The sequence below is a fragment of the Ochrobactrum sp. C6C9 genome (assembly GCF_022627935.1).
GTDB classification, from domain to species: Bacteria; Pseudomonadota; Alphaproteobacteria; order Rhizobiales; family Rhizobiaceae; genus Brucella; species Brucella teleogrylli.
Genome location: NZ_JABXGB010000006.1, coordinates 1 through 113393, shown reverse-complemented (window position 1 = coordinate 113393; position 113393 = coordinate 1). Strand labels below are relative to the sequence as shown.

Genomic DNA, 113393 nt, shown 5'->3' with positions numbered 1-113393 from the left:
AGTCGGTCAGCAAGTTTTTTCCGCCATTCCGGGTTGCTTATGAGTTTTTCGTCTTCTGCATTCGACAGATAGCCGATTTCGATCAATACAGAAGGCACGTCCGGGGCGCGCAGCACCTGAAATCCGGCAAAACGGTGCGGATTGTTGATGAGATTAACCTGCCCCTGCAATTGTGCGATCACCTTTTCCGCAAAGCTCAGCGAGAAGCTATGGGTCTCGCGGCGCGTCAGATCGAGCAGAATATCGGCAACTTCCGGCACTTCTTCCGGCGCGGTGCCTCCCAGATTGTCGGATTTGTTTTCACGTTCCGCCATGGCGCGCGCTACCGCATCCGACGCCTTGTCGGAAATCGTATAGACCGTGGCACCGCGAATATCCTGCTGATTGATCGTATCAGCATGGATGGAGATGAACAGATCGGCCTCATGCTGGCGCGCGATGCGGACGCGCTCGGACAAGCGAAGATAAGTATCGTCGTCCCGTGTCATCAGAACCTGAATGTTCTTTTCCTGCGCAAGACGGTCGCGCAATTCGACACCGAAGGCGAGCGTCAGGTCTTTTTCCTTGATACCGCTCAGGCTTTCGGCACCGCTGTCGATGCCGCCATGGCCCGGATCGATCATCACCGTAAACGGACGGGTCTCGATCTTGGCTGATTGAGCAGAAAGCGCAGCCTTGCGCTCGGTCGAACTCGTGATTTCTGAACGTCCTTGCAGTTGTGCGGTGAATTCCCGGTCGGACGTTGCGACCATATCCGCCACAAGACGATAACCGGACGCGCTTTCATTTTTCAAAACGCGCAGATTTTCCACCTTGAAGGGGCCACGCAGGGTCAGGATAAGGCGCGAACGCCCCTTCCCCGCCAGTCCGTAACGAACATTGGAAACCAGACCTCTGGCTTCAAGGCTCTTTTCGTCGAACCCGAAACGGGTTTCGGGCAACTCGATCACCAGACGATGGGGATTGTCGAAAAGGCGCGTCGTCAGTTCCGGCTCGCGGTCGAACATCACGACGATGCGGGTGCGCAGATCATCGCCTGCCATGCGAAAAGTGAGCGCCGTCAGCGACTGTCCGGCCTGATCGGCGGCCAGAGCGGCGCCCACCTGAAAAAGACCCACAAGGAGAAAGACCGCAAGCGCCAGCCATTGCCGCGCAGTTGCAGAGATTGTCGTTGCTTTTTCACCGTTTCGAAAATGCATTCGCCATCACGATCGAATAATATTGAATTGGTGGCACCGAATAGCGATGCCAGCGCTTTTATGTGCGCCTCAATGCGCAACTGTCCACCCGACCCGCTGCACGCAACTCATGAAACTGTCGTACAGAACTACGGTTAACGAAGGCTTTCCAGCCGCAATTGAGCCGCGAATATGACCTACATTCGGGTTACGACGAAATTGCGATGCGAATGTCAACTGATATTCGTACTTGTCATCATGCATCCGACGCCATAAAAGCTAATGCAGGTTACGGGTTAGCTGTCAGAATCGTTTGCCGGTTTTCGAATATGACCGGAGAGAACGAGAGCGAGAACAGTGGTTTATACGCTCACAGTCCCGGTGGCCGGAACAGAATTCAGTGGAGATGTGGCTCCCCCGCCCTCCACTTTTGATTGGTCGATTGCGCATTGTTACGCGCTGTCGCCACCGCATCGAACTTAAAGCCGGGTCCGGCTTCAGGATAGAACGGTGCGTGGATTTGAGAATTTAAGGTGTCCTTGTGCGTCCAGTTAGACGCACGGCGCTTTAACGCTCGAGAAGAGCAATGAAATCGGCCCGGTCTCCGGGTCATATATTGAGGTCGTTTCGTTCGGAACAGCTATGGGTCTAGTAAGACTGACCATCGCAAGCCTAAAGACCGTGATCGCCACGTGGCCGTCGCGCGTAAAGGCAGCAGCTTATGTTCCGGCGAACCCAGAACCATCCGGCAGATGCAATACGGTTAGGTCGGCAGCCTTCAGGGCTTCCTCCGGCGCACGTGTTTTGCGTCTTCGCGCCGGTAGGAAAGACACTAATGTCCAACAAAATGCTCATCGATGCCTCCCACCCGGAGGAAACCCGCGTCATTGTTACGCGCGGTAACAAGATTGAAGAATTCGACTTCGAGTCGGAACACAAGAAGCAGCTGAAAGGCAATATCTACCTCGCGCGGGTCACGCGCGTCGAACCTTCGCTTCAGGCTGCATTTGTGGAATATGGCGGCAACCGTCACGGTTTCCTCGCCTTCTCGGAAATCCATCCCGATTATTACCAGATTCCGGTCGCGGATCGTCTGGCGCTGCTTGAAGCGGAAGCCAAGGCGCAGCGCGCCGAAGACGACGATGATGACGAGCCACGCGCCAAGAGCGAACGCTCTGGCGAGCGTTCGGGTGAACGGTCGAATGACCGCTCGCGTCGCAATCGCCGCCGCGGTGGCCGCGACAACCAGAACAAGGCACAGGCCAGCGCATCGGATAACGGCCTGCCCGCAGCCGAGCCCGTCGGTCCCGGTTTTGCGAATTATGTGCCTGGCACACCTGCAAGCGCCCTGTCGCATAAGGGCGACGTAATTTCGGAAGCCATCGACAATGGCGACGAAGACGATGTCGAGCATGAAGAAGACATGGTCGAATCGGTCGGTTCGGAAGATGCGCTGGAAGAACTGCCGACGCATACCCGCACCCATCGCCGCCAGTACAACATTCAGGAAGTCATCAAGCGCCGCCAGATTCTGCTGGTGCAGGTGGTCAAGGAAGAGCGCGGCAACAAGGGCGCTGCTCTCACGACCTATCTGTCGCTGGCTGGTCGTTATTCGGTGCTGATGCCGAACACTGCGCGTGGCGGCGGCATTTCCCGCAAGATCACCCAACCGCAGGATCGCAAGCGACTGAAGGAAATCGTCAAGGAACTCGAAGTGCCGCAGGGCATGGGCGTGATCCTGCGTACGGCTGGCGCCAATCGCACCAAGGCGGAAGTCAAGCGCGACTACGAATATCTGATGCGCCTTTGGGAAAATGTCCGTACGCTGACCTTGCAGTCGACGGCGCCGTCCCTCGTCTATGAAGAAGGCAGCCTGATCAAGCGCTCGATCCGCGACCTTTATAACAAGGACATCACAGAAATCCTCGTTTCCGGCGAGAACGGCTATCGCGAGGCCAAGGACTTTATGCGCATGCTCATGCCGAGCCATGCCAAGGTGGTCCAGCCCTATCGCGAACAGGTGCCGATCTTCACACGCAATGGCGTCGAAGCCCAGCTGGACCGCATGCTGCTGCCGCAGGTGACGCTGAAATCGGGTGGTTACCTGATCATCAACCAGACTGAAGCGCTGGTTGCCATCGACGTCAACTCCGGTCGCTCGACGCGCGAACATTCCATCGAAGACACCGCGCTCCAGACCAATCTGGAAGCAGCCGAAGAAGTGGCGCGCCAGCTGCGCCTGCGCGACCTTGCCGGCCTGATCGTCGTCGACTTCATCGACATGGAAGAAAAGCGCAACAATCGCGCTGTCGAAAAGAAGATGAAGGACTGCCTGAAGGACGACCGCGCCCGCATTCAGGTTGGTCGCATCTCGCATTTCGGCCTTCTGGAAATGTCGCGCCAGCGCATTCGGGCATCGGTGCTGGAAAGCACGATGCAGGTTTGCCAGCATTGCGGCGGCACCGGCCATGTCCGCTCGGACTCGTCGATGGCGCTGCATATCATTCGCGGCATTGAAGATTATCTGCTGCGTCATTCGGGCTTTGACATCAATGTTCGCACGCCAGCGGCTTCGGCGCTTTATGTGCTGAACCACAAGCGCCAGTTGCTGGCCGATCTGGAAGGCCGCTTTGGCGTCGCCATCAGCATCGACGCCGATGAAAGCGTCGGTCACCAGCATTTTGCGATCGACAAGGGCGCGCCGTCCACCCGTCCGGTGACACAGCCTCCTGTCCAGCCGATGGCCTATATCGAAGACGACATCGAAGATCCTGAAATTCCGGTCGAGGAAGACGAGGAAGAAGAAGACGTCAAGGCCGAAGCGCCGGCTCGGGAAGAGCGCAGCGAGGAAGGCGACCGCAAGCGTCGTCGCCGTCGTCGCCGTCGTGGCGGCAAGGATCGCGACAACCGCGAGCAGACCGCTCAGGACAATGCTGCTTCCGAAGATGCCGAAGACGATGCGGATGAAGGCGATGAAGCTTCTGAACCGCGTTCGGATGCCGCTTTGAGCGAAGATGATCGTCGCAAGAAGCGTCGTCGTGGCCGTCGCGGCGGACGCAAGAACCGTCGTGAAGACGAGGTGCGCGGTCGCAAGGTTCCAGATCCGGAATTCGTCGGCTACACGCCTGTTCTGCCGGTAAAGGCCGAGGCCGCTATTGAAGCTGCTGCAGCCGAAGTCGTCGCTGCCAAGGCCGAAATCGTTGAGGTTGTGGAAGCGGTTGCTGTTGCAACGGAAGCTGCCGAAGCGCCGGCTGAAGCCGAAAAGCCAGCCAAGTCTGCCCGCAAGCCGCGTGCCCGCAAGTCTGCAAAGACTGAGGAAGCCGCAGATGAGGTGGTTGCTGCAGAAGTCGAAGAAGCGCCAGCCAAGCCAGCCCGGAAGACCCGGTCTCGCAAGAAGGCCGACGACGCCACACCGGAAGCCGTAGAAGCGCCTGAAGCCGTGGAAGCTGAAAAGCCGAAGCGCCGCACCCGCAAAGCAGCTGCCAAGCCGGTAGAGGTTGAAGAAGCTGCTGCCGAGGCTGTTGAAGTCGAAACCGAAGTGGCTGTGATCGAAGAACCGGCCAAGAATGTTGAGCCTGTCGTCACATCGAGCGAGAGTGACGAACAGAAGCCGAAGCGTGGCGGCTGGTGGCAGAAGAAGGGTTTCTTTTAAGCTCTGCCCGAACATCAGAAATAAAAAAACCGGCGGAAACGCCGGTTTTTTTGCATCTTTGGTTTCAGGCTGACTGTTGCGGAAGCCAATCTTCCAGACGGCGAACCGCTTCCTGCATTTCCTCGACTTTTCCCGCATAGGAAAAGCGCATGGTGCGGTGGCCATCCAGTGGGTCGAAATCGCGGCCCGGCGTTGCGGCGATGTTGATCTCGGCAATCATCTTGCGCGCAAATTCCATGCTGTCATTAGTGAAGCGTGAAACGTCGCAATAAGCGTAGAATGCACCGTCCATCGGTGCCGCGAGTTTCAGCCCCATTTGCGGCAGGTGTTCCAGCAGGATGGCGCGGTTCTGGCGATAGCGATCCTTGATGCGCTCCAGTTCGGCAGTGGCGTGGAAAGCCTCGATGGCCGCGCGCTGCGAAAGTTCTGGCGCGGAAATATAAAGGCTTTGGCTCAGCCGTTCGATGGCGCGAACATCGCCCTCCGGCAGAACCATCCAGCCGATACGCCAACCCGTCATGCAGTAATATTTCGAGAACGAATTGATGATCGTGACATCGTCGGCGATTTCAAGCGCCGTCACATCGTCGGTTTCATAGGAAAGCCGGTGATAAATTTCGTCCGAAATCACGCGAATGCCGAGCGAACGGGCCGTATCGATGATCGCCCTCAGTTCAGGCTTGGCAATCACTGCGCCTGTTGGATTGGCCGGGCTTGCAAATAATACGCCCTTCAACGGCTTTTCGGCGTGCGCAGCCGCCAATGCCTCAGCAGTCAGAGCCGCCGAGGTGCCATTGCCGGTTGGGATTTCCACCACTTCCAGCCCAAGCGCTGTCAGAATATTGCGGTAAGCCGGATAGCCCGGGCGCGTGATCGCCACCCGGTCGCCTGGATCGAAATAGACGACAAAAGCCAGATTGAAGGCCGCCGAAGAGCCGGTCGTAACCGCTATTCGATCTGCCGAAACGGAAACGCCGTAATGATCGGCATAATGCGTGGCAATCGCTTCACGCAGTTCAACCAGCCCCAGCGCGTCGGTATAGCCGATGCGCCCGTCTTTCAACGCCTGTTCGGCGGCCTGCCGCACGATTTGCGGTGCCGGATCTGCGGGCTGGCCAACCGCCATCGAAATGATCGGATGACCTGCCGCGCGGCGGCGGTTGGCTTCGGCCAGAACATCCATGGCGTGGAATGGCTCAACCGCGCTGCGGCTAGAAAGACTGATCAACTTTACCTCCAGAACATTGCAGGCGCTCCGCTGGAGCCGCCGCACGGACAGAACACAACATCACCGCCGTATAAACGCCGGATTGCTAAAGCAACAGCGCTTTTAGGAAATTGGGTACATTGTCTTGGATGAATGCTTGTAAACGACACCGGTAGCGCAGTCATAACGCGCTTTGGGGTCTACAGATTGATGGCAACAATATCGGAATTGACCGGATATCAAAGTCGGCAGAGATTGCACGCCCGATATCCGACTTTTAAGATCATGCTGCCTTGTCGAGATATCGTTTAAAATGCGCTGAGACGGCTATAAGGTCCTGAACCGGAACTTGTTTCCCGATACGATGAATGAACCGATGCGAGATTCGCATGAAATGACGAGGAGGACGACGAGCATTATGGCAGCATTGATCGCGCCGTTCCCGACTGGAACCTTATCCTTTGGACGATTTGTCCGCAGTTCTGTGGCCGCACTTTCAGCACTTGCCGTGGCGGTGACGGGCGTTATGCCTGCATCCGCCCAGTCGCGTGGTGTACCGATCGTGCGCGACGCGGAAATCGAAGCACTGGTTTCAGATTATGCCGCGCCGATCCTGAAGGCTGCAGGTCTTTCCAGCCGTGGCGTGCGCGTCATCCTCGTCAATTCGCCGAGCTTCAACGCCTTTGTCGATGGGCGGCGCATTTTCATCAATACCGGCGCGATCATGCAGGCCGATACGCCCAATGAAATCATCGGCGTGATCGCGCATGAGGCGGGTCATCTGGCGGGCGGGCATCAGGATCGCCTGCGGGAACAGTTGAGCCGGGCGCGGACCATGGCGGTGATCGGCATGTTGCTCGGCGTGGGCGCAGGCGTTGCAGGCGCAGCAGCAGGCAGCGGGTCTGCAGCCGGTGCAGGCGGCGGCATCGCGCTTGGCAGCGCCGAGGCGGCGATGCGCAGCCTGCTCAGCTATCAGCGTACCGAGGAAATGACCGCCGACCGTATGGCAGTCAATTATCTCAATGCGACCGGGCAGTCGTCCAAGGGAATGCTGGACACGTTCCAGCGTTTTGCCTCCGCCCTCTCCCTGTCAGGCACGCAGATCGACCAGTATCGCATCAGCCACCCGCTTCCGCGTGAACGTATCGCCAATCTGGAAGAACTGGCCAAGAAGAGCCCCAACTTCAACAAAACGGATTCACCCGCGCTTCAATTGCGTCACGACATGGCACGCGCCAAGATTGCCGCCTATTCGGGCAATATGGGCGCGCTGCAACGCATGTTTCGCAGCAATCCCGGCGGGCTTCCGGCGCGCTATGGCAGCGCCATCACCACCTATCTGAACGGTGCTGCGCGTTCCGCCCAGCCCAAATTCGACGCGCTGATCAAGGAACAGCCGAAGAACCCTTATTTCTATGAAATGCGCGGCGAAGTTCTCATCAAGGCGAATGATGCCGCCGGCGCAGCAAAGGCTTTCCAGACCGCCGTATCGCTCGACCCACGCAAGTCTCCGCTGCTGCGCATGAGCTACGGACGGGCACTCATGCTGACGGGCACAAAGGCGAACATGCCAACCGCAATCAAGGAGATCAAAGCGGGCATTGCTTCCGATCCCGAGTTTCCGGGCGGCTATGGATATCTCGCGCAGGCCTATGGCCAGCAGGGCAATATGGGCCTTGCAGACCTCGCAACCGCCGACATGAACTTCTATGCGGGCAAACTTCAGGATGCCCAAATATTCGCAATCCGCGCACAGAAGCAGCTGAAATCCGGCTCGCCGGACTGGTTGCGTGCGCAGGACATTATCAATACGAAGAAAAGCAAATAACGCCCGACATAGTCCTCCTGGCAGGGCGTATTTTTAAACGGATTGGAATTTGAAGATGAAGAACGCAGTTTCCATCACGCTGGCAAGCGGCATTGTCGGTCTGGCAGCGCTGGCTCTCGGCTATGGTGCGGGTCTGTCGCGCCATTCGGCTGCGCCCGTCGCCCCAGCAGCAGCGGCAGCAACGGCTGAGGCACCGCTTAACCAGCAAGCCATTGAAAATGTGGTGCGCAACTATCTTCTCAAGAACCCAGAACTGATGCTGGAAGTGCAGAGCGCGCTGGAAACCAAGCAGGCGCATGACGCGCAAGAGCAGGTCAAGAAGGTGCTGGCTGCCAACCAGAGCGCACTTTACCACCCCGAGCATGACGCAGTTTTCGGCAATCCGAACGGCGACGTCACCGTCTATGAGTTCTTCGATTACAATTGCGGCTATTGCAAACGCGCACTGCCCGACATGCAGGCCATCCTGAAAAACGATCCGAATGTTCGTTTCGTCATGAAGGAATTTCCAATCCTCGGCCCAGATTCGGTGAAGGCGCATATTGTTGCGCAGGCCTTCAAGGCGCTGATGCCGGAAAAATATGCTGAATTCCACGGCGTTTTGCTGGGCGCACAGGAGCGCGCGACCGAGGCATCCGCGATTGCCGATGCCGTCAAACTTGGCGCCGATGAAACCGCACTGCGCGAAAAGATGAAAGACCCGGCGATCACCGGCGCTTTCCAGGATACCTATCAATTGGCAACGCAGCTCAACATCACCGGCACGCCGTCCTATATCATCGGCAGCGAGCTGGTGCCGGGCGCTATCGGTGTCGATGGTCTGGTGGAGAGAATCGCCGCAGCACGTACCGCCGCCAAGAAGTAAAACTGACAGCTGTGCCCGATACGCTTTCCCTGACAGGCGTTTCGGGTACACACTTATCAAAACTCGGTGATAACCGGCGATTAAAGCAAATATGCCGCAATGCCGGTGCATCTCGCAAAGAATAGCGGGAAAAACCGGTCAGGCAGGACATCTGCACTGAATTATAGGGTTTCGGCTTGCATCCAAGCTCTCTATATGGAAAGCGAAGTGTTACTAAATTTTCGTGGTAACACGATATCGGTTGCAAAGGATTTGGCGCGGACACAATGGCAAAGACGGTTTTTGTTCTAAACGGTCCCAATCTCAATCTTCTGGGAAAGCGTGAACCGGGGATTTATGGCGTTGCGACGCTGGCCGACATTGAAGAGGCTTGCAAGCGCGAAGCCGGTTCTCTCGATCTCGACGTTGATTTCCGCCAATCCAATTATGAAGGCGATCTGGTCACTTGGATTCAGGAAGCGGGCGAGAAAGACGCCTATGTCCTGATCAATCCGGCGGCCTACAGCCACACTTCAATTGCCATTCACGACGCGATCCGCTCTGCAAAGGTCACGGTTGTGGAAGTGCATCTTTCGAACATTCATACGCGTGAGGCCTTCCGGCACCACTCTTATGTATCCGCAGTCGCCAAAGGCGTCATTTGCGGCTTTGGCGCGGAAGGGTATCTGCTCGGCCTACGCGCGCTCGCGGCAATTGCCAAAGAACAAGAACACAACGGGCAAAGCGTAAAAGGGGCCTGATATGTCCAGCAAAAACACTGTCATCGACAAAGAAACCATCCGCGATCTGGCGGATATCCTCAACGATACCGACCTCACGGATATCGAAATCGAACATGGCGATCTGCGCATCCGCGTTTCGCGCAATGTAACGGTTCAGGCCGCAGCGACCGTTTATCCGGCCGCAGCACCGGCTGCTGTTGCAGTGCCTGCCGCCGCTCCGGCAGCCGCCGAGCCGACCAAGGCTGAACTGGCAAAGAATGCCGTTCCTTCGCCGATGGTTGGCACCGCCTACCTAGCTCCGGCACCGGGCGCCCGCAACTTTATCGAAGTCGGCACACAGGTGAAGGAAGGCCAGACCCTCCTCATCATCGAAGCCATGAAGACCATGAACCAGATCCCCGCCCCGCGCGCCGGTACGGTCAAGGCCATTTTGATTGATGACGCCCAGCCGGTTGAATTCGGCGAACCGCTCGTCGTGATCGAATAAGCGTCGCTCAACCATTGTTTGACGTGTCTTCACTTCACGAAACGGGAACTGGCAGCAAGCGCATGTTTCAAAAGATCCTCATAGCCAATCGTGGCGAAATCGCTCTTCGCGTGCTCAGAGCCTGTAAGGAACTGGGCATCAAGACGGTCGCCGTTCACTCCACGGCAGATGCCGACGCGATGCATGTCCGTCTGGCGGATGAAAGTGTTTGTATCGGACCGCCGCCCTCTCGCGACAGCTATCTGAACATTCACCAGATCGTTGCTGCTTGCGAGATCACCGGCGCCGACGCGATCCATCCGGGCTACGGCTTCCTGTCCGAAAACGCAAAGTTTGCGGAAATTCTCGAAGCACACAACATCACCTTCATCGGCCCCACCGCCTCGCATATCCGCATCATGGGCGACAAGATCGAAGCCAAGCGCACAGCCAAGCGCCTTGGCATTCCGGTCGTTCCTGGTTCCGATGGCGGCATCACCGACGATGTTGAAGCTGCGCGCGTGGCGAAAGAAATCGGCTTCCCGGTCATCATCAAGGCTTCGGCCGGTGGTGGCGGTCGCGGCATGAAAGTGGCGCGCACCGAGGAAGACCTGTCGGTTGCGCTCGCAACCGCGCGCTCAGAAGCTGCTGCCGCTTTCGGTGACGATGCCGTCTATATCGAGAAATATCTCGAAAAGCCGCGTCACATCGAAGTTCAGGTCATGGGCGATGGTGCGGGCAACGCGATCCATCTGGGCGAACGCGACTGCTCCTTGCAGCGCCGTCACCAGAAGGTCTGGGAAGAAGCCAACTCCCCGGCTCTTAATTCGGAAGCGCGCGACAAGATCGGCATGATCTGCGCCAACGCCATTGCCGAGCTTGGCTATCGTGGTGCGGGCACGATCGAGTTCCTCTATGAAAACGGCGAGTTCTATTTCATCGAAATGAACACCCGTCTGCAGGTGGAGCATCCGGTCACGGAAGCCATCACCGGCATCGATCTTGTGCATGAGCAGATTCGTGTCGCTGCGGGTCTCGGCCTTTCGGTGAAGCAGAAGGACGTGCGTTTCTCTGGCCATGCCATTGAATGCCGCATCAATGCCGAAGACCCGCGCACCTTCACGCCATCGCCGGGTCTCATCACCCACTACCATACGCCGGGTGGCCTCGGCATCCGCGTGGATTCCGGCGTTTATTCCGGCTATCGCATTCCGCCTTATTACGACAGCCTCATCGGCAAGCTCATCGTGCACGGACGCAACCGCGTCGAATGCATGATGCGTCTGCGTCGTGCGCTGGACGAATTCGTGGTGGATGGCGTCAAGACGACCCTGCCCCTGTTCCAGGAGCTGATTGGAAATCAGGACATCGCCAATGGTGCCTATGATATCCACTGGCTGGAAAAATATCTGGCCAGCCAGTCCGAGAACGAAGGCGCTTAAATAAGTGACTGCAGGAGCAAAACCGGACGACTATGCAATCGAACCGGAATTGCTCCTGCGCGCTTACGCCACCGGGGTTTTCCCGATGGCCGAAGAGGCGGATGATCCAGAGGTCTTCTGGGTACGCCCTGAAAAACGCGGTGTTATTCCGCTGGATGGTTTCCACATCCCCCGCAGCCTGCAAAAGACCATTCGGCAGGGCATTTTCGATATCAGGCTGGATAGCGATTTCGAGGGCGTCATAGATGGATGCGCCAGCGGGGTCGGCGAACGCGCGCGCACATGGATCAACGGTCCAATCCGCGAAGCCTATGGCAAATTATTCGAAATCGGACATTGCCACACAGTCGAGGCATGGCACGAGGGCAAGCTGGTCGGCGGCCTTTATGGCGTGACGCTCGGGAGGGCATTTTTCGGTGAGAGCATGTTCACACGCAAGCGTGACGCTTCAAAGGTCTGCCTTGCTTATCTGGTGCAACATCTGGTCAAGCAGGGTTTTCTGTTGCTCGATACCCAATTCACCACGCCGCATCTAGAGCGGTTCGGTGCAATCGAAGTTCCCCGCAAGAAATACGAGAAAATTCTCGAGCAAGCCCTCGAAGGTATTGCCCTTTTCTAACTGTCGGAAGGTGGTTTGATCAGTTCTGCTTTGCCGCCGGTGCCGGAACGTCAGACTTCTGCTTGCAGTCTTTCAGCCAAACGTCATAGATCGGATGCTCAACGGCGTTGAGACCGGGACTGTCTGCGAACATCCAGCCGGTGAAGATACGGCGAATTTTGCGATCCAGCGTAATTTCCTCAACCTCGACAAAACTGTCGGTCCGCGGCGCTTCATTCTCGGTGCGCGAATAGCAAACCTTCGGCGTCACCTGAAGCGCGCCGAATTGAACCGTCTCATTGATATAGACGTCAAAAGTCGTAATGCGGCCTGTGATCTTATCCAGCCCCGAAAACTCCGCGACCGGATTGGAAATGCGTTCTGCCTGAGCAGCGTGCAAGCTGCCAACAGCGGTAAAAAGCGAAATCAGGGCCACATATGCAGCCTTCTTGATTCTGTTCTTTCCGTTGCCAGCCGTGCCGGGGGAATGCTTCGTCAAAACGGAAACCCGCATCAAAGTTTGTCGAATAAACTGGAATAATTCCTAGGCATGAAATGTGACGATTCGTTGCTCCGCTGCAAGTTGCAATGCCACGATCACACCCTCGTCGCCTGTCTATCCCGGCTTTTTAAGTGAAAAAACAAGCAAGGCGACGGCAAATAAGAAAATCCGGCGTGAAAATCACGCCGGATCGTAAACTTTGTCAGTCTTAATTACCCGGCGTCCAGGCGTCATATTCGCCCGTCACACGCGGACGCTCGGCCGGTTCCGTACCCGGACGCGCAATCGAGCCCTTCGGACGATAGGCGAGCGGGGAGCCGGTCAGGTTCTGCAAATGCGGCTTCTGCCAGTCGCGCGGCTTGTAGTCTTCCTTGCTGGGCGGCGTATCGACACGATGATGCATCCAGCCGTGCCAGCCCGCAGGAATTGCACTCGCTTCCGCATAGCCATTGAAAATGACCCAGCGGCGCGTGCGACCTTCGGAGTCCTTGCCACCCTGATAATAGATATTGCCGAACTCGTCCTCACCGACGCGCTCGCCCTTGCGCCACGTATGAAGGCGGGTGCCGAGCGTCTGGCCATTCCACCAGGTGAAGACTTGCGTAAGAAATTTCATCATGGCCTTTTCCAGATCCATCATCTCGCAGACAGCCGAAACTGCCGCTTTATTCTTGCTTATGGCCCTATCGCCCGGTCAAGGCAAGGGTCAAGTTGCCGCTGTCACAAGAGTATGAAGAGCGTCACACGCTCCAGCCTTCGAGCGACTTTTCCATCACGAGAACGGGTTCCTTGCAATTCGGATCGCCCCAATCTTCGTTGCGCCCGACCGTGACATAGCCCTTGCGTTCGTAGAACTTCACCGCCTTGGCATTCTTCTCGATGACTTCGAGCTTGATTGTGCGCACATCCGGGAAAGCCATTTCGATTTCCGCAAGCAGCATCGTGCCGACGCCCTGAACCTGCACGTCGGGGCGCACATAAAGCTGGTGCAGCGATGCCTTGCCTTCCTCGGACTGGCTGGCGAAGGCCATACCATCAATGCCACCCTCGCCGTTATCGGCGACGATGAATTCCGAATAAGGCTTGCGCAGATTGGCTTTCAGCGCCGCAACGCTATGCCACTGGCCGGTGACGGCGTTGACCATTTCCCGGCCCAAAATGTGGTCGAAAGTCGCGTGCCAGGTCGATACCAGCAGTTCGTGCACTGCCTTCAGATCGGCCTCGGTGGCGCTTCGAACCCACATTACTCTTCGATCCCGAGCTTGGCCTTAACCAGATCATTAACAGCCTGCGGGTTGGCCTTGCCGCCCGTCGCCCTCATGACCTGTCCCACAAACCAGCCGGCAAGCGTCGGCTTGGCCTTGGCCTGTTCGACCTTGTCCGGGTTGGCCGCAATGATATCGTCAACAGCCTTTTCAATCGCCCCGGTGTCGGTGACCTGCTTCATGCCGCGTTCTTCAACGAGCTTCTTCGGGTCTCCGCCTTCGTTCCAGACGATTTCGAACAGATCCTTGGCGATCTTACCGGAAATCGTGCCGTCCTTGATGAGATCGATCACCGCGCCGAGCTGTTCCGGGCTGACCGGCGATTCCTCGATGCTCTTGCCCGCCTTGTTGAGCGCGCCGAGCAGATCGTTGATGACCCAGTTGGCCGCAGCCTTGCCGTCGCGACCGGCAGCGACAGATTCGTAATAGTCGGCAATCGCCTTTTCCGTGACCAGGATGGAGGCGTCGTAGATCGAAATGCCCTGCTTTTCGACCAGACGCTGCTTCTTTTCATCCGGCAGTTCCGGCAAATCGGCGGCGAGCGCATCGACAAAAGCCTGATCGAATTCGAGCGGCAGCAGATCAGGGTCTGGGAAATAGCGATAGTCGTGCGCTTCTTCCTTGGAGCGCATCGAACGGGTCTCGCCCTTCACGGGATCAAACAGGCGCGTTTCCTGATCGATGGAGCCGCCATCTTCCAGAATGGCGATCTGACGGCGGGCCTCATATTCGATGGCCTGACCAACGAAGCGGATCGAGTTGACGTTCTTGATTTCGCAACGTGTGCCGAATTCGCCACCCGGACGACGCACGGAAACATTGACGTCGGCGCGCATGGAGCCTTCGTCCATATTGCCGTCGCAGGTGCCGAGATAGCGGACGATCGTGCGCAGCTTGGTGAGGTAGGCGCGTGCTTCATCCGACGAGCGCAGGTCCGGCTTGGAGACGATTTCCATCAGCGCCACGCCAGAGCGGTTCAGATCGACATAGGACATGGTCGGATGCTGATCGTGCATCGACTTGCCCGCGTCCTGCTCCAGATGCAAACGCTCGATGCCGATCTCCACATCTTCGAACTGACCTTTATTGTCGGGGCCGACCGAAATCATGATCTTGCCCTCGCCGACAATCGGCTGCTTGAACTGCGAAATCTGATAGCCCTGCGGCAGATCGGGATAGAAGTAGTTCTTACGGTCAAACACCGACTTCAGATTGATCTGGGCATTGAGACCGATGCCCGTGCGGACGGCCTGCTTGACGCATTCCAGATTGATGACCGGCAGCATGCCCGGCATGGCGGCATCCACCAGAGACACATTGGCGTTCGGATCGGCACCAAACGACGTGGAAGCGCCGGAGAACAGCTTCGACTCGGACGTGACCTGCGCATGGACTTCCATGCCGATGACGACTTCCCAGTCGCCGGTGGCGCCGGAGATGAAGCGTTTCGGTTCCGGTATGCGCGTATCAATAAGGGACATGCTGGCTCGCAAATATTCTGATTGAGCTAAAAACGGATTGATTACTGGCTAGAGCAAAGCCCCCATGGATGCAAGCTTTTCAGCCGTTTATCCGTGGGTTGAAACGGAAAAGGCCGCGCAATGCGCGGCCTTTTCCAAATTCGCTAGATAGAAAAGATTAAGCCTCTTCGGACTTGTCTTCGTCGGCCTTCTTCTTAGGAGCGGCCTTCTTCTTCGGTGCAGCCTTCTTTGCAAGCTTTGCTTCCGAACCGTCTTCGTCTTCAGCCGTCAGCTCTTCCTTCGAGACCTTCTTGTCGGTCACGTTGATGTTGGCGAGCAGATGATCGACGACCTTTTCTTCGAAGATCGGGGCGCGGAGGTTAGCCACGGCATCCGGCGTCTTGCGCAGGAAGTCGTAGATTTCCTTTTCCTGGCCCGGATAGCGACGAACCTGGTCATAAACGGCGCGCTGCAGTTCTTCTTCCGACACTTCTACGCCAGCCTTCTCACCGATTTCGGAGAGAACGAGGCCGAGACGAACGCGGCGTTCAGCGAGCTTGCGGTATTCTTCGCGAGCAGCTTCTTCCGTGGTTTCTTCGTCTTCGAAGGTACGGCCAGCCTGCTGCAGGTCGAAGTTGATCTGCTGCCAGATGTTGTTGAATTCAGCGTCAACCAGCTTCTGCGGGGTTTCGAACTGATAATCGCCGTCCAGAGCGTCGAGAATCTGGCGCTTTACCTTCTGGCGGGTGATCTGGCCGTACTGGCTTTCGATCTGTTCGCGAACAACCTGACGCAGACGCTCCAGCGACTCGATGCCGAGCTTCGTCGCGGTTTCGTCGTTGAGTTCGAGTTCGTTCGGCTTGGCAACTTCCTTGACCTTGATGTCGAAGGTGGCTTCCTTGCCTGCGAGATGCGCTGCACCGTATTCAGCCGGGAAGGTCACATTGATGACCTTTTCGTCGCCAGCCTTGACGCCAACGAGCTGTTCTTCGAAGCCCGGAATGAACTGACCCGAACCGAGAACCAGCTGTGCGTCGTTGTCGGCGCCGCCGTCAAACGGCTCGCCATCAAGCTTGCCGAGATAGTCGATCGTGACGCGATCTTCGTTTTCGGCCTTGCCCTTCTTGGTCTCGAAAGTGCGGGTCGACGAAGCGATACGCTTGACCTGCTCATCGACTTCCTCATCGGTGATGTCGACGACTTCACGGGTCACGGCGATCTTGGAGAAATCCTTGACTTCGATTGCCGGCAGAACTTCGTAGTTCAGCGAGAAAACGAAATCGGCCTTGCCGTCGAGAACCTTTTCGGCTTCTTTTTCGTCTTCCGACATGATGACTTCAGGCTGGGTAGCCGACTTTTCGTTACGGTCTGCGAGAACCGAACGCGACGAATCGCTGAGGATTTCGTTGACGATTTCAGCCATGAACGAACGGCCATACATCTTGCGCAGATGGCCAGCAGGCACCTTGCCCGGACGGAAACCATTGATCTTGGCTCGGCCGCGCGCAGTATCGAGCCGCTCAACGAGCTTGGCTTCGAGATCCCCGGCCGGAACCACGACTTTAATCTCGCGCTTCAGCCCTTCATTGAGCGTTTCGGTAACCTGCATGTTCAAACCTTCACTTCTTGTCATTGTCCCGCCGTTTCCGGCATTTTGCCTCAAGACGCGGGAGAGAAATTCTTTGGCCTTATGGCAGTTGGTGCGGATAGAGGGACTCGAACCCCCACGGTCTCCCGCCAGAACCTAAATCTGGTGCGTCTACCAATTTCGCCATATCCGCTTCTGAACCGAAGCGCATTCTTTAAGAACGCACCAAATTCGTCTCAGATCTTGAACTGCCCTCGAAAGCGCGCGTCTCTATATCATCCAATTTTCCCGGTTCAAAGGAAAAAAGCCGCCTTCCCGGTATAGATTTTCCGGGTTTGGCAAGACGAAACACTTCCGGCACTCTGCCCCTCTATATAGCGATCATTCCGCGCATGCCAAGCCTGAGATAAACTTCAGCTTGACGCGGTAATATAAGAGTGGCGAAACCGCTGGAAAACCGATCAATAGAGCGGTTCTTCATAGAGTTGCCGCCCTTCGTCCCACAAAGCCTTGATGACCGCAGTACCGCTGTCATCGACAGCAACGACAACGGAAATCCGGCTTTCACGTTGCCCGATCTCGATATCGCGACCCTGCCCTTCAGGAACATAATAGCGTTCGATGCCGAAATTGAGGCGGATTGTCTGATCCGGATAGCCCAAAACCGGATAAGTCGACTGGCCGCGAATCTGCACTTCATCCGGCGCCAGATCGGTGAACGGGCTGAGCGCCGCCCGCGAGAAATGCCATAGCTTTTCTGCATCCGGCTTTAGCGCCACATAGACCGTTCGTGGTTCGCCCGTGGGTTTACCCTGCACATCCTTGCCCATGACACTGGAAATTGCGTAGCCGAGGATGACGTAATCGCCGCGCATCAGATCGCGCGGATCGACCGGCTCGGTCTGCAACACGATTTCATGGCCTGAACGCAATATGGATGCGCGCTGTTCGATGCCCGCATAAAGAATGCCGCTCTGCAGCAAGGCGGAGACGGCAGCGCCTATATAAAGCCACTTCTTGCTCATGACTGGCTCCCCGCTTCGCGTTTTTTACCGAACCGCCGTTCCATCCGGCGGACAAAGGCCGCCAGCAGCAGCACGAGGACGCCTGCGGTCAAGAAGAAGCCCGACGTACCGATCATCGTGCCCACGGTCGTGAATGCCAGATAAAGCACCTGAAACGAAAACGTCGCATAGGCGATGGAGCGCAGTCCGCCATTGTCGCGACCACACAGGGCGATAGCGCCAATCGATAGGCCGAGGATCAGCATACTATAAAGAACATCCTGATCGAGCGAGGCAGAGCCGCCTGACGAAGAGAACATATGATTGAGCTGCAGAATGCCAAGCGACAGCAGGGCCAGCATCAGCCCGTAGGAAGCCAGCGGCTGCGCGAAGCGGGTGAGCCGCTCCATCGTGTCATGTGCGAATGCATCCGCCAGCATCAACGCGATGCCGACCGCAATCATGAGGCACAGGATCACGTCGTTTTCATTCTGAATGTAAAGCAGCAAGGCCCAGCCGATTGCGAACAGGGCCCAGAGATGGGCGGCATGGCGCGAACGCGTGAGGAGTGCTGCACCGACGCCGACCAGCAACAGAAGCGGACCGATCCAGCGATAGGCCAGCTCACCATTGTCAGCCGATGTGCCGTCAAACACGAATGTCGAAAGATAAAAACACGCAACGCCTGCACCGAATGCAGCCAGAACCGGTGCACGCACCAGGAAGGCTGACGCAAGCACGCCCAGGGTCCAGTAGACGGCGGCGGAATGAACATCGCCGGACACGTGATACATCTGCCCGACAAGCGCGATACCTGCGCCGAAGGATGCGGCACCGACGACATAAAGAGCGGACGAGAACACCTTGTCGCCCCTCGCCTGTCGCCATGCGCCGCCGAGATAGCCGATCCAGATAAGTGCAAGCACCATCCCGATCCGCATCAGGCGCGGCATATCCTGCCAGTTGGCGGCAACCAGCATGATGACGGCTGCGCCCAGAAGCAGACCGCCAAGCGTGGCGAGCACCGCACCCAAGCTGAAACCCGTTGCTCGTTTTTCAAGATCCGCATTCAGGCGCGACGCGGTAACCGCATCGATCAGCCCTTCCTGCTGCCAGCGCTCAACCAGGCGCTCCACTGAGATTGAAAAAGACAAAATGACTCCCGGGTCAACGAACTGAGATGGCGGTCGCAACCGCAACCGGTTGAGAACATATAAGAAACTTCGCAACCAGCAAACCACCCGATCAAATCGCATTGCGGCAATTTTGTGCCGGAACAGTCCAATCGATTTAAAGCGTCGTGCAGGAACCGCAAGGCAGCTATGCAAAGTCGGCTCTGCAACTTGCAAAAACAATAGCTTATATCATGGGCAACAAAAGAGATGAATTGAACCCAAGCGATAGCATCGCACATTGAAGGATTAAGATCATGAACCTGTTTCGCTCTTACAACAACTGGCGCCGTTACCGTGAAACCGTCAGCGAACTGAACCAGCTTTCGACTCGCGAACTGAACGATCTCGGCATCTCCCGCGCCGACATCCCTTACGTCGCTCGTCAGAGCAAGGCTCGCTAAGCATCAAGCTGAAGGCCGAAAAGCTGTTCGCGACGATTGCACTACGCTGAACGCCTTTCGATGAAAATTTCAGATTGAAGTTTCGCGCTGTGAATACCACCAGGACTGGATCCTCCTCCCACCAGCCCTGGTTTGTCGCCAAGCCATCCTCCTCCCAGGCTTAGCGACAACGAGACCGGTTCTCCTCCTCCCAATCCGGTCTTTCCATATGGCATCCGTCGCACCTCCTCCCGCGACGGATGCCATTTGTTTTTCTGGACCTTGCTCGCCCATTGATGGCCGCCAGCAAAGGCGATATGGGAAGGACCATGACAAACACATCCGATCTCACCCCCATTCACGTCGTTGGCGGCGGTCTCGCTGGCTCCGAAGCCGCCTGGCAGATTGCGCAGGCAGGCGTTCCTGTCGTGCTGCATGAAATGCGTCCCGTGCGCGGCACTGATGCGCACAAGACCGAACAGCTGGCCGAACTCGTCTGCTCCAATTCATTCCGCTCCGACGATGCCGAAACCAATGCTGTCGGCGTGCTGCATGCGGAAATGCGCCTTGCAGGCTCGCTCATCATGGCCTGCGCCGATGCACATCAGGTTCCGGCGGGCGGCGCGCTTGCTGTGGACCGCGAGGGATTTGCGCAAGCCGTAACCGAAAAGCTTGAGGCTCATCCGCTGATTACCATCAAGCGCGAGGAAGTCACCGGCCTGCCGCCGGAAGAATGGGGCACGACCATCGTTGCCACCGGCCCGCTGACCGCGCCGTCTTTGGCCGAGGCCATTGCCGCGGAAACGGATGCCGATGCACTCGCCTTTTTCGACGCGATTGCGCCCATCGTGCATTTCGATTCGATCAATATGGATGTCTGCTGGTTCCAGTCGCGCTACGACAAGGTCGGCCCCGGCGGCACCGGCAAGGATTATATCAACTGCCCCATGGATAAGGAGCAGTATGAGGCGTTCGTGGCTGCGCTTGTCGAAGGCGACAAGACGGAATTCAAGGAATGGGAAGGCACGCCCTATTTCGATGGCTGTCTGCCGATTGAAGTCATGGCGGAACGCGGACCCGAAACGCTGCGCCACGGCCCGATGAAGCCTATGGGCCTGACCAATGCGCATAACCCGACCGTCAAGGCCTATGCGGTTGTGCAACTGCGTCAGGACAATGCGCTTGGCACGCTCTACAACATGGTCGGTTTCCAGACGAAGCTGAAATACGGCTCACAGACCGGCATCTTCAAGATGATTCCCGGACTGGAAAATGCCGAATTCGCGCGCCTCGGCGGTTTGCATCGTAACACCTACCTGAACTCCCCCGTGCTGCTCGACAGCGTGCTGCGCCTGAAGTCGCGTCCGACACTGCGCTTTGCCGGCCAGGTGACGGGTTGCGAGGGCTATGTCGAATCATCGGCCATCGGCCTTCTTGCCGGTCGGTTCACCGCTGCGGAGCGACTGGGCAATGCTGCCGTCCCGCCACCGCCGACAACCGCCTTTGGCGCACTGCTTGGGCATATCACCGGCGGCCATATCGTCGCTGACGATGCCGAGCCTGGCAAGCGGTCGTTCCAGCCGATGAATGTCAATTTCGGTCTGTTTCCGCCGGTCGAAGTGCCGAAGGAAGAAGGCAAGCGTCTGCGTGGCAAGGAAAAGACCATCGCCAAGAAGCGTGCGCTTTCCGCCCGCGCGCTTGCAGATTTCCGCACATGGCTGGAACAGCTGGCCTGACGGTCAGAAATTGGCGCGAAGCATCAGCCACTGCTTACGGATAGCCGAAATATCGGCTGTCCGTTGTGCCGCTCTGCCGCCAAGGCGTTCAATCGCTTTCAGATAAGCTGGCACGATGGCCATCGGCAAAAATGCCGGTGCAAGGCTTTTTGGCAATGTCGCCCTTGCCTTATCGAAAATCGCCAGATGTTCCCGCGCCAGTGCCAGCATGACGCTGGCCACGCGCTCACAGGCCGACGGATCGTCGTTGGCAAAAAATGCTTCGCGCGTTACGCCGACCGATGCCAGCATGTCGGCGGGAACATAGAGCTGGCCGCGACGGCGATGAATCGGCAAAAGGCGCAGCAGGCCTGTCGTCGCCTGCGCAACACCCGCGTGACCGGCGGTTTCGCTGTGCGCCTGCGCGGCGTCACGATCCAGAATAAAGCCGGCTAACTGAATGATTGCCGAAGCGGTCTCACCGCAATAGCCTTCCAGATCGTTACGGCTTGGCATCGGATCGTCATAGAGATCGAAGATACGCGCCTCGCAATAATTGTCGAAAGCGGAGCGCGGAAGCTCGTATTTGTCGATTGTTTCGACCAGAGCAGCGGCAACGGGATGTGCCTCAGCGCTGCCCCTCGCCTCGCCATTGATCAGATCGCGCCACCATTGCAGACGTACTTCGCCCGGCAGCGGCTCATGAACAAGATCGCGAATGCGCGCCACTTCCGCATTGAAGGCATAGAGCGCAGCCAGCCCGCCGCGTTTATCCTCCGGCGCATAGAGCACCGACAGATAACGGTCCCGGTCAGCCTCACGAAGAAGCGCCAGGCAATGTGCCTCATTCTGGTTCATGATCGTTATTCTACTGCAATAAGCGCCGCCGCAACCGCGCGATCTTCCGCCAGCAGCACATTATAGGTCCGCACGGCAGCACCTGTGCTCATCGGATCGGATGAAATGCGATGCTCGCGCAAAACCGCGCGTACGTCTTCTGGAATACGCCGCAGATCCATTCCGGTTCCAACCAGCAGAATTTCAATATCCGAAGCCTGCTCCAGAATCAGCTCCAGATCGGCCCGCGAAAGCACCGGCGGCATTGCAGGCTTCCAGCCATGAATACCGGAGGGCAGACACAGGATCGAACCGCGATGCGACATTTCGGCGAAACGAAAACCACCATCGCCATAAGCATCAATGGGCGCGCGCCCCGGAAAATGCGCTTCGCGTATTTCTATTCCCTTGGCCATTCTCAGCTTTCCAGATTGAGCGACTGTGCAAGTTCGTCGCCCATTTCCTCATCCTGCTCAGGCCCGCGCGGCTTCAGTCCAAACTGAACCAGCAGCGGTGCGGCGATGAAGATCGACGAATAGCTCGCCACAATAATGCCGACGCTGAGCGCCAGCGCAAACATGCGGATATCCGCGCCGCCAAAGGCGTAAAGCGGAATATGCGCGAGGAACGTCACGAAAGACGTCAGCAAGGTACGCGACAGGGTCTGGTTGATCGAGGCATCGATGATCGCAGGCAGCGGCGCGCTGCTGTAGCGGCGCAGGTTTTCGCGAACGCGGTCATAAATCACGACCGTATCGTTCAGCGAATAGCCGATGATCGTCAGGATTGCCGCGACGCTCCACAGATTGAATTCCATGCGGAAGACAATGAACATGCCTGCGAGAATAACCACGTCATGCAGGGTCGATAGCACGGCGCCAAGCGCCAGTTGCCACCGGAACCGCACCCAGACATAGATGAAAATGCCGATTAGCGACAGGACAACGGCCAGAATACCGGCGCGCGACAGCTGTTCGGAAACCGTCGGGCCGACCACTTCCACACGCTGGAACGAATAATCCTGTTCGAACTCACCGCGCAGTTTTACAGCCACCGTCTGTTCGGCATCGTCGCCGACTTCCTGGCTGCCGATGATCACAAGCGCCGAGCGCGCTGATTTGGCGGGCAGAACGCGGGCGCTATCGATATTCAGTTCGGAGAGACGGTCCTGAATATCTTCCAGATTGGCGTCACCGCTGCGCGCCTGAAGCTCGACCATTGAGCCGCCACGGAAATCGATGCCGTAGTTGAAGCCGATATTTACAAACAGCGCCACCACGATGGCGCAGGCCAGCACGGAGATGCCGAGCGTAATGAATTGAAGGCGCATGAACGGAATATGCGTCACCGTCGGCACAAGCTTGAGACGACGCTTCGGCACTTCCTTCGGCTTTGCCGTGCGCACCCATTGGGCGATCAGCAGTCGGGTAAAAGTCAGCGTGGTGAACAGCGTCGTGCCAATACCAACCGCGACGGTCAGAGCAAAGCCATGCACCGTGCCGGAACCGAGCAGGAACAGAACCAATGCGGCAATGAGTGTTGTCAGATTGGCGTCGATGATGGTCGACAGAGCGCGGTAGAAACCGGATTCCATCGCCTGAACAACGGAATAGCCCTTGCGGCGATCTTCGCGCACGCGTTCATAGATCAGAATATTCGCATCAACCGCCATGCCGATGATCAGCACGAGACCTGCAACGCTGGCGAGGCTGATGGAAGCGCCGATCAGCGACATCACCGCAGTCAGGATGATGATATTGACTACAAGCGCCACCATCGCGATGACGCCAAGAACGCCATAGGACAGCACCATGAACAGGCCGACCAGAAGAGCGGCGAGAAGTGCAGCCGTCACGGCGGCGCTGGCATAATCCTCGCCAAGTGCCGAGGCGATGGTGCGCTCTTCAAGCACGGTCACAGCCTGTGGCAACGTGCCGGAACGCAGAACCACGGCCATATTGTTGGCAGCCTGCAAATCGAAGGCGCCAGAAATCTGCAATTCGTTTGTATCGAGTGGCTCGCTGATGACCGGCGCAGACACGACCTGATTATCGACCACGATGGCAAAGCTCTTGCCCGTCGCATTGGCGGTCAGCTCTGCCAGACCTTTGCGGCCCGCGTCATCAAGGGTCAGGGTAATAACCGGTTCATTATCATCGGAAGAAAGCGTGGCCTTCGCGTCGGTGATATTCGCGCCGGTGAGAACGGGCTGTTTCTTGACGAGATAACCCACCGGCGGATCGTCATAGGAATAGACGACTTCGCTGCCCACCGGGGGCGCGCCGCGAATGGCATCGTCCGGCGAAACGGAATCATCCACAGCGTGGAATGATAGATCGCCGCGAATACTCAGAATGTCTTTCAGAAGCTGCGCATCGTAAAGGCCCGGAACTTCGACGCGAATCTGGTTGCGCGCTTCGGTTTCCACAACGGGACGACCGTAACCCAGTTCCTCCAGCCGCTGCCGCATGATCTCGGCACTGTGTTCCAGATCGTTGCGGCCTGCATTTTGAACCTGCAGAACAAGGCGGGAGCCGCCGGAAAGATCAAGGCCGAGGGCGACCTGCTTCTTCGGCAGGAAACCGGGCAGATTCGCCAGCGTTTCACGCGAGAAAAAATTAGGGGAAGCGATGACAAAGCTGACGAGAACCGCCAACCAGATCAGGGCCGATTTCCAGCGTGAAAAATAGAGCATAGAGCAGCAATTCCGTTTCAGCTTGGCCCGTTTTGGCCTGGATAGGGCATGCCGGGGTACGAATGCGCACCGCTCTCCGGCCTTGGGTCATGCGCGCATACAAAGGTCGCGCCGACCGAATATTGCACGGGCTCCGGTTAGTGAATGCTTACCGGAGCCCGTATCATCTCAAAAAGAGATCACTTGTTCTTATTATCGGCGACTGGTTCGCCCTTGACGCGCACATCCATCAGGGTGCTGCGCAGAACCTTGATGCGAACGCCTTCGGCGATTTCGACTTCGACTTCATTGTCGTCGACGACCTTCTGCACCTTGCCGACGATGCCGCCGCCGGTGACAACCGTATCGCCACGGCGCACTGCGTTCAGCATTTCCTGACGCTTCTTCATCTGGGTCCGCTGCGGGCGGATGATGAGGAAATACATGATGACGAAGATCAGGATGAACGGCAGGATGCTCATGAGCATGTCTGGGCCAAAAGCGCCGCCGCCAGGTGCTTGAGCGAAAGCCGGTGTTACGAACATTAGGAACTCCTCTGAAGTCTCAAAGACAATTTGTTAAGGGCATTACAATGGTTGGCGCGCCAAATGCAACCGACGATCATCCCGCCTGCGCCAAGGTCGCACACTTTTCGCCTCCGCTGTGACATGTTAAGCCGTTCAGACACCACTAGGGGCATGGAAATGACGACCGAAGACATACTCAGCCAGAAACTGGACCGTTTGATCGCCGCGCTCGAACGTATCGCACCACCAGAAGCCAAAACGCCGGACCTCGACGCCGCAGACTGTTTTGTCTGGGCGCCGGAACGATTGACGCTTGATCCGGTGAAGCGGGTTAACCGCGTGGATATCTCCCTGATCCGTGGCGTAGATTTGGTGCGCGACCAGCTTGTAGACAATACCCGCCGCTTCGCAAATGGCTATCCGGCAAACAACGTTTTGCTATGGGGCGCACGCGGCATGGGCAAATCCTCGCTGGTGAAGGCCGCGCAGGCCAGCGTTAACGCCGAACTCAAGTCCCAGAAGCCGCTTAAGCTGATCGAAATCCATCGCGAGGATATCGACAGCCTGCCGACGCTGATGAACATGATCAAGGATACGGAATATCGCTTCATCCTGTTCTGCGACGACCTTTCCTTCGACCATGACGACACGTCTTATAAGTCGCTCAAAGCCGCGCTCGAAGGCGGCGTCGAGGGCCGTCCGGGCAATGTGATCTTCTATGCAACATCGAACCGCCGCCACCTCATGCCGCGAGACATGATCGACAACGAGCGTTCCACGGCGATCAACCCGTCGGAAGCGATTGAAGAAAAAGTCTCGCTGTCGGATCGTTTCGGCCTTTGGCTCGGCTTCCATAAGTGCAGCCAAGACGATTATCTCGCCATGGTTGACGGCTATGCAGACCATTTCAAACTGAACTACGACCAAGCCAAGCTTCACGCGGAAGCACTGGAATGGTCGACCACGCGCGGTAACCGCTCGGGGCGCGTGGCCTGGCAATATGTTCAGGACCTTGCTGGCCGCCTCGGCGTTGCAATGTAAGAATAGAAAAAGGCGGGCTTTTCAGCCCGCCTTTTCGTTTGCATCTCTCAGCGCAATCAGCTTTCCAGATATTTGGAAGGATTGACCGGCGAGGAATTCTTGCGCACTTCAAAGTGCAGCTTCGGCGACTTCGCATTGCCGCTCATGCCGGACTTTGCGATATCTTCGCCACGACGAACCTTCTGGCCGCGCTGCACCAGTATCTGGCTGTTATGGCCATAGACCGTGACAAGACCGTTGTCGTGACGGATCAGAACCGTCTGACCGAATTCCTTCAAACCGTCGCCAGCATAGATGACGACGCCGTTTTCAGCGGCCTTAACCGAGGTTCCTTCCGGAACCATGATATCGATGCCATCGCTGACAGCGGTGCCTTCACGCTGGCCAAAGCTCGCCAGAATACGACCGCGAACCGGCCAGCGCATCTGGGAAATACCGGTGGAAGAAGGCGCTGCGGCCTGATCCTTCTCGGCATCCTCGATCACCTTGTTGCTCGCCTGCGGCGGCGTGTAAGGCTTGACGCTTCCAGCTGTTTCCGGCGCTGCGGCAACAGCCTTGGCAGGGCTTGCGGGCTGTGGTGTTACAGCGGCAACTTGCGTTACAGCAGCAGCACCGGCTGCCGGGATCACCAGCGTCTGGCCGACGCGGATTGCGCCGTTAGACAGGCCGTTGGCCTTCTTCAGGTCGTCAACCGGAACGTTGTGCTTCTGTGCGATAGAGAACAGCGAATCGCCGCTCTGGACCGTATAGCCGCCCTTTGGTGCAGGCGGCGTTGCCGTGTTCGCGCCAGCCGATGCCAGATCGGTTGCGGCAGCAGATTTCTTGCCGTTAACCGAAGGGACTGCGGGGACAACAGCTATGTTGTTGTCCGTCGGGCGCGGGGCACCCTGCCCCGGCGTTGCCGGAAGCTGGCCCAGAACCTTTTCCTTCGTGCCGTTCACGGCATTATGGGTCGTCGTGGCAGCGCTTGCCACGCGGGTCTCTGCGCCATTGACCTGATTGGCCGCCATATCGCGGGCCTGACCAACCTGGTTCTGCATCTGCGTTGATGCCGCAGCGACTGGTGCCTGAACCGACTGGCGCGCTGCGGCGACCGGTGCCGCCATCGGAGCGGAAGACACCGCAGAAGGCGCCGGAAGGGAATTGCGCTGTACCGTTCCGCTGGAAAGCCGCGGGGCTGGCGCTATTGGGGCGGACGCATAAACATCGCCTGCGGGCTGTTGCGCAACGCGCTGATTGGACGTCGAACCGGTAAAGATGCCGTCTGTGAAACGCATCGTATCGGAACTGCACCCGGCTCCAAAGCCGGCAATCAGAACAATTGCGACATTCCGCAGGAGACGTTCGGACGTATGATGCAAAATTGGGAAACGCATGTTCAACTCGTCCATACTCGAAACTCAGTAAGACGATTAAAGCGCGTTAATGTTACTCGCTGGTTAAGAACGGCCCAACTTTGGAAAAAGATTCACCAATTAAACACCATAAGCCCGCATTGGCGCGCGGCCATCATCGGTGGGCACTGAAACACATGACGGGTAGATTGGAAAATATTAATCTTCAGAGAACCGACGAAACGCCTTCAATGAAGGGCTGATAACGAACAGCCATCAGGTTTTCCTGCTCGAAACGGCTGCCAACCTTCGAGATTCGCGTCACGATCTGTTCGCCGTCACCGGGACCAATCGGCGTGATGAGAACCCCATGCGTTGCGAGCAGCTCCACGAAATGACGCGGCACTTCCTCGCAAGCCAGCCAGAGAATGATTCGGTCGAACGGCCCGCCCGGCATGCCATGCCGTCCATCGGCATGCTTGACCATGATGTTCTCACGCTTGAGCGAGACGAACTGCTGCAAGGCATGGTCGCAGAGTTTGCGGTAGCGCTCTACGGTCGTCACACGACCGGACAGCAATGACATGACAGCGGCGGTAAAGCCCGATCCCGTGCCGATTTCCAGCACGCGATGGCCGGGTTCCAGCTTGAGCGCGGCTAGCACACGCGCCTGATCGTCAATGCCTTCGATATATTCGCCGCAATCGAGTGGCGCCGTGCGGGTGCTATAAGCCAGATGCGACCACGCCGAAGCAAGAAAGCTCTGGCGTGGGGTTGCTTCAATGGCTGCAAAGAGGCGCGGATCATCAATGCCGCGCGCGCGCATGCGCAAGACGAAGGATGCAAATCCTTCCCGGTCCGAAAGCCTTGGCCGCTCAGACGTTGCCTGCCTCATGCTTCCCCCCGCTTCAAGCTTCAAGACCAAGCGCAGAGCTCAGTTCTGCACGAATCTTATGCGCCGTCAGGTCGAGGTGCAACGGCGTGACCGAGATGCAGTCGGAGCGGATGGCGGCCAGATCGCTGTCGTCGGCGACCGGAGCTTTGCCGCGACCGAACCGCAGCCAGAAATACGGAAAACCGCGACCGTCGCGGCGCTCGTCGAGACGCGCATCATGGCTGAGCTTGCCCTGCGCCGTCACGCGTGTGCCCTGCACTTCATCCGCACCGCAATTCGGGAAATTGAGGTTCAGCAGAACGCCTTCCGGCCAACCGGCTGCGACCAGCTTGCGGATGAGGTCTGGCGCGTGCGCTTCAGCCGTTTCCCAAGGAACGATCCGGCGGTCGCCTTCATAATCATATTCCTGCGACAGGGCGATGGAGCGAATGCCGAGCAGCGTTCCTTCCATCGCACCGGCCACGGTGCCCGAATAGGTCACGTCGTCTGCGATATTCGCACCGGAATTGACGCCGGACAGGATGAGGTCCGGCGCACCCGGCAGCACATGACGGACGCCCATGATGACGCAATCGGTCGGCGTGCCGCGCAGTGCGAAATGGGTATCGTCAATCTGGCGCAGGCGCAGCGGCTCCGACAAGGTCAGCGAATGCGCCAGACCGCTCTGGTCGGTTTCCGGCGCAACCACCCAGACATCATCCGAGAGCTGTCGTGCGATTCGCTCCAGAACTGCGAGGCCTTCAGCGTGGATACCATCATCGTTCGTCAGCAAAATTCGCACGTCTTCACTCCTGCTTTAGTTATTGAGATCCTGAATCACGCAGCCTTTTCAATGCGCGTGAGGCCGCCCATGTATGGCTGCAATGCTTCAGGAATATGAATGCTGCCATCTTCCTGCTGGTAATTTTCCATGACGGCTATGAGCGCGCGACCGACAGCAACGCCAGACCCGTTGAGGGTGTGGACGAAGCGCGTGGACTTCTCGCCCTCCGGGCGATAGCGGGAATTCATACGTCGACCCTGGAAATCACCGCAGACCGAGCAGCTGGAGATTTCGCGATAGGTGTTCTGACCTGGAAGCCAGACCTCGATATCGTAGGTCTTCTGCGCGCCAAAGCCCATATCGCCGGTGCAAAGCACGACGGTGCGGAAAGGCAGTCCAAGACGCTTCAGCACTTCTTCGGCGCAAGCCGTCATGCGCTCATGTTCGGCAATCGAGCTTTCTGCATCGGTGATCGACACCATTTCCACTTTCAGGAACTGGTGCTGGCGCAACATGCCGCGCGTATCGCGCCCGGCGGAACCGGCTTCCGAACGGAAGCAAGGCGTCAGCGCGGTGTAGCGCTGCGGCAGGGTCTTCACATCGACGATTTCGTCGGCGACCAGATTGGTCAGCGGCACTTCCGCCGTCGGAATCAGCCAGCGCCCATCCGTGGTGCGGAACAGGTCTTCCGAGAATTTCGGCAGCTGGCCGGTGCCATAAACGGCCTCATCGCGCACCATCAAAGGCGGCATGGTTTCGATGTAGCCATGCTGCGTCGTGTGGAGGTCGAGCATGAACTGACCAAGCGCACGCTCAAGACGCGCCAGACCGCCCTTCAGAATCGTGAAGCGCGCACCGGCGATTTTCGCGGCGCGTTCGAAATCCATCATGCCGAGCGCTTCGCCCAGCTCATAATGCTCCTTTGGCTGGAAGGAGAAATTGCGCTGATTGCCGACGCGGCGAACCTCGACATTGTCGGCTTCGTCCCTGCCAAGCGGCACATCGCCAAGCGGAACATTCGGTATTGTCGACAGCGCGTCGTTCAATTCCTTGACCAGCCGACGCTCTTCTTCCTCAGCGTGAGCGAGGAAATTCTTGAGCTCGTTTACTTCCGCTTTCAGCTTATCGGCGGTGGCGGTGTCTTTTTCAGCCATCGCCTTGCCGATTTCCTTCGAAGCGGCATTGCGACGTTCCTGTGCGGCCTGAACCTTGCCGACATTTTCGCGGCGCTTTTCGTCGAGCGCGATCAGTTCGGACGAGAGCGGCCCTGCCCCGCGCTTTGCAAGCGCCTTATCGAGGTCTTCAGGGTTTTCGCGAATCCATTTGATGTCGAGCATGGGAAAAGCCGTTTCGTGAAATTTGAGTACAAGCGGGCCGCAAAAGCTGCGGCCAGCGGAAATCGTAGTCTACGATCAGGAGGAAGAAGCGTCGTTTTCAGCTTCTTTTGCGTTCTCTGCTTCGTCGCGTTTCTTCTCGATCATACGAGCCACGATAATGGAAATCTCGTAGAGAAGGATCGTCGGCAAGGCAAGACCGATCTGGCTCGCCGGATCGGGCGGCGTCAGAACGGCGGCCACGACGAAGGCGATCACAATCGCATATTTACGCTTGTCTTTGAGGCCCGCCGAAGTCACCAGACCAACACGCGCCATGAGGCTGGTGATGACCGGCAACTGGAAAACCAGACCGAAAGCGAAAATGAGCGTCATGATGAGGCTCAGATATTCCGAGACCTTCGGCAGAAGCGAAATCTGCACTTCCCCCGCGCCGCCCGTCTGCTGCATGGCCAGGAAGAACCACATCACCATCGGGGTGAAGAAGAAATAAACGAGCGCGCCGCCCAGCAGGAACAGAAGCGGCGATGCAATGAGGAATGGCAGGAACGCCATACGCTCGTGCTTATAAAGCCCCGGCGCTACAAACTTGTAGATCTGCGCTGCGATGATCGGGAATGCGAGCACAATACCGCCGAACATCGCCACCTTCACCTGCGTGAAGAAGAACTCCTGCGGTGCGGTATAGATCAGCTCGGCCTTGGAGCGGTCCATGCCTGCCCAGTCGATGGCCCATTGATAAGGCACCACAAGCAGATTGAAGAGATGCTTTGCGAAGGCAAAGCAGAACACGAATGCCACGAAAAATGCCAGGATTGCCCAAATGAGGCGGCGGCGCAGTTCGATCAGGTGTTCAAGCAAAGGTGCAGCACTCTGCTCGATTTCATCCTCGTCACGGGTCACGCTTTGGTTCCTGTCTTCTTGGTGGTCTTTTTGGCAGGAGCAACCGCCTTATCGGCGGCTGGCTTTGCTGTATCCGCCGCTTTCTTTGCCGCGGATTTCACCGCAGCCGGTTTTGCAGCAGGCTTTTTGACAGCAGCAGGTTTCGCGACCGCAGGCTTTGCCGTCTCGGCCTTGGCCTTTGTCACCTTCGGTGCCGCTGGCGCAGCTTTTGCCGCCGTTTTGCGGGGCGCCCGCGCAGCCTTGGCAGGCTTTTCCGGGGCAGTGTCTGCCTGAACCGGCGCAGATACAGGAACAGGCGCGCCGCTCAAATCGACCGGTGTGGTCACTTCCGCAACCTTGTCAGGCGCCGCAGGCGACATGGAGGTCGAGGATTTGATGCTCGATTTCAGGTCTTCGCCTGCACTTCGAATCGGATCGAAAACCTGCGTCAGCTTGGAGCGCGGATCGAGCTTGCGTGTTTCGTCGATGATATTCTTGACGTCTTCCAGTTCCGCCTCTTTCAAGGCTTCGTTGAACTGGTTGCGAAACTCGTTGGCTGTCGCGCGCATGCGCGCCGTCGCCTTACCGAAGGCTCTAAGCATCTTCGGCAAATCCTTGGGGCCGACGACAACGATCATCACGATCGCAATGACCAGCAATTCAGACCAACCGACATCGAGCATTTTATACCCCGCGCAATGCGCGCGTGTCCCGTCTTTCGGCGGAAAACCGCACTTTTACAGATGACAAACATGCTGCGTATCCATCGCGATACGCAGCATTCTTGATCCGATAGATCAGGACTTGGTGGTTTTCTTGACGGTGTTGACGGTTTCTTCCGCCTTGGCGTCGATCGTGCGACCGTCATCCCCAGCGTCCTTGGCAGCGTCTTCGTCGTTCATGCCCTGCTTGAAGTTCTTGATGCCCTTGGCAACATCGCCCATCAGCTCGGGAATCTTGCCGCGGCCAAAAAGAAGCAGCACAACCGCCAGAACGATCAGCCAGTGCCAGATGGAAAAGCTACCCATTTCATTCCTCTCATCGCTGCTTAAACGCAGCCTGTTCCTGCAATCTCGATAGTGATTTAAGCGCTTTCAAGCAATCTTTCAAACGGAAGTATAGCTGTGAAGGCAGATGTGACGATTTTATTCGTCGCATGTGTCCTCTTTATGTGCAGCGAATTGTGGATCATGACGAGATTGGGCCTATTTCACCCTTTAGGAGCCAGCAGGCCGAGGCCTTCAAGATCGATATCCTCGAGCGGCTCTTCTTCGTCGGTCAGCTCATCCGGATCGATATTCGGCACCGGAACAGCAAAACTTGAAGGCATGCGGGATGAAAGAAGCCCTGCCCCGCGCAATTCTTCCAGACCCGGAAGATCGCGGATTTCCGGCAACCCGAAGTGGTCGAGAAACGATTCCGTCGTGCCATAGGTGACCGGACGGCCCGGCGTGCGGCGACGCCCGCGCAGCTTGATCCAGCCGGTTTCCATCAACACGTCCAGCGTGCCTTTCGAGGTTTCGACACCTCGAATATCTTCGAGTTCAGCGCGCGTGACCGGCTGGTGATACGCAATGATCGCCAGCACTTCCATTGCAGCTCGCGACAGTTTGCGCTGCTGCACCGCCTCACGGCTCATCAGGAAAGCGAGATCGGGCGCGGTACGGAACGCCCAGGCCGCACCGACCTGCACCAGATGCACCCCACGCGACTCATAGACTTTCTGGAGATGCTGCAAGATCGGAGCAAGCTCGGCTCTTGGTGGCAGGCGTTCCTGCAGCGCGCGCTCCGACACCGGTTCGGCGGAAGCAAAAATGATCGCCTCGACGATGCGCGCCAGATCGGCCAGTCCATTTGCCGGAAGCTGTGCTTCCTCAAATTCATCATCCATCTCGAATTCCGTCAGCGGGCGTTCGGCCTCAGACATCCTCGTCCTCGTCAAATTCGCTTAAACCGGGCTTGGCCCGCATATAAATCGGCTCGAACGGCGCATTCTGGCGAACTTCAAGCTTGCCTTCACGCACCAGTTCCAGACTGGCGGCAAAGGAGCTTGCGAGCGCCGACGCCCTTTCCTGCGGCGACAGCGCATAGTCGATGAGAAAACGGTCGAGCGAAATCCAGTCGCCGATATCGCCACCCATCAGGCGCACCAATGCGAAACGGGCTTCTTTCAACGACCAGACGGCACGCTTGGTAATCTGCACATTCGTCACGGCTTGCCGCTGCCTTTGGGAAGCGTAAGCCGTCAGAAGATCGTATAGCGAGGCAGAAAACTGGCTGGCGCGATCGACCATCACCACTTCCGGCATGCCGCGCGCGAAGACATCGCGCCCCAGCCGGCTGCGATTGACCAAGGCGGCTGCTGCATCGCGCATCGCTTCCAGCCGTTTCAGGCGAAATTGCAGGGATGCTGCAAGTTCTTCGCCGGTCTCGCCATCATCCCCTTGCTGCTTTGGAATCAGCAGCTTGGATTTCAGATAAGCGAGCCACGCCGCCATCACGAGATAATCGGCGGCCAGCTCCAGCCGGAACGCCCGGGCCTGCTCCACGAATTCGAGATATTGCTCGGCCAGCGCCAGAACGGAAATACGCGCCAGATCAACACGCTGGTTGCGCGCCAGATGCAGCAGAAGATCGAGCGGACCTTCAAAGCCCTGCACGTCGATCAGCAAGGACGGCTCGCTTTGAGCCCGTTCGGCATCGCTTTGCCACAGCGAATCCATCGGCACGAGCGTGCCGTCTTTTCCGTCCGTGTTCGTTCCTGATGCCGCCAAACCGCTTGCCTCTCGATGCGCAGTCGTCAATCACGCTGCCCGGACAAGCCGGGCAACGCATCTTTGCAGTTTACCAAGTTTTAACGATTACGCTATCGCTTCGAACATACCATTGAATTCTGCGCGCAGTTCATCTTCATCCGAAAGGTCCGGATCACCGGCGTAGACTTCGGCCAGATCAGCGCGACGCTTCGACTTGCCTTCAAGGACCGGCACGCGGGCGGCGACCTGAACCAGTTCCTCCATCACGCCTGCGCAATAAAGCACGATATCGCAGCCTGCTCCGGTGATGCCCCCAGCGATATCGCCAAGTTCACCGGAGAGCGCTTTCATCGAAATATCGTCGCTCATGATGAGGCCATCGAACTCAATCACCTGACGGATGATCGTGTTGATCACGGTCGGCGACAGGGTCGATGGACGCTGCGGATCGAGTGCGTCGAATACGACATGCGCCGTCATCGCCATCGGTAGATCATTCAACGCCTTGAACGGCACGAAATCATGCGCCAGCAATTCGCTCAATGGCGCGTTCACCCGGGCCAGTTCCTTATGCGTATCCGCAAAGGCGCGGCCATGGCCCGGCATATGCTTCATGACCGGCAATACGCCGCCCGCCAGCAAGCCCTCGGCAGCGGCACGGCCCAATTCAGCCACCGCATGCGGATTCTTGGAATAAGCGCGGGCGCCGATCACATCATTTGCGCCCTCGACGGGGACATCGAGCACCGGCAGGCAGTCGGAGGTGACGCCAACCTTCAAAAGATCGAAGGCGTGCAGACGCGCATGCAGCCATGCGGCGCGCAGGCCCGCTTCGCGGTCACGCGTATAGATCGCTCCAATCTCTCCAGCAGAGGGATAGTTCTGCACAAGCGGCGGACGCAGGCGCTGCACGCGCCCGCCTTCCTGATCTATGAAAACCGGCGTCTGATCGCGCCCCGTCACCTCGCGCATATGCGCGGTCAGTTCGGCAACCTGTTCAAGACTTTCGACATTGCGCGCGAACAAGATAAAGCCCCAAGGCCTCTCATCGCGGAAAAAGGCAACTTCATCCGGTGTAAGTTTTGTCCCCGAAACACCGGCAATCCAGGCCTTGCACTGTTTCATGCGAATATCCCTCGTCTTTTCCGCAAATTAGAAATTTGTTCTAACGAAAATTCCATGCACTTGATAGTGCATATGAAAAGGGCGGCCTCAAGCCGCCCTGTTCCTGTCTATTCCCGTGGCTTACCGCGTTACAAGGCAGCTGCCCCCAGCCGACTTCAACCGTCCGCAGAGCGCGTTGGCATCGTCACGCGAACCCGCCTGAACGCGGACACGGTAGTAGGTGCCCTTGCCCGGAATGTCGGCGCGCTTGATATCCACGCCGCGTCCGCCGATCACATTGGCGTATTTCTGCGCCATGTTGGAATAGGACTTCTGCGCCAGTTCGGCTGAAGGCTGTGATGCGATCTGGATGAAATATCCACCGGCACCGGCTGCCGATGCAACCTGCTGATTGGCCGCCGGAGCAGCAGCGGCAGGCGCTTGTGTCTGCGTGCGCTGCGGAACATTGCCCACGATATTGACCGGCTGTTCAGCCGGGCGCGACGGGACAACCGGAGCGCGAGCTGGAAGGCGCGGCGTTTCTGCAACCGGCGCCTGACCAACAGGGGCTGGCGCGGCGGGCTGCGGGGCCTGCGGCGCAGGTGCCGAAGATTCCGGCACGGAGTTGCCCGAAGCAATTGCCGCGATTTCGTCACCACCCACCGGAGCGGAAGGCTGTTCCGAAGGCTGGGGGGTGTTGTTGGCCGTCTGCGGTGCGGGCGATTCCGGCTGCATGATCGTGCCATCGGGGCGAACGATCATCGTTTCAACTTCACGCGGCTGGATCAAAGGCGCATTTTCCTGCGCGTTCTGATTACCGGTATTGGCCTGACTGTTTTCAGCCGACGAATCCGGCGTATCCGTCATGGCTTCATTGTCGTCCGTTCCGGAAATATCAACCGGCTCCTCGCCTGAGGTGATCAGTGATTTCTGTTCCGGATTGTTCGGCAAGGTGCCTGCCACACGGTCATAGACCGCCTTGTCCTGGTTCGGCACCGTTGCGCCGCCTGGGTTTTCCGGCTGCATCTTGATCGGCTGCGTGTCGGCACGAATAACGACCGGCTCTTCTGAGCCGCCGCCCATGAAGTGATATCCGATACCGCCGAGCAACACGACTGCACCGGCAACACTTGCCAGAATCAAGCCGCGACGACCGCGTACCGGACGATTGCGATAGGCTTCGGAAGCCTTGCCAAGATCGTCTTCCGGCTGCATGGCGGCACGCGCGCCATAGTCACCACCTTCAACGGTCTGTGCGCCCTGAGCAGCCCAGTGATTGTAGAAATCATCCTCGCTGCCAGCCTGCTCGCCTGCATTATACTGGCCGGTCTGGCGTGGCTGCGGGTGACCATAGGAGCTTGCGGCAGATGCAGCAACAGCAGCACCAAGTCCCGCCGCCGCAGCACCTGCGGCAACACCGGCGTTCGGCAGATAGCTGGATGCGCTTTCGCGGAAAATATCCTCAAAGGCTTTGTCGGCTTCGCTCTGCGCTTCCGATGGGGTGTTCAGCTCATCGACGCCAACCGTATTGAAGACCTCGGCAAATTCAGCTTCGAGATCACCAAGACCGGCAGCGGTTTCCTCTTCACCGTAATTAACTTCCGGCAGATCCAGCGAATGGGTCTGCTCAACCTTGTTTTCGGCAACGCTCAGCGTTTCCACATCCGGTGCGGGTGCGCTGGCAGCCTGCTGCGCGCTGGCAAAATGCGGCATCGATGTGGACGGACGATAATCCTCGTCCGACAGCACCGCATGCGCATAGGCAGGCGCGGCTGCGCTGTTTTCAACGCCGACCAGATCAAGATCGTCTTCGTTGAAGAAATCATCACCGCCAAGCAGTTCTTCATCGGTCGCCTTGAGCGGTTCCGATTCGGAATAATCACCCGAAGGCTCGAAACCGAAATCGTCTTCGGTCAGGCTCAGCTCATCAAGGTCGGACAGATCGTCATCGGTGCCTTCCGCTGCGGTCGCTGCGGAGAAAGCTGGTGCGTCGAAGGAGAAATCATCATCGAACGAAAAATCGTCGTCTTGCGCTGCAACTTCGTTCGAAGCTTGTTCCGAACCCGGGAAGGCGGCGTAAGGCGCTTCCGCCTGACCAACCGGCTGCGCTGCCGTCACTGGCATTTGCGCAGCAATGCCTGAAGCAAAGTTGCCACGGGTGTAATAGGGATAACCGGATGGCTCCGTGCGCGCGACAGCTTCGTGCACCGGCGCGGCAGCTACCGGCTGATGCGGTTCTTCAAAGGTCTGCTCATCCAGTTGCAGTTCGTCGAGCTCGAGATCGTCAAATGCAGGCTCGGCTGCTTCCTCGCCCGCATAGGCATGATCCTGCGCGGACGCGTAGGACACGGCCTGTTCCGGCTCGTAAGCTGGGGTCTGCGGAGCATAGGATACCGGCTCCGGCTGGTAGCCATAAGCGCTGTCATTTGCGGATTGGGGCTGTGGCTCATCACCGAACAGCAGGTTTTCCAGTTCGTCCTCAAGCGACAAGGACTGATGCGCAGGCTCGACATCATAAGACGGCGTAGCAGGCTCAACGGCCTGTACTTCCCAGTCGCGGCTTTGCGCAGTCTGGGTCAAATAGGATTCTTCGTGCGGCTCGATAGCCGGCTGATAAATCGTCGGATCAAATGCACCGGCTTCGGTCGCATGGCTTCCACGCGCACTATCCAGCGATTCGCGATTATCATAGGCCGAGTTCTGCGCCGCATAAGGATCGCCATACGAATCGCGGGCGCTCGAATAATCGGCATAATCGAACTGCTGAACGGGTTCAGTCCGTTCGATATCTTCGAAGTCGTCCAGTTCAGGCGCAAGAACGGATGCACCGCTATCCAGATGCAGGTCGAGTTCTTCCTCAAGAGCCGAAGCAAGTTCGTCTTCATGCACCAGCGGTTCGGCACCGCGATAATACTGCGCGCTGTAGCGCTGCTCCTGAGCGGCCTCGGACTCGGGCTCCACAGGCTGGCTCTGGCTGGCCGCCGGTGCGTAATCGTCGAAGTCGCCGAGAAGCTCGCGCTCAAGGTCTAGCGACGCATCGAAGCCAGGCTCCGCTCGCTCACGCGCCAGTTCATCTTGCGATCGGCGCTCGTTCCAAGCGGAATGATCACCTTGAGGCGCGCCAAAGTCCACGATTCGCGACAGTTCCATCAGCGGATCGTCTTCGTGCAGCGGACGCTCGCCGTAATTACGGGGATTTGCACTGCTGTCCGTCATGGTGTGTTCCTAACTCAAACCCTGGACGCCGCAAGACGTCACCTTACATTGCTTATTAGCGAGGCAATGTGGGCAAAAGTTGACGGTAGTTTCCTGCACCGAAAGACCAGAACGGGATAAACCAACACCTTCGGTTCATCCCGGTCCTTTCTCGTTAGACTTAATCGTCTGCACCCGAAAGCTTCGTTTGACTTAACGAACCCTCGATCAGTCGATCAGTCCTAGCGCATTTCCGTCGGAGCATCAGCCCCGATGATCGTCAAACCTGACGTCAGCACATCGGAAACAACCTGTACCAGCCCTAGCCTGGCTAATGACAAGTCTGGATCGTTAACCTTAATAAAACGTAAGTCCGGGTTCTCTGTGCCCTTATTCCATTGCGAATGGAACGCGCTGGCAAGATCAAACAGGTAAAAAGCCAGACGATGCGGCTCCTGATGGATCGCCGCTGCTTCGATCAAACGCGGATATTCTGCAAGCTTGCGGACGAGTGCGATTTCGCTCTCGTCGGTCAGCTTGTCGAACTGGGCGGCCATCGCCACACGATCCAGATCAGCGAGACCCAGCTGGTCGGCAGCCTGACGGAAAACCGAGTGCGAACGCGCCGATGCATACTGCACGTAGAACACCGGATTGTCCTTGGACTGTTCCGTCACCTTCGCAAAATCGAAATCGAGCGAGGCATCGTTTTTCCGGTAAAGCATCATGAAACGCACCGGATCGCGGCCCACTTCGTCCACGACATCGCGCAGGGTGATGAATTCGCCCGAACGCTTCGACATGCGCACCGGCTCGCCGTTGCGGTAGAGTTTCACCAGCTGGCAGATCAGCGCCGTGAGCTTTGCCTTGCCGTCGGAAACGGCACGCGCGACAGCTTCAAGGCGCTTCACATAGCCGCCATGATCGGCGCCCAGCACATAGATCATCTCGTTGAAGCCGCGGTCGTATTTGTCCTTGAAATAGGCAACGTCCGCCGCAAAATAGGTGAAGGAACCGTCAGACTTCATCAGCGGACGATCGATATCGTCACCCACTTCGGTCGAGCGGAACAGGGTCTGTTCGCGATCTTCCCAATCTTCCGGCAACTGGCCCTTCGGGGGCGGAATCTTGCCCTTGTAGACATGGCCCTTCAACGTCAGATCGTTGATTGCATTGCGAATCGCCCGCGCATGGTCAGCATGCAACTGGCGTTCGGAAAAGAACACATCATGATGGACGTTCAACGCTTCGAGATCGGCGCGGATCATCGCCATCATGGCATTGATCGTGGTTTCCTTGACGATAGCCAGTGCTTCCGTCTCCGGCATTTCCAGAAGCTTGGTGCCATATTCCTTGGCAAGCGCCTGCCCCACCGGCACGAGATAATCGCCCGGATAGAGACCTGCTGGAATTTCACCGATGATTTCGCCCAGCGCTTCGCGATAACGCAACATAACGGAGTTTGCGAGCACGTCGATCTGCGAGCCCGCATCGTTGATGTAATATTCCTTGACGACGTCGTAGCCCGCAAATTTCAGCAGGTTGGCCAAAACGTCGCCGACAACGGCGCCACGGCAATGACCGACATGCATCGGGCCGGTCGGGTTGGCCGATACATATTCGACATTAACCTTATTGCCTGCGCCAAGCTTGGACCGACCAAAATCCGTGCCTTCATTGAGCATCGCGGCAAGCTCGCGCTGCCAGTAGCTGGCCTTCAGACGCAGATTGATGAAGCCCGGACCGGCAACATCGACTGTTTCAACATCCTCGTCGTTCTTCAAGGCTTCGGCGATACGCACCGCAAGTTCGCGCGGGTTCTGCCCCACGGCCTTGGAAAGAACCATGGCCGCATTGGTCGCGATATCGCCATGGGTCGCATCGCGCGGCGGCTCGACACCCACGCGCGAAAGATCGAGTTCACCGCCATCTTTCGGTTTCAGATCAATATCTTGCAACGTCTTTTTGATACGTGCGTCGAAATCTGCGAAGATATTCATGGTCTGTCCTGTCAGGCTGTCGTCCGGCGTTGTGACTTGCGTATTCCGGAGTCGGCTCGTTCCATTAGATAGTTGTGTTGCAGGGGCCTTTTCAGCCTCGCCAGCACTTCGTTTGGCCCCGATTAAGCTAAATCGGGGGTATGGTCAAACAATCGTCGGTGTTCGCGCACGGCAAAATTGTCAGTCATCCCCGCCAGATAGTCGGCCACACGGCGCGCGCGCGACGGGATATCCAGCGTTTCGCAGCCCGATTGCCACTCGGGCGGCATGATCGACGGATCGGCAAAACAGGCATCGAAAAGGTCCTGCACAATTTTGTCCGCCGCCTGCCGACGCACCACCACGCTGTCATGGAAATAGAGGTTTTTGAACAAAAACCGCTTCAGCACCTTTTCCTCGTCACGCATCGTCGGCGAAAACGTCACCAGCGACCGGGACTGGTTATGAATATCGGCAAGGCTTTGCGGCTGCGTGACAGCAAGCCGACGCTGCGCCTCGGCAATCACATCCTCAACCATGATGGTGATCTGCCTGCGGACCAGTTCGTGGCCGGTGCGCACCGCATCGAGATTGGGATAGCGTCCGCGCACCACATCAAGCAGCCGCTTCGTCAGGGGCACTTCGTCCAGCGCGTCGAGCGTCAGCAGGCCCGCGCGCAGGCCGTCATCAATATCATGGGCATTATAGGCGATGTCGTCGGCAATCGCCGCGCATTGTGCCTCCAGGCTGGCAAAACGGCCCAATTCGAGATCGTAGCGTTCGTTGAAGTCCAGAATTGGCTGCGGCACTGGCTCATCCGAATGCACGGCATGCGGCCCGACCAGCGGACCATTATGCTTCACCAGACCTTCCAGCGTCTCCCAGGACAGGTTGAGACCGTCGAAATCCGCATAACGATGCTCAAGCTTGGTGACGATGCGCAGAGACTGGGCATTGTGATCGAAGCCGCCATAATCCTTCATGCGCTCGTTGAGCGCGTCCTCGCCGGTATGGCCAAAGGGCGTATGGCCGAAATCATGTACGAGTGCGACCGCTTCGGCGAGGTCTTCATCCAGCCGCAACGCACGGGCCAGCGCGCGCGCAATCTGCGCCACTTCAATCGTATGCGTCAGCCGCGTGCGGTAATGATCGCCCTCATGCGCAATAAAAACCTGCGTTTTGTGCTTCAAGCGACGGAAAGCGTTGGAATGGATGATGCGGTCGCGATCACGCTGGAACGGTGTGCGCGTCGGGCTTTCCGGTTCCAGCACCAGTCGTCCACGGCTTGAGGCCGGATCGCAGGCATAGGGCGCGCGTTCGCGATAACCAAAGCCTATTCCTTCCAGCGACATTGCGATGCATCCTTCACTGTAATATGATTACACCAAACATTGACTTCTATCGGTAGCGTTCATAGCTATCAGAGGAATATGAAGGCAAGTCTGCGATAATGGGCAGCAGGGGAAAATCACGCTCCAGCCCAGCAACTGCAAACGGATGAGACCGATGACAGGCATTACCGTTTCCGATTCCGCCGCAAAGCGGATCGCTAAAATTCTCAATTCCGAACCGGACAAGACCGCGCTGCGCGTTTCTGTCGAGGGTGGCGGCTGCTCCGGTTTTTCCTACAAATACGACCTCGTCGACGAACAGACCGACGACGACATCGTCATCGAAAAGCTCGGCGCGAAGGTGCTGATCGATTCGATCTCGGTTCCTTATATGGACGGCTCGGAAATCGATTTCGTTGACGATCTGATGGGACAATCGTTCCAGATCCGCAATCCGAATGCGACCGCCTCTTGCGGTTGTGGCACAAGCTTCGCGATTTAGACGGTCCAGAACGCACCGCATAAAAATAAACCGGCTGCCTCGTGGCAGCCGGTTTTGTTTTGTCAGACTTTCACCGAAGCGACCGTCGCATCGATATGGTCCACCAGCGCGTCGGGCAGACCAAGACGTCCAGCCAGCATATCGAGATAGCCACGTTCTGCCCGGCTATCGGGATCGATGGTCAAACGCGAGGCGGTGTAAAGCTCCACCTTCTGCTCTTCTGTTTGTGCGGCGGCGACCAGTGCGTCGAGATCGACGGGCTCTGCCAGTTCTTTCTGGAAAAAAGCTTCCGCATCGTCATCAAGCCCCGAAATCTGAAGCTTTTCCATGATGCGCGCGCGCTCCGCGTCGTCGATATGGCCGTCTGCCTTGGCGGCGGCGATCATGGCCTGGATCAGCGTCAGGGCAAAACTGTTGCTCATGGCTGGCGAATGCGGGTGAAAAGGAGAATCGGCGGGCGGCGGCGGAAGCAGTTCCTGCTCCTTTGCCACCGGCTGTTCCGCCGTTTGCGGCGATTGACCGGACTTGTAGTTCTTATAGGCCAGATAGCCCAGGCCGGCAATGGCCGCGATCCCGCCAACAGTGGCGACATTGCCTGCCAGCTTGCGGCCCGTCTTGGTGCCAAGAACCGCCGCGGCGATAGCGCCGGTCGCAAGCGGGTTCTTCTTGGCCAGATCACCCACCTGCCCGGCTCTGTCCTTCACGCTCCCCGACATGCCTGGTATTTGCGATCCCAAAAACTGGTCGAGAAGTTTCTTGGCGTCGAACATCGTCATCTCCTGTCTGGCTCCATTGAGTCCGAGATAGGAACGCGATGGCGACAATACAAATACAACCGGCATCGAAATATGCACTTGGCTGCAATTTCTGTGATGAGGTCTGCGCCGTGCTTGCCCTCACCCTTTCAAGCGCCTAATCATTGAGCCATGAAGATTGCTACGTGGAACATCAACGGCGTCAAGGCCCGCATCGAGAACCTTCAGCATTGGTTGAAGGAGTCTTCGCCCGATATTGCCTGCCTGCAGGAAATCAAGTCGGTGGACGAGCAGTTCCCCCGCCTTGAGCTTGAGGCGCTTGGCTATCACGTCGAGACCCATGGCCAGAAAGGCTTCAACGGAGTCGCACTTCTCTCCAAGAAGTCACCCGATCAGGTCAATCGCGGCCTGCCCGGTGATGACAGCGACGAACAGGCGCGTTTCATCGAAGGTGTGTATTCCACCGATAAAGGTGTCATCCGCGTCGTCTCACTCTACCTGCCGAACGGCAATCCAATCGATACCGAGAAATTTCCCTACAAGCTTTCGTGGATGCGGCGTCTGGAAGCCTGGGCAAAGGATCGTCTGGCGCTTGAGGAACCGCTTGTGCTGGCTGGCGACTATAATGTCATCCCCGAGCCGCAAGACGCGAAAAACCCGCAGGCATGGCTTGGCGACGCGCTGTTTCAGCCGCAATCACGGCAGGCGTTTCGCAAGCTCGAAAATCTCGGTTTTACCGACGCTATTCGAGCGGCGACCGACGATGACGGCATCTATTCATTCTGGGATTATCAGGCCGGTGCCTGGCAGAAAAACAACGGCATTCGCATCGATCATCTAATGCTCTCGCCGGAAGCGGCCAATCGTTTCGTATCGACCGATATTGAAAAACACGTTCGCGGCTGGGAAAAGCCATCCGACCACGTGCCGGTAACAGTCACGCTGTCGGTTTAAAAACGGAAAAGCTTAGAAAGACCCCTTGGTCGTCATATCGCTCGCAAGAGCCACAGCATTCCGGCGATCAGCTTCACCGACAATTGAGAAAGCCTGTTCCTGCATTTCGCGGATCCAGGTGCAATCCTCGGCGGCGCAACGCTCAGAGGCAGCCGTCATGAAAGCCAGCCCGCGCACGGTCTTGCCTGCCTGAAACAACATGTTTCCAAGCATGGCCTGAGCGCTGACATTGCCTTTATTCGCAGCCAGCTGGAACCAGCGCGCAGCCTGAACCGAATTGCGCTCTCCACCCTCACCGGACAGAAGCATCTTGCCAAGTTCAAACTGGGCGGCAGAGTCACCGAAATTCGATGCAGCTTGCACGTAAAGATCGCGGGCGACACCAAGATTGGCGCGTACCGGCGAACCCGGAATGCCGCGTTTCACATAGCCAGCCAGCGCGACCAGCGCGTCAGCGACATAGGAATCGTTCTCGGAACCCGGTTCGGAACCCTCACGCACGATCTTTTCGAAAATCTTGTAGGCTTCGTAATCGTTTTCCGCCACGCCGTCGCCATCGGCATACATGCGCGCCAGTTTCCACTTTGCACCCTGATGACCACGCTCGGCGGCATAACGCAGCGCCTTGATCGCCTCGTCCTTGTGACCGTTCTTATAGGCGGAGAAGCCGAACTTGAAGAGTTCAAACGGGCTGCGCGACTTTTCGGAATCGTCGTTCAGATCAAAAGCAAAGGCACTGTTGCAGGCGATGGCCAAACCAACAGCCATGGCAATAACAGGATATGAAAAACTACGACTACGCATCACAACGCCGGTCTTTCACAATAGTTGGCACAAATCGTGGAGAAAGATTTCATTACAGGCAGAATAGCCACGCTTTTCGTCAAGACTGAGACCCGATCTTGGCCGAAAAAAGCCTTGCCATCATTGGAAGGAATCGGAGCGGCGGCGGCAAGGTTTCCCTTGCTTGCAATCGGTGTGCTCTGCAACAACGCGCTCTTGCTCATTCCTGCCTAATCCTGCGGGAGCCTTCGCTCCAGATTGTTTGACGGCTTTTGCCTTTCCTTGACGGATGATGTCCCTTTGTGGCGGGAAATAGGCAAAAATGACCGTAGTTCTTTCTAACCTAAAGTAACGGTAAAGACTGTTGCCGTTTGACAACAAACCGATTGTTGTTGATCCCTTTGAATATGCTCCCCATGGAACAGAACGCTGACGATTGTTTCCGTCTGAGGGCCGCATAAAATAGAATGCCTATGACACCGACGATTGCAACCAACCGGATCCCATGCGCAATTACAGACGCCCCTATCGGCGCCCCAATAGGCGAAACAACTCCGGCACCCGCAAAAGCGGAATGGGAGGTCTTCGCAGCATCATACTGACTTTATTGTTCTTTTCAGCCATCGTTATCGGCATTTCATACTTGCCGAATGAAAAGCGCCCGACCGAAACGCGCGATGGCTCGGTCTATGTCATAGATGGGGATACGGTGATCATAAACAAGGTGCATATTCGCCTGAAGGGTATCGACGCACCGGAGATGACACAGAGCTGCGAGCGAAACGGCAATAGTTACGATTGCGGCAAGGAAGCTCGCAATTTCTTGCGGGCAAGAATCGGAAGGGCAACGATTCGCTGCGAGACCGAGGGCTTTGACCGTTATGGCCGCGACCTGGCGCGTTGTTATCTCGGAGAAACCGACCTCAATGGCTGGATGGTGCAGCAGGGTTGGGCGCTTGCCTATGGCGATTATGACCGCGAGGAAACAGACGCCCGCCGCAACAGCCGCGGCATGTGGGCAGGGCGTTTCGAGAAGCCCTCGTCATGGCGGAAGGAAAATCCGCGCGAGGATAAGGATGCGCAGACGGGGAGCAAGACCTCATCGCTGGACCGCAATAGTATCGACGCTTTCGTTTACTATATTAAGGAGCGTATCGCCGCCTTCATCGACCGTTTCCAATGACGACATCCCGAAATCCGGAGCGAAGCTTCGTGGAAGACCTGATCACGCTCAGCCAATCGATCAAAGCCTGCCGCATCTGCCGCGATGAGCCGCTGTTTCAGCCACCGCTGCCACATGAGCCCAATCCTGTCTGTTTTGTCTCCAATACGGCACGTGTCGCGATCTGCGGTCAGGCACCGGGTATCCGCGTGCACAATACGTCCCTGCCCTTTAACGATCCTTCCGGCGACCGCCTGCGGCAATGGCTTGGAACGACCCGTGAGGAGTTTTATGATCCGGCCCGGTTTGCCATCGTTCCCATGGGCTTCTGCTTTCCCGGCTATGACAAGCATGGCGGCGACCTGCCCCCGCGCCGCGAATGCCGTATGACTTGGCATGACCGGGTCTTTGCTTCCATGCCGCAATTGGAGTTCGTTCTGGTAGTGGGGAAATATGCGCTGGCCTACCACCTGCCCGACTATCGCGGACGCAACCTGACCGAAACAGTGAAGAACTGGCGTCACTTCATTGAAACGCCCAACAAGGCAGGACGGATCGTGCTTCCGCTGCCTCATCCTTCCTGGCGAAACAGCGGCTGGCTGAAACGCAATCCATGGTTCGATGAAGAGGTTGTGCCTATTGTTCAGGCAAAAGTGCGAAGCCTCATTTGCGACGATAAATAAATTTTACTGGATTGGTTCTCATAAGAATATTTTTCCTGTAACTTCTGCCGATAGCACATCATAAGGTATGACGTTTCGCACACTCGTAAAGTTCGGGAAACGATTTCTAAAACCGGGAACGGAAACGCATGGACAGGCTCGACAGAAAAATACTGCGCTTATTGCAGGAAGACGCAACATTGGCAGTGGCAGACGTTGCCAAGAAGGTTGGCCTTTCCACAACGCCTTGCTGGCGTCGTATCCAGAAGCTTGAAGAAGATGGTGTCATCAAGCGCCGTGTGGCGATCCTCGATCCGATCCGCGTCAATGCGCGTGTGACGGTGTTCGTATCGGTGCGCACCAGCTCGCACAGCCATGAATGGCTGAAGCGCTTCTCGGAAGTGGTGCAGGAGTTCCCCGAGGTTATCGAATTCTACCGCATGAGCGGCGATGTCGATTATCTCCTGCGTGTCGCTGTGCCGGATATTGCGGCCTATGACGCCTTCTACAAGCGCCTGATCAGCAAGATCGAAATTCGCGACGTGTCGTCATCCTTCGCGATGGAGCAGATCAAGTACACGACCGAGCTGCCGCTCGACTACATGGTGCTGGATAAGGAAAATAATTGACCTCCCAGTCTTTGAAATGAAAATGAAAAGCCCGGCAGTGCCGGGCTTTTTGTTTTTGTTAGTGCTTCGCGGAGGCTACACCGGCCTGCTCGAAGGTGGCCATGCCGCTATGGCATTGAGCCGCCGCCTTGACGATGCTGGCGGCGAGTGCGGCACCGGTGCCTTCACCGAGACGCATGCCGAGATCGAGAAGCGGCTCCTTGCCAAGCTTTGCCAGCAGCAGGCGATGGCCCGGCTCAGCTGACACGTGGCCGAACAGACAATGATCAATTGCTTCCGGATTTGCCGCATAAAGTATCGCAGCAGCCGAAGAGGCGACGAAACCGTCGATAATGACCGGGATTTTTTCCATGCGAGCGGCCAGAACGGCGCCTGCCATGGCAGCAATTTCACGCCCGCCGAGGCGGCGCAGCACTTCAAGCGGGTCTTTCAGATGCGCCTGATGCAACGCAACCGCCTGACGAACGGCTGCAAGTTTGCGCTGCAACAGATCGCCCGTAGAACCTGTGCCCGGCCCCACCCAGTCTTCCGCCGTGCCACCGAACAAAGCGAGCGCGATAGCCGCCGCAATGGTCGTGTTGCCGATACCCATTTCACCGATGCAAAGAAGATCGGTGCCGCCGGCAATCGCCTCCATGCCGAAAGCCATGGTCGCCGCGCAGGTGCGCTCATCCATGGCCGGTTCTTCGGTAATGTCTGCCGTCGGATGCTCCAGCGCCAGGTCGAAAACCTTCAGGCCCAGATCATTGGCAATGCAGATCTGGTTGATCGCCGCACCACCCGCTGCAAAGTTTTCGACCATCTGCGCCGTGACGCTGGACGGAAACGGGGTGATGTTCTTTGCCGTGACACCGTGATTGCCAGCAAACACCGCGACCAGCGGGCGGTTGATCTGCGGCGTGCGCTTTCCGGTCCATGCGGCGAGCCAGGCTGCGATGTCTTCAAGACGCCCCAGCGAACCGGCAGGCTTGGTCAGAGTTACCTCGCGCTCGCGCACGGCCCTTTCCGCACCCAGATCGGGACCGGGCAGATTGCGGATCAGTTCACGAAAATCGTCAAAGGGAAGGCCACTGGCGCTCATATCGTTCAGTCCAATCGATCATGGGAGATGCAAATCTGTTTGGCACGTCCTATAAGCACTGACACAATTTTTCAAATCACCTCTTCGAGCCAACGGCCCTTGAGGCGAAATATCGCGAGCCCCGAACCCTTCTTTGGGCGATAAAGTGTTGCGGAGCAGTCATTTGCAGCGAAATGGTTTCATAGGCGATACAATCCGGTCGCTCGGCTTTCTGAGCCGTCTGCCGCTTCCGCGAAGCTGGTTTGAAAACACGGACGATTCGCTATTGCGCAATGCACGCGCCTTCCCGCTTGCCGGTGCCGTGCTGGGCCTGCTTGCAGGCATCGCACTGATGGTCGCCAATTCACTGCATCTGCCGGCCCTCGCCTGCGGATTTATTGCCGTTGGCGCGCTGGCAGCCATGACCGGCGCGCTGCACGAAGACGGACTTGGCGATACCGCGGATGGCTTCTTCGGCGGCGCAACGCCGGATCGACGCCTCGATATCATGAAGGATTCGCGCATCGGCACCTTTGCCGCACTCACGCTCGTCGCCTGGGTCGGCATCAAGGCTTCGCTTCTGGCCACTATTATAGAGCGCGTGGGGCCCGGCTATGCATTGCTTGCGCTCATCGCCTGCGAAGCGGCGAGCCGTTCGGCCATACTCGCCTTCTGGCATAGCCTGCCCTCCGCCCGCCCCGGCGGGCTTGCGGACAGCGTTGGTGCGCCAAGTTGGGAAACGGTCGTTTGCGGCGTGGCGCTGGGTTTCGTTATTCTGGCGGCGGGGCTGATCCCTTCAGGCGGCGTCCTGTCCGTCATCAATGCGCTTGTTCTTGTGACGCTGCTGCTTGTCGGTTTCGCCCGGCTGTGCATGTCGAAAATCGGCGGGCAGACGGGCGATACTTTGGGCGCTGCGCAACAAATCGCGTCGCTTGCGGTGTTGATCGGGCTTGTCATGGCCCTGTAATGCAACCACATTTCATGCATGAACACGGCGACAATCAAATCACCTTGCATATTGATATGCACGATGGACGCAGAAACCGGCTTTTGTCTCGGTTGCGCGCGCACGCTTGATGAAATCACGCGCTGGTCCGGGATGAGTGCCGAAGAGCAGATCACTGTGCTATCACTTCTGCCCGACCGGCATGAAATTCTCATTGAAAAGAAAGTAGGTTGATGGGGCGTTTCTTCTGGCTCGTTATTGCCGCTGTCGCAATTGTCGCTCTGCTGCTGATGTCCAACAATGACAGCGGTACCACGATGGGCCTCGACAATGATGTCTTCGCCCGCGCAGCCTATCTTGGCATATGGGGCGTGGTTCTCGCCGCCGGTCTGCTCGGCTCTGGCATCAAGCTTTCGGATTTCGCACGTAATATGGCCGTATGGGCGGTGATTATTCTCGGTCTCGTTGCAGGCTATCAGTACCGCTACGACCTTCAGGATGCTGCCAGCCGCATTACCGCAGGCCTTATTCCCGGCAGCCCGATTTCCGGACGAAACGCCGAAGGGTCGCTGACCGTCACACTTGCCAAAGCCGCCAATGGCCATTTCGAAGTGAATGGTCGCGTCAACGGCGCGCGCGTGCATTTTCTGGTCGATACGGGCGCATCTTCCGTCGTGCTCTCACAGCAAGACGCGGAGCGCGCGGGTCTGGATACCGGGTCGCTCAACTATAATGTCCCGGTGATGACAGCCAATGGCACCGCTTCCGCCGCCAGCATCACTATCGCGAATTTGCAAATCGGCAACATCGAACGCCAAAACATCCGCGCCATGGTCACCAAGGAAGGCCTCATGACCGGCAGCCTGCTCGGCATGAATTTCCTGCAGACGCTGGGCGGCTTTACGGTGCGCGGCGATCAGTTGATCCTGATCGATTAAGCCGCTTCGGCACTGGCTTCGGTTACAACAGCATAGGCTTCACGCAGCACAGCGCTGGTAGCACCCGGCTTCGTCGCGTCGGTGGACAGCATCTGGCGCCAGCGGCGTGCCCCCGGCAGGCCGCTGAACAGGCCCACCATATGGCGGCTGACATGGGAAAGCCTGCCGCCCGATGCGATATGCCGGTCGGTATAGTCGCACATGGCTTCGATAATATCCGCCATTTCAACCGCGACAGGTTCATCGCCAAACAGACGGGCATCCACTTCAGCCAACAAAGCGGGATTGTGATAGGCAGCGCGTCCGAGCATCACACCATCCATCTGTTCCAGATGCGTTTTGGCTTCATCAAGCGTGGTAATACCGCCGTTGATACCGAAGAAAACATCGCCAAGACGCTGCTTCAGGCGATAGACACGATCATAATCCAGCGGCGGAATTTCGCGGTTTTCCTTCGGTGACAGCCCTTTCAGCCACGCCTTGCGTGCATGCACCCACAAGGCGTCGGCGCCTGCGGCAAGCGCCAGATCGGCCAGCGCATCGAGCGCCACTTCCGGGTCCTGATCATCGACGCCGATACGGCACTTGACCGTGACCGGCACGGAAACAGCTGCCTTCATCGCCTCCACACAGCGCGCCACGACTTCGGGCGTCTGCATCAGGCAAGCGCCGAACGTGCCCGACTGGACGCGATCCGATGGGCAGCCGACATTGAGGTTGATCTCGTCATATCCAAAGCCGATCCCGATCTTTGCCGCTTCTGCAAGCTTCACCGGATCGGACCCACCGAGCTGCAAGGCGATTGGATGTTCCGCCGCATCAAAACCGAGCAGGCGGTCGCGCGGACCGTGGATCGCCGCATCCGCCACGACCATCTCCGTATAAAGCAAAGCGCGCTTCGAAAAGAGCCGGTGAAGATACCTGCAATGCCTGTCAGACCAATCGATCATCGGCGCAACGGCGAAGCGATAGTCCGGATAGTTGCGATTTTTCGACGGTACATCAGTCATTTAGGCATAAATCCTGAGAAGGCGATTCATGGAGCGTTTCAGAGCAATCGGCCCGATTGCAGGCAATGTGGTCCCAATCTGGCACCGGAACGGCGCAAAAAGCCACAGTTGCGCAAAATGTTCAAGTTTTGCGGCTTGGGGTTCGCTTTGCACCTATATAGGAGTTTATCGCGTTCAGCGCCAACCAGCGCAGTTATAAGCCAAAGACTGTGACTTTGGTCGCATTTGCGCATTATGATCGCGTTCTAAAGCATTTCTTCCGATTCTTTTCTCATTCATTCAAGGAAATCCGGCGTGACCTCCCTTTCTCCCTTCGGTAAAACCTTCGATGCCTTCCTGTTTGACATGGACGGCACGATCCTGAGTTCCATCGCCGCGACCGAACGCGTCTGGGGAGAATGGGCCAAGCGCCACGGGATCGATCCGGTTACATTTCTGCCGACCATTCATGGCGTACGCGCAGTCGATACCGTTCGCCGCCTTGATCTCGGCCTTGACCCCGATCAGGAAGCGGCCATCCTGCTGGAAGCTGAAATGGCCGATCTGGACGGTATCGTTCCGATCGACGGCGTCTGCGATTTTCTGAAGGCCCTACCGGAAGATCGCTGGGCGATTGTCACATCCGCCCCGCTTGAGCTGGCCCGACGCCGCATCAAGGCAGCTGGACTGCCGCTGCCGAAAACCATTGTTTCGGCAGAAGATGTCGAGCGCGGTAAGCCGAGCCCTGAATGCTTCCAGTTGGGCGCAAAGAAGCTTGGTTTCGATCCACATCGCTGTCTGGTGTTCGAAGACGCTCCGGCTGGCATCGTCGCAGGCGAAACGGCTGGCGCTTGCGTGGTCGTCGTCACGGCAACGCATCCCCATTCACCGCAGACCTCGCATCGCAGCATAAACAGCTATCGCGAGTTCGAGTTGAACGTGGCCGACGACGGCAAGCTTAGCCTTGCCGCAGCAGAGCCGATGCCGGTTGGATAAGCGCGACGAAATTCTGGTTATGGCGACCCGAAAATGGTGGAGTTCGAGAACCGGAGCGGAGTGTACTTGAAGCATGGTCCCGAAAAGTTGCAGACTTTTCGGGTAAGACTATGCGTCGAATAAAGTTACATGAGCACCGGAAGCGCCGAACAACGCCATTTGCAGGCCGTCAGAGCCGGAATTAAATGACCCGCCGCCCCTCGCGCCAGACCGTCTTGATAATCGGCACATGGTCGGCCACCTGAAGGCGTACCAGATCGGCGCGCTTGCCTTCGGCAATTTCGCCGCGATCATCGAGACCCACAGCCTGCGCGGGGTTCTTCGAAACCAGACGAATAGCCTGCGGAAGTGAAATTCCATCAAGCACATCGGCCAGAAAGAATGCCGACTGCATCATGCTGGCCGGAATATAATCCGACGAGATGATGTCGAGATGCCCGGCTTCAACCAGTTCGCGCGCGGAAACATTGCCCGAATGCGAGCCACCGCGAACCACATTCGGTGCGCCCATCAGCACCGACATGCCAGATTCTTTCGAAGCTCTGGCCGCGGCATGAGTGGTCGGAAACTCGGCCACGCGAATGCCCTGTTCGCGCGCTTCGGCGACGTGATCCAACGTTGCATCGTCATGACTTGCGAGGATTACGCCGCGCTCGTGGCAAAGATCGGCAATCGCCTTGCGGGTCTTGGCGGAATATTGCTGCGACTGGCCGATGCGGCGCTCGCAGTAAATCCGGAACTCTTCTTCCGACAGCTTGTTCTTGCCCAGGAAGTAGGCCTTGTAGGCGTCCAGATTGGTGAATTGGCGCTGTCCGGGCGCGTGATCCATCAGCGAGACCAGCCTGATCAACGGATGACTGCCAAAGCGTTCAAAGGCCGAAAGACAATCCGGCGCGGAAACTTCGCAGCGCATGTGCAGGAAATGGTCGGCACGGAGCCGTCCCGCCGCACGACCTTCCGCTATTGCCGTGGAAAGCTTGAGCATATCATCGATGCCCGTTGGTGCATCGTCATCCAGACCTATGCGCAAGGCGTCGAATACGGTGGTAATGCCGGAAGCAGCAATCTGCGCATCATGCGCCTGCACGGCGGCAATCGGGTTCCAGCGCACTTTCGGGCGCGGTGCATAATGCCCTTCCAGATGGTCGGTATGCAGTTCGATCAGCCCCGGCGTCAGGAAGTCGCCTTCCATATCCTCGCCGACCGCTGACGGACCGCTGGCAATGTCTGCGATTTTACCGTCGACGAGCTTGATTGATCCGTCGATAACATCGTCTGCGAGAACGATACGCGCGTTGCGCAGGATAGTTTCATTCGTCATCGCTTACGGCCTCCCCACTGCCCGCTGGGTGCGCGTCTTCGTGGTTCCGCCTGTCAGCGGATGCAGCGAATGGATCTCGAAGGGCGCGCCCTTCTCAGGTTCCACAAACAAAGCGAGATTCGCAACCTCGACCGGGTCGTTCAGCAATGGCGCAAAGAATTCTTCCAGCCTGCGCTCGATCCTGGCGCGGTCACCCTCTGCAACCGGACCCGTGAGCGTCATATGGAAACGGAACTCTTCAAAAACGTATGGATAGCCCCAGCGCTCCAGATTGTGACGCTGCGCTTCGCTCAGGCGTTCGGGGCGGCGCTTGGCAATTTCAGCTTCGTTGAGCGGCGCGCGGAAGCGGTCCAGCGCGACGACAACATCATTGGCGAGCTGGTTCAATGCCGTAACAGATTCATGCGGCACCAGCGCAAAGAACGGCCCAATGGGCTGAAGCTTCAGGCGTGGAATGACGACCGGCTCGACCGACGAGGCAAAATGCATCAATGCGGACAGGAGTTCGCTTTCCGTCTGATTGTCGTTCAGGCGAAACGGCGCTTTCATCGTGGCGTGGAAACCGTAACGACGCGGCTCTTCAGTCAGCGATGCGATCTCTTCCGTCCCAAGGGAGCGAATCGCCGGCAGCTTGACAGGCTCTCCGCTAAAGGCGTTGCGCCCCAGCCAATTGGCCGCAACCTTCAAAAGCGCATCGCTGGAAGGCGGCGTGAAATAGATTGCATAACGCATTTCAAATCCTTGGTCTGTAACGGTGTCTCACCCCAGCACGGCGCGGGATCGTTACACAACGAATGTGGCAAGTCGATAAAGCCTGTATGACAATGATGGAAGACAACTGACAAAGCGATTTTACATCACAGAAAATTGGTATAGGCGTCTGTAATCGACTTGAGGAGAAAAAGATGAGCGGTTTCGCGTCTATCGGCGAGTGCATGATTGAACTTTCGGGCGGCGAAGGCGACCAGTGGCGCATGGGTTTTGCTGGCGATACGCTGAACACCGCCTGGTATGTTCGCGCGCTGACAGACCGAGCGTTTCCGGTCGACTATGTGAGCGCATTCGGCGAAGATAATTTCTCGCAGAAACAGCGCGTTTTCTTTTCGTCCAACGGCATCGGCATTGCCCATAGCCCGGTGATTGCCGGTGTGCATCCGGGCCTTTATGCCATCACGCTGAGCGGCGCAGAACGGTCCTTCACCTATTGGCGCAGCGATGCCGCTGCGCGCCGTCTGGCCAGCGACAGAGCCGCGCTAGAGCAAAGCCTTTCCGGGCGCGACATCATCTATTTTTCCGGTATTTCGATCGCCATCGTCCTGCCGGAACATCGCGAAACCTTTTTCGACGTGCTGCGGCAATGCCGCGCTGCCGGATCGCGGATCGCTTTCGATCCGAATTTCCGTCATCAACTCTGGCCGGATCGCAAGGCAGCGCAGGAGATCATCAGTGAAGCGATGCGCCTTGCCGATATCGCTCTGCCGACCTTCCCGGATGAACAGGCGCTTTTCGGCGACACCAATGCCGAGGCCTGCGCCGAGCGCCTCATCAGCCTTGGCGTGAAGGAAGTTGTCGTCAAGGACGGCACCGAACCCGCCCTGGTTGCAGCCGGTGGCGAACAGACACTGGTTCCTGCCGTTTTCGCCAATGCCGTGGACACGACCGGCGCTGGCGACAGCTTCAACGGTGCCTATCTTGTCGCGCGCATGGAAGGGCTTTCACCCGTCGAAGCCGCGCAGAAGGCCCATGCCGTCGCGGCCCGGGTGGTGGAAACGCGCGGCGCGCTCACGCCCATGGAAACAGCGCGCGCCGCTTATGCCGGATAGCATCCATTAGTCCCGGGTGAAGGCGAAACGGCTCTCCTGAGCGTAGATTTCGCCCGGGCGCAAAATGGCCTGCGGGAAATAGGGATATTCGAGCGAGCCGGGCCAAATTTGCGGCTCGAGGCAGAAGCCCGCATGTTTCCCGTAGGGCTTACCCGTCAGGCCGATGCAATCATTGGCCATCGTATTGCCGGCATAGAACTGGACGCCCGGTTCTGTCGTCAGCACATCCATGCGCACACCGGACTTCGCGGCCTTGACAGAAGCGCAGAGCCGCAACGGCACACGCGCCGCAGAAAGACAGAAATTGCTGTCATATTCGACCTGCTTGCCGTTTTCAGCATGGCGGATCAGGCGATAATCGCGGAAATCATATGCCGTGTCCTTGACCGGCAGAACGCGCCCGTCTGGAATCAGCGCTTCATCCACCGGCATATAAGCGTCGGCCACAATCTTCAGCTGATGTTCGAGGATGTCGCTTTCGCCGCCGTCGTCCAGATTGAAATAGCTGTGGTGCAGAAGATTGCAGATCGTCGGCTTGTCGGTCACGGCTTCCAGCCGCACGATTAAGGCGCCATTGCCATTCAGCATATAGGTGCAGCTGATTTTGAGATTGCCGGGAAAACCCATTTCGCCATCTTCGGCAACGGTTGCAAGCGTGACATAATCGGCACCGCTGCCGGTGACTTTCCAGACGCGATTGCCGAGGCCCTTGCTGCCACCATGGAGATTATGGCGGCCGAGATAGTTTGGCTCCACCTCATAAGTCTTTCCGTCCAGCACAAAGCGCGCATCGCGAATACGATTGGCCGAGCGACCCGCTATCGCGCCCAGATGCGGCGAATGGGCCGGATAATCATCAAAATTCTGGTAACCGATCACCAGCGGCGCATCATGCCCGTCAAGACGCAGATCCTGAATGGCCGCGCCCCAGGTGATGATCTTGGCCGTGAGCGGCCCGTTGGAGATGGTCAGCCGGTGAACCGCCTGCCCGTCTGGAGCATGTCCGAAAATTTCCGATGTCACGTCTGCCGCCTGTAAAAGTATGATTTATGGGAACCGCATCAAGCCGCATCGCACGCTCTTAAGCAAGAGGGTTGCTGCTTGATCGCAATCGATTCCTCCGATATTTTTTACATCTATTTCTGTGATAGCGTACAGTATACAGCGCCCATACTTACTTTATATTTCTAATATAAATTAATAAAGGTATTGATATGCGTTCAAACTTCTCGACGATTATGCCCTATATATTTCAGGAAGAAGGCGGCTACGTCGACAATCCGGCTGATCCGGGCGGCGCAACCAATATGGGTATTACTATCGGCACGCTTTCGAAATGGACAGGTCATTCCGAGTCTGCTCAAGACGTCAAAAATCTTACAAAAGACGCTGCAACGGAAATCTACAAAAAGCAGTATTGGGACAAGATCGATGGCGACAGTCTTCCCTCAGGCGTTGACTATGCCATGCTGGACTTCGCGGTCAATTCAGGCCCGGGTCATGCGATCAAGATGTTGCAGCAAATACTTGGCGTTCTTCAGGACGGGTTTCTCGGGCCAGCAACATTTGCCGCACTTTCCGCCCGCTCGCCGCAAGACCTCATCGACAGACTTTCCGATGAACGTGCAGCCTGGCTCAGAGGACTGGCCGCCGCCGCGACCTTTGGCAAAGGCTGGCAGGCTCGTGTCGAACGCGTGCGAACACGCGCGCTGGCGCTGGCGGAAAAGCCGGTCAACGATATCGACGCCGCTCATTCGGCAGGCATTTCGTTCCCGCACTCCTATGAACCGGCATATAAGGGGGGCCCGGAGGCTGAACAGCAGAGCGCGTCCCCCACGTTGCAACAGCCGGGATTGCTCGGCACGCTGGCCAGCATCATATCGGGTCTCGTTGCTATCATCATACAGGACGGCCCGCTGGAAACGGCGCTTGCCTGCGCCATGATAGCGCTGTCGCTCATTGGGGTGATCTATTTCGTCAAGCGCTAAAAAAGCCTCCAAAACGAGCCATATGAAGTGATTTCAAAAAATTGAGATTGCCTTTATGTTGCGCTTCGCTTGTCTCGTATCTTATATGCGCATCGAATGCCCGGTGATCTTGAAAGTAATATGACTTTCCTCGTGACCGGAAAAACGCTAGACACGCGCATACAGAGCATTTCCAGCAAATGTGCCCGGCACTTTTGCTGGCAGCGGAATGCGACGAAAAAATCAGATGCCTATAATTCGCGGCATCATCAGGAATAAAGGAATCGAAACTTGTCCTCTACTTTTGACAAAGTCGCCGACATCATCGCCGAAACCAGTGAAATCGATCGTGACACCATCACGCCGGAAAGCCACACCATCGACGATCTGGGCATCGACAGCCTCGACTTCCTCGACATCGTCTTCGCTATCGACAAGGCTTTCGGCATCAAGATTCCGCTTGAGCAGTGGACGCAGGAAGTGAACGAAGGCAAGGTTCCGACCGAAGAATACTTCGTGCTGAAGAACCTCTGCGCCAAGATCGACGAGCTGGTTGCGGCCAAGAAGGCCTGAGCTCGCTGAAAAATTGACGGTATTGAAGGGTGGACAGCAATGTTCGCCCTGATTCCGTTTCTGGAGCGCAAGATAGTTCTCGGATAGACCTTGGCCTCATCACGGCAGAACCGGACCCATGCAGAACAATAAAGTCGTCATCACCGGCATCGGCATCATTTCATCACTCGGCGAAGGCGCTGAAGTGCATTGGAACGCTTTTTCGACAACAGGCAGCGAACCGCGCCTCGAGAAAGAATCCTTTGCTCCCTACACCGTCCATCCACTCGGCGAAGTCGATTGGAGCCTGCAAATTCCAAAGCGTGGCGACCAGCGCCAGATGGAAACCTGGCAGCGCCTCGGCACCTATGCCGCGGGCCTTGCGCTGCAAGATGCAGGCATGAAGGACGATGAAGCGCTCTGCGCGACCATGGATATGGTTGTGGGCGCGGGTGGCGGCGAACGCGATATTACCGTCGATATGCAGATTCTTGAGGAAGGCCGCACCAGCAATAATCGTGGTGTGATGCTGAACGAGAAACTCTCGACCGAACTGCGTCCGACCCTGTTTCTGGCGCAGCTTTCCAACCTGCTCGCTGGCAATATTTCCATCGTGCACAAAGTGACGGGTTCTTCGCGCACTTTCATGGGTGAAGAAGGCTCCGGCATTTCAGCCATCGAAACCGCGGCAGCCCGCATCCGCACCGGACAAAGCACCCATGCTCTGGTGGGCGGCTCCTACAATGCCGAACATTTCGACATGATTCTCGGTCACGAATTGGGCGGATTGCTCAAGCATGACGGCTGGGCTCCGCTCTGGGAGCGTGACGGCTCGGCTGGCGGCGGCATGATTTCAGGTTCCGGCGGCGTGTTCCTCGTCCTCGAAAACGCCGAACATGCGGCAAAGCGCGGCGCACGCGCCTATGCGGAAGTAGCGGGAATCGCTGCCACGCAAATCCGCCGCGAAAGCGACGATCTTGCAAAGACCATTCGCGACCTCGTTCTCGAAGCCAATGGCGGCAAAGAGCCTGCTTATGTCGTTTCCGGCGCATCCGGTGCTCATGAGGCGACCAAAGCCGAAAAATCCGTTTTAGACGGCTTTTCCGCTGCCTATCGCGGCGTATCCGGCCTGACCGGACATTTGCGCGAAGCACAATTCCCGCTGGCGCTGGCGCTGGCCGCCATTTCTGTCTGGAAAGGTGAGGCTTTTGCGCCGTTGAACGCGTCGGAAAAGGCAGCTGATGGAAAAATCAGCGAAGCCGTCGTCACCACTGTCGGAGCAACGCGCGCCGAAGGTGCCGCAAAGCTGGTGAGAGCATAAGATGACCAAATATAAAGACCATCTGGGCCGCCCTATCGTCGCCATCACGGGCGCTGGCGTTGTTTCCTCGCTCGGACAGGGCAAGGAAGATAACTGGGCCGCGCTCACGGGCGGTGTTTCGGGTATTCACAGCATTACCCGTTTTCCGCTGGAAAATCTGAACACGCGCTTTGCGGGCACTGTGGATTTCCTTCCTGAAAGCGAAGTCGGCGCGTCGGCACTGTCGGAAAAGCTGGCACGTCTGGCCGGTGAAGAGGCGCTTGCACAGTCCGGCCTTTCGACAACCAATTTCGGGGGTCCGCTGTTTCTTGCCGCTCCGCCGGTCGAACTCGACTGGAAAAGCCGCTTTGCGCTTGATGCCAGCGTGAAGAACGAAGGTCCTGCAAGCTATCAGCTTCTGCTTGAAGCCTGCCGTCGTGCACGTCACGAGGCACTCTTCAACACGACGCAGTTCGGCTATATCGCCGAACGTCTTTCGGAAGTCTTTGGCACGCGTGGTCTGCCGATCACGCTTTCCACCGCCTGCGCCTCGGGTGCAACAGCGATCCAGCTTGGCGTTGAAGCGATCCGTCGCGGCGAAAGCGACCATGTTCTGGCGATTGGCACCGATGGTTCTGTTTCGGCGGAAGCGCTCATCCGCTTCTCGCTGCTTTCCGCATTGTCCACCCAGAATGAAAAGCCGGAAAAGGCATCAAAGCCGTTCTCCAAGGATCGCGACGGCTTTGCCATGGCCGAAGGTTCCGGCGCGCTCGTTATGGAATCGCTCGAAAGCGCGGTCGCCCGTGGTGCGAAGGTTCTCGGCATTCTGGCTGGTTGTGGCGAAAAGGCCGACGATTTCCATCGCACCCGCTCCAAGCCGGACGCCTCGCCTGCCATTGGCACCGTGCGCGCGGCACTGGCTGATGCTGGCCTGACCGAAGACCAGATTTCCTACATCAACGCCCACGGCACCTCGACGCCGGAAAACGACAAGATGGAATATCTGGCCCTTTCGTCCGTCTTCGGCGAGCGCATCGAATCCATCCCTGTTTCGTCCAACAAGTCGATGATCGGCCATACGCTGACCGCCGCCGGTGCGATTGAAGCTGTGTTCTCGCTGCTCACGATCCAGACGGGGACGCTGCCGCCGACCATCAATTACGACAATCCAGACCCGGCTATCCCGCTGGACGTTGTGCCGAATGTGAAGCGTGAGGCCAAGGTTTCCGCCGTGCTTTCGAACTCATTCGGCTTCGGCGGACAGAATACGAGCCTTGTTTTGGCGGCAAATCCGAATTAATCCGTCCGGCAAAAGAACTTTAAATTTCCTGATGATCCCGGAAGGCGCAAGCTCTCCGGGATCATGCCATGAAAGGAAGAGCCCATGCGCGCTTTGCAGCTTCTCGACGACCGTCGCCTTGAAATCACCGACATTGCACCGCCGCCGCCTCCCGGCCTTGGCGAAGTCACGGTCAAGATCAAGGCGGTCGCGCTGAACCATATCGACGTATGGGGCTGGCGTGGTATGGCTTTCGCCAAGCGCAAGATGCCGCTGGTGATCGGTGCGGAAGCTTCCGGTGTCGTTGATGCCGTCGGTCCCGGCGTTTCCAATCTGCTGCCCGGCCAGCTCGTTTCGATCTATGGTGCGCGCACCTGCGGCCTTTGCCGCGCCTGCCGTGAAGGCCGTGACAATCTGTGCGAACATGTCGGCGGCGTTCATGGTTTCCATCTCGACGGCTTTGCCTGCGAGGCCGTGAACCTTCCGGCCCGCCTGCTCGTGGCAGCACCTCCCGGTGTTGATGCCATCGGCGCTGCCGTCGCGCCTGTCACCTTCGGCACGGTCGAGCACATGCTATTCGACAATGCCAAGCTGGAACCGGGCGAAACCGTTCTCGTCCAGGCGGGCGGCTCGGGAATCGGTTCGGCGGCGATCCAGCTTGCCAAGAAGATGGGCTGCACCGTCATCACCACGGTTGGTTCTGACGACAAAATCGAGAAGGCCAAGGCTCTCGGCGCCGATCACGTCATCAACTATCGCGAAGACCGCTTCGAAGGCGTCGTGCGCAAGCTGACCAAGAAGAAGGGCGTCGATGTCGTCTTCGAACATGTCGGCGCGGATACCTGGGCCGGTTCGATGCTCTGCATGAAGCGCGGCGCGCGTCTTGTCACCTGTGGATCGACCTCGGGCGTTTCGACCAATATGAACCTGATGCAGCTCTTCCAGCAGCAGCTCAAGATTCTGGGCTCGTTTGGCTGCCGCATGGAAAACATGGCCGATGCCATGCAGAAAATGGCGCGTGGTATCGTACATCCGGTCATCGATACGGTGGTCGGCTTCAACGATATCGACACCGCCCTGAAGCGCATGGAAGGCCGCGACGTCTTCGGCAAGATCATTCTCCAGATCGACTGAAGCCCGTCCTTGTCATGATGTTCAAACTGAAGCTCCTGCTCTTTCGCTGGTCGCGCAAGCTGAAGCAGTTCAATTACTGGCTCTGGGCTCAGGCCGTTTTTGTGCTGCTTGGCCTGTTGCGCCTGTTTCCGGCGAAGGCTGCCATCAGCTTTTCGGCCAAGGTGGCCCGTCTCGTCGGGCCGCTGACGCCGCGCCACAAGATCGCAACCAACAATCTGCGCCAAGCCTATCCCGAAAAGAGCGACGCCGAGATCGAAGTGATCGCCCGCGACATGTGGGATTCCATGGCGCGGCTGCTGGCAGAGTATATTTTCCTCGACGCGATTTTCGATTTCGATCCCCATGCCGCAAAGCCGGGCCTGATCGAGGTGGACGGCATTCCGATTTTCGAACGCCTGCGCGATGAAAAGAAGCCGCATATCTTCTTCACCGCCCATACCGGCAATTTCGAACTGCTGCCGATCTGCGCAGCCACATTCGGCCTGAATGTCACCGCACTGTTTCGTCCGCCGAACAATCCCTATATCGCCAACAAGGTTCTGAAAGCGCGCCATACCAATATGGGCCATCTCGTGCCTTCCAAGGCAGGCGCTGCCTGGGCGCTGGCGGGTATTCTCGGCGATGGCGGCAATGTCGGTATGCTCGTTGACCAGAAATTCTCGCGTGGCGTGCCTTCCACATTCTTCAACCGCCCGGTGAAGACCAATCCGCTGCTGGCCAAGCTTGCGCGGCAATATGATTGCGATGTCTATCCGGCGCGCTGTATCCGCCTGCCCGGCGGACGCTATCGGCTTGAACTTTACGAGCGCATGGAATTGCCACGCGACGACAAGGGCCAGATCGATATCGACGCCACCGCGCAATTGCTCAATGACACGGTCGAGCAATGGGTGCGCGAATATCCGGGCCAGTGGATGTGGTTCCACAAGCGCTGGGGATAGGATTTTTGCTGTTCATATGATACGGGCAAGCCACGCTGCCAAGGAGACTATCGCCATGCGCCCCATCGCCATTGCCCCGTCCATTCTGTCCGCCGACTTTGCCCGTCTTGGCGAAGAAGTCGATGCCGTGCTGGAAGCCGGTGCCGACTGGATTCATATCGATGTCATGGACGGACATTTCGTGCCGAACATCACATTCGGCCCGCAGGTGGTGAAGGCGATCCGCCCGCGCACCAAGGCATTCTTCGACGCGCATCTGATGATTGCGCCGTGCGATCCCTATCTGGAACCCTTTGCCGATGCAGGCTGCGATCTGATCACCGTGCACGCAGAAGCCGGACCGCATACGCATCGCTCGCTGCAATCGATCCGTGCGCTCGGCAAGAAGGCCGGTATCGCGCTCAACCCGGCAACACCGGTCGAAGCGATCAGCAATATTCTGGACGACGTTGACCTGATCCTCGTCATGACCGTCAATCCGGGCTTCGGCGGCCAGAAATTCATCACGCCGATGCTCGACAAGATCAAGCGCGTCCGTGAAATGGTCGGCGACCGCCCGATCGACATTGAAGTCGATGGTGGCGTGACGCCGGAAACCGCAGGCTCGGTGGTTGCAGCTGGCGCGAATATTCTCGTCGCCGGATCGGCTGTCTACAAAGGCAATTCGGTCGAGACCTACCGCGCCAATATTGACGCCATTCGTGCTGCGGCGGAAGCCGCGCGTAATCGTTAAACCCTCACTTTCTACAGGACGCTCCCATGATCCCGCGCTATTCCCGGCCAGAAATGGTCGCTATCTGGTCTCCGGAAACGAAATTCCGTATCTGGTTCGAGATCGAAGCCTATGCTTGCGAAGCGCTGGCCGAACTGGGCGTCATCCCCAAGGAAGCTGCCAAGACCATCTGGGAAAAAGGTAGCGTCGCGAAGTTCGACGTCGCCCGCATCGACGAAATCGAAGCCGTCACCAAGCATGACGTCATCGCCTTCCTGACACATCTTGCCGAATTCATCGGCCCCGACAGCCGCTTTGTGCATCAGGGCATGACCTCGTCGGACGTGCTCGACACCACGCTCAACGTCCAGCTGGTTCGCGCTGCCGACCTCCTACTCGCCGACATGGACCGCGTTCTGGCCGCGCTCAAGACCCGCGCCTTCGAGCACAAGGATACGGTGCGCATCGGCCGCAGCCATGGCATTCACGCCGAACCGACCACGATGGGTCTCACCTTCGCGCGTTTCTATGCGGAAATGCAGCGGAACCGCACTCGCCTCGTCGCGGCCCGCGCAGAAATCGCAACCGGCGCGATTTCCGGTGCTGTCGGCACTTTTGCCAATATCGATCCACGCGTTGAGGAATATGTCTGCGCCAAGCTTGGCCTCGAAGCCGAGCCGGTTTCCACGCAGGTCATTCCGCGCGACCGTCATGCGATGTTCTTCGCGACGCTCGGCGTCATTGCCTCTTCGATTGAAAATGTCGCCATCGAAATCCGCCACATGCAGCGCACCGAAGTTCTGGAAGCCGAAGAGTTCTTCTCTCCGGGCCAGAAGGGTTCGTCCGCCATGCCGCACAAGCGCAACCCGGTTCTGACCGAAAACCTGACCGGCCTTGCCCGTCTCGTGCGCATGTCGGTCACGCCCGCCATGGAAAACGTCGCTCTCTGGCACGAACGCGATATTTCGCATTCGAGCGTCGAGCGCGCCATTGGTCCAGACACCACCATCACCCTCGACTTCGCGCTCAACCGTCTGGCTGGAGTGGTCGAAAAGCTGGTGATCTATCCGGACAACATGCTGAAAAACATGAACAAGTTCCGCGGTCTGGTGCATTCGCAGCGCGTGCTGCTGGCGCTGACGCAGGCAGGCGTATCGCGCGAAGACGCCTATCGTCTCGTGCAGCGCAACGCCATGAAAGTCTGGGAACAGGGTGCCGATTTCCTTGAAGAACTGCTGGCAGATACGGAAGTGCGCGCAGCCCTTTCCGAAGAGCAAATTCGTGAGAAGTTCGATCTCGGCTACCACACCAAGCATGTGGATACCATTTTCAAGCGCGTCTTTGGTTAAGAAGATTTCGGCTCTGGCGCTGCCTTCCCCTCATCCTGAGGAGCCGCTGAAAACGGCGCATCATCCTGAGATTTCCGAAGGATCGAAGGAGAGGGAAACAAGCAAAGCGCCTGCCCTCGCCCTTCGACACGGCGCTTCGCGCCTGCTCAGGATGAGGGAGAAAACAAGTGTCCGGCTGATCTGAAACGATCACGCCTCAAGTGATAGCCGTATACAAAAAAGCCCCATGTTTTTGAAAACATGGGGCTTTTCCATTGTGGGATATTGGTTCTATCAGGCCTTGGTCTTGATCGTATTGACCACATTGCCCCAAGGATCGACGAAGGAGCTATCGTTACCGCCGCGCGTATCTTCCAGTTCGACCCAGGCAAGTCCGGTACGATCCGCATCACGCTTACCGGCACCGGCGCTCTGCCAGGCATTCGCTGCGATATGGTGATGGTAACGCCCCGTGGACATGAACACAGCCCGGTCGCCATAGGTCTGCACCGTTTCCAGCCCAAGCTCGGTGTGCCAGAAGGTTTCGGCCTCATGCGCATTGCCAACACGCAGGTGCACATGGCCGACAACGGTGTTTTGCGGCGCGCCAGTCCATTCTCCGCCTTCGGTCTTGATGACATCAAGCAGGCCACGCACGTCGAGCGCTTCCGTGCCCATTTTCACGCGGTCACCATTCCACTGCCACTTCTCATGCGGGCGGTCGGAATAAATCTCGATGCCATTCCCTTCCGGGTCCGTCAGGTAGATGGCTTCACTGACATCATGGTCTGAAGCGCCGGCAACCGGCAATTGCTTGTCGATAGCCCGGCGCGACCAGCGCGCCAGATCGCCACGCGTCGGCAGCAAGAACGCCGTGTGGTATAGCCCGGCGCTGCGCGGATCATCCGCGCGAGCGGCTGAAAACTGCTCGATTTCCATCAATTCACGGTCGCCAGCGCCCAGCACGATGGAAGCGCCGCGACGGCTCATCTCGCGCAGGCCAACAACGTCGCGATAATATTCGGCCAATGTTTCCGCATCGCGTGCCTTGAGACCAATACGCGCCACGCGCATTGGCGTGGTCATGGCAAATGGAAGCGGAGCAACCGGACGGGTCGTCTCGGCAACCGGCGTCTTCAATTGCTGTGTCATATCATTCTCCTTCGACGGCATCTCTGCACGCGCGGGCACTATGCCGGCCATTAAAGCAGCTCCCGTAGCGCCAAGCACCGAACGTCTGCTGATTGTCATGACCTGTGCTCTCCTTCGCGTTCTGTTCCCGCTAAACATCGCTGTTTGCGGGATCGTTCACAAGATCGCGATCTGAGAACAGGCTGTTCATCATTCGTAACATTCAGCGGCATCGCCGGTGCTTGAAGAAGTCACAAAGGCAATCTAAATGGGGGCTATGAAAGTCAAAGACGCAGATATCCTCATCATCCCCGGTTACACCAATTCCGGCCCTGACCACTGGCAGACCCGTTGGGAGAACAAACTCTCGACAGCGCGCCGCGTGCAGCAGGCGGAATGGTCGAAGCCGGTTCGCGACGATTGGGTGGGCGAAGTCGTCAAGGCGGCGAATGCGGCCACCAAGCCCATAGTGCTGGTTGCACATTCTTTGGGCGTGGCCACAGCCCTGCACGCCGTGCCGTTGATCCAGCACAAGATCGCGGGCGCATTTTTCGTGGCCCCGCCAGATGTTTCGAACGAAAGCATCCGCCCGAAGCATTTGATGACCTTCGGCCCCTATCCGCGCGAGCGACTGCCTTTCCCGACCATCACGGTCGTAAGTCGCAACGATCCTTTCTCAAGCTTCGAAGCAGCCGAAGATGTCGTGAAGGATTGGGGCGCCATGCTGATCGATGCGGGCGAGTCGGGTCATATCAACGCGGATTCCGGTCACGGACCATGGCCGGAAGGCTCCATGGTGTTTGCGGAGTTTATGACGCAGCTACAAGCACCCAAGCAGCACTGAAACAAAAGGCGGGTTTGAACCCGCCTTTTTGGTAGTCAACAAAGCAAGCTGAAATCAGGCGCGAACGGCATCCACAAGCTGTTGTGCAGCAAGACGGAGATAGCCGCCCTCATTGCTGACCGTCACAAAACGGAAACCCAGCGGAATATAGCGTCGCGCAAATTCCGGCGACGGTGAGTAAATACCTGCGATCTTGCCAGCGGCAGCGGCTTTGCGCGCAATATTGCTGATCGGCTCGACAATGGCGTCGGAATTTGGGTTGGCCTCGCGTCCATTGCTCCAGGCAATCGAGAAATCGGCGGGGCCGACGAAGACACCGTCAATGCCGCGCACATCGAGAATGGCATCCAGCGCATCATAAGCGTCACGCGTTTCGATCATCGCGAAAGCCAGCGTGTCCTGATTTGCCGTGGTCAGATAATCGTTGGAGCCGGGTGTGCCATAATCGGCATTGGCGCGGAAAACACCCCATGAACGTTCGCCCACCGGCGGATATTTCATGGCTGCTGCGAACTTGCGCGCATCTTCGGCGGAATTGATCATTGGAGCGATCACTGCCTCCGCGCCGAAATCCAGTGCGCGGCTTGCCATGTCGAAGCGTCCCACCGGAATGCGCACCACCGGCGGCTTCCCGGCATTCAGCACGAGACCGACGCTGCGCAGCACACTCGCCTCATCATGACCGCCATGCTGCATATCCAGCGTCACGGCGTCAAAGGCGGTGTGTGCAAGGATTTCGACCGTCAGCGGCTCAGGGAGAGACGACCACGCGGAGAGCACGGTTTCACCGGCACGCAGACGCGAAGACAGGGACATAGGAATTTCCTTCATTTCATAAGAACGGCATTTCACAATAGCAGGTAAATAAAAATGGGGTGGAAGCACTAGCCGCACTTCCACCCCATGATATCAATCCTGCTGTATCTGACGGATCGCTTCCTCTAGGAACAGTTGCATTTTTTCGCGGATCGTTTCGTCGCTATCGGTGACACCGCCTTCGTCGAAATCGGTGCGGATCTTGCGAAACACATCGTCATCACCGGCCTCGATGAAATCGGCTGCTATGACATCGCGGGCATAGGCCTCGGCCTCGCCATCCTTTTTGCCAAGACGCTCGGCAGCCCACAATCCGAGGAGCTTGTTTCTGCGCGCTTCGGCCTTGAAGCGTAAATCAGCATCGTGCGCGAATTTCTTTTCGAAAGCATCGCGGCGATCATCCATACCTGTCGTCATTCACAAAACTCCCAACAACTGCCATTAGGAATGAGATCGTCACCCATTCTCTTGCCTAAAGCTGGCAAGGGGCGCAAGATTATACAAGAGCGGCAAATCAATTTCTTGCTGTTCGTCCATAATCTTGCATGAGAACGCATCCCGAAAAGGGTAAAACCGTTTTCGGAGAAGATGCGCACCAAAACAAAGGATTGGAGTGCCAGGCTGATAGAATCGGATCGAAACGCGTTTCAGAATCACCGAAAACGGGGGAACGGGCACCAAGCAGGATTGTTAAAAGCCCTTATTTGCTATAGGTAGCCCGCGAGAATAGCGGCTTAGAGCCGATCACCATAGATATGGAAATCCGAGAAAAGCCATGAACCGTCGCCGCCGTATTTACGAGGGCAAGGCCAAGATTCTTTACGAAGGCCCCGAGCCAGGAACGCTTGTCCAGTTCTTCAAGGACGATGCAACCGCGTTCAACAAGAAAAAGCACGAAGTCGTGGACGGAAAGGGTGTACTCAACAACCGCATTTCCGAATATATTTTTACGCAGCTGAACCGCATTGGAATTCCGACCCACTTCATCCGCCGTCTCAACATGCGTGAGCAGCTGATCAAAGAAGTGGAAATCATTCCGCTTGAAGTCGTGATCCGCAACGTTGCAGCAGGCTCGCTGTCCAAGCGCCTCGGCATCGAGGAAGGCACGGTTCTGCCGCGCTCGATCATCGAGTTCTATTACAAGGCCGATGCGCTCGAAGACCCGCTGGTTACCGAAGAACACATCACGGCATTCGGCTGGGCCAGCCCGCAGGAAATCGATGACATCATGGCGCTTGCCATTCGCGTCAACGACTTCCTTTCTGGTCTGTTCCTTGGCGTCGGCATCCAGCTTGTCGATTTCAAAATCGAATGCGGACGTCTGTGGGAAGGCGACATGATGCGTATCGTCGTCGCCGACGAAATCTCCCCGGACTCGGCCCGTCTCTGGGATATCAATACCAATGACAAGCTCGACAAGGACCGTTTCCGCCGCGATATGGGCGGATTGGTCGAGGCCTATCAGGAAGTGGCGCGCCGTCTCGGCATCATGAACGAGAATGACTCGCCCCGTCCTTCCGGCCCTGTGCTTGTGAAGTAATCCGATCGGCCCGGGAGCCGCCAAGACAGACACTTTCCGGGCTGTTTCGTTCGCGACAGGCAATTCCAGATTTTCATCTGAAGTTGTAAGAACCAAATCTAGAGCTACAGGAACTTAAGAGTGATCAAGGCACGCGTCACCGTTACACTGAAAAACGGCGTTCTGGACCCGCAGGGCAAAGCTATCGTCGGCGCACTCGGCAGCCTCGGTTTCGCCGGCGTCAATTCGGTCCGTCAGGGCAAGGTGTTCGACCTCGAACTCGAAGGCACCGACAAGGCCAAGGCCGAAGCAGAGCTGAAGGCCATGTGCGATAAGCTCCTCGCCAATACGGTGATCGAAGATTATTCCATCGCCATCGGCTGAGCCAAACAAAGGAAGCAGACGCTCATGAAATCCGCTGTCATTCTCCTTCCCGGCCTCAATCGCGACCGCGACATGATCGCAGCGCTCACCAAGATCACCGGTCAGGCTCCTGTCACTGTCTGGCAGACCGATACCAGCATCCCGGACGATGTCGACCTGATCCTCATCCCCGGCGGCTTCTCCTACGGCGACTATCTGCGCTGCGGTGCAATTGCTGCCCGTATGCCGGTTCTTCAGGCCGTGCGTGAGAAGGCCGACAAGGGCGTCATGGTGATGGGCGTTTGCAACGGTTTCCAGATTCTCGTTGAAGCCGGACTGCTGCCGGGCGCACTGATGCGCAACGCCTCGCTGAAGTTCGTCTGCCGCGAAGTAAAGCTTGAAGTCAGCAATGCGAACACCGCCTTCACCCGTGGCTATCAGCCGAACCAGATCATCCGCTGCCCGGTCGCGCATCATGACGGCAATTATTTCGCTGATGCCGAGACGCTGAAGCGTATCGAAGGCGAAGGTCAGGTCGTGTTCCGTTATGCGGAAGGCACCAATCCAAACGGTTCGGTCAATGATATTGCCGGTATCGTCAATGCGCGCGGCAATGTGCTTGGCATGATGCCGCATCCGGAAAATCTGATCGAAGCGGCCCATGGCGGCGACGATGGGCGGGCGCTTTTTGCGGGCGCGCTGGGCATCGCAGCCTGATAAGTTTCGAAGAAGGGCGGTTCTCTATGAGACCGCCCTTTTTCATTTTCTTCACCGAATTGCATTGCCGGTAAGATAACGTTCCCTGCCCGCACCCTCGACGACGAAAACCAGTCTAGCTTGTCGCCTGCTTTCGTGGCAGTTTTGCCTTGGGAGAATTCCTTGGCAACCGAATCGGGGGGACAAAATCATGCAGCTTTATTCTCGGCCTCTGTCTCCTTACTCCGCTTTCGTGCGCAGCGTTCTCTATCTGAAGGACCTGCCTTTCAAGCCGATCACACTGCCCTATCCCTTCCCGGCCGATTTCGGTGAAATCACGCCTTTGCGCCGTGTTCCCGTGCTGATTACCAGTTCCGGCGAAACGCTTTTTGAAGCCGTTGTGATTGCCGAATATCTCGAAGATCATTTTCCTGAAAAGCCGCTCCTGCCCGGCACGCCGCGCCAGCGCGCGCTGATCCGGCTTCTGGCCCGCGTTGTGGAGCTGGAAGTTCTTGGACCGGCGATGAAGCTGTTCATCCTGCTGAGCAAACCGGAGCGTGACAGCGCAACCATCGACCGCCTGTTCGAAAAACTGAATACGGGCCTGTCGGTGATCGAACATCGCCTCCCGGATACGTTTTATGCCGTTGGCGAAGAGCCGACGCTGGCTGATGCCTGGCTGATACCGGTGCGCTTTCTCATGGAACCATTGAAGAAGCTTTCGGGAAAGCCGGATTTGCTGGACGCGTTTCCGAAATTCGATGCCTATGCCGCGAAGGCAAAGCAACATCCGGCTTTTGAGCGCATCTGGAACGAGATGAGCGATGGACTAAAGGCCTTCATGCCGCAGCTGGCCTGAGAGCCCGCTGCGCCGCCCCTTCCTGTCATTATTCCCCCTCTGCGCGCCTCCAGTCCTCCCCGGTGGCACGCCCTTTTGGAGTTCGTTTCTTGACGAAAAAGACCATCGCTTTCATCGCCTTGCCTGCGATTGCGCTTCTTGCGGCCTGTACGCCGCGTCCGGCCAGTGGACCAGTCACGCAGAATGTCAGCAAGGCTGCGCTACCGACGATGGAACGCATTGCACTGGCCGCCAATAGCTGCTGGTTCAAATCGAAGGACAAGGATTTCCGCAGCTATTCGCTGGCGCCGGAACTCAATTCTTTCAGCGGTCGTCCGCGTATCCTCGTCGTGCCGGGGCACAATCCGGCAGCGCGCCCGCTGCTGGTCGTTCAGGCGGAAGGCAATCCCGCCCGTGTCGAAACCTTCGGCCCGATGCTCCAGGAAAGCCACGGCAACCGCATTCTCAGTGACGTCAACCGCTGGGCATCTGGCCAGAAGGGGTGCTAAAATTGAAACCCTCCCGCAAAAATGCGGGAGGGGTCATCTCTATAACAGCTGTCGACGACAGCGAATGTGTGTTTCAGTTCTTCACATCGAATTCGTTCTTGGCAGCGCAGGCGGTCGCTTCCCGTTTCAAAGCTTCAGATTTCGTCCCGCCTGATGCCAATGTCTTTAAGCTGTCTATCGTCCAGCTCCATAAGCATCTTCCGGGTCCGACGTCTTGACGAAGATGCCCGGACTTTATCGACAAGCCCTGTCCAAGCCTTGCGTATCCTGTGCGGCACAACCGAAACTGACCGAGCGCGCAAGCCCTTGCTTAAATCACTCGCAATATCGACTTCCGGCAGAATAGTAATTGCGTCAATCACATCATTGGTTGGCCTGATGTAGTTCATTACAGCAGCCTCCTCTTTTCAAACATTAGCTTCATGCGAATGGATTGATAATTAGGATGCTATCAAATTCACCAATATGAACAATTACAAGTACTTGCGCTGGATTTCTGCCTCGCTATTTTGCCATAGCCATTATTTCGATACTGCTCATATAGAGCTCGACGATTGCAGGCATGTTCCTGCACGCGCGTAAGCCCGGAGCGGGTTTGGGAATTTCAGCGCAGATGAAAACGTACCTTGCGCGCTTCCCGCTCGGCTTCGCTTCTTCTGAGGCCAATATCGCGCAACTGCTCCTCGGTCATTTCGAACAGTGCAAGGCGACTGCGACGCATCATGCTTTTGTGTGACAGCCAGTTGAAGAGCCGACGCAGCAGGCCCGCATCCGTCGCTTCCCCCGACGCAGCCTCCAGTTGAGCATGCAACCCACGGGGCAGTTCGCTTATACGATCCGCATCCGGCATGGGGGAAATTGTATCTATTGTCTCTGTCTGCAGTCTGAAGTAAAACATCGTTCCGTCCATTCATGTGCGCGCCTGATGCCATAGGGGGCCAGATTTGAAGGTCATTCACGGCAATCTGGATATAGGGGCATCAATCGGCTGCGAAATGACTCTATAATTGACTCCGTAACCGATACAATTTATAAGTTGTCACCATGACAAATTGGATTCCTGACCTATCGAGCAAAACCGGCCCGCTTTACCTGCAATTGGCGGATGCGATTGAGGAAGCGATCGGCAATGGTGGATTGCCTGCGGGCGTGAAACTGCCGCCGCAGCGCAATCTCGCTTACGATTTGAAGGTGACAATCGGTACAATCGGGCGCGCCTATGCGCTTGCCCATGAGCGTGGCCTCGTCACCGGTGAAGTCGGGCGGGGCACCTATGTGCTGGGTGAAGAGTCGTCCGAATCCGGGCTGGTTCCGCCCGGACTGATCGGTACGAAACCGGCTGACGTGCCAACGGGTAAAATCCGGCTCGATTCCACCTCGGCGCCCGAAGTCGGTCAGCATGATGTGCTGGCGCGGCTCAGCGCCGACATTCACCGCGATTTTCCGCAGGAGATTGCCAACTATTCGCGTCAGTTTCCGCAGCATTGGCTGGAAGCGGGCCAGAAATGGCTCGGCAGGGCCGACTGGCAGCCGGATCTCGACAATATCGTCATCACCAATGGCGCGCAGGCCGCAAGCATTGCCATCATCACGGCTTTCACCAATCCGGGCGACCGCATTCTGTTCGAAAACCTCACCTATGCGCAGATCAGCCGTTCGGTACGACTTCTCGGTCGTCGCACGATTCAGGCTGCGCATGATGAATATGGCCTCATCCCGGAGGAATTCGAGCGTGCCTGCCGCCAGCAGCACCCTACTTTGGCATTTCTCATGCCAACGCTGCACAATCCGACGCTTGCGACCATGACGGCGGAGCGCCGCCGCGCGATAGCCGATATTGCGCGGCGGTATAATGTCTGGCTCATTGAGGACGACATTTACGGCAGCATGTGCGAAAGCGACATTCCGCTCTTGGCAAGCTTTGCACCGGAGCGCACTTTCGTCGTGTCGAGCCTCTCAAAGGCGGTAGCCGCTGGCATACGCAGCGGCTGGGCCGCCTGCCCTTCGCATTGCGCGCAACGGGTCAAGGTCACGCACAAGATGATGACGGGCGGCGTGGCTTTTCTGCTGGCTGAAACCGGCGCACAGCTTGTGCTGTCCGGCGCCGCCGACGATATCCGCGAAAAAAGCCGTATAGAAACAAGAGCGCGTGAAGAAATCGCACGTCGTGTTTTCGCAGGCTTCGATTTCGTGTCCCGCCCCAATGTCCCATTTCTCTGGATGGGACTGCCCGAGCCGTGGCTCTCCGGCACATTCAAGGCTGCGGCCTATGAAAGCGGCATTTTGATTGACGATGAGGACGAGTTTAAAGCCGGTCGTGTCGATCAGATTTACCACCGCGTGCGCATCGCCTTCTCGTCCCCGGTAGACAGGAGCATTGTCGAAGACAGCTTTCTGACGTTGCGGCGTCTGCTTGAAAACGAACAGGCGGGCTATGAGGGCAGCGTGTAAACGCCGCCCCTTGCCGGGCTCATAGAGTTGCGATGCAGTCAGATGCTGAATCAGGCCGGGAAAGCGGCATTTTCCTGTCGCGCTTCCAACAGAGTTGGGTTAAAGAGACCCCTTGAAACCTTAGGTGTCCGCCCTTCGCCAGAAGTTTCCGGGTGCCACAGCCTGCGACGGGGTCCCTCATCTCCATGACTATTTCCAATAAGCGCGATATCACGCCGGAACTTATCGAAGCCCACGGTCTCAAGCCGGACGAGTATCAGCGCATCCTCGAATTGATCGGCCGCGAGCCGAGCTTTACTGAACTCGGCATTTTTTCGGCCATGTGGAACGAGCATTGTTCCTACAAGTCCTCGAAGAAATGGCTGCGCACGCTGCCGACCACCGGTCCGCGCGTCATTCAGGGCCCCGGCGAAAATGCAGGCGTCGTGGACATCGGCGACGGCGATTGCGTCGTCTTCAAAATGGAAAGCCACAACCACCCGTCTTATATCGAGCCCTATCAGGGCGCGGCGACCGGCGTGGGCGGCATTTTGCGTGACGTGTTCACCATGGGCGCGCGTCCCGTTGCTGCGATGAATGCGCTGCGCTTTGGCGAGCCGGATCATCCGAAGACCCGCCATCTGGTGTCCGGTGTCGTGTCCGGCGTCGGCGGCTATGGCAACGCGTTTGGCGTGCCGACCGTTGGCGGCGAAGTGAACTTTGACAAGCGTTATAACGGCAATATCCTCGTCAATGCTTTTGCAGCCGGTCTTGCCAAGCATGACGGCATCTTTTTGTCGGAAGCCAAGGGCGTCGGCCTGCCGGTCGTCTATCTTGGCGCCAAGACGGGCCGTGACGGCGTCGGCGGCGCGACCATGGCCTCGGCTGAATTCGACGAATCGATTGAAGAAAAGCGCCCCACCGTTCAGGTCGGCGACCCATTTACCGAAAAATGCCTGCTTGAAGCCTGCCTTGAGCTGATGGCGTCAGGCGCAGTCATCGCCATTCAGGACATGGGTGCGGCGGGCCTCACCTGTTCTGCTGTTGAAATGGGCGCAAAGGGCGACCTCGGTATCGAACTCATTCTCGATCATGTTCCGGTTCGCGAAGAGAACATGACCGCCTATGAAATGATGCTTTCGGAAAGCCAGGAGCGCATGCTCATGGTTCTGAAGCCGGAAAAGGAAGCCGAAGCCCAGGCGATCTTCCGCAAATGGGGTCTCGACTTCGCCATTGTCGGCAAGACGACTGACGATCTGCGTTTCCGTGTCATCCATCAAGGCGAAGAAGTCGCCAATCTGCCGATCAAGGATCTGGGCGACGAAGCGCCGGAATATGATCGTCCGTGGATGGAACCGGGCAAGCATGCGCCACTCCCGGCCAGCAATGTGCCGCAGGTGGAAGACTATTCGGCAGCGCTTCTCAAGCTCATCGGCTCGCCTGACCTTTCGTCGCGCCGCTGGGTCTATGAGCAATATGATACGCTCATTCAGGGCAATTCGCTGCAGGTTCCGGGCGGCGACGCCGGTGTGATCCGCGTTGAAGGCCATGACACCAAGGCGCTCGCCTTCTCGTCGGACGTGACGCCACGCTATTGCGAAGCCGATCCCTTCGAAGGTGGCAAGCAGGCGGTTGCCGAATGCTGGCGCAACATCACCGCGACCGGCGCAGAGCCGCTGGCTTCGACCGACAATTTGAACTTCGGCAATCCTGAAAAGCCGGAAATCATGGGCCAGCTCGTCAAGGCCATAGAAGGCATTGGCGAAGCCTGCCGTGCGCTCGATTTCCCGATCGTTTCGGGCAATGTCTCGCTTTATAACGAGACCAACGGTCAGGCCATTTTGCCGACGCCGACCATTGCCGGTGTCGGCCTTATTCCCGATTGGACGCAAACGGCCAAGATCGGCGGCATGCAGGACGGCGACACGCTGGTTCTGCTTGGCGGCGACGGCACGCATCTCGGCCAGTCGATCTATCTGCGCGACCTGTTCGACCGTGCCGATGGCCCTGCCCCGTTCGTCGATCTCGCGCTTGAAAAGCGCAATGGCGAATTCGTCCGCTCGGCAATCCGCAATGGTCAGGTTACGGCCTGCCACGATCTTTCCGACGGTGGACTGGCAATCGCTGTCGCCGAAATGGCGATCAAGTCTGGCAAGGGCGCAACCCTCAATGCTGGTGACGGCCTGCCGCACGCTGTTCTGTTCGGTGAAGATCAGGCGCGCTATGTGATCGCCGCCACGCCGGAAATGGCCAAGCTCATCGCGCTCAATGCCGAGGGTGCAGGCATTCCGTTCCGCATTCTGGGTCAGGTCGGTGGCGACCGTCTGACCATCGGCGATAGCGTCAATGTCGGCGTTACCGAACTGACGCGGGCTTTCGAAGGCTGGTTCCCGGGCTTCATGAGCGGTGAGTTGGTCAGCGATAACTGATCGTCGCTGAACCAGCAGAAGTTAAAACGCCCGGATGAACATCTCATCCGGGCGTTTTGCCTGTATGGACCACCTGTGTGGCATTTAAACATTAGACAGATACACATTGACGTTCCACGATGGTGCGATACGATTCGATGGGTAACAAGAAGCTGGAAACGGCGGGAGTATTTGCATGGCTATGGACGCACATGAGATCGAAAAACTGATACGCGAAGGGATTCCCGGCGCAAAGGTGACGATCCGCGACCTTGCCGGTGACGGGGATCATTATGCAGCCGAAGTGGTCGCGGAGAGCTTCCGCGGCAAGTCGCGCGTGCAGCAGCACCAGATGGTCTATGACGCGCTGAAGGGCAATATGGGCGGCGTGCTTCACGCGCTTGCCTTGCAGACCAGCGTTCCGGAGTGAACCGAAGCGCTTATTGAGCGGACAGCATCTGCTGCGGCAAGATGTTGCCCCTTCAATCCGGCACTTCGCGCGTATTTGACTTGCTTTCACCCCAACGGGGTGGTTACGAGCATGGAAATGATTATATTGGGAGAGACCTCCCAATTAAGCCGGAAATCGACCCGGCGAGTTTGTTTGAAGCGTGATGCGGCCCCATATGTTCCAACGACATTGGGCACACGCTCTGAAAGGAAACGAGATGACCGGCATTAACGATTTCATCGACAATGAAGTGAAGACCAACGACGTCGTGCTTTTCATGAAGGGCACGCCCGGCTTTCCGCAGTGCGGCTTTTCCGGTCAGGTCGTTCAGATCCTCGACTATCTTGGCGTCGACTATAAGGGCGTGAACGTGCTTGCCTCCGACGAGATTCGTCAGGGCATCAAGGAATATTCCAGCTGGCCGACCATCCCGCAGCTTTATGTGAAGGGTGAATTCGTCGGTGGCTGCGATATCGTGCGCGAAATGTTCCAGTCCAACGAACTACAAGCACTTTTTACCGATAAAGGTATTGCCACCAAGGCTGCTTGAGGATTAATAGCCGGTCATACGGCTTTAGTCTTAGCTTTTTACAAAAGGCGCCGTTTATCGGCGCCTTTTCGTTTTTATCCGACGGCAGTTTCTGCCAGGTGCCTCATTTTCGAGATTTCGACGTTCGTACCGCCCTTTACCGGCGCGGCGCGTCATTATGCCAAGGAATGTCAGTCATGCCGATCGACATAAAGAACGCCTCGCCGGACCAGAAGACATCCATACACGGGCGCGGCGAATTCATTGCACTGATCGCGGCCATCATGGCCATCAATGCGCTGGCAGTTGATATCATGCTGCCCGGCCTGCCGCAGATTGGCGCGAGCCTCGGCGTGCAGTCGGAAAACCATGTGCAATTCGTGATCACCGCCTATCTGCTGGGATTCGGTGTCTCGCAGCTGTTCTATGGGCCGCTGAGCGACCGGTTCGGTCGCCGTCTGCCGCTGTTCGGCGGCTTGGTGATCTATGTGCTGGCTGCGCTCGGTGCCGCCATGGTCACGGATTTCACCACGCTCATCATATTGCGCGTGCTTCAGGGACTGGGTGCCGCGGGCACCCGCGTTATTGCCGTTTCAGTGGTGCGCGACCGTTTTGCCGGTCGCCAGATGGCGGAAGTCATGTCGCTGGTGATGATGATCTTCATGATCCTGCCGGTCGTCGCACCCGCCACCGGACAGCTGATCATGCTGTTTGGCGAATGGCACCTGATCTTTCTGTCCATGGCCGTGATGGCGCTGATCGTCGGCATATGGGCCTTCATCCGCCTGCCTGAAACGCTGCCCACAGACCAGCGCCGCCCGCTGACCATCAAAAGCGTGATCGGCGGCTTCGGTATCGTGCTGTCGAACCGCGTCGCGCTGTTCTACATGCTTGGCACGTCGTTCATCCTCGGCGCGCTGTTCGGCTATATCAATTCTGCCCAACAAATCTTCGTGGATATCTACAAGCTCGGCTCCTATTTTCCGCTGGCGTTTGCTGCGGTCGCCATGACACTGGCGCTGGCGTCGTTCCTCAACTCCCGCCTCGTCGGACGGTACGGCATGCGCCGCATCTCCCAGTCCATGCTGCTGGTTTTCACCAGTTTCAGCCTGCTCTGGATGGTGCTGTCGATTGTGCTGGTCGATCCGGTGCCGTTCCCGCTGCTGATGGCGATCTACATGACCATCATGTTCTCGTTCAGCCTCGTGACGGCCAATTTCAACGCGCTTGCGATGGAGCCGCTTGGCGAAGTTGCAGGCACGGCATCGTCCGTTCTCGGCTTTGCCCAGACGGTCATCGGTGCTGCGCTGGGTGCGATCATCGGTCAGGCCTTCGACGGCACCACGACCCCGGTCGCCATGGGCTATGGCGTTCTTGGCTTCGTCGCGCTGATCTGCGTGCTGATCGCCGAACGCGGCAAACTCTTCCGGGTGCAGAACCCGCCTGCCGAACATGTGGTCGGTTGATTTTCAACGAGAATAAAAAACCCGCCATTCCGGCGGGTTTTGTTTTTACTCTTCCCAGAGCGCGGCCTGAATGGTCTGCCAGCTTTCCTTGCTCGGCGCGGCCAGTATGCCCCCGCCGATATGCGACGGGTGATAATCGCTACCGTCCCAGCGAGCGAGATGGCCGCCTGCTTCCTGATGGATCAATGCGCCGGGCAGATGGTCCCAGGGCATCAGCTTGTTATAGACCGCGAAATGCGCGCCGCCGGTCGCGAGAATGCGATAGTCATGCGCTGCACAGCGATACCCGATCTGCGACAGGAATTTCGTATGATTGCGCGCCAGACGTGACCGCAACGGTTCCGCCGTGTACTGCCACGAAATCGTGCCTGTCATCTGGTCGATAGCGGCGGGTGCTGCAACGCGCACCTTGCGCGTGCTGCCATTGGCATGGCGAATATAGCTGCCGCTGCCCTTTGTGGCCATGATCCAGTCATTGCCGACCGGATCGTGGATGATGCCGGCAACGGTCTCGCCTTTCGACACGACCGCCAGCATCACACCGAACAGCGGTACGCCGGATGCGAAATTGAACGTGCCGTCCACCGGATCAATGGTGAAAGCAAAATCGGCATCGCCGAGTCCGTCGAGCAAGGCTGGATTGTCGGAGCACGCTTCCTCGCCCACAATCATCGCATCGGGATAGCGTTCTTTCAGCTTTGCGGTGATAAAGCGCTCTGCATTGACGTCGGCTTCCGTCACCAGATCGGCGGGGGACGTTTTCTGCCGGATATCGTCCGCGTCGAGCGTGCGGAAACGCGGCATGATTTCCTGCTGGGCAGCTTCTGCCAGAAGATCAGCAAGCCAGTCGATCTGGCCTTCATCAAAGCGCACTGTCATTCCCTTCATTCTTCTCGTCATGCGGACCAGCCATCAGGCCCGCGAAATCGAATAGCTTGCGGTCCAGAAGATGGCTCGGGCGCACATTGGTCATGGCGCGGATCATCGTGTCCTTGCGGCCCGGCATGCGCTTTTCAATATCCGTCAGCATGGCCTTCATGGCATTGCGCTGAAGCCCTTCCTGGCTGCCGCACAGGTCGCAGGGAATGATCGGAAACTGCATAGCCGTCGCAAACTTTTCCAGATCGTCTTCCGCCGCATAAGCCAGCGGGCGGAACACCATCAGGTCGCCTTCGTCGTTCAGAAGCTTCGGCGGCATGGCGGCAAGGCGTCCGCCATGAAACAGGTTCATGAAGAAGGTTTCGAGAATATCCTCGCGATGATGGCCGAGAACGATGGCCGAGCAGCCTTCCTCGCGCGCAATGCGATAGAGATTTCCGCGACGAAGGCGCGAACAGAGCGAGCAATAGGTGCTGTTCTCTGGCAGCTTTTCCGTCACGATCGAATAGGTGTCCTGATATTCGATGCGATGCTCTATACCATAGCGGTTCAGGAAATCCGGCAGAATGTGCTTTGGAAAATTCGGCTGTCCCTGATCCAGATTGACCGCGAGCAGTTCGACCGGCAGCAGGCCGCGCCATTTAAGATCGAGCAGCAGCGCCAGCAGACCGTAGGAATCCTTGCCGCCGGAAAGACAGATCATCCAGCGCTCACCGGGCTTCACCATAGCAAAGTCTTCGATAGCCTGACGCGTCAGACGCAGAAGGCGCTTGCGCAGCTTGTTGAATTCGACCGAAGCGGGCACGTCGCGAAACAGCGGATGGCAACCGTCTCCACCGGTCTCTTCAGAGATACCGGGCAAATTATCTGGCGCAATATTCGGATCGAAAGCGTTCATGGCTCTTCTCGGATGCTGTCTGGTATAGCGCTTTACATACAGAAAAGCCGCCCATGGGGAAACCATGGACGGCCATTTCTTTGCGATAAGTGGTGCCCGAAGGCGACCAGATTAACGCGAGTAGAATTCGACCACGAGGTTCGGTTCCATCTGGACGGCGTAAGGCACATCCGTAAGGGTCGGAACGCGGGCGTAGGTCGCAACCATCTTGTTGTGATCTGCTTCGATGTAGTCAGGCACATCGCGTTCTGCGAGCTGAACAGCTTCGAGAACAACAACCAGCTGCTTCGACTTTTCACGAACTTCAACAACGTCACCAGCCTTCAGGCGGAAGGACTGGATGTTGACGCGACGGCCGTTCACGTTCACGTGACCGTGGTTGATGAACTGGCGTGCAGCGAAGATCGTCGGAACGAACTTTGCGCGGTACACAACAGCATCCAGACGTGATTCGAGAAGACCGATCAGGTTTTCACCCGTGTCGCCCTTGCGGCGAGCGGCTTCGTCATAGGTCTTGCGGAACTGCTTTTCCGAGATATCGCCGTAGAAACCCTTGAGCTTCTGCTTGGCGCGCAGCTGCACACCGAAGTCCGAGAGCTTGCCCTTGCGGCGCTGGCCGTGCTGGCCCGGGCCATATTCACGACGGTTAACCGGGGACTTCGGGCGGCCCCAGATGTTTTCGCCAAGACGGCGATCAATCTTATACTTTGCGGATTCGCGCTTGCTCATCGCATTTCCTTCAAAAAGTTAGTGCGCCATACGGCGCAGACAGGAAACGCGCCCTCCTCTGCCCTCCGTTTTCGAGGACTGACAGGATGAAGCGCGCGAGCGCAATCTTCATCCACGGGACACGTCAAATGAAACGCCAGCGCGTTAAAGCGCCAGCGATGGCGGGCTTTTAGTCATGTGCATGTCATCTTGTCAAGTTCGAACGCTTGCCAAAGCCCAGATAACCGGGCGTTTAAAGCGCTTTTCGCCGTCTTTTGCAACATATTGCCATTAAGCGTGAAGGAACGCGGCTTCTCTTTGCGGCATTATGCAGTCGGGGCTGTAGAAAATGAGGTATTCATTGGTGTTGCTGGTCCTACCCCGTTTCCTATCCCGTAGAAATTCAACTGCCGCTGTTCTCCTCCTCAGTTTCCTCGGTTTTACGGGAGAAACGGCTCTTTATCCTCAGCCCGCGCAGGCGCAAAACTTCATCGAAAAAATCCTGAAGCGCGATGCGCAAAAGGCAAAGCAACAGCGCAAGCGCCCGTCGGCCAAGCCGCAAAAGAAACGGCAGGAAAGAAAGCCGCCAGCCCGGCAGGATAAAGCTCCGACAAAGCCCGCGCCACAGTCAGCATTGCCTGTTGTCGTACCGATTCCGACACCGGCACCCAGACCGGAGCCTACTCCCGAATCGAAGACCGAGGTAGAGCCCGCCGTCATCATTCCGCCTGAAAAGCCCACCCCGCCACAACAGGCGGAGCCAGAACAGCCGCAGCCTTCAAAACCTGCCGCTGATGGACGCGTCTATCAGGTGGCGTGCCCCGCGCTGATTTCCGGCGAAGTAGAGGGCAAACTTCTGACACCCATCGAAGACGGCGCGCAATGCGGTCTCCATTCGCCGCTCTCGCTGACGGCAATCGGCAAGAATGAGCCGCTCAAGCTTGCCAATCCCGTCACGACGAACTGCGCCATGGCGGTGACACTCGCCCAATGGAGCAACGACGTTAAAAACGCAGCACAGGATATCTACGGCAAGGACATCAAGATTACCCAGATCGGCACCGGCTCTGATTATCAATGCCGCAAGGTGAATGGCGCATCCACGGGCCGCGTCTCCGAACATGCTTTCGGCAATGCGCTCGACATCATGTCCTTCACATTCTCGGACGGCAGCAAGACGCAGCTGGAAAGCGGCTGGAATGGCGCCGACAAGGAAAAGGCCTTCTGGCGCGCTGTGCACGGCGCAAGCTGCAAGCTTTTCATGACCGTCATCGGCCCGGATGGCGATGCGGCGCACCGCACCAACATGCATCTTGATCAGGGATGCCACGGCAAAAGCTGCACGGCCCGGATATGCCAGTGAGAAAAGTGCAGAACCGCCCGGGATTCATAAAAAAATCCAAATCCGGTTTCTAGTTTGATGCGGTATTATCGATTCCAGAACGGGTCCGCCTGAGTCAGAATCGCTGGAACCGCTCTCGTTGCCTATTTTGCAGGGTTTCCGAAAAGGATATGGGCATGCAATTGACCAAAATTATACTTTCCACCATTTGCGCCATTGGCTTTGTGACCGCCGCCCACGCGGACGCTGTTCCGAAGCGCTCGAAAGATTTTACGGGTAATTACCAGACATTGGTCAAGGACCAGCAAGCCTCGCCACAGGTGGCCGACTGCGTGGCCAGCGGTTATGATCTGGTGAAAAAGGACAAGAAATACGACCGTCTGGGCTTCACAAAAGACGATATTTCGTCGGCCACAACCAATGACACATCATCGAAGTTCAGCGCCAAGGACCCGCGCAAGGTCTCAGCCGTCATCTCGGTGCCGGGCGAAGCGCGTATCAAGAGCACGGGCTATAAATGGGATGGCGTCAATCTGCGTTGCGGCATCACCAATGGCAAGTTGACGGCCATCGAGGTGGTTCAAACCAAAGCCGCACAATAATTTGACCGGCGACAGCCACGCAGAACCGAGCACCTGATCCCAAGTCAGGTGCTCTTTTTGTCGTCGACATGCTGAGGCAGACCTTTGCGCTTGGTCTCGGCGAATTCTTCCAGTTCTTTCTCGCTCATCGATTCGTACATCTCTTTCGATGCGCCGATTAACTCGCTGACCTTGATCTCGCCGCGCTTGGCCGCCAACGCAGCACCGGCAGCCTTTTGCTGGGCTTGAGATTTTGCAGGCATGAACTCTTCTCCTGTTGCGCCGCCCCAAGGCCAACGCGACGGATAGAAATCAGTTCCCGCCGCTAGTCCTGCTCACTGTCGAAACGAGCGCGCGCACTGCGTAGCGATGCCCGGTTTGCAACCGCCCATTGCCCCAAACTGTCGATAGGCCCCGCCAGCGAATGACCAAGCTCGGTCAGCGAATATTCGACTTCCGGTGGTGAAGTCGGTCGTACATGGCGCGAAACCAGCCCGTCGCGTTCGAGCGAACGCAGCGTGACCGTCAGCATACGCTGCGAGATTCCTTCAATTTCTCGCCGTAAGGCATTGAAACGCATGGAACCGCTCTGCAAGCTGAAGATAACAAGAATGCTCCACGTGTCGCCAACCCGGTCGAGCACATCACGGATCGGGCAAGAACCCTTGCCGTCCGTCTCAAAGGCCGGTGTGGAAGACAAAAGCGGCGTCTTGGCGTCTGGTCGTGTCGGTATCGTCATAGTCACTCTTATCACATACTCGCTTGTTGGGATCAAACCGGATGCTTGCGTCTGCCCTTCCGCCAAGCCCATGGGCTAACACCCCCACACGTCCAAACGTCCTTATCTTGCCTTTTGGACGGTTACTTCCATGTTTCCTACCCATGTAGAAGTGCGTTCTTCACAAGCCCGGTAGCCTGACATATGTAGTTACCAGAAATAACCTGATTATTAAACATACCTTAAATGGCTGAACTACAAAAGCGTAAGGAAGGAACTGGAATGGCTAAAATCGCACTGATTGGCGCAACGGGTTTTGTTGGCGCAGCAATCTTGAAGGAAGCCGCATCGCGCGGCCATCATGTTACGGCGCTGGTACGCCACCCGGAAAAGGTGGAAAAGCTTGCCAACGTGACCGCCGTGAAAACGGACGTGTACGACACGGATGCGCTCGCCAGCCAGCTTTCAGGACATGACATCATCATTTCCGCATTCAATCCCGGCTGGGGCGACACGAATATTCGTGAAAACCACATAAAGGGCAGCCGCTCGATCAACGAGGCGGCCAAGAAGGCAGGCGTCAAGCGTCTGATCGCGGTCGGTGGTGCTGGTAGCCTGTCGATCAACGGCCAGCAACTTGTCGATTCCGCCGAATTCCCGGCAGAATGGAAAGAAGGTGCTCTGGGCGCCCGCGAAGCGCTGAACGAGCTGCGCAAGGAAAGTGGCCTCGACTGGACCTTCGTGTCGCCAGCGATCATTCTTCAGCCGGGTGAACGCACGGGCAAATATCGTCTTGGCGGTGACGAGCCGGTTTTCAACGACAAGGGCGAAAGCACTATTTCGGTCGCTGATCTGGCTGTCGCTATCGTCGATGAGGCCGAACAGGGCAAGCATATCGGCAAGCGTTTCACCGCAGCCTATTGATTACTGCTTCTTGATCGCATTTCTGCTTTAAAAGCAAAGCCGGACGGTAAATGCCATCCGGCTTTAGAGCGCATCCCGAAAAGTGTGAAACGGTTTTCGGAACAAGATGCGCTTTAAAAACAGAGAGTTAGAGCGACGATCTGATCCAATCAGATCGAAACGCGCTTTAACGTATCAAAACAACCGGCGGAGACCGCATGGAACTCGGAATCTATACTTTTGGCGATCTTGGTCCAGACGTGGAAACCGGAAAGCCGATCTCGCCGCAACAGCGCATCAGCAATCTGATTGAGGAAATCGAGCTGGCCGATCAGGTGGGGCTCGATGTCTTCGGCCTTGGCGAACACCATCGGCCCGATTATTCGGTATCCGCACCCGCCGTTGTTCTGGCTGCTGCGGCCTCGCGCACTAAAAACATCCGGCTGACGAGCGCAGTCACCGTCTTGTCGTCCGACGATCCCGTGCGCGTTTACCAGCAGTTTTCGACGCTGGACCTGATCTCGAATGGACGCGCTGAAATCATGGCCGGACGCGGTTCGTTCATCGAATCCTTCCCGCTCTTCGGGTACAATCTCGACGATTACGACACGCTTTTTGCCGAAAAACTCGATCTGCTTCTGACGATCCGCGACAACGAACGCGTGAGCTGGACCGGGACGACGCGCGCAGCCATTGACGGGCGTGGTGTCTATCCCCGTGGCGTGCAGGAACAGCTGCCCATATGGCTCGCCGTTGGCGGTACGCCAGCTTCCGTCGGTCGCGCCGCCCTGCTCGGATTACCATTGGCTCTCGCCATTATCGGCGGCTATCCGGAACGGTTTGCCCAACTGACCGATTTTTATCGTGAAGCTGGCGCAAAAGCGGGTCATGCGCCGGAAAAGCTCAAAGTTGGAATCAATTCGCATGGCTATGTGGCTGAAAACGCTCAACAAGCAGCGGATGAATTCTATCCGTCCTATTCACAAGTCATGGCAAAGCTTGGCCGGGAACGCGGCTGGCCGCCGACCACGCGAGAGCAATTCGACGCAATGCGCGAACCGCGTGGATCTCTTCTGGTGGGCAGTCCGCAGCAGGTCATCGACAAGATTCTCGCCCAACACAGCTACTTCAAGCACGACCGCTTTTTGTTCCAGACAGCGCTCGGCAATCAGCCGCATAAATATACGATGAAATCGATTGAGCTGTTCGGCACCAAGGTTGCGCCGGAAGTTCGCAAAGCGCTCGGCGTGGTATCCGCGACATGAAAAAAGCCCGGTCTCGCGACCGGGCTTTTTTAAACCAGTTCCACGTCCACGACGCCCTGAATGGCTTTCATTGCGCTCGCAATCTGCGGGCTGACGCGATAACGGTGCGGTAGTTCGATTTCGACTTCGCGCTGCCCATTGTCCTTGATGACGATGAGGCTGACCTGTCCATCGCCGCGCGTGTTGAAATGCGGCGCGATATGGCGAATCGCTTCCGCCGAGCGCAGATAAAGCCGCAGCGCCTTCTGCATGCGGCAGGCCTCGTCTTCCAGCGATTGCACGGTCTGGATGCGCAAACCGATACCTTCCGGGCGATCCTCCGCCTGCACCGTGATCACCACCGATTTCCCGCTTTCTAGAAGATCGCGATATTGCGCGAGCCCTTCCGAAAACAGCACGGCTTCAAACTGGCCGCTGGCATCCGACAATTGCACAATGCCCATCTTGTTGCCGGTGCGGGTCTTGCGCTCCTGACGCGCCGTCACCGTGCCCGCCAGACGCCCGGCATTGGCGCCGCGCTTCACCGCAGCCGAGAAATCAGCCCAGCTTTGCACGCGCATACGATCCAGAACCGCGCGATATTCATCGAGCGGATGCGCCGACAGATAGAAGCCGACCGCCTGAAACTCGCGATGCAGCATTTCCGACGGCAGCCAAGGTGCTGCCTGCGGCAGAATAAGCTGTTCCTTCGGCGCACCCGACAGGCCGAAAATATCGGACTGGCCGCTGGCGGCATTTTCCTGTGTACGCTGGGCAAAGCCCATGATGCGGTCCATGCCCGCGCTCATTGCCGGGCGTTCGCGCTTGAAGCAATCCATCGCGCCCGCATTGATCAGGCTTTCCAGCACGCGACGATTGACGATCCTCGGATCAATCCGCTCGCAGAAATCCTCAAGGCTTTCAAACGGCTTCTGGGCGCGAACATCCACAATATGGTCGACAGCAGCTTCACCGACGCCCTTGATGGCAGCCAGTGAATAGAAAATCTGCTTCTCGCCCACTTCAAACGGACGGAACGAGGTCATGACCGAAGGCGGCACGACCTCGATCCCCAGACGATTCGCTTCGCGGCGGAAATCGTTGAGCTTGTCGGTGTTCGACATATCGTAGGTCATCGACGCGGCCAGAAATTCGACCGGGTAATGCGCCTTCATATAGGCTGTCTGATAGGAAACGATGGCATAGGCCGCCGCGTGTGACTTGTTGAAGCCGTAATCGGCAAACTTGGCAAGCAGATCAAAGATCATATTCGCCTGAGCCTTGTCGACGCCGCCATCAATAGCGCCCGAGACGAAACGGACGCGTTGCTTGTCCATTTCCTCGCGAATCTTCTTACCCATGGCGCGACGCAGAAGGTCAGCTTCGCCGAGCGAGTAGCCCGACAGCACCTGTGCGATCTGCATCACCTGTTCCTGATAAACGATAACGCCTTGCGTTTCCTTGATCAGGTGATCGATCTTCGGGTGAATGGAAGCGATTTCCTCTTCACCATTCTTGCGCGCATTATAGGTCGGGATGTTCTCCATCGGACCGGGACGATAGAGCGCGACGAGCGCAATAATGTCCTCGATCCGGTCAGGACGCATGCCGAGCAGCGCTTTACGCATGCCAGCACTTTCAACCTGAAACACGCCGACGGTTTCGCCGCGCGACAGCATTTCATAGGTCAGCTCATCGTCGAACGGCAGCCGAGTCAGATCGATGTCGATCCCCTTGCGCGCTACAAGCTTGACCGCCGTTTCCAGCACCGTCAGCGTCTTCAGCCCGAGAAAATCGAACTTGACCAGACCCGCTTGCTCCACCCACTTCATATTGAACTGGGTGACTGGCATATCGGAACGCGGGTCGCGATACATCGGCACCAGTTCCGACAGCGGACGGTCGCCGATCACGATACCGGCGGCGTGGGTCGAAGCGTGGCGATAGAGACCTTCCAGCTTGAGCGCCATATCGAGAAGCCGCCCAACGACCGGTTCCTTCTCGCGTTCCTCGGTGATCTTCGGCTCGGTTTCGATGGCCTGAGCCAGCGACACCGGATTGGCTGGATTTTGCGGCACCAGCTTGCAGAGCCGATCCACCTGCCCATAGGGCATTTCGAGAACGCGGCCAACGTCGCGCAACACGGCGCGCGCCTGAAGCGTACCGAAGGTTATGATCTGGGCGACCTGATCACGCCCGTATTTCTCCTGCACATAGCGGATCACCTCTTCGCGACGATCCTGACAGAAGTCGATATCGAAGTCGGGCATCGATACGCGGTCCGGATTGAGGAAGCGTTCAAACAGCAGCGAGAAGCGCAGCGGATCGACGTCCGTAATCGTCAGGGCATAAGCGACGAGCGAACCCGCACCCGAACCACGGCCCGGCCCGACCGGAATGCCATGCGCCTTGGCCCATTTGATGAAGTCCGCAACGATCAGGAAGTAGCCGGGGAACTTCATGCGGGTGATGATGCCGATCTCATATTCGAGACGTTCGGCATATTGTTCCGGCGTATAGCCTTCGGCAAGGCCCACGCTTTCCAGCCGCATCTGCAAGCCCTCACGGGCCTGTCGTGCAAGTTCTTCTGCTTCCGCAGCGACAGCGGCTTCAGGATCGTCGGATTCACCCGTGAAGCGTGGCAGAATTGGAGCGCGGGTTTGCGTGTACCAACTGCAACGCTCCGCAATCTCAATAGTGTTGTCCAGCGCCTCGGGCAAGTCGGCAAACAGCGCCGCCATTTCGGCGCGGCTTTTCAGATAATGATCCGGCGTCAGGCGGCGGCGATCATCATTGGAAAGGATCTGCCCCTCGGCGATGGCCAGCAGCGCATCATGGGCTTCGTAGTCCTCCGCCTTGAGGAAGAACGCCTCATTGGTGGCCACCAGAGGCAATTCCATCTCATAGGCTAGCGCAACAGTCTTGGCTTCCAGAGCACGGTCATAGCCCGCATAACGCTGTAACTCGACATAAAGCCGATTGCCGAATGTCTCATGCAGGAACGCCAGACGCGATTGCGCCCGGTCTGGCCGGTCTGCCGCAAAAGAGCGACCGATTGGCCCGAGCGGCCCGCCTGACAGGACGATAACGTCCTTGGCGAGTTCTGGCAGCCAGCCTGCATCTATATGGACCGGATCGCCCGCAGGCGTATCCAGAAACGAGCGACTGACCAGCCGCACAATATTCGCGTAGCCCTCTTCCGTCGAAGCAAGCAGGACGAGAGGAGCGAGATCAAGCGCGAGCCTGCGATTGACGCTGCGCCCATTGTCGTTGTGGTCGCCGAAGGCAACATCGACCTGACAGCCGATGATCGGCTGCACACCATCCTTCGATGCCTTCTGCGCAAATTCGAGTGCACCAAACAGATTGTTGGTGTCCGTTATCGCGATAGCCGGCGCTTCGTCGGCAATCGCCTGTTTGATGACCTTGCCGAGCGGCAATGCGCCCTCGAGCAAGGAATAGGCCGAATGAACACGCAGATGCACAAAACGCGGCGTGGAAACGCTTCCACTGGCTGCATTGTCTGCTGCTGCATCATTCATTCTATTCACCCTGATCAAACCGAACCGTGCGGGTGGACATACACCCGTTTCATAGGACCGCCTACTGAAATGCTGCTGGTCGCCGGCGACTCTGTCGCCTGAGGCTTTCAGTTTCAGGGAATGTCCCGGCGATGTCCAGAGAGACAGCCGCCGGTATCAAATGGGTACACAAGAGAACCCTCAAAAGCGCGTTACTTCGAGCCGGTTCAGACGGCGAACTTCAGTGATCGCACTCTAAGCTTTGTTACGCATATCAGTATCCAAAACAGGTTTTCCGCTTTAGATGATATGCTTCAGTCACTTCAGATCGCGCTGACCCAGATGGCGAAGGTTGCAATAAACAGGCTGACGGAGACGAATGACAAAACGTCGTGGACGAGATCGGTCATGTGGAAAACTCCTCTGTGTTCACGTATGTTTATTTTTTGTTCTATTTTTGTTCCGAAGTCAACACCCTGTTTGAGTCGCCAGTTACATTAGGGTTTACGAATAATAAACGCAGAACCGCAGGCGGTATCACGCGCCTGCGGTTTCAATAGCTTAACGATGGAGAAAGTTGGCCGTCTTACAGATCGACGACCTTGCCGTCCTGCAAGGTCACGCGCCGGTCCATGCGGCGGGCCAGCTCGTGATTATGCGTGGCGATCAGCGCCGCCAGACCGGACTGGCGCACAAGCGCCTCCAGTGCCCCGAACACATAGGAGGACGTCGTCGGGTCGAGATTGCCGGTCGGCTCGTCGGCTAAAAGCACAAGCGGCGCATTGGCGACGGCGCGCGCAATAGCGACACGCTGCTGCTCACCACCGGAAAGCTCGGCGGGACGATGCGAAGCGCGCTTGCCGATCTTCATATATTCGAGCAATTGCTGTGCGCGTTCCGATGCGGCCTTCTTGGTCAGGCCACGGATCATCTGCGGCATCATCACATTTTCCAGCGCTGAAAACTCCGGCAGCAAATGGTGGAACTGATACACGAAGCCGATATCGTTACGCCGCACCGCCGTACGGTCGTCATCCGAGAGAGCGCTGCAGGAGCGACCGTCGAGAAAGACATCGCCATTGTCCGGGCGTTCCAGAAGCCCAGCCGTATGCAAAAGCGTGGACTTACCGGCACCGGACGGGGCGACGAGCGCGACCATCTCGCCGCGACGCAGCGTGAAATCGGCGTCTTTCAGGATAACCAGTTCACGGTCGACTTCCTTATAGGCGCGACTGACCTTCTCCAGCCGCAGAATAATTTCAGCCGCCATTATTCGTACCTCAATGCTTCGACCGGATCGAGCTTGGCAGCGCGCCAGGCTGGGAAAATGGTGGCGATAAAGGAAAGCACCAGTGCCATGACGATGACGGAAATCGTCTCGCCAGGGTCCATCTTTGCTGGCAGCTGGCTCAGGAAATAGAGCTCCGGATTGAACAGCGTCGTGCCGGAAAGCCACGAGAAGAACTCACGCAACCGTTCGACATTCAGGCACACCACTACGCCGAGCACCACACCGGCGACCGTGCCGGTCACGCCGATGGCTGCACCCGTCATCAGAAATATGCGCATCACCGCGCCGCGTGTCGCGCCCATGGTGCGCAGAATAGCGATATCATGCCCCTTGTCCTTCACCAGCATGATGAGACCGGAGATGATATTGAGCGCCGCGACCAGAACGATCAGCGTCAGGATCATGAACATGACATTGCGCTCGACTTCCAGCGCCGAGAAGAAAGTCTGGTTGCGCTGGCGCCAGTCAACAAGTGTCAGCTGGCGACCTGCCGCCTCTTCCACCGGCGCGCGCATCGCATCCACCTTGTCGGGATTTTCGACAAAGATTTCGAGCGACTGCACCTTGCCTTCCTGATTGAAGAAAAGCTGCGCCTCGGAAAGCGGCATCATCACGATGGAATTGTCATATTCCGACATGCCGATCTCGAAGATCGCGACAATCGGATAGGCTTTTACGCGCGGATTAACACCAAACGGGGTCACATCGCCATCGGGAGAAATCACCCGCAGCGTATCTCCGATGGAAAGCCCCAGATTTTCAGCCATGCGCGTGCCGATGGCGACACCGCCGCTCTGGTCGAAGCCTTGCAATGTGCCCTGGCGGACATTGCCCGATACAAGCTTCAGCTTGTCGAGGTCTTCCTCGCGCAGACCACGGATCAGCGCTCCATTGCCCGCACCGATGGTGCCCTGCACGAGAGCCTGTCCTTCCACCACCGGAATAGCGAATTTGATGCCGGAAATGCCGTCGATACGCTTGATCAGGTCAGCATAATCATCCAGCGGACGATCAATCGGCTGCATGATCAGATGGCCATTGATGCCGAGAATGCGCGTCAAAAGCTCGGCGCGAAAGCCGTTCATCACCGCCATAACGATGATGAGGGTCGCCACGCCCAGCATGATGCCGGTGAAAGAAAACCCGGCAATAACCGATATGAACGTTTCACGGCGGCGCGCACGCAGATATCGCCACGCGATCATCCGTTCGAAGGCCGAAAAAGGGCCGGACTTCGGCGGCTTCACAGCTGCCTTGGCCTGCCCTTCGGACTTTGCTGCCGCCGCGCCGCTCATGCTTCAGCCGTCAGCATGTTGATGGCCGCTTCCACCGTCAGGTTCTGGCGTTCGCCGGTCTTGCGGTCCTTGACTTCAACCTCACCAGCGGCAACGCCGCGCGGACCGACGATCACCTGGGTCGGCAGGCCGATCAGGTCCATGGTGGCGAATTTTGCACCGGGACGGTCATCCGTATCGTCCAGCAGCGGATCGATACCGGCATTGGTCAGTGCTTCGTAGAGCTTCTCGCTGACGCTATCGCAGCCTTCGTCACCGGGCTTCATGTTCACGATGCCTGCGCCGAACGGTGCAATCGCCTTTGGCCAGATGATGCCCGCATCGTCGTGGAAGGCTTCGATAGCAGCCGCCACCAGACGCGACGGACCGATGCCGTAGGAGCCCATCGACACCAGATGTTCCTTGCCGTCCGGGCCCTGCACTTTCGCGCCCATCGGTTCGGAATATTTTGTGCCGAAATGGAAGATGTGACCGACTTCGATGCCGCGCGCCGAAACCTGATCATCAGCCTTGACCTTGGCCCAATCGGCTTCGTCATGCATTTCGTCAGTTGCCGCGTAGGGCGTTGTCCAGCGATTGACGATATCGGTCAGCTGCGCATCGTTGCGGAAATCCGTATCCGCGCCTGGCACGGCCAGATCGAGATAGGCCTTGTCGCAATAGACCTGGCTTTCGCCGGTTTCAGCCAGAATTATGAATTCGTGAGACAGATCGCCGCCGATCGGGCCGGTGTCGGCGCGCATCGGGATAGCCTGCAGACCCACGCGCGCAAAGGTGCGCAGGTAGGAGACGAACATGCGGTAATAGGCCATCTTCGCGCCCTCATAATCGAGGTCGAACGAATAGGCGTCCTTCATTAGAAACTCGCGTGAACGCATCACGCCGAAACGCGGGCGGACTTCGTCGCGGAATTTCCACTGGATATGATAGAGGTTAAGCGGCAGATCCTTGTAGGAGCGCACATAGGAACGGAAAATATCCGTGACCATCTCTTCATTGGTCGGGCCGAAGAGCATTTCGCGCTCCTGACGGTCCTGAATACGTAGCATTTCCTTGCCGTAAGCGTCGTAACGGCCGCTTTCACGCCACAGATCGGCGGACTGGATGGTCGGCATCAGGATTTCGTTGGCGCCAGCGCGGTTCTGCTCTTCACGGATGATATCGCAGACCTTGTTCAGCACCTTCAGCCCAATCGGAAGCCAGGAATAGATGCCTGCCGACTGCTGGCGGATCATACCCGAACGCAGCATAAGCCTATGAGAGACGATTTCCGCCTCTTTAGGATTTTCCTTCAGAATGGGCAAAAAATACCGCGACAAACGCATCGTAACCACCGATCCAGAGAGAATGCCTGCTTGCTTCAAGAATCAGGCAAAAATTAAGCATATTTGAAGGTTTCTTATCGGGTTATGCTTGCGTTGAAAACCCGCCTGAAAAAGCTTTGCGCGGAGCGGTTTTCACCATCCACAGGCAGGACAGGCAGGTAAAACGCCCAAAGCCACAAAACACCACCTCCGAATTCACATTCAATTTCAATATATTACAGATATATCATTAGCTTTTAGGAAAATTCACGAAAGAATTATGACGCAGAAGAAGATTTTTCGTGACAAAAGCTGTGCAGTTCGCTATTTTTTTCATCATAAGAGCAACAACGGAATAAAACCGTTGTTTTCACGCGGTCAAAGTCTTGGGAGGATGGATCCAGGCGCGAGCTACGCAGCCGCCAGTAACATGGAAACGGATCGAACGCGTATTTTATTAGCAAGGCGAAAGCCTTGCTTTTTTTTTGCATTTGCATTGATCGCGACCCTCGCCGTCAGCTTCCCGAAAAGCCGCGCAATAACCCATTGAATTTGTGTGATTTATAGACCTGCTTTTGCAGGCGAATATTTGCAATATGTTGCCAAAGTAAAACTAGTTTTATTCTTAGGCGCATATCGCGACCAGAGCGAACGAGGACCGAAGCATGAAATTCCTTTAGTCCGTTATAATTCAGCACCTTACGATAAGATCATAAGTTTTTGATTCAGAGCGTATTTCCCAGCAGTCTGTTTTGCGCATAAAAGAAAGACTCCCTAAAAATGAGGCAGCCTTGGATTTCTCATTCTGTTTCGTGAATGCGATTATGTCAGATCCGGGAAAAAATGCGGAATGTCGTCCAGACCAAAACCGCTGATCTGCGTCACGTAATAATAGGCAGCGAAGATAAGCGTGGCGACAACTGTGGTGCGCAGAAAGGCGCGACCGATGCGCGGCGTGGCCGGAGCACTGGCGACCGTGCCGAGCGTGACATTATTTTCTTCAGCCTGTGTGCGCAGGCCGACCGGCAGCAGCGCAAAAAGCGACGTCCACCAGATAATGAAATAGATCGCAATGCCGGACATGATGGACATGATTACACTTCCTCCAGCTCAATCAGCGTGCCGTTGAAGTCTTTCGGGTGCAGAAACAGGACCGGCTTGCCATGGGCGCCGGTCTTCGGCTCTCCATCGCCGAGAATACGTGCGCCTTCCGCCTTGAGCTTATCCCGCGCTGCGATAATGTCCTCCACCTCATAGCAGAGATGGTGCACACCACCGGACGGGTTCTTTTCGAGGAAGGCTGCAATGGGTGATCCCTCACCCAAAGGCTCCAGCAGCTCGATTTTCGTGTTGCCTACGTCGATGAAAACCACGGTCACACCGTGTTCCGGCAAGGCCTGCGGCGCGCCGACATTTGCAGCCAGTTTGCCACGATAAAGCGCGGACGCAGCCTCGATATCCGGAACGGCAATCGCGACATGGTTCAAACGTTCGAGCATCAGCACCTCCCTTGCTGCATATTTATAGCGTGACGGTCAGCGTATCCTATTCACGAATACGGTCACCACAGGCTTTTTGCCCCACGTCTGATTTGCCGCAGCGCGCACCGCGCGGCGCGCGGATTCACGCACCAGCTCGACATCCTTGCGGCGGACGCGGGGAATGCTATCGACGGCCTCGACGACCGCATCGAGCAGGATGTCTTCCATCAACTCGCCCTGACCGTCTTCTTCCGGCAGACCAAATGTCACCAGATCGGGTTCGTCGAGAAGCTTGTGGTCGCGGTCCAGCAGGATGGAAACGGCGACATGGCCGACATAAGCGAGCTTGCGGCGCTCGACCATGCCGATCTCTTCCTCGTCACCGATCAGCTTGCCGTCCTTGTAGATACGGCCAATCGGCGCTTCGTCGATAATTTCGGCCTTGCCGGGGGCAAGACGCAGCACGTCGCCATTGCGGATCTGGGCGACCTGCCCGATCCCTTCCATCGCGCCAAGCGAGCCCTGCGCCACCAGATGCGCAGCTTCGCCATGCACCGGAACGAGAATTTGCGGGCGAACCCAGGAATACATACGCTTCAATTCGCTGCGACGCGGATGGCCGGAGACGTGCACCAATGCATCATCGTCGCCGATGATCTTGATGCCCCGGTCGATCAGGCGGTTCTTGATGTCGAGAATGGCTTTTTCGTTGCCCGGAATGGCGCGCGACGAATAAATGACCGTATCGCCCGGCGACAGGGCCAGACTGCGCATTTCATCGCGGGCCAGCTTGGCAAGTGCTGCACGCGGCTCGCCCTGACTGCCGGTCAGGATCATCACCACGTTTTCACGCGGAATATAGCCGTAATCCTCTTCGCTCAGATATTCCGGCAGGCCTTCCATATAGCCAAGCTCGGTCGCGACAGAAATCGCGCGCTTCATCGAGCGACCGACGACCAGAACCTGACGGCCCGCATCGCGCGCCGCCTCCGTGATGGAGCGTATGCGGCCCACATTGGAAGAAAAGGTGGTGATCGCCACGCGTCCACGCGCATTCTCGATCAGCTCGCGCAGGCTTTCGCCGACCTGACGTTCCGACGGGGATTCACCCTCGCGCATGGCATTGGTGGAATCGCAGATCAGCGCCAAAACACCGGCATCGCCAATGGCGCGGAAGCGCGCTTCATCGATGACGGGACCGAGCGACGGTTCCGGGTCCATCTTCCAGTCGCCGGTATGCACGACCGTGCCGAGCGGCGTGGTGATCGCGAGCGATACAGGTTCCGGGATCGAGTGCGTGACAGCGACCGCTTCAACCTTAAACGGGCCAACTTCGAACTTTTCACCAGCCTTGTAGACGGTGATCGGAATTTCCGGCGCGCTGATCTCGGACTGGCGCTTGGCTTCCAGCAGACCGGCGGTGAACGGCGTCGCATAGACTGGAACCTTCAGGCGCGGCCACAGATCGAGCAGCGCACCAAAATGGTCTTCATGCGCGTGGGTGATGATGATACCGCGCACATTATTCTTTTCCGCTTCAAGATAGCGAATATCCGGCAGGATGAGGTCGGCGCCCGGCTGTTCCGGCCCGGCAAAGCTCACGCCCATGTCGACGACCAGCCATTCGCGATTATCCGCAGGTCCAAAGCCGTACATAGCGAGATTCATGCCGATTTCGCCCACGCCGCCGAGCGGCAGAAAGACGAGTTCCGGGTTATTGGATCGGGCCATGAAATTTCCTCTGTAATTATACCCTGCTTATAAAGTGGAACCGGATCAGTTTGCACTTCAGGAAGACATGCTTTCGCCGCATCCACTGAACCTAAATGGCTTTAGTTGCAACCCCGGCAAGAAAAAGAAAGCTGTTATTTACGCAGTGTTGCAGCCGTTCCGAAATAAACATCACCCGCTGTGACCGTTACGCGTGCACCCTCATTGTCGCGGATCACGAAACGGCAGGCTTCATCGATGGTCTCGAACCGGCCTTCGATGACCTTGCCTTCAACCTGCATCGTGACATTTCCACCAAGACCATGCGCCCGCTCCAGCCAGCGTTTGCGGATCGTATCCAGCCCACGTCCCTCGTCCCAGACACGATAATTGACCGACCATGCGTCGGAAAGGGCTGCAAACAGCGTTTCGGCATCGCACTTGCTGCCAAGCGCATTGAGCGATGTCGCGGCATAGGGCAGATCGTCGGGAAAGGCCACGACATTGGTGCCGATACCGATGGCGACCGCAAAGCTATCCTTGGCGAGAATTGATGATTCCAGCAGAATGCCCGACAGTTTCGCACCATCCAGCAGCACATCGTTGGGCCATTTCAGGCCGATCTTCGGCGGCACGGCTGGTCCGGTTGCTGCAAAAGCCGCTTCCAGAGCATCGGCCAGCGACAGGCCCGCAACGAAACCGAGCGTTGCCGCCGTTTTCAATTCGTAGGATTCGATCAGAAGAAGTGTGGAGGCCAGATTGCCTTCCGGAGTAGACCAGGCGCGACCGCGTCTTCCGCGTCCACTTTCCTGCCTCTTCGAGACAAGCCAGAGCTTGCCCGGATCACCGCCAGCTGCTCGTTCCAGAGCCACCGCGTTTGTGGAGCCTACCGTCTCGAAAACCTCGAGACGGTAGCCAGCATTTTCGGCGACAGGCGAAAGCGCAAAATGCATTCGATCACCTGTCACAGTTTGCTTAGAAGAACGTCTTTGCTGCGGCTTCGGCAAATCCGCCGATTGGACCAGCGAGGAAGACGTAGAAGAGCACGAAAGCGCCCGTAACGCCGAGAACGAGACGCAGCTCGCCCGCGACCGGCACGAAACCACCAACCGGCTCATCGAACCACATGATCTTGATCATGCGCAGGTAGTAGAACGCGCCCACGACCGAAGCCACGATACCGATGATCGCCAGCGGGTAAAGACCGGCCTGCACGGCAGCAAGGAAGGTGTACCACTTGCCGAAGAATCCGGCGAGCGGCGGGATCCCAGCGAGTGAGAACAGGAAGATCGTCATGATCGTTGCCAGCACCGGATTGGTGCGCGACAGACCGGCCAGATCGCCGATGTTCTCAACATTGCCATCCTTGGTGCGCATGGCGAGAATGAAGGCAAAGGTGCCGAGCGTCATGGCAAGATAGATCGCCATGTAAATGGCCACGCCCTTCACACCGATGGCCGTACCAGCAGCCAGACCCACAAGGGCATAGCCCATGTGGCTGATCGACGAATAAGCCATCAGACGCTTGATATTGCGCTGGCCGATAGCGGCGAAGGCACCGAGAACCATCGAAGCGATTGCGATGAAGATCACAACCTGCTGCCAGTCATGGGTGACCGGAGCGAAGGCTTCGGAGACGACGCGGATGATAAGCGCCATGGCGGCCATCTTCGGAGCGGCGGCAAAGAAGGCCGTTACCGGGGTCGGCGCACCTTCATAGACGTCCGGCGTCCACATGTGGAACGGAACGGCGGAAATCTTGAATGCCAGACCGGCCAGAATGAAGACCAGACCGAACACCAGACCAAGCTCACGCTGGCCGCCCGAAACAGCCTGGGCGATTTCGGCGAAACCGATATGGCCGGTATAGCCGTAAACAAGCGAGATGCCGTAAAGCAGCATGCCCGAGGACAGCGAGCCGAGAACGAAATATTTCAGACCGGCTTCTGTGGAGCGAACGCTGTCGCGGTTGAACGCAGCCAGTACGTAAAGCGCCAGCGACTGCAGTTCGAGACCGAGATAAAGTGACAGCATGTTGGAGGCCGACACCATCAACAGCATGCCGAGCGTCGAAATGACGATCAGGACCGGGAACTCGAACTTGTCGAACTTTTCCGCCTTGGCGAAACCGACCGACATGACGAGCGTGACGATGGAGCCGATCAGCGTCAGCACCTTCATGAAGCGGCCAAAACCGTCATTGACGATGGCGCCGCCGAAAGCGGAACCGTTCGCCGGGAATAGAACAACCAGTGCCAGCGCTGCAATCAGCACTGCGACGGACAGTCCGTTGACGAGCGTGGTTGCACGCTCGCCAGAGAACACGCCGATCATAAGCAGTGCCAAGGCGCCTACAGCCAGGAGAACCTCCGGCGCTGCAAGGGTCAGATGAGCTATCAGATCAGTCTGCATGACCTTACGCCTTTATTTTCTTACTGTGCCAGCATTGCATTGGCGGCTCCGCCAATTGCAGCGTCGTAATGTTGAACCAGAGCGGTCACAGCACTTGCAGTCGCATTGAAGACCGGTGCCGGATACACGCCGAAGAAGATGGTGAGTACCACGAGCGGATAGAGAATGATCTTCTCACGCGGGCTGAGATCGAGGAGCGCCTTGAGGCTTTCCTTGTCGAGCGCACCGAAGATCACCTTGCGGTAAAGCCACAGCGCATAGGCCGCCGAGAGAATGACGCCCGTGGTTGCGAACAGCGCCACCCAGGTATTGACCCGGAACACACCGAACAGCGTCAGGAATTCACCGATGAAGCCCGAAGTACCCGGCAGGCCGACATTCGCCATCGTGAAGATGAGGAAGGCCACCGCATATTTCGGCATGTTGTTCACCAGACCGCCGAACGCCGCGATCTCACGGGTATGCATACGGTCATAGATCACGCCGACGCAAAGGAAGAGCGCGCCCGACACGATACCGTGCGAAAGCATCTGGAAGATTGCGCCCTGAATGCCCTGCTCATTGGCCGCGAAGATACCCATGGTCACATAGGCCATGTGTGCGACGGACGAGTAAGCAATCAGTTTCTTGATGTCTTCCTGAACCAGAGCCACCAGAGACGTGTAGATGATGGCGATCACCGACAGCGTGAAGACAAGCGGCGCGAAATCGGCAGAAGCCAGCGGGAACATCGGCAGCGAGAAACGCAGGAAGCCGTAGCCGCCGAGCTTCAGAAGGATACCGGCCAGAATGACCGAGCCTGCCGTCGGCGCTTCAACGTGCGCATCCGGAAGCCAGGTGTGGACCGGCCACATCGGCATCTTGACCGCAAACGACGCGAAGAAGGCAAGCCATAGCCATGTTTGCATGCCAGCGGGGAAGCTGAACTTCTGCAGTTCGACGATGTTCATCGTGCCAGCCTGCCAATACATGGCCATGATGGCGATGAGCATCAGCACGGAGCCCAGCAGCGTATAAAGGAAGAACTTCAAGCTTGCATAAACGCGACGCTTGCCGCCCCACACGCCGATGATGATGAACATCGGGATAAGGCTTGCTTCGAAGAACACGTAGAACAGGAAGAGGTCGAGCGCGCAGAACACGCCGATCATGAGCGTTTCCAGAATGAGGAACGCGATCATATATTCCTTGACGCGCTTTTCGACAGACACCCAGCTTGCAAGAATGCAGAACGGCATCAGGAAAGCGGACAGCACCACGAACAGGACGGAGATACCGTCCACGCCCATATGGTAGCTGATACCGCCGCCCATCCAGTCGACCTGCTCGACCATCTGGAAGCCAGCGTTCGAATTATCGAACCCAGCCCAGACGACGAGCGACAGGATAAAGACGAACACCGTTGTCAGCAAAGCGACGTTGCGGATGTTGCGACGCGAAGCCTCGCTGTCGTCCTTGATCAGAAGGATCAGTAACGCGCCGACGAGCGGCAGAAACGTGACCGTTGAGAGAATTGGCCAGTCGGTCATCAGAAAGAGCTCCCGAGCATCATCCAGGTGACGAGCGCGGCGACGCCGATCAGCATCGCGAATGCGTAATGATAAAGATATCCGGACTGCATCTTGACGACGCGGTTGGTGACATCAAGCACACGGGCCGAGATACCATCCGGACCGAAGCCGTCAATGAGCCAGCCGTCGCCACCCTTCCAGAAGACACGACCGAGCCACTTGGCCGGACGAACGAAGAGGAAGTCGTAGAGTTCGTCGAAATACCACTTGTTCAGCAGGAACTGGTACAGACCGCGATGGCGTTCTGCCAGTGCCTTCGGCATTTCCGGCGACCGGATGTAGAAGATCCAGGCAACGATGAAGCCGATGATCATAGCTGTGAAAGGCGACAGCTTAACCCAGGTCGGAACATGATGGTATTCATCGAGGATTTCGTTGGTCGGCAGCGTGAACAGAGCGCCCTTCCAGAATTCGGCATAGTCATGACCGAAGAAGAATTCCTTGAACACCACACCGGCAAGGATTGCGCCGACAGCAAGAACGAACAACGGCACCAGCATCACGGGCGGCGATTCATGGACGTGATGCATGACTTCCGCCGAAGCGCGCGGCTTGCCGAAGAAGGTCATAAAAATTAGACGCCAGGAATAGAAGCTCGTGAACAGAGCCGAGACGACGAGCAGCGTGAAGGCGTAGCCAGCAGCCGGGCTGTGCGAAGCGAACGTCGATTCAATGATCGCATCCTTCGAGAAAAAGCCTGCCGTACCGATAATCGTGCCCGGAATGCCAAGACCCGTAATAGCAACCGTACCGATGAGCATCATCCAGTAGGTAACCGGGATCAGCTTGCGTAAGCCCCCCATGCGACGCATGTCCTGCTCTTCCGACACGGAATGGATAACCGAACCGGCGCAAAGAAACAGGAGAGCCTTGAAGAAGGCGTGCGTGAACAGGTGGAACACCGCAGCGCCGTAAGCGCCCACGCCGAGAGCCACGAACATATAGCCCAGCTGCGAACAGGTCGAATAAGCGATAACGCGCTTGATATCGTTCTGCACCAGGGCAACCGTTGCCGCAAAGAATGCGGTGGTGGCGCCGATGATGGTGACGACCAGAAGAGCTGTATGCGACAGTTCGAAGATCGGCGACATGCGCGCGACCATGAACACACCCGCGGTCACCATGGTTGCAGCGTGAATGAGAGCCGAAACAGGTGTCGGGCCTTCCATAGCGTCCGGAAGCCAGGTGTGCAGCAGGAACTGCGCCGACTTACCCATCGCACCCATGAACAGAAGCAGGCAGACAACGGTCAGTGCCGTTTCCTTGTGCAGTTCATAGCCGAGGAAGTTCAGTACGACCTGACCTGCATCCGCAGCGCCTTCTGCCGGCAGATAATTGGCGGCAGCAGCGAAGATCGTGTTGTAATCAACCGACTGGAACAGAGCGAACAGGCCGAAGATGCCAAGCAGGAAGCCGAAGTCACCAACGCGGTTGACGACGAAGGCCTTCATGGCGGCGGCATTGGCCGAAGGCTTCTTGAACCAGAAACCGATCAGAAGATAGGACGCCAGACCCACGCCTTCCCAGCCGAAGAACATCTGAACCAGATTGTCCGACGTAACCAGCATGAGCATCGCGAAGGTGAACAGCGACAGATAGGCGAAGAAGCGCGGACGATGGGGATCGTGGTGCATATATCCAATCGAATAGATATGCACGAGAGCCGAAACCGAGTTCACGACAACGAGCATGACGCCGGTCAGCGTATCGACACGCAGCGCCCAATCGAAGGACAGCGAACCGGACGTGACCCAATGCAGCACCGGAATGCGCACAGTTTCACCGTCGCCCATTGGAATCTGGAAGAACACGATCCACGAGCAGATCGCGACGATAACCATAAGGCCGGAAGTGATGTATTCACTCGCTTTTGCGCCGATCTTATTGCCGAACAAGCCAGCAATAAGAAAGCCGATAAGCGGAAGGAAGACGATCGCGTAGTAGAGCATTTGCCCGTCAACCTTTCATAACATTGACGTCTTCCACCGCGATGGAACCGCGATTACGGAAGAAAACAACGAGAATTGCCAGACCGATGGCCGCTTCAGCAGCCGCAACAGTCAGAACGAAAAGGGCGAAGACCTGCCCGACCATGTCGCCGAGCTGGCTGGAGAACGCCACGAAGTTGAGATTGACCGAAAGCAGGATCAATTCGATGGACATCAGGATAACGATGACGTTCTTGCGGTTCAAAAAGATGCCGAAGACGCCAAGCGTGAACAGGATGGCCGAAACGGTCAGATAATGAGCGATACCGATTTCCATATGCTTATCCTTAGATGCCTTTGCCCGTTTCGACCTTCTTGATCTCAATCGCCGTTTCGGGCGTGCGAGCAACCTGGGCCGAGATGGACTGGCGCTTGACATTCGGCTTGTGCCGCAGCGTCAGAACGATAGCGCCGATCATCGCGACCAGAAGGACGAGACCAGCAACCTGGAAGTAGAAGACGAAGTCGGTGTAGAGAATGTCGCCCAGAGCAGCGGTATTGGACCGCTCGGCGATATTCGGGATCGGCACAGCGCCCTGCCCCAGCTTCGGTGCAAACATGTTGCTCGCGAAGACGAAGATCAGTTCGCCCAGCAGGATCAACCCGACCAGAGCGCCGACCGGCGCATATTGCAGCGCACCGCGCTTCAGTTCCGAGAAATCCACATCCAACATCATGACGACGAAGAGGAAGAGAACCGCCACAGCGCCGACGTAAACGACGAGCAGGATCATGGCGAGGAACTCGGCCCCGGTCAGCAGGAACAGAGCTGCCGCATTGAAGAATGTGAGGATCAGAAACAGCACCGAATGCACGGGGTTGCGTGCCGCAATCACCATGAACGCGCTTGCGATCATGATGAAAGCGAACAGATAGAAAAACGCTGCCGCAATACCTGTCAGCATGGGGATCCCCCAACACCTTTCCGTGAGCAAAGCCCTATTGCTTTGCCCGCTTTATTCATAAACTCTTGTCCGAGCATCGGACTGACCGAAAATTCGATCTGACACTCGAACTGATCGGGAACCCGATCAGCGATAAGGCGCATCCATCGCGATATTGCGCGCGATTTCGCGTTCCCAACGGTCACCATTGGCGAGGAGCTTGTCCTTGTCGTAGTAAAGCTCTTCGCGCGTCTCGGTCGCGAACTCGAAGTTCGGGCCTTCGACGATGGCATCCACCGGACATGCTTCCTGGCAGAAGCCGCAATAAATGCACTTCACCATGTCGATATCGTAACGCACCGTACGGCGGGTGCCGTCGTTGCGGCGCGGACCGGCCTCGATGGTGATGGCCTGCGCCGGGCAGATTGCTTCGCAAAGCTTGCAGGCGATGCAGCGTTCTTCACCGTTGGGATAACGGCGCAGCGCATGTTCGCCGCGGAAACGGGGCGAAACGGGGCCCTTTTCATGCGGGTAGTTCAACGTCGCCTTCGGCGCGAAGAACTGGCGCATGGAAAGAAAGAACGCGCCGACGAATTCCTTGAGAAGGAGCGATTTGGCTGCTTGAGCGATTGAAGCCATTGTTATTACTCCTTACGCCAGACCGAAGACTTTGAGGAAGGTCGCGGTGGCGACAACCATGAAGAGCGAGATCGGCAGGAAAACCTTCCAACCCAGACGCATCAGTTGGTCATAGCGGTAACGCGGTACGAAAGCCTTCACCATGGCGAACATGAAGAAGCAGAGGCAGAGCTTGAGCATGAACCAGATGATGCCCGGAACCCAATTGAGGAACCAAACGTCAACCGGAGGCAGCCAGCCGCCGAGGAAGAGCGTGGTCATCAGGGCGCACATCAGCGTGATCGCCACATACTCGCCGAGGAAGAACAGAAGGAACGGCGTGGATGAATATTCGATCATGTGACCGGCCACGAGTTCGGATTCAGCTTCGACAAGATCGAAAGGCGGACGGTTCGTTTCAGCAAGCGCCGAAATGAAGAAGATCACGAACATCGGGAACAGGCAGAGCCAGTTCCAGTCGAGGAACGATGCAGGCAGGCCGAGCATGGTGCCGAGGCCGGTGTTCTGCGAAAGCACAATGTCGGTCAGGTTGAGCGAGCCAACCGTCAAGAGAACGGTGACAATCACAAAGCCGATGGAAACTTCGTAGGAAACCATCTGCGCCGCCGAACGAAGCGCGCCGAGGAACGGGTACTTCGAGTTGGAGGCCCAGCCGCCCATGATCACGCCGTAAACTTCAAGCGAAGAAATGGCGAATATATAGAGAATGCCGACATTGATGTTGGCGATAGCCCAGCCTTCATTGACCGGGATAACGGCCCAGGTTGCCATTGCGAGAACGGCAGAGACGAAGGGCGCAAGGAGGAAGACACCCTTGTTTGCGCCCGACGGAATGATTGGTTCCTTGAAGACGAACTTCAACAAGTCGGCGAAAGCCTGGAACAGACCCCAGGGACCGACAACGTTAGGGCCGCGACGAAGCTGCACCGCTGCCCAGATCTTGCGATCCGCATAAAGCAGGTAAGCGACGACGATCAGCAATACGACGAGCAGAACGACCGACTTCAGCGCCATGATCAGCGCGGGTAAGACGTAAGCTGCAAAAATTCCTTCCATTGTTCCGTCTCTCTCTCGCTTACTCGGCAGCCTGCTGGAAGCCGCCAGCCGCGAGCGCCGAGCATTCGGCCATGACGGCGGAAGCGCGCGCAATTGGGTTCGTCAGGTAGAAGTCCTTGACCGGGGAAACGAACGCAGCGCCGCCGCCCAGGTTGGAAGCCTTAGCTGCCAGCGCGACGAGATCGTCGGCGGAAGCAGGCGTGATGGTGTCGATGGCCAGCATGTGCGGGTAGTCCGCATAAAGCTTGGCGCGAAGCTGCTGCAAGCTATCGAACGGCAGGCGCTTGCCAAGGCTGTCCGACAGAGCGCGCAGGATTGCCCAGTCTTCCTTCGCTTCGCCCGGTGCGAAACCGGCGCGGCTGCCAAGCTGTACGCGACCTTCGGTGTTGAGCCAGGTGCCCGACTTTTCCGTATAGGCTGCGCCCGGCAGGATCACGTCGGCTGCATGCGCACCGGCATCGCCGTGCGTGCCGATGTAAACAACGAAGCTCGGGCCCTTACGGGTCATGTCGAGTTCGTCTGCACCGAGCAGGAACACGACATCCAGATTGCCCAGCATGTCGCCAGCTGCCTTGCCGCCCTCACCCGGCACAAAGCCGAGGTCCAGAGCGCCAACGCGCGAAGCGGCAGTGTGCAGAACGGAGAAGCCGTTCCACTCATCCTTGATCGCGCCAACGTCCTGAGCAAGCTTGGCGGCCGTCGCCAGAACCGCACGACCGTTTTCGCCGGTGAGCGCGCCCTGACCGATGATGATCAGCGGACGTTCGGCCTTGGCCAGCACGTCGCGGAAAGCGTTGGCGCCAGCAGCGACGGATGCCAGTGTGTCGGCACCTGCGCCCAGATATTCGTAATTGTAACGCAGTTCTGCCTGTTCGCCGATCAGAGCGACCGGGAAATGGCCCATGCGCTGACGCTTGCGAATACGTGCGTTCAGAACGGCGGCTTCAACGCGTGGATTGGAACCGATGATGAGCAGAGCATCAGCGTTTTCAATGCCTTCGATGGTCGCGTTGAAGAGATAGCTTGCACGACCGAGAGCCGGATCAACGGCTGCGCCATCCTGACGGCTGTCGATATTGGCAGAGCCGAGCGAAGCCATGAGGCCCTTCAGCGCATAGATTTCTTCAACCGAAGCCAGATCGCCTGCTACAGCGCCGATCTTATCAGCCGACGTTGCGGAAACCTTGGCGGCGATAGCGGCGAAGGCTTCCGGCCAGCTTGCGGCGACCAGACGACCATCCTTGCGAACATAAGGGCGGTCGAGGCGCTGGGTGCGCAGGCCGTCCCAGATGAAGCGGGTCTTGTCGGAAATCCACTCTTCGTTCACCGCTTCGTTGACGCGCGGCATGATGCGCATCACTTCGCGGCCACGCGTATCGACGCGGATGTTCGAACCGACCGCGTCCATCACATCGATGGTTTCAGTCTTGTTCAATTCCCACGGACGCGCCTGGAACGCGTAAGGACGCGAGGTCAGAGCGCCAACCGGGCAAAGGTCGATCACGTTGCCCTGCAATTCCGAGGTCATGGCGCGTTCGAGATAGGTGGTGATCTCGGCGTCTTCACCACGGCCGATGAGGCCGAGTTCGGAAATGCCAGCCACTTCCGTCGTGAAGCGGACGCAGCGCGTGCAGTGAATGCAGCGCGTCATCACCGTCTTGACGAGCGGGCCGATATATTTGTTTTCGACCGCGCGCTTGTTTTCGCGATAGCGCGAACCGTCGGTGCCGAAAGCCATTGCTTGATCCTGCAGATCGCACTCGCCGCCCTGATCGCAGATCGGGCAATCCAGCGGGTGGTTGATCAGCAGGAATTCCATCACGCCTTCGCGGGCCTTCTTGACCATCGGCGTGTTGGTGAAGATTTCAGGGGCTTCGCCGTTCGGGCCGGGACGCAGATCCCGCACGCCCATGGCGCAGGATGCCGCCGGCTTCGGCGGTCCGCCCTTTACTTCAACCAGACACATACGGCAGTTTCCGGCGATGGAAAGCCGTTCGTGGAAACAGAACCGCGGCACTTCAGCGCCCGCGGCTTCGGCAGCCTGAAGGAGCGTATAGTGATCGGGTACTTCGATCTCTGTGCCGTCAACCTTGATCTTTGCCATCGTTTATCCAAACCTGCGGCTTAAGCCGCATTTTCCAGATCTCAAACTCTTGCGCCTGCCCTTGTATTGGCGTGACCTTTTCCGAAAACCGCCAGGCACTTTTCGGGGCCATGCCCTGTCGGGCAGGCTCACACAAACCGTTCAGCCTTATTCTGCTGCTTCCAGACGGATATTGCGGCTCTGCACGGCGTTGCGTGTATAATCATCAATGCGCTTTTCAATCTCCGGACGGAAATTGCGGATCAGACCCTGAATCGGCCATGCAGCCGCATCGCCAAGCGCGCAGATCGTGTGACCTTCAATCTGCTTGGTCACGTCAAACAGCATGTCGATCTCGCGCTTCTGCGCATTGCCCTTGACCATGCGTTCCATCACGCGCCACATCCAGCCGGTGCCTTCGCGGCACGGCGTGCACTGGCCGCAGCTTTCATGCTTGAAGAACGCCGACAGACGGGCAATCGCCTTGATGATGTCGGTGGACTTGTCCATGACGATCAGGCCGCCGGTGCCGAACGACGATTTCTTGTCGCGCATGCCGTCGAAATCCATGATGGCGTCCATCATGTCCTCGCCCTTGATGACCGGGCAGGATGCGCCGCCGGGAATAACCGCCAGCAGATTGTCCCAGCCGCCGCGAATGCCGCCGGCGTGCTTTTCGATCAGTTCGCGGAAGGGAATGCCGAGGCCCTCTTCCACCACGCAAGGCGTGTTCACATGGCCCGAAACCTGGAACAGCTTGGTGCCGACATTGTTCGGACGGCCGATGGACGAGAACCATGCGCCGCCGCGACGCAGGATCGTCGGCGCAACCGCAATCGATTCCACGTTGTTCACGGTCGTCGGACAGCCATAAAGACCCATATTCGCCGGGAATGGCGGCTTCAGGCGCGGCTGGCCCTTCTTGCCTTCAAGGCTTTCGAGCAGCGCGGTTTCCTCGCCGCAGATATAAGCGCCAGCGCCATGGGTGACGAAAATGTCCATGTCCCAGCCGCACTTGTTGTCCTTGCCAAGCAGACCGGCTTCGTAGCATTCGTCGATTGCGGCTTGCAGGGCTTCACGCTCGCGCATGAATTCACCGCGCATATAAATATAGGCGGTATGCGCGCCCATGGCGCAACCGGCGATCACGCAGCCTTCGATCAGCGTATGCGGATCGTGGCGCAGAATTTCGCGGTCCTTGCAGGTGCCGGGCTCCGATTCGTCGGCATTGACGACGAGATAGTGCGGACGACCGTCGCTCTGCTTGGGCATGAACGACCACTTGAGACCCGTCGGGAAGCCGGCGCCACCGCGGCCACGCAGGCCCGACGCCTTCATCTCGTCGATGATCCAGTCACGGCCCTTTTCGATGAAGCCCTTCGTGTTGTCCCAATGGCCACGCGCCATGGCACCCTTGAGGGAGCGATCCTTGAAGCCGTAAATATTGGTGAAGATGCGATCTTTATCAGCCAGCATGTCTCACCTGTTTCCGTTCGTGTTTGCGAATATCGAAGTCATCATACCGGCTTCTTTCCGAATACCTTGATGTATTCCTCGACGCCGCCCTTGGCCAAAGCCTTGGCTTGCTTCACCCAGTCTTCGCGCTCGATGCGACCGTGGAAGCTGAGATAGCCGTCAACCCATTCACGCTCGGCCTTCTTCCAGGCAGCAACCTGCTTGAAGGTGAAGATGCCGAGTTCGTGCAGTGTAGCCTCGATCTTCGGACCAACGCCGGAGATCAGCTTCAGGTCGTCAACGGCTTCCGGGCGCTCCATGGCGACCGGACGGTTCTTGTCGTCCAGCTTGAAAGCCTGTTTCGTATCGACGGAGGCAGCCTTTTCGGCGGCGTTCGATACCTTGACGTCCGAAGGCGACTTCAGGGCCGGATCGGTTTCCGGCGCATTGGTGACCGGCTTTGCGGCGTTGGACGGCGTGGCGGCCTTTGCCGCTTCCGCTGCCTTTTCCTCGGCGGCCTTGGCTTCGGCTTCCGCCTTGGCCTTTGCCTCCGCTTCAGCCTTCGCCTTGGCGGTGGCGGCATCCGATGCCTTGCGGGTTTCGAGACCGATCTTCTTGTAGTCCAGATCTTCGGTCAGCGCGGTCAGGCCGTTGAGCGGCTCCGACGTGACGCGGTCGATCTGCGGGCCCGGCTTGACGGTGTCGCCCTTGCCAGCTTCGAAAGCGTCGATGATCTCAGCAAGGCGTTCCGGCGTCAGATCTTCATAGGCGTCCTTGAAGATCATGACCATCGGTGCATTGGCGCAAGCGCCCTGGCATTCGACTTCTTCCCACGACAGCGTACCGTCGGCATTAAGCTCGAAGGGATCGTGGTTGATCTTGTGACGGCAGACATCCATCAGCGCTTCAGAGCCACGCAACATGCACGGGGTCGTACCGCAAACCTGAATGTGAGCGCGCGTGCCGACCGGTTTCAGCTGGAACTGCGTATAGAAAGTAGCGACTTCCAGAACGCGGATCAGCGGCATGTCGAGCATGGCTGCCACATGTTCAATGGCAGCTTTCGTGACCCAGCCGTCCTGCTCCTGCGCACGCATGAGCAACGGAATGACAGCCGACTGCTGACGGCCATCGGGGAATTTTGCAATCGTCTTGTGCGCCCAGTCCTGATTTTCCGCGTTGAACGCGAAAGCGGCTGGCTGGACGGCATCATCTGCGAGACGGCGAACGGACATCAGCGGTCAACCTCACCAAACACGATATCGAGCGAGCCAAGAATTGCCGACACGTCAGCCAGCATATGGCCGCGGCACAGGAAATCCATGGCCTGAAGATGGGCAAAGCCCGGAGCGCGCAGCTTGCAGCGATAAGGTTTGTTGGAGCCGTCCGAAACGAGGAAGACGCCAAATTCGCCCTTCGGCGCTTCAACTGCTGCGTAAACTTCACCGGCAGGCACATGGTAGCCTTCCGTGTAAAGCTTGAAGTGGTGGATGAGCGCTTCCATTGAACGCTTCATCTCGCCGCGCTTCGGCGGCACGATCTTGTTGTCGGTATTGGAAACCGGACCGACGCGCTCCTTGCCGAGAAGCAGGTCAACGCACTGGCGCATGATGCGCGCCGACTGGCGCATTTCTTCCATGCGGATCAGGTAGCGGTCATAGCAGTCGCCGTTCTTGCCAATCGGAATATCGAATTCCATCTCGTTGTAGCACTCATAAGGCTGCGACTTGCGCAGATCCCATGCAGCGCCCGAACCGCGCACCATGACGCCCGAGAAACCCCATGCCCATGCATCTTCCAGCGACACCACGCCGATATCGACGTTACGCTGCTTGAAAATACGGTTCGGCGTGATGAGGTCATCAAGGTTGTTGAGCGTCTTGAAGAACGGATCGATCCATTTGCCGATGTCTTCAACGAGCTGATCCGGCAGGTCCTGATGGACGCCACCCGGACGGAAATAGGCAGCGTGCATACGCGCGCCACAGGCGCGTTCGTAGAACACCATCAGCTTTTCGCGCTCTTCGAAGCCCCAAAGTGGCGGCGTCAGCGCGCCAACGTCCATGGCCTGCGTGGTCACGTTCAGAAGGTGGTTCAGGATACGGCCGATTTCCGAATAGAGAACGCGGATCAACTGACCGCGCTTCGGCACGTCGATGCCCATAAGGCGTTCAACGGCAAGCGCATAGGCATGTTCCTGGTTCATCGGCGCCACGTAGTCGAGGCGGTCGAGATAAGGCACAGCCTGAAGATAGGTTTTGGCTTCCATCAGCTTCTCGGTGCCGCGATGCAGCAGACCGATATGCGGATCGACGCGGTCGACGACTTCGCCGTCGAGTTCAAGCACCAGACGCAGCACACCGTGCGCGGCAGGGTGCTGCGGACCAAAGTTGATATTGAAATTGCGGACCTGAGTCTCAGCCATGTTCAGCTTCCCGTCGCTCAGTTCGTCTTTGCCTTCTCATCGCCCGGCAGGACGTATTCCGTCCCTTCCCATGGCGAGAGAAAATCGAAATTGCGGAATTCCTGACGCAGTTCGACAGGCTCGTAGATGACGCGCTTCAGCTCGTCGCTGTAACGCACTTCCACAAAGCCGGTCAGCGGGAAATCCTTGCGCAGCGGATGGCCTTCAAAACCATAGTCGGTCAGGAGGCGACGCAGATCCGGGTGGCCGGAGAACAGCACGCCATACATGTCGTAGGTTTCGCGTTCATACCATTCGGCGCCAACGAAAACCGAAACCGCCGATGGAACCAGCGTGTCTTCGTCTGCCTGAACCTTGACGCGGATGCGCTGGTTCTGACGCGGCGACATCAGCTGATAGACCACATCGAAGCGATTGGCGCGCTGCGGGTAGTCAACGCCGGAAATATCCGTCAGATTGACGAACTGGCATTGAACATCGTCACGCAGGAAGGTCAGAACGCTGATAAGGCTCGTCACCGGAACAGAAAGCGTCAGCTCGCCATAGGCCAGCTTCGCCTCTTCGATTGCATCGCCGAGGCGTTCCTTGATGTAGCCGGAAAGTTCACCGAGAGCTTCTTCGCTCATTTCCCTAACTTCCTTATTTAGAACTCACACTGCACATGCCCTGGGAGACTTTTGGGAGAAATCCCACGCGGCGGTGTCAGTCGAACCCTAACAAAACCTGTATGACGCAAACCGGTCCAGTGACCGGATTAACGCTCGATCGTACCCGTGCGGCGGATCTTCTTTTGCAGCATAAGAATGCCGTAAAGCAGCGCTTCCGCAGTGGGCGGGCAGCCCGGCACGTAGATATCGACCGGAACCACGCGGTCACAGCCACGAACCACCGAATAGGAATAGTGGTAGTAGCCGCCGCCATTGGCGCAGGAACCCATCGAGATCACATAGCGCGGCTCAGGCATCTGGTCGTAGACCTTGCGCAGAGCGGGCGCCATCTTGTTTGTCAGCGTCCCTGCAACGATCATCACATCGGACTGACGCGGAGACGCGCGCGGTGCGATACCAAACCGTTCGGCGTCGTAGCGCGGCATGGAAATGTGCATCATTTCCACAGCGCAGCAGGCGAGACCGAAGGTCATCCACATCAGCGAACCGGTACGCGCCCAAGTGATCAGAGCGTCAGCAGATGTGACGATGAAGCCCTTATCGGACAGTTCGCTGTTCAGATCGTTGAAGAAAGCATCGTCGGAACCGACAGGCTTGCCCGTGCGCGGGTCAAGAATGCCTTTCGGCTGCGGAGCCACGAGTGTGGTGTTGGCTGTGGTCAATCCCATTCCAGCGCTCCCTTCTTCCATTCATAGATGAAGCCGATGGTCAGGACGCCAAGGAACAGCATCATCGATGCAAAGCCGAACCAGCCGATGGAACCGAAGGACACAGCCCACGGAAACAGGAAGGCGACTTCAAGATCGAAGATGATGAAGAGAATCGACACGAGATAGAAACGGATGTCGAATTTCATACGGGCGTCATCGAAGGCATTGAAGCCGCACTCGTAAGCTGAAAGCTTTTCCGGGTCTGGCTGTCTATATGCGACGAGGAACGGCGCAACCAGAAGGGCTACACCGATTACCATTGCGATGCCGAGAAAGATGACAATCGGCAAATAGGAACTCAAAAGCTCGTTCATGATCCTTTATCCGGCTTGAATACGAGGCTGCGCCGCCTGTCATAAGCTTTTTGAAGCCCACGACCATGCGACACATTGCATCTATTGCATCCTCGTCGCCCCAAGCAGCTTCAAAAGGCATGCCGTGCGAACTAAGCGCTTTCGCGGGGACGGTTAGCGCAGCCCGCGTTGAAGCGCAACCCCTCCAGCGCCTTCAGGTGGGCATAGTCGGGTCGAGATGCTTAATAAGGCATGACCTCGGGCCCGAATAACCCGGCTGAACTCGTTCTGCCCCCGTCCTGGCACAGTAAGATCATAATTTTGTGAGGCACTGTCTCATGATGCCTTCCCGCTGACAACAGCAAAGAGAATCAACGGCATTATTAATAAAGTACGTTTGCGAACCATTTCGAACGCTTCGTCAGGCGGGAGAAATGCGAGCGCGCCCATGCGATCCATCCCGCTCCCCGCCTCCCGCGAATACACCCGCGCTCTGCTGCACGCAAATTTCTTTCGCGCAAGCCGCAATATGGAGAATGGAACCAGCTCCGCACTGTCTCAGCACGCCAAGCCATGCCTTCAGATCGGCAGAGCAGACTTTATCATAAGGTCATTGCTTGGAATCGGAACGAAGGGAGGTCACACATGCAAGATTTTCTGCTCGCTGGCGGCGACCTTCTCGTGATCGGCGTGATCGTTCTCTCGGTCGCCTATCTCTCCTGGAAGCAATTCTCCCGATAAAAGAGACTGGCTCGCACAAACCGGCGGACGAACAAATTCGTCTAAACAGTTTTGGCGATCATTTATAAGGAAAGTTCGAGAAATGGCGTGGAGCGCCACTTTCAGTTCAACAGTGCATTTGATTGTGTTGAAGGAAAGTGGCGCGAGTGACGGGGCTCGAA

At 57.4% G+C, this 113393-nt stretch carries 110 protein-coding genes, 1 tRNA gene and 1 pseudogene (1 of these 112 running past the window's edge); 44 read left to right on the top strand and 68 right to left on the bottom strand.

All coding sequences use genetic code 11. The annotated features are described in order from the left end of the window. Together HWD97_RS06640 and HWD97_RS06635 are read right to left on the bottom strand one after the other, a co-directional pair. Positions 1 to 1199, bottom strand: the 5' portion of a protein-coding gene (locus HWD97_RS06640) for an N-acetylmuramoyl-L-alanine amidase (protein WP_124915991.1). The gene continues 61 nt to the left of window position 1, outside the view; 1199 of the gene's 1260 nt are visible here — the first part of the coding sequence; its start codon is at positions 1197 to 1199; its stop codon lies beyond the left edge, outside the window. A gap of 632 nt (positions 1200 to 1831) precedes the next feature. Beyond that, positions 1832 to 2011, bottom strand: a pseudogene (locus HWD97_RS06635) (hypothetical protein); the annotation flags it as partial. Between the two features lie 2 nt (positions 2012 to 2013). Here HWD97_RS06635 and HWD97_RS06630 point away from each other — a divergent pair. Next, positions 2014 to 4830, top strand: coding sequence for a ribonuclease E/G (locus tag HWD97_RS06630; protein WP_171317821.1), 2817 nt, complete (start codon positions 2014 to 2016; stop codon positions 4828 to 4830). 64 nt (positions 4831 to 4894) lie between these two features. Here the strand turns inward: HWD97_RS06630 and HWD97_RS06625 are convergent, their stop codons facing one another. Continuing rightward, the gene (locus HWD97_RS06625) at positions 4895 to 6058 is read right to left on the bottom strand and encodes a pyridoxal phosphate-dependent aminotransferase (protein WP_171317820.1); all 1164 of its coding nucleotides are present in this window, start codon (positions 6056 to 6058) and stop codon (positions 4895 to 4897) included. Between the two features lie 397 nt (positions 6059 to 6455). Here HWD97_RS06625 and HWD97_RS06620 point away from each other — a divergent pair, with 397 nt between their 5' ends. From HWD97_RS06620 to aat, 6 genes are all read left to right on the top strand, one after another. After that, a complete protein-coding gene (locus HWD97_RS06620) occupies positions 6456 to 7865 on the top strand; it encodes a M48 family metalloprotease (RefSeq protein WP_109368883.1) in 1410 nt (469 codons plus the stop codon). A 55-nt stretch (positions 7866 to 7920) separates the two neighbouring features. Continuing rightward, positions 7921 to 8730, top strand: coding sequence for a DsbA family protein (locus HWD97_RS06615; RefSeq protein WP_109368882.1), 810 nt, complete (start codon positions 7921 to 7923; stop codon positions 8728 to 8730). A 266-nt stretch (positions 8731 to 8996) separates the two neighbouring features. After that, on the top strand, positions 8997 to 9470 hold the full coding sequence (gene aroQ, locus HWD97_RS06610; RefSeq protein ID WP_109368881.1) for a type II 3-dehydroquinate dehydratase: 474 nt from the start codon (positions 8997 to 8999) through the stop codon (positions 9468 to 9470). Between the two features lies 1 nt (position 9471). Then, complete coding sequence (gene accB, locus HWD97_RS06605; RefSeq protein ID WP_109368880.1) at positions 9472 to 9939, top strand: acetyl-CoA carboxylase biotin carboxyl carrier protein; 468 nt, start codon at positions 9472 to 9474, stop codon at positions 9937 to 9939. Positions 9940 to 10001: 62 nt separating this feature from the next. Continuing rightward, entirely contained in the window at positions 10002 to 11360 is a 1359-nt protein-coding gene (gene accC, locus HWD97_RS06600; RefSeq protein WP_109368879.1) for an acetyl-CoA carboxylase biotin carboxylase subunit, read from the top strand. A gap of 49 nt (positions 11361 to 11409) precedes the next feature. Further along, complete coding sequence (aat, locus tag HWD97_RS06595) at positions 11410 to 11979, top strand: leucyl/phenylalanyl-tRNA--protein transferase (RefSeq protein WP_109370214.1); 570 nt, start codon at positions 11410 to 11412, stop codon at positions 11977 to 11979. Positions 11980 to 11998: 19 nt separating this feature from the next. Here the strand turns inward: aat and HWD97_RS06590 are convergent, their stop codons facing one another. The 8 genes from HWD97_RS06590 to HWD97_RS06555 form a co-directional block, all read right to left on the bottom strand. Further along, positions 11999 to 12472, bottom strand: a complete 474-nt coding sequence (locus HWD97_RS06590; RefSeq protein WP_109368878.1) for a DUF2155 domain-containing protein — start codon at positions 12470 to 12472, stop codon at positions 11999 to 12001. A gap of 196 nt (positions 12473 to 12668) precedes the next feature. Next, positions 12669 to 13079, bottom strand: a complete 411-nt coding sequence (locus tag HWD97_RS06585) for an NADH:ubiquinone oxidoreductase subunit NDUFA12 (protein WP_167836027.1) — start codon at positions 13077 to 13079, stop codon at positions 12669 to 12671. A 121-nt stretch (positions 13080 to 13200) separates the two neighbouring features. Beyond that, positions 13201 to 13704 (bottom strand): GNAT family N-acetyltransferase, encoded by a 504-nt coding sequence (locus HWD97_RS06580; RefSeq protein ID WP_109368877.1) that lies wholly within the window; start codon positions 13702 to 13704, stop codon positions 13201 to 13203. Continuing rightward, positions 13704 to 15206: an Asp-tRNA(Asn)/Glu-tRNA(Gln) amidotransferase subunit GatB gene (gene gatB / locus HWD97_RS06575; protein WP_109368876.1), complete on the bottom strand. Its 1503-nt coding sequence runs from the start codon at positions 15204 to 15206 to the stop codon at positions 13704 to 13706. Before gatB ends, HWD97_RS06580 begins: the two co-directional genes overlap by 1 nt. A 157-nt stretch (positions 15207 to 15363) precedes the next feature. Next, positions 15364 to 16794: a trigger factor gene (tig, locus tag HWD97_RS06570; protein ID WP_280176234.1), complete on the bottom strand. Its 1431-nt coding sequence runs from the start codon at positions 16792 to 16794 to the stop codon at positions 15364 to 15366. Positions 16795 to 16883: 89 nt separating this feature from the next. Then, positions 16884 to 16966, bottom strand: a tRNA-Leu gene (locus HWD97_RS06565). Between the two features lie 268 nt (positions 16967 to 17234). Continuing rightward, on the bottom strand, positions 17235 to 17798 hold the full coding sequence (locus HWD97_RS06560; protein ID WP_109368874.1) for a GDYXXLXY domain-containing protein: 564 nt from the start codon (positions 17796 to 17798) through the stop codon (positions 17235 to 17237). Then, positions 17795 to 18931: a DUF2157 domain-containing protein gene (locus HWD97_RS06555; RefSeq protein ID WP_109368873.1), complete on the bottom strand. Its 1137-nt coding sequence runs from the start codon at positions 18929 to 18931 to the stop codon at positions 17795 to 17797. The genes HWD97_RS06560 and HWD97_RS06555 overlap by 4 nt, the downstream gene beginning before the upstream one ends. 275 nt (positions 18932 to 19206) lie before the next feature. Here HWD97_RS06555 and HWD97_RS06550 point away from each other — a divergent pair, with 275 nt between their 5' ends. Then, the gene (locus HWD97_RS06550; protein ID WP_078338506.1) at positions 19207 to 19353 is read left to right on the top strand and encodes a DUF1127 domain-containing protein; all 147 of its coding nucleotides are present in this window, start codon (positions 19207 to 19209) and stop codon (positions 19351 to 19353) included. Positions 19354 to 19661: 308 nt separating this feature from the next. Continuing rightward, positions 19662 to 21068 carry a methylenetetrahydrofolate--tRNA-(uracil(54)-C(5))-methyltransferase (FADH(2)-oxidizing) TrmFO gene (trmFO, locus tag HWD97_RS06545; protein ID WP_109368872.1) on the top strand — a complete coding sequence of 469 codons (1407 nt, stop codon included), beginning with the start codon at positions 19662 to 19664 and terminating at the stop codon, positions 21066 to 21068. A 3-nt stretch (positions 21069 to 21071) separates the two neighbouring features. Here the strand turns inward: trmFO and HWD97_RS06540 are convergent, their stop codons facing one another. The 4 genes from HWD97_RS06540 to yajC form a co-directional block, all read right to left on the bottom strand. Continuing rightward, complete coding sequence (locus HWD97_RS06540; RefSeq protein WP_109368871.1) at positions 21072 to 21905, bottom strand: phytoene/squalene synthase family protein; 834 nt, start codon at positions 21903 to 21905, stop codon at positions 21072 to 21074. Positions 21906 to 21910: 5 nt separating this feature from the next. Continuing rightward, on the bottom strand, positions 21911 to 22300 hold the full coding sequence (locus HWD97_RS06535; protein WP_109368870.1) for an Mth938-like domain-containing protein: 390 nt from the start codon (positions 22298 to 22300) through the stop codon (positions 21911 to 21913). A 2-nt stretch (positions 22301 to 22302) separates the two neighbouring features. Then, complete coding sequence (gene secDF, locus HWD97_RS06530) at positions 22303 to 24579, bottom strand: protein translocase subunit SecDF (RefSeq protein WP_109368869.1); 2277 nt, start codon at positions 24577 to 24579, stop codon at positions 22303 to 22305. Between the two features lie 179 nt (positions 24580 to 24758). Next, positions 24759 to 25103 carry a preprotein translocase subunit YajC gene (gene yajC / locus HWD97_RS06525; RefSeq protein WP_109368868.1) on the bottom strand — a complete coding sequence of 115 codons (345 nt, stop codon included), beginning with the start codon at positions 25101 to 25103 and terminating at the stop codon, positions 24759 to 24761. Between the two features lie 159 nt (positions 25104 to 25262). Here yajC and HWD97_RS06520 point away from each other — a divergent pair, with 159 nt between their 5' ends. Next, entirely contained in the window at positions 25263 to 26126 is an 864-nt protein-coding gene (locus HWD97_RS06520) for an ATP-binding protein (protein ID WP_181376085.1), read from the top strand. A 56-nt stretch (positions 26127 to 26182) separates the two neighbouring features. On the opposite strand, the gene dipM is transcribed toward HWD97_RS06520, so the two are convergent. The 13 genes from dipM to HWD97_RS06455 all read right to left on the bottom strand — a co-directional run bounded on the left by dipM (position 26183) and on the right by HWD97_RS06455 (position 41720). Beyond that, positions 26183 to 27517, bottom strand: coding sequence for a cell division endopeptidase DipM (dipM, locus tag HWD97_RS06515; protein ID WP_109368866.1), 1335 nt, complete (start codon positions 27515 to 27517; stop codon positions 26183 to 26185). 169 nt (positions 27518 to 27686) lie between these two features. Beyond that, positions 27687 to 28355, bottom strand: coding sequence for a protein-L-isoaspartate(D-aspartate) O-methyltransferase (locus HWD97_RS06510; protein WP_109368865.1), 669 nt, complete (start codon positions 28353 to 28355; stop codon positions 27687 to 27689). Between the two features lie 13 nt (positions 28356 to 28368). Next, the gene (gene surE, locus HWD97_RS06505) at positions 28369 to 29136 is read right to left on the bottom strand and encodes a 5'/3'-nucleotidase SurE (protein WP_109368864.1); all 768 of its coding nucleotides are present in this window, start codon (positions 29134 to 29136) and stop codon (positions 28369 to 28371) included. A gap of 35 nt (positions 29137 to 29171) precedes the next feature. Further along, a complete protein-coding gene (gene serS / locus HWD97_RS06500; protein WP_109368863.1) occupies positions 29172 to 30455 on the bottom strand; it encodes a serine--tRNA ligase in 1284 nt (427 codons plus the stop codon). 75 nt (positions 30456 to 30530) lie between these two features. Next, positions 30531 to 31355 (bottom strand): twin-arginine translocase subunit TatC, encoded by an 825-nt coding sequence (tatC, locus tag HWD97_RS06495; protein WP_109368862.1) that lies wholly within the window; start codon positions 31353 to 31355, stop codon positions 30531 to 30533. Then, positions 31352 to 32017, bottom strand: coding sequence for a Sec-independent protein translocase protein TatB (gene tatB / locus HWD97_RS06490; RefSeq protein WP_109368861.1), 666 nt, complete (start codon positions 32015 to 32017; stop codon positions 31352 to 31354). Before tatB ends, tatC begins: the two co-directional genes overlap by 4 nt. A 114-nt stretch (positions 32018 to 32131) precedes the next feature. Then, positions 32132 to 32362: a twin-arginine translocase TatA/TatE family subunit gene (locus HWD97_RS06485; RefSeq protein WP_109368860.1), complete on the bottom strand. Its 231-nt coding sequence runs from the start codon at positions 32360 to 32362 to the stop codon at positions 32132 to 32134. A 182-nt stretch (positions 32363 to 32544) separates the two neighbouring features. Beyond that, positions 32545 to 33261, bottom strand: a complete 717-nt coding sequence (gene scpB / locus HWD97_RS06480) for an SMC-Scp complex subunit ScpB (protein WP_109368859.1) — start codon at positions 33259 to 33261, stop codon at positions 32545 to 32547. Further along, positions 33254 to 34108: a ScpA family protein gene (locus HWD97_RS06475; RefSeq protein WP_109368858.1), complete on the bottom strand. Its 855-nt coding sequence runs from the start codon at positions 34106 to 34108 to the stop codon at positions 33254 to 33256. Before HWD97_RS06475 ends, scpB begins: the two co-directional genes overlap by 8 nt. An 87-nt stretch (positions 34109 to 34195) precedes the next feature. Continuing rightward, the gene (gene nagZ / locus HWD97_RS06470; RefSeq protein ID WP_109368857.1) at positions 34196 to 35215 is read right to left on the bottom strand and encodes a beta-N-acetylhexosaminidase; all 1020 of its coding nucleotides are present in this window, start codon (positions 35213 to 35215) and stop codon (positions 34196 to 34198) included. Positions 35216 to 35335: 120 nt separating this feature from the next. Further along, positions 35336 to 38410 (bottom strand): SPOR domain-containing protein, encoded by a 3075-nt coding sequence (locus HWD97_RS06465; protein ID WP_371834884.1) that lies wholly within the window; start codon positions 38408 to 38410, stop codon positions 35336 to 35338. A gap of 221 nt (positions 38411 to 38631) precedes the next feature. Continuing rightward, positions 38632 to 40389: an arginine--tRNA ligase gene (argS, locus tag HWD97_RS06460; RefSeq protein ID WP_109368855.1), complete on the bottom strand. Its 1758-nt coding sequence runs from the start codon at positions 40387 to 40389 to the stop codon at positions 38632 to 38634. A 122-nt stretch (positions 40390 to 40511) separates the two neighbouring features. Beyond that, positions 40512 to 41720 carry a deoxyguanosinetriphosphate triphosphohydrolase gene (locus tag HWD97_RS06455; protein WP_109368854.1) on the bottom strand — a complete coding sequence of 403 codons (1209 nt, stop codon included), beginning with the start codon at positions 41718 to 41720 and terminating at the stop codon, positions 40512 to 40514. Positions 41721 to 41874: 154 nt separating this feature from the next. Between HWD97_RS06455 and erpA the strand changes: the two genes are divergently transcribed. Then, entirely contained in the window at positions 41875 to 42201 is a 327-nt protein-coding gene (erpA, locus tag HWD97_RS06450; protein ID WP_078338486.1) for an iron-sulfur cluster insertion protein ErpA, read from the top strand. Between the two features lie 62 nt (positions 42202 to 42263). Here the strand turns inward: erpA and HWD97_RS06445 are convergent, their stop codons facing one another. After that, positions 42264 to 42971 (bottom strand): tellurite resistance TerB family protein, encoded by a 708-nt coding sequence (locus HWD97_RS06445; protein ID WP_109368853.1) that lies wholly within the window; start codon positions 42969 to 42971, stop codon positions 42264 to 42266. 156 nt (positions 42972 to 43127) lie between these two features. Here HWD97_RS06445 and xth point away from each other — a divergent pair, with 156 nt between their 5' ends. After that, the gene (gene xth / locus HWD97_RS06440) at positions 43128 to 43910 is read left to right on the top strand and encodes an exodeoxyribonuclease III (RefSeq protein WP_109368852.1); all 783 of its coding nucleotides are present in this window, start codon (positions 43128 to 43130) and stop codon (positions 43908 to 43910) included. Positions 43911 to 43922: 12 nt separating this feature from the next. Here xth and HWD97_RS06435 read toward each other — a convergent pair whose 3' ends face one another. Continuing rightward, a complete protein-coding gene (locus HWD97_RS06435; RefSeq protein WP_109368851.1) occupies positions 43923 to 44714 on the bottom strand; it encodes a tetratricopeptide repeat protein in 792 nt (263 codons plus the stop codon). Next, positions 44714 to 44917: a hypothetical protein gene (locus HWD97_RS06430; protein ID WP_109368850.1), complete on the bottom strand. Its 204-nt coding sequence runs from the start codon at positions 44915 to 44917 to the stop codon at positions 44714 to 44716. Before HWD97_RS06430 ends, HWD97_RS06435 begins: the two co-directional genes overlap by 1 nt. Positions 44918 to 45267: 350 nt before the next feature. Here HWD97_RS06430 and HWD97_RS06425 point away from each other — a divergent pair, with 350 nt between their 5' ends. The 3 genes from HWD97_RS06425 to HWD97_RS06415 all read left to right on the top strand — a co-directional run bounded on the left by HWD97_RS06425 (position 45268) and on the right by HWD97_RS06415 (position 47146). Continuing rightward, the gene (locus tag HWD97_RS06425; protein ID WP_371834883.1) at positions 45268 to 45876 is read left to right on the top strand and encodes a thermonuclease family protein; all 609 of its coding nucleotides are present in this window, start codon (positions 45268 to 45270) and stop codon (positions 45874 to 45876) included. Beyond that, complete coding sequence (locus tag HWD97_RS06420) at positions 45873 to 46538, top strand: uracil-DNA glycosylase family protein (protein ID WP_109368848.1); 666 nt, start codon at positions 45873 to 45875, stop codon at positions 46536 to 46538. Before HWD97_RS06425 ends, HWD97_RS06420 begins: the two co-directional genes overlap by 4 nt. A gap of 128 nt (positions 46539 to 46666) precedes the next feature. Further along, on the top strand, positions 46667 to 47146 hold the full coding sequence (locus tag HWD97_RS06415; protein ID WP_078338480.1) for an Lrp/AsnC family transcriptional regulator: 480 nt from the start codon (positions 46667 to 46669) through the stop codon (positions 47144 to 47146). A gap of 58 nt (positions 47147 to 47204) precedes the next feature. Here HWD97_RS06415 and cobT read toward each other — a convergent pair whose 3' ends face one another. Next, on the bottom strand, positions 47205 to 48227 hold the full coding sequence (cobT, locus tag HWD97_RS06410; RefSeq protein WP_371834882.1) for a nicotinate-nucleotide--dimethylbenzimidazole phosphoribosyltransferase: 1023 nt from the start codon (positions 48225 to 48227) through the stop codon (positions 47205 to 47207). Positions 48228 to 48390: 163 nt separating this feature from the next. Here cobT and HWD97_RS06405 point away from each other — a divergent pair, with 163 nt between their 5' ends. Genes HWD97_RS06405 through HWD97_RS06395 form a run of 3 tightly spaced genes read left to right on the top strand, consistent with a single transcriptional unit; the run spans position 48391 to position 50090 of the window. Continuing rightward, positions 48391 to 49173, top strand: a complete 783-nt coding sequence (locus HWD97_RS06405; protein WP_109368846.1) for an adenosylcobinamide-GDP ribazoletransferase — start codon at positions 48391 to 48393, stop codon at positions 49171 to 49173. Between the two features lie 18 nt (positions 49174 to 49191). Then, positions 49192 to 49386 carry a DUF1289 domain-containing protein gene (locus tag HWD97_RS06400; protein WP_109368845.1) on the top strand — a complete coding sequence of 65 codons (195 nt, stop codon included), beginning with the start codon at positions 49192 to 49194 and terminating at the stop codon, positions 49384 to 49386. Next, complete coding sequence (locus tag HWD97_RS06395; protein ID WP_109368844.1) at positions 49386 to 50090, top strand: TIGR02281 family clan AA aspartic protease; 705 nt, start codon at positions 49386 to 49388, stop codon at positions 50088 to 50090. Before HWD97_RS06400 ends, HWD97_RS06395 begins: the two co-directional genes overlap by 1 nt. On the opposite strand, the gene dusA is transcribed toward HWD97_RS06395, so the two are convergent. Then, a complete protein-coding gene (gene dusA / locus HWD97_RS06390) occupies positions 50087 to 51100 on the bottom strand; it encodes a tRNA dihydrouridine(20/20a) synthase DusA (RefSeq protein WP_371834881.1) in 1014 nt (337 codons plus the stop codon). The genes HWD97_RS06395 and dusA overlap by 4 nt on opposite strands. Positions 51101 to 51394: 294 nt before the next feature. Between dusA and HWD97_RS06385 the strand changes: the two genes are divergently transcribed. Further along, positions 51395 to 52075 (top strand): HAD family hydrolase, encoded by a 681-nt coding sequence (locus tag HWD97_RS06385; protein WP_109368842.1) that lies wholly within the window; start codon positions 51395 to 51397, stop codon positions 52073 to 52075. 181 nt (positions 52076 to 52256) lie between these two features. Here HWD97_RS06385 and HWD97_RS06380 read toward each other — a convergent pair whose 3' ends face one another. Then, positions 52257 to 53396, bottom strand: coding sequence for an alpha-D-ribose 1-methylphosphonate 5-triphosphate diphosphatase (locus HWD97_RS06380; RefSeq protein WP_371834880.1), 1140 nt, complete (start codon positions 53394 to 53396; stop codon positions 52257 to 52259). A 3-nt stretch (positions 53397 to 53399) separates the two neighbouring features. Beyond that, positions 53400 to 54128, bottom strand: coding sequence for a DUF1045 domain-containing protein (locus tag HWD97_RS06375; RefSeq protein WP_109368840.1), 729 nt, complete (start codon positions 54126 to 54128; stop codon positions 53400 to 53402). Between the two features lie 173 nt (positions 54129 to 54301). On the opposite strand from HWD97_RS06375, the gene HWD97_RS06370 reads away from it, so the two are divergent. After that, a complete protein-coding gene (locus HWD97_RS06370; RefSeq protein ID WP_140025113.1) occupies positions 54302 to 55219 on the top strand; it encodes a sugar kinase in 918 nt (305 codons plus the stop codon). Positions 55220 to 55225: 6 nt separating this feature from the next. Here the strand turns inward: HWD97_RS06370 and HWD97_RS06365 are convergent, their stop codons facing one another. Then, entirely contained in the window at positions 55226 to 56242 is a 1017-nt protein-coding gene (locus HWD97_RS06365; RefSeq protein ID WP_109368838.1) for an aldose epimerase family protein, read from the bottom strand. A 191-nt stretch (positions 56243 to 56433) separates the two neighbouring features. Here HWD97_RS06365 and HWD97_RS06360 point away from each other — a divergent pair, with 191 nt between their 5' ends. From HWD97_RS06360 to purB, 8 genes are all read left to right on the top strand, one after another. Then, positions 56434 to 57207, top strand: coding sequence for a glycoside hydrolase family 108 protein (locus HWD97_RS06360; protein ID WP_371834879.1), 774 nt, complete (start codon positions 56434 to 56436; stop codon positions 57205 to 57207). 270 nt (positions 57208 to 57477) lie between these two features. Beyond that, a complete protein-coding gene (locus HWD97_RS06355; protein ID WP_078338469.1) occupies positions 57478 to 57759 on the top strand; it encodes an acyl carrier protein in 282 nt (93 codons plus the stop codon). A gap of 118 nt (positions 57760 to 57877) precedes the next feature. Continuing rightward, positions 57878 to 59059, top strand: a complete 1182-nt coding sequence (locus HWD97_RS06350) for a beta-ketoacyl-ACP synthase (RefSeq protein WP_109368836.1) — start codon at positions 57878 to 57880, stop codon at positions 59057 to 59059. A gap of 1 nt (position 59060) precedes the next feature. Beyond that, positions 59061 to 60338: a beta-ketoacyl-ACP synthase gene (locus tag HWD97_RS06345; RefSeq protein ID WP_109368835.1), complete on the top strand. Its 1278-nt coding sequence runs from the start codon at positions 59061 to 59063 to the stop codon at positions 60336 to 60338. 84 nt (positions 60339 to 60422) lie between these two features. Continuing rightward, a complete protein-coding gene (locus HWD97_RS06340) occupies positions 60423 to 61451 on the top strand; it encodes a zinc-binding dehydrogenase (protein WP_078338466.1) in 1029 nt (342 codons plus the stop codon). 14 nt (positions 61452 to 61465) lie between these two features. After that, complete coding sequence (locus HWD97_RS06335) at positions 61466 to 62392, top strand: lipid A biosynthesis lauroyl acyltransferase (protein WP_109368834.1); 927 nt, start codon at positions 61466 to 61468, stop codon at positions 62390 to 62392. 55 nt (positions 62393 to 62447) lie between these two features. Then, positions 62448 to 63125 carry a ribulose-phosphate 3-epimerase gene (gene rpe / locus HWD97_RS06330; RefSeq protein ID WP_109368833.1) on the top strand — a complete coding sequence of 226 codons (678 nt, stop codon included), beginning with the start codon at positions 62448 to 62450 and terminating at the stop codon, positions 63123 to 63125. A gap of 26 nt (positions 63126 to 63151) precedes the next feature. Further along, positions 63152 to 64453, top strand: coding sequence for an adenylosuccinate lyase (gene purB, locus HWD97_RS06325; protein WP_109368832.1), 1302 nt, complete (start codon positions 63152 to 63154; stop codon positions 64451 to 64453). 273 nt (positions 64454 to 64726) lie between these two features. On the opposite strand, the gene HWD97_RS06320 is transcribed toward purB, so the two are convergent. Then, complete coding sequence (locus tag HWD97_RS06320; RefSeq protein ID WP_371831111.1) at positions 64727 to 65683, bottom strand: VOC family protein; 957 nt, start codon at positions 65681 to 65683, stop codon at positions 64727 to 64729. A 157-nt stretch (positions 65684 to 65840) separates the two neighbouring features. Here HWD97_RS06320 and HWD97_RS06315 point away from each other — a divergent pair, with 157 nt between their 5' ends. After that, positions 65841 to 66407 carry an alpha/beta hydrolase gene (locus HWD97_RS06315; RefSeq protein ID WP_109368831.1) on the top strand — a complete coding sequence of 189 codons (567 nt, stop codon included), beginning with the start codon at positions 65841 to 65843 and terminating at the stop codon, positions 66405 to 66407. A gap of 54 nt (positions 66408 to 66461) precedes the next feature. Here the strand turns inward: HWD97_RS06315 and HWD97_RS06310 are convergent, their stop codons facing one another. Beyond that, the gene (locus tag HWD97_RS06310; RefSeq protein ID WP_171317884.1) at positions 66462 to 67229 is read right to left on the bottom strand and encodes an HpcH/HpaI aldolase/citrate lyase family protein; all 768 of its coding nucleotides are present in this window, start codon (positions 67227 to 67229) and stop codon (positions 66462 to 66464) included. Positions 67230 to 67316: 87 nt separating this feature from the next. Beyond that, positions 67317 to 67640, bottom strand: a complete 324-nt coding sequence (locus HWD97_RS06305) for a DUF1476 domain-containing protein (protein ID WP_109368829.1) — start codon at positions 67638 to 67640, stop codon at positions 67317 to 67319. A 358-nt stretch (positions 67641 to 67998) separates the two neighbouring features. On the opposite strand from HWD97_RS06305, the gene purC reads away from it, so the two are divergent. The 5 genes from purC (at position 67999) to HWD97_RS06280 (ending at position 71148) form a co-directional block, all read left to right on the top strand. Continuing rightward, a complete protein-coding gene (gene purC, locus HWD97_RS06300; protein ID WP_109368827.1) occupies positions 67999 to 68763 on the top strand; it encodes a phosphoribosylaminoimidazolesuccinocarboxamide synthase in 765 nt (254 codons plus the stop codon). A gap of 120 nt (positions 68764 to 68883) precedes the next feature. Then, entirely contained in the window at positions 68884 to 69126 is a 243-nt protein-coding gene (gene purS / locus HWD97_RS06295) for a phosphoribosylformylglycinamidine synthase subunit PurS (protein WP_109368826.1), read from the top strand. 24 nt (positions 69127 to 69150) lie between these two features. Continuing rightward, positions 69151 to 69822 carry a phosphoribosylformylglycinamidine synthase subunit PurQ gene (purQ, locus tag HWD97_RS06290; RefSeq protein ID WP_109368825.1) on the top strand — a complete coding sequence of 224 codons (672 nt, stop codon included), beginning with the start codon at positions 69151 to 69153 and terminating at the stop codon, positions 69820 to 69822. 190 nt (positions 69823 to 70012) lie between these two features. Then, positions 70013 to 70660: a glutathione S-transferase family protein gene (locus HWD97_RS06285; protein WP_371834878.1), complete on the top strand. Its 648-nt coding sequence runs from the start codon at positions 70013 to 70015 to the stop codon at positions 70658 to 70660. Between the two features lie 89 nt (positions 70661 to 70749). Beyond that, complete coding sequence (locus HWD97_RS06280; protein ID WP_121535884.1) at positions 70750 to 71148, top strand: hypothetical protein; 399 nt, start codon at positions 70750 to 70752, stop codon at positions 71146 to 71148. 134 nt (positions 71149 to 71282) lie between these two features. Here HWD97_RS06280 and HWD97_RS06275 read toward each other — a convergent pair whose 3' ends face one another. Continuing rightward, on the bottom strand, positions 71283 to 71537 hold the full coding sequence (locus HWD97_RS06275) for a DUF1127 domain-containing protein (RefSeq protein ID WP_109368822.1): 255 nt from the start codon (positions 71535 to 71537) through the stop codon (positions 71283 to 71285). Between the two features lie 215 nt (positions 71538 to 71752). Further along, positions 71753 to 72058, bottom strand: coding sequence for a DUF1127 domain-containing protein (locus HWD97_RS06270; protein ID WP_109368821.1), 306 nt, complete (start codon positions 72056 to 72058; stop codon positions 71753 to 71755). 134 nt (positions 72059 to 72192) lie between these two features. Between HWD97_RS06270 and HWD97_RS06265 the strand changes: the two genes are divergently transcribed. From HWD97_RS06265 to HWD97_RS06245, 5 genes are all read left to right on the top strand, one after another. Further along, positions 72193 to 73599, top strand: coding sequence for a PLP-dependent aminotransferase family protein (locus HWD97_RS06265; RefSeq protein WP_109368820.1), 1407 nt, complete (start codon positions 72193 to 72195; stop codon positions 73597 to 73599). A gap of 185 nt (positions 73600 to 73784) precedes the next feature. Then, positions 73785 to 76007: a phosphoribosylformylglycinamidine synthase subunit PurL gene (gene purL / locus HWD97_RS06260; RefSeq protein ID WP_109368819.1), complete on the top strand. Its 2223-nt coding sequence runs from the start codon at positions 73785 to 73787 to the stop codon at positions 76005 to 76007. A 175-nt stretch (positions 76008 to 76182) separates the two neighbouring features. After that, the gene (locus tag HWD97_RS06255; protein ID WP_007874594.1) at positions 76183 to 76416 is read left to right on the top strand and encodes a BolA/IbaG family iron-sulfur metabolism protein; all 234 of its coding nucleotides are present in this window, start codon (positions 76183 to 76185) and stop codon (positions 76414 to 76416) included. 238 nt (positions 76417 to 76654) lie between these two features. Continuing rightward, positions 76655 to 76987, top strand: coding sequence for a Grx4 family monothiol glutaredoxin (gene grxD / locus HWD97_RS06250; RefSeq protein WP_078338449.1), 333 nt, complete (start codon positions 76655 to 76657; stop codon positions 76985 to 76987). A gap of 176 nt (positions 76988 to 77163) precedes the next feature. Beyond that, complete coding sequence (locus tag HWD97_RS06245) at positions 77164 to 78432, top strand: multidrug effflux MFS transporter (protein WP_121535875.1); 1269 nt, start codon at positions 77164 to 77166, stop codon at positions 78430 to 78432. Between the two features lie 45 nt (positions 78433 to 78477). Here HWD97_RS06245 and HWD97_RS06240 read toward each other — a convergent pair whose 3' ends face one another. From HWD97_RS06240 to rpsD, 3 genes are all read right to left on the bottom strand, one after another. Beyond that, the gene (locus HWD97_RS06240) at positions 78478 to 79305 is read right to left on the bottom strand and encodes an inositol monophosphatase family protein (protein ID WP_109370211.1); all 828 of its coding nucleotides are present in this window, start codon (positions 79303 to 79305) and stop codon (positions 78478 to 78480) included. Further along, positions 79295 to 80209, bottom strand: coding sequence for a tRNA 2-thiocytidine(32) synthetase TtcA (gene ttcA, locus HWD97_RS06235; RefSeq protein ID WP_109368817.1), 915 nt, complete (start codon positions 80207 to 80209; stop codon positions 79295 to 79297). The genes HWD97_RS06240 and ttcA overlap by 11 nt, the downstream gene beginning before the upstream one ends. A gap of 111 nt (positions 80210 to 80320) precedes the next feature. Then, a complete protein-coding gene (rpsD, locus tag HWD97_RS06230; RefSeq protein WP_078338446.1) occupies positions 80321 to 80938 on the bottom strand; it encodes a 30S ribosomal protein S4 in 618 nt (205 codons plus the stop codon). A gap of 328 nt (positions 80939 to 81266) precedes the next feature. Between rpsD and HWD97_RS06225 the strand changes: the two genes are divergently transcribed. Continuing rightward, positions 81267 to 82280: an extensin family protein gene (locus HWD97_RS06225; protein ID WP_371834877.1), complete on the top strand. Its 1014-nt coding sequence runs from the start codon at positions 81267 to 81269 to the stop codon at positions 82278 to 82280. Between the two features lie 155 nt (positions 82281 to 82435). Beyond that, the gene (gene bspC / locus HWD97_RS06220; protein WP_109370210.1) at positions 82436 to 82861 is read left to right on the top strand and encodes a type IV secretion system effector BspC; all 426 of its coding nucleotides are present in this window, start codon (positions 82436 to 82438) and stop codon (positions 82859 to 82861) included. Positions 82862 to 82905: 44 nt separating this feature from the next. Here bspC and HWD97_RS06215 read toward each other — a convergent pair whose 3' ends face one another. Both HWD97_RS06215 and HWD97_RS06210 read right to left on the bottom strand, forming a co-directional pair. Beyond that, positions 82906 to 83103, bottom strand: a complete 198-nt coding sequence (locus HWD97_RS06215) for a DUF3008 family protein (RefSeq protein ID WP_109368815.1) — start codon at positions 83101 to 83103, stop codon at positions 82906 to 82908. Between the two features lie 62 nt (positions 83104 to 83165). After that, on the bottom strand, positions 83166 to 83579 hold the full coding sequence (locus tag HWD97_RS06210) for a helix-turn-helix domain-containing protein (RefSeq protein WP_109368814.1): 414 nt from the start codon (positions 83577 to 83579) through the stop codon (positions 83166 to 83168). Positions 83580 to 83840: 261 nt separating this feature from the next. Between HWD97_RS06210 and HWD97_RS06205 the strand changes: the two genes are divergently transcribed. Next, entirely contained in the window at positions 83841 to 84482 is a 642-nt protein-coding gene (locus HWD97_RS06205) for an NAD(P)-dependent oxidoreductase (RefSeq protein WP_109368813.1), read from the top strand. 197 nt (positions 84483 to 84679) lie between these two features. Beyond that, positions 84680 to 85726, top strand: a complete 1047-nt coding sequence (locus HWD97_RS06200; protein WP_109368812.1) for an LLM class flavin-dependent oxidoreductase — start codon at positions 84680 to 84682, stop codon at positions 85724 to 85726. A 29-nt stretch (positions 85727 to 85755) separates the two neighbouring features. Here the strand turns inward: HWD97_RS06200 and dnaE are convergent, their stop codons facing one another. From dnaE to proS, 4 genes are all read right to left on the bottom strand, one after another. Continuing rightward, positions 85756 to 89247 (bottom strand): DNA polymerase III subunit alpha, encoded by a 3492-nt coding sequence (gene dnaE, locus HWD97_RS06195; protein WP_109368811.1) that lies wholly within the window; start codon positions 89245 to 89247, stop codon positions 85756 to 85758. Between the two features lie 565 nt (positions 89248 to 89812). Then, complete coding sequence (locus HWD97_RS06190) at positions 89813 to 90496, bottom strand: ABC transporter ATP-binding protein (protein WP_109368810.1); 684 nt, start codon at positions 90494 to 90496, stop codon at positions 89813 to 89815. Next, entirely contained in the window at positions 90496 to 91812 is a 1317-nt protein-coding gene (locus HWD97_RS06185) for a lipoprotein-releasing ABC transporter permease subunit (protein WP_109368809.1), read from the bottom strand. Before HWD97_RS06185 ends, HWD97_RS06190 begins: the two co-directional genes overlap by 1 nt. Further along, the gene (gene proS / locus HWD97_RS06180; RefSeq protein WP_109368808.1) at positions 91809 to 93137 is read right to left on the bottom strand and encodes a proline--tRNA ligase; all 1329 of its coding nucleotides are present in this window, start codon (positions 93135 to 93137) and stop codon (positions 91809 to 91811) included. Before proS ends, HWD97_RS06185 begins: the two co-directional genes overlap by 4 nt. Before the next feature lie 259 nt (positions 93138 to 93396). On the opposite strand from proS, the gene HWD97_RS06175 reads away from it, so the two are divergent. Further along, positions 93397 to 93666 (top strand): hypothetical protein, encoded by a 270-nt coding sequence (locus tag HWD97_RS06175; protein WP_167836025.1) that lies wholly within the window; start codon positions 93397 to 93399, stop codon positions 93664 to 93666. A 272-nt stretch (positions 93667 to 93938) separates the two neighbouring features. On the opposite strand, the gene HWD97_RS06170 is transcribed toward HWD97_RS06175, so the two are convergent. The 18 genes from HWD97_RS06170 to HWD97_RS06085 form a co-directional block, all read right to left on the bottom strand. Beyond that, on the bottom strand, positions 93939 to 94208 hold the full coding sequence (locus HWD97_RS06170) for a DUF1467 family protein (protein ID WP_109368807.1): 270 nt from the start codon (positions 94206 to 94208) through the stop codon (positions 93939 to 93941). Positions 94209 to 94210: 2 nt separating this feature from the next. Continuing rightward, the gene (mce, locus tag HWD97_RS06165) at positions 94211 to 94615 is read right to left on the bottom strand and encodes a methylmalonyl-CoA epimerase (RefSeq protein WP_121535839.1); all 405 of its coding nucleotides are present in this window, start codon (positions 94613 to 94615) and stop codon (positions 94211 to 94213) included. A gap of 36 nt (positions 94616 to 94651) precedes the next feature. After that, a complete protein-coding gene (locus tag HWD97_RS06160; protein ID WP_109368805.1) occupies positions 94652 to 96328 on the bottom strand; it encodes a ribonuclease J in 1677 nt (558 codons plus the stop codon). A gap of 134 nt (positions 96329 to 96462) precedes the next feature. Then, on the bottom strand, positions 96463 to 97260 hold the full coding sequence (locus HWD97_RS06155; RefSeq protein WP_109368804.1) for a biotin--[acetyl-CoA-carboxylase] ligase: 798 nt from the start codon (positions 97258 to 97260) through the stop codon (positions 96463 to 96465). A gap of 22 nt (positions 97261 to 97282) precedes the next feature. After that, entirely contained in the window at positions 97283 to 98719 is a 1437-nt protein-coding gene (gene nuoN / locus HWD97_RS06150) for an NADH-quinone oxidoreductase subunit NuoN (RefSeq protein ID WP_109368803.1), read from the bottom strand. Between the two features lie 20 nt (positions 98720 to 98739). Beyond that, a complete protein-coding gene (locus HWD97_RS06145) occupies positions 98740 to 100248 on the bottom strand; it encodes an NADH-quinone oxidoreductase subunit M (RefSeq protein ID WP_109368802.1) in 1509 nt (502 codons plus the stop codon). Continuing rightward, positions 100248 to 102239: an NADH-quinone oxidoreductase subunit L gene (nuoL, locus tag HWD97_RS06140; RefSeq protein WP_109368801.1), complete on the bottom strand. Its 1992-nt coding sequence runs from the start codon at positions 102237 to 102239 to the stop codon at positions 100248 to 100250. The genes HWD97_RS06145 and nuoL overlap by 1 nt, the downstream gene beginning before the upstream one ends. Before the next feature lie 7 nt (positions 102240 to 102246). Continuing rightward, entirely contained in the window at positions 102247 to 102555 is a 309-nt protein-coding gene (gene nuoK, locus HWD97_RS06135) for an NADH-quinone oxidoreductase subunit NuoK (protein WP_006466598.1), read from the bottom strand. 10 nt (positions 102556 to 102565) lie between these two features. Further along, positions 102566 to 103183 (bottom strand): NADH-quinone oxidoreductase subunit J, encoded by a 618-nt coding sequence (locus HWD97_RS06130; RefSeq protein ID WP_109368800.1) that lies wholly within the window; start codon positions 103181 to 103183, stop codon positions 102566 to 102568. A gap of 126 nt (positions 103184 to 103309) precedes the next feature. Further along, positions 103310 to 103801, bottom strand: a complete 492-nt coding sequence (gene nuoI / locus HWD97_RS06125) for an NADH-quinone oxidoreductase subunit NuoI (protein ID WP_078338429.1) — start codon at positions 103799 to 103801, stop codon at positions 103310 to 103312. A gap of 12 nt (positions 103802 to 103813) precedes the next feature. Beyond that, positions 103814 to 104857: an NADH-quinone oxidoreductase subunit NuoH gene (gene nuoH, locus HWD97_RS06120; RefSeq protein WP_109368799.1), complete on the bottom strand. Its 1044-nt coding sequence runs from the start codon at positions 104855 to 104857 to the stop codon at positions 103814 to 103816. 19 nt (positions 104858 to 104876) lie between these two features. Then, on the bottom strand, positions 104877 to 106961 hold the full coding sequence (gene nuoG, locus HWD97_RS06115; protein ID WP_109368798.1) for an NADH-quinone oxidoreductase subunit NuoG: 2085 nt from the start codon (positions 106959 to 106961) through the stop codon (positions 104877 to 104879). 147 nt (positions 106962 to 107108) lie between these two features. Further along, positions 107109 to 108416, bottom strand: a complete 1308-nt coding sequence (nuoF, locus tag HWD97_RS06110; RefSeq protein ID WP_109368797.1) for an NADH-quinone oxidoreductase subunit NuoF — start codon at positions 108414 to 108416, stop codon at positions 107109 to 107111. Positions 108417 to 108457: 41 nt separating this feature from the next. After that, entirely contained in the window at positions 108458 to 109630 is a 1173-nt protein-coding gene (locus HWD97_RS06105; protein WP_109368796.1) for an NADH-quinone oxidoreductase subunit E, read from the bottom strand. Then, positions 109630 to 110820, bottom strand: coding sequence for an NADH-quinone oxidoreductase subunit D (locus tag HWD97_RS06100; RefSeq protein ID WP_109368795.1), 1191 nt, complete (start codon positions 110818 to 110820; stop codon positions 109630 to 109632). Before HWD97_RS06100 ends, HWD97_RS06105 begins: the two co-directional genes overlap by 1 nt. 17 nt (positions 110821 to 110837) lie before the next feature. Beyond that, positions 110838 to 111446, bottom strand: coding sequence for an NADH-quinone oxidoreductase subunit C (locus HWD97_RS06095; RefSeq protein WP_109368794.1), 609 nt, complete (start codon positions 111444 to 111446; stop codon positions 110838 to 110840). A gap of 128 nt (positions 111447 to 111574) precedes the next feature. Next, positions 111575 to 112156 (bottom strand): NADH-quinone oxidoreductase subunit B family protein, encoded by a 582-nt coding sequence (locus HWD97_RS06090; RefSeq protein ID WP_010661172.1) that lies wholly within the window; start codon positions 112154 to 112156, stop codon positions 111575 to 111577. Then, the gene (locus HWD97_RS06085) at positions 112147 to 112512 is read right to left on the bottom strand and encodes an NADH-quinone oxidoreductase subunit A (RefSeq protein ID WP_078338422.1); all 366 of its coding nucleotides are present in this window, start codon (positions 112510 to 112512) and stop codon (positions 112147 to 112149) included. Before HWD97_RS06085 ends, HWD97_RS06090 begins: the two co-directional genes overlap by 10 nt. Positions 112513 to 113393 lie beyond the last annotated feature (881 nt).

Bases quoted from the DNA above. Each gene is read 5' to 3' on its own strand.
- dusA (WP_371834881.1), bottom strand. From the start codon at position 51,100: ATGACTGATGTACCGTCGAAAAATCGCAACTATCCGGACTATCGCTTC.
- secDF (WP_109368869.1), bottom strand. From the start codon at position 24,579: ATGCTCTATTTTTCACGCTGGAAATCGGCCCTGATCTGGTTGGCGGTT.
- scpB (WP_109368859.1), bottom strand. From the start codon at position 33,261: ATGTCTGAGGCCGAACGCCCGCTGACGGAATTCGAGATGGATGATGAA.
- aroQ (WP_109368881.1), top strand. From the start codon at position 8,997: ATGGCAAAGACGGTTTTTGTTCTAAACGGTCCCAATCTCAATCTTCTG.
- nuoF (WP_109368797.1), bottom strand. From the start codon at position 108,416: ATGCTGGCTGATAAAGATCGCATCTTCACCAATATTTACGGCTTCAAG.
- yajC (WP_109368868.1), bottom strand. From the start codon at position 25,103: ATGTTCGTAACACCGGCTTTCGCTCAAGCACCTGGCGGCGGCGCTTTT.
- HWD97_RS06430 (WP_109368850.1), bottom strand. From the start codon at position 44,917: ATGAGCAAGAGCGCGTTGTTGCAGAGCACACCGATTGCAAGCAAGGGA.
- nuoK (WP_006466598.1), bottom strand. From the start codon at position 102,555: ATGGAAATCGGTATCGCTCATTATCTGACCGTTTCGGCCATCCTGTTC.
- HWD97_RS06370 (WP_140025113.1), top strand. From the start codon at position 54,302: ATGAGCGGTTTCGCGTCTATCGGCGAGTGCATGATTGAACTTTCGGGC.
- purL (WP_109368819.1), top strand. From the start codon at position 73,785: ATGACTATTTCCAATAAGCGCGATATCACGCCGGAACTTATCGAAGCC.
- HWD97_RS06615 (WP_109368882.1), top strand. From the start codon at position 7,921: ATGAAGAACGCAGTTTCCATCACGCTGGCAAGCGGCATTGTCGGTCTG.
- HWD97_RS06400 (WP_109368845.1), top strand. From the start codon at position 49,192: ATGAACACGGCGACAATCAAATCACCTTGCATATTGATATGCACGATG.
- HWD97_RS06455 (WP_109368854.1), bottom strand. From the start codon at position 41,720: ATGTCGCTGGAAGGAATAGGCTTTGGTTATCGCGAACGCGCGCCCTAT.
- nuoL (WP_109368801.1), bottom strand. From the start codon at position 102,239: ATGCTCTACTACGCGATCGTCTTCCTTCCGCTTATCGGCTTTCTTATT.
- HWD97_RS06425 (WP_371834883.1), top strand. From the start codon at position 45,268: ATGGGAGGTCTTCGCAGCATCATACTGACTTTATTGTTCTTTTCAGCC.
- HWD97_RS06215 (WP_109368815.1), bottom strand. From the start codon at position 83,103: ATGCCTGCAAAATCTCAAGCCCAGCAAAAGGCTGCCGGTGCTGCGTTG.
- HWD97_RS06155 (WP_109368804.1), bottom strand. From the start codon at position 97,260: ATGCATTTTGCGCTTTCGCCTGTCGCCGAAAATGCTGGCTACCGTCTC.
- HWD97_RS06210 (WP_109368814.1), bottom strand. From the start codon at position 83,579: ATGACGATACCGACACGACCAGACGCCAAGACGCCGCTTTTGTCTTCC.
- HWD97_RS06585 (WP_167836027.1), bottom strand. From the start codon at position 13,079: ATGATGAAATTTCTTACGCAAGTCTTCACCTGGTGGAATGGCCAGACG.
- purB (WP_109368832.1), top strand. From the start codon at position 63,152: ATGATCCCGCGCTATTCCCGGCCAGAAATGGTCGCTATCTGGTCTCCG.
- HWD97_RS06350 (WP_109368836.1), top strand. From the start codon at position 57,878: ATGCAGAACAATAAAGTCGTCATCACCGGCATCGGCATCATTTCATCA.
- HWD97_RS06465 (WP_371834884.1), bottom strand. From the start codon at position 38,410: ATGACGGACAGCAGTGCAAATCCCCGTAATTACGGCGAGCGTCCGCTG.
- HWD97_RS06485 (WP_109368860.1), bottom strand. From the start codon at position 32,362: ATGGGTAGCTTTTCCATCTGGCACTGGCTGATCGTTCTGGCGGTTGTG.
- HWD97_RS06340 (WP_078338466.1), top strand. From the start codon at position 60,423: ATGCGCGCTTTGCAGCTTCTCGACGACCGTCGCCTTGAAATCACCGAC.
- accC (WP_109368879.1), top strand. From the start codon at position 10,002: ATGTTTCAAAAGATCCTCATAGCCAATCGTGGCGAAATCGCTCTTCGC.
- purQ (WP_109368825.1), top strand. From the start codon at position 69,151: ATGAAATCCGCTGTCATTCTCCTTCCCGGCCTCAATCGCGACCGCGAC.
- HWD97_RS06360 (WP_371834879.1), top strand. From the start codon at position 56,434: ATGCGTTCAAACTTCTCGACGATTATGCCCTATATATTTCAGGAAGAA.
- HWD97_RS06535 (WP_109368870.1), bottom strand. From the start codon at position 22,300: ATGGCCAAGGGAATAGAAATACGCGAAGCGCATTTTCCGGGGCGCGCG.
- trmFO (WP_109368872.1), top strand. From the start codon at position 19,662: ATGACAAACACATCCGATCTCACCCCCATTCACGTCGTTGGCGGCGGT.
- nuoI (WP_078338429.1), bottom strand. From the start codon at position 103,801: ATGGCTTCAATCGCTCAAGCAGCCAAATCGCTCCTTCTCAAGGAATTC.
- rpsD (WP_078338446.1), bottom strand. From the start codon at position 80,938: ATGAGCAAGCGCGAATCCGCAAAGTATAAGATTGATCGCCGTCTTGGC.
- HWD97_RS06145 (WP_109368802.1), bottom strand. From the start codon at position 100,248: ATGACCGACTGGCCAATTCTCTCAACGGTCACGTTTCTGCCGCTCGTC.
- HWD97_RS06205 (WP_109368813.1), top strand. From the start codon at position 83,841: ATGGCTAAAATCGCACTGATTGGCGCAACGGGTTTTGTTGGCGCAGCA.
- argS (WP_109368855.1), bottom strand. From the start codon at position 40,389: ATGAATATCTTCGCAGATTTCGACGCACGTATCAAAAAGACGTTGCAA.
- HWD97_RS06335 (WP_109368834.1), top strand. From the start codon at position 61,466: ATGATGTTCAAACTGAAGCTCCTGCTCTTTCGCTGGTCGCGCAAGCTG.
- HWD97_RS06380 (WP_371834880.1), bottom strand. From the start codon at position 53,396: ATGACGAATGAAACTATCCTGCGCAACGCGCGTATCGTTCTCGCAGAC.
- HWD97_RS06275 (WP_109368822.1), bottom strand. From the start codon at position 71,537: ATGAACTACATCAGGCCAACCAATGATGTGATTGACGCAATTACTATT.
- HWD97_RS06090 (WP_010661172.1), bottom strand. From the start codon at position 112,156: ATGGGATTGACCACAGCCAACACCACACTCGTGGCTCCGCAGCCGAAA.
- gatB (WP_109368876.1), bottom strand. From the start codon at position 15,206: ATGTCCCTTATTGATACGCGCATACCGGAACCGAAACGCTTCATCTCC.
- ttcA (WP_109368817.1), bottom strand. From the start codon at position 80,209: ATGAACGCTTTCGATCCGAATATTGCGCCAGATAATTTGCCCGGTATC.
- rpe (WP_109368833.1), top strand. From the start codon at position 62,448: ATGCGCCCCATCGCCATTGCCCCGTCCATTCTGTCCGCCGACTTTGCC.
- dnaE (WP_109368811.1), bottom strand. From the start codon at position 89,247: ATGAATGATGCAGCAGCAGACAATGCAGCCAGTGGAAGCGTTTCCACG.
- HWD97_RS06540 (WP_109368871.1), bottom strand. From the start codon at position 21,905: ATGAACCAGAATGAGGCACATTGCCTGGCGCTTCTTCGTGAGGCTGAC.
- HWD97_RS06560 (WP_109368874.1), bottom strand. From the start codon at position 17,798: ATGAGCAAGAAGTGGCTTTATATAGGCGCTGCCGTCTCCGCCTTGCTG.
- nuoH (WP_109368799.1), bottom strand. From the start codon at position 104,857: ATGGAAGGAATTTTTGCAGCTTACGTCTTACCCGCGCTGATCATGGCG.
- HWD97_RS06345 (WP_109368835.1), top strand. From the start codon at position 59,061: ATGACCAAATATAAAGACCATCTGGGCCGCCCTATCGTCGCCATCACG.
- HWD97_RS06170 (WP_109368807.1), bottom strand. From the start codon at position 94,208: ATGTCCATCATGTCCGGCATTGCGATCTATTTCATTATCTGGTGGACG.
- nuoG (WP_109368798.1), bottom strand. From the start codon at position 106,961: ATGGCAAAGATCAAGGTTGACGGCACAGAGATCGAAGTACCCGATCAC.
- HWD97_RS06420 (WP_109368848.1), top strand. From the start codon at position 45,873: ATGACGACATCCCGAAATCCGGAGCGAAGCTTCGTGGAAGACCTGATC.
- HWD97_RS06175 (WP_167836025.1), top strand. From the start codon at position 93,397: ATGACGCAGAAGAAGATTTTTCGTGACAAAAGCTGTGCAGTTCGCTAT.
- HWD97_RS06435 (WP_109368851.1), bottom strand. From the start codon at position 44,714: ATGCGTAGTCGTAGTTTTTCATATCCTGTTATTGCCATGGCTGTTGGT.
- xth (WP_109368852.1), top strand. From the start codon at position 43,128: ATGAAGATTGCTACGTGGAACATCAACGGCGTCAAGGCCCGCATCGAG.
- HWD97_RS06200 (WP_109368812.1), top strand. From the start codon at position 84,680: ATGGAACTCGGAATCTATACTTTTGGCGATCTTGGTCCAGACGTGGAA.
- cobT (WP_371834882.1), bottom strand. From the start codon at position 48,227: ATGAGCGCCAGTGGCCTTCCCTTTGACGATTTTCGTGAACTGATCCGC.
- HWD97_RS06630 (WP_171317821.1), top strand. From the start codon at position 2,014: ATGTCCAACAAAATGCTCATCGATGCCTCCCACCCGGAGGAAACCCGC.
- HWD97_RS06445 (WP_109368853.1), bottom strand. From the start codon at position 42,971: ATGTTCGACGCCAAGAAACTTCTCGACCAGTTTTTGGGATCGCAAATA.
- HWD97_RS06520 (WP_181376085.1), top strand. From the start codon at position 25,263: ATGACGACCGAAGACATACTCAGCCAGAAACTGGACCGTTTGATCGCC.
- HWD97_RS06185 (WP_109368809.1), bottom strand. From the start codon at position 91,812: ATGAGCGGCGCGGCGGCAGCAAAGTCCGAAGGGCAGGCCAAGGCAGCT.
- HWD97_RS06620 (WP_109368883.1), top strand. From the start codon at position 6,456: ATGGCAGCATTGATCGCGCCGTTCCCGACTGGAACCTTATCCTTTGGA.
- tig (WP_280176234.1), bottom strand. From the start codon at position 16,794: ATGCAGGTTACCGAAACGCTCAATGAAGGGCTGAAGCGCGAGATTAAA.
- HWD97_RS06245 (WP_121535875.1), top strand. From the start codon at position 77,164: ATGCCGATCGACATAAAGAACGCCTCGCCGGACCAGAAGACATCCATA.
- HWD97_RS06375 (WP_109368840.1), bottom strand. From the start codon at position 54,128: ATGCGTTATGCAATCTATTTCACGCCGCCTTCCAGCGATGCGCTTTTG.
- HWD97_RS06395 (WP_109368844.1), top strand. From the start codon at position 49,386: ATGGGGCGTTTCTTCTGGCTCGTTATTGCCGCTGTCGCAATTGTCGCT.
- HWD97_RS06590 (WP_109368878.1), bottom strand. From the start codon at position 12,472: ATGCGGGTTTCCGTTTTGACGAAGCATTCCCCCGGCACGGCTGGCAAC.
- dipM (WP_109368866.1), bottom strand. From the start codon at position 27,517: ATGGACGAGTTGAACATGCGTTTCCCAATTTTGCATCATACGTCCGAA.
- HWD97_RS06305 (WP_109368829.1), bottom strand. From the start codon at position 67,640: ATGACGACAGGTATGGATGATCGCCGCGATGCTTTCGAAAAGAAATTC.
- HWD97_RS06255 (WP_007874594.1), top strand. From the start codon at position 76,183: ATGGCTATGGACGCACATGAGATCGAAAAACTGATACGCGAAGGGATT.
- erpA (WP_078338486.1), top strand. From the start codon at position 41,875: ATGACAGGCATTACCGTTTCCGATTCCGCCGCAAAGCGGATCGCTAAA.
- proS (WP_109368808.1), bottom strand. From the start codon at position 93,137: ATGCGTTTGTCGCGGTATTTTTTGCCCATTCTGAAGGAAAATCCTAAA.
- mce (WP_121535839.1), bottom strand. From the start codon at position 94,615: ATGCTCGAACGTTTGAACCATGTCGCGATTGCCGTTCCGGATATCGAG.
- HWD97_RS06550 (WP_078338506.1), top strand. From the start codon at position 19,207: ATGAACCTGTTTCGCTCTTACAACAACTGGCGCCGTTACCGTGAAACC.
- HWD97_RS06415 (WP_078338480.1), top strand. From the start codon at position 46,667: ATGGACAGGCTCGACAGAAAAATACTGCGCTTATTGCAGGAAGACGCA.
- HWD97_RS06190 (WP_109368810.1), bottom strand. From the start codon at position 90,496: ATGGCGGCTGAAATTATTCTGCGGCTGGAGAAGGTCAGTCGCGCCTAT.
- bspC (WP_109370210.1), top strand. From the start codon at position 82,436: ATGCAATTGACCAAAATTATACTTTCCACCATTTGCGCCATTGGCTTT.
- accB (WP_109368880.1), top strand. From the start codon at position 9,472: ATGTCCAGCAAAAACACTGTCATCGACAAAGAAACCATCCGCGATCTG.
- HWD97_RS06580 (WP_109368877.1), bottom strand. From the start codon at position 13,704: ATGTGGGTTCGAAGCGCCACCGAGGCCGATCTGAAGGCAGTGCACGAA.
- HWD97_RS06270 (WP_109368821.1), bottom strand. From the start codon at position 72,058: ATGGACGGAACGATGTTTTACTTCAGACTGCAGACAGAGACAATAGAT.
- HWD97_RS06265 (WP_109368820.1), top strand. From the start codon at position 72,193: ATGACAAATTGGATTCCTGACCTATCGAGCAAAACCGGCCCGCTTTAC.
- HWD97_RS06160 (WP_109368805.1), bottom strand. From the start codon at position 96,328: ATGGCCCGATCCAATAACCCGGAACTCGTCTTTCTGCCGCTCGGCGGC.
- grxD (WP_078338449.1), top strand. From the start codon at position 76,655: ATGACCGGCATTAACGATTTCATCGACAATGAAGTGAAGACCAACGAC.
- HWD97_RS06095 (WP_109368794.1), bottom strand. From the start codon at position 111,446: ATGAGCGAAGAAGCTCTCGGTGAACTTTCCGGCTACATCAAGGAACGC.
- HWD97_RS06225 (WP_371834877.1), top strand. From the start codon at position 81,267: ATGAGGTATTCATTGGTGTTGCTGGTCCTACCCCGTTTCCTATCCCGT.
- nagZ (WP_109368857.1), bottom strand. From the start codon at position 35,215: ATGAAACAGTGCAAGGCCTGGATTGCCGGTGTTTCGGGGACAAAACTT.
- HWD97_RS06085 (WP_078338422.1), bottom strand. From the start codon at position 112,512: ATGAACGAGCTTTTGAGTTCCTATTTGCCGATTGTCATCTTTCTCGGC.
- HWD97_RS06100 (WP_109368795.1), bottom strand. From the start codon at position 110,820: ATGGCTGAGACTCAGGTCCGCAATTTCAATATCAACTTTGGTCCGCAG.
- HWD97_RS06315 (WP_109368831.1), top strand. From the start codon at position 65,841: ATGAAAGTCAAAGACGCAGATATCCTCATCATCCCCGGTTACACCAAT.
- HWD97_RS06510 (WP_109368865.1), bottom strand. From the start codon at position 28,355: ATGAGGCAGGCAACGTCTGAGCGGCCAAGGCTTTCGGACCGGGAAGGA.
- HWD97_RS06285 (WP_371834878.1), top strand. From the start codon at position 70,013: ATGCAGCTTTATTCTCGGCCTCTGTCTCCTTACTCCGCTTTCGTGCGC.
- HWD97_RS06320 (WP_371831111.1), bottom strand. From the start codon at position 65,683: ATGACAATCAGCAGACGTTCGGTGCTTGGCGCTACGGGAGCTGCTTTA.
- HWD97_RS06130 (WP_109368800.1), bottom strand. From the start codon at position 103,183: ATGCTGACAGGTATTGCGGCAGCGTTTTTCTATCTGTTCGCTTTCATC.
- serS (WP_109368863.1), bottom strand. From the start codon at position 30,455: ATGCTCGACATCAAATGGATTCGCGAAAACCCTGAAGACCTCGATAAG.
- nuoN (WP_109368803.1), bottom strand. From the start codon at position 98,719: ATGCAGACTGATCTGATAGCTCATCTGACCCTTGCAGCGCCGGAGGTT.
- HWD97_RS06105 (WP_109368796.1), bottom strand. From the start codon at position 109,630: ATGTCCGTTCGCCGTCTCGCAGATGATGCCGTCCAGCCAGCCGCTTTC.
- tatB (WP_109368861.1), bottom strand. From the start codon at position 32,017: ATGCTCGATGTCGGTTGGTCTGAATTGCTGGTCATTGCGATCGTGATG.
- purC (WP_109368827.1), top strand. From the start codon at position 67,999: ATGAACCGTCGCCGCCGTATTTACGAGGGCAAGGCCAAGATTCTTTAC.